Origin of the sequence: Pseudomonas frederiksbergensis, assembly GCF_900105495.1 — a bacterium.
In the GTDB taxonomy this organism is placed as follows: Bacteria; Pseudomonadota; Gammaproteobacteria; order Pseudomonadales; family Pseudomonadaceae; genus Aquipseudomonas; species Aquipseudomonas frederiksbergensis.
The window spans coordinates 1,147,235-1,262,577 of sequence record NZ_FNTF01000002.1 but is presented as its reverse complement, the minus strand read 5'-3'; the positions used below and the strand labels follow the sequence as shown (position 1 = coordinate 1,262,577).

The window sequence follows — 115,343 nt, the reverse complement described above, 5'->3', positions numbered from 1 at the left end:
GCAGAAGGACGACGTGGCGTTCTGGGATAACCGCGTGACACAGCATTACGCCGTGGATGACTACCGGCCGGCGCGGCGGGTGATGCAACGGGCGACGGTGTTGGGGGATGTGCCGTTTTTCCGGTAATCCGATCACCCGATCGTTCCCACGCTCCGCGTGGGAATGCAGCCCGGGACGCTCCGCGTCCCATCAAGAGCCGAACGCGGAGCGTCCGTTGAGGCATTCCCACGCAGAGCGTGGGAACGATCAGTTAGAGGTCATTCAGCCGTCGAAGGCTTCTCCCAAAGATTGACCCCGCCCTCTTGGGCAAACCGGTCAATCTCCGCCAATTCCTCCGAGCTAAAGCTCAGATTCTTCAACGCCCCGACATTCTCGATAATCTGCTCCGGCCGGCTCGCACCGATCAACGCCGACGTCACACGCGGATCGCGTAAGGTCCACGCCAATGCCAGCTGCGCCAGGCTCTGACCGCGACGCTTGGCGATCTCATTCAGTGCACGCACATGAGCGATGTTGGCTTCGGACAGGTGCGCCGCCTGCAACGAATCACCTCCGGGACGATTGACCCGCGCGTCCGCTGGCACACCGTTGAGGTACTTGTCGGTCAACAACCCCTGAGCCAACGGCGTAAACGCAATCACGCCGGTACCGAGTTCATCCGTCGTCTCCAGCAGGTCTTTTTCCACCCAACGGTTGAGCAGGTTGTAAGCCGGCTGATGAATCAGCAACGGGACTTTCCACTCTTTCAGCAGTGCGGCCATTTCACGGGTTTTAACCCCCGAGTACGAGGAGATACCGATGTACAACGCCTTGCCCTGTTGCACCGCGGTGGCCAGTGCGCTGGCGGTTTCTTCCAGCGGCGTGTCCGGGTCGAAGCGGTGGGAATAGAAGATGTCCACGTAGTCCAGGCCCAGGCGCTGCAGGCTCTGATCAAGGCTGGCCAGCACGTATTTGCGCGAACCGCCGCCCTGACCATAAGGGCCGGCCCACATGTCCCAACCGGCCTTGCTGGAGATGATCAGCTCGTCGCGATACTGCTTGAAGTCTTCACGCAGCAAACGACCGAAATTGATCTCGGCACTGCCATACGGCGGGCCGTAGTTGTTGGCCAGGTCGAAATGGTTGATGCCCAAATCAAACGCAGTACGCAGCAACGATCGCTGGGTGTCGATCGGCGTGCTGTCGCCGAAGTTGTGCCACAGGCCCAGAGACAGTGCCGGCAGCACCAGCCCGCTGCGCCCCACGCGGCGGTAAGGGATGGAGTCGTAGCGGTTTTCGGCAGCGGTGTAGGTCATCGAATCCTCTCTTGTCTGTCTTGAAGTTGGTATCGACTGCTTCGCAAGTTGCCCAGCATACGCCCAGACAAACGCCGATAAACCTCGGACTCGAGAAAATGCTGAAACGTTTCATATGATCGTTCCCACGCTCTGTGGGAACGATCAAGAGCAGCGAGCAAGGTCAAACAGCCCCCGCAAACACTTCCCCCAACCAATCCACAAACACCCGAACCCGTGGCGACATGTGTCGGTTGTGCGGATACAACACCGAAACCGGCATCGGCGGTGGTGGCGTGTCGATCAGGACTTCCTGCACCAGACCCTGGGAAATCTGCGTCTCCATTCGGTAATGCGGGCACTGGATCAGGCCCAGCCCGGCGATCGCCGACGCCGCATAAATTTCTGCGCCGAACACGGAAAGCGCGCCATCGATGGCGACTTCCTTCAGCTCGCCGTCAACCATGAATTCGAAGGGAAATAACTTGGCAGTCGTGCGCGAGACGTAGTTCACGGCACGATGATGCTTCAGGTCGTCGAGGCTTGTCGGTTCGCCGTATTTGCGCAAATACGCGGGGCTGGCGCAGGTGATTTGGCGCAGGTTGGCAACGCGGCGGCCGATCAGCGCGGAGTCGCCCAAGGTGCCGGCGCGCAGCACGCAGTCGACGCCTTCAGCGATCAGGTCGACAAAGCGGTCGGCCTCGCTGATGGACAGTTCGATGTCCGGGTAGCGCGCCATGAACTGCGGCAACGCCGGGATGACGAAGTGCCTGGCCAGCGTGCCATGCAAATCCACGCGCAATCGGCCCTTCGGGGCGACGCTTCGGAATGCCAGTTCGGCTTCTTCCAGCTCCGCCAGCAGCTGCACGCAACGCAGGTAGTACGCCTCGCCATCCAGTGTAGGACGTACCTTGCGGGTGCTTCGCTCCAATAAACGCGTACCGAGCCAGGCTTCGAATTGATTCAGCGTGTGGGTCAGCGTCGCCCGCGGCAGGTTCAGGTCGTCGGCAGCCAGCGTGAAGCTGCTGCGCTCGTAGATCCGTACGAAAACCTTCATCGCTTTGACTTGATCCACGCGGGTCTCCTGGCGATTGATTGTTGGCGATTATTGAACAGTGAAGGCAACTCTCGTGCATTTATTGGCCTGAGTAAACATGTGAATCTGGCTTCACCCCAAGCCATCAACTTCAAAGGAATCACCGCCATGACGAACCAAACTTCGAAAGTTGCCATCGTGACCGGCGCCTCCCGTGGCATCGGCGCGGTGATCGCCAAACATCTGGCCAAACAAGGTTTCGCCGTCGCAATCAACTACGCCAGCAGTGCCACCGAAGCTTCAAGACTGGTGGTGGAATTGCGTCAGGCCGGGCATCAGGCCATAGCGATCAAGGCTGACGTGGCCAATTCCGACGACGTACGCCGGCTGTTCGACGAGACCGAAATGCAACTGGGCAAGGTCGATGTGCTGGTCAACAACGCCGGCATTCTCAAAGTGCTGCCGCTGGCGCAACACACTGACGAACTGTTCGACCAGACCTTCAACATCCACGCTCGCGGCACGTTCAACACCCTGCGTGAAGCCGCCACCCGCCTGAACGCTGGGGGGCGGATCATCAACTTCTCCAGCAGCACCGTCGGCCTGAACCTGCCGGGCTACGCGGTGTACATCGCGAGCAAAGCGGCGGTGGAATCCCTGACCCAGGTGTTCGCCAAGGAAATGCGCGGTCGCAATATCACCGTCAACGCCGTGGCCCCCGGTCCGGTGGCGACCGACCTGTTCCTGCACGGCAAGAGCGAAGAGCAGATCCAGACTTTCGCCAAGATGGCCCCGCTGGAACGTCTGGCTCAGCCAGAAGACATCGCTCGCGTTGTGTCTTTTCTGGTCGGCCCGGACTCGGCGTGGGTCAACGGGCAAATCCTGCGCGTCAACGGTGGGCTGGTTTAACTATGCTCACTTGACACCGCAGCGCCCCTATCGCGAGCAGGCTCGCACCCACAAGGTCGTCGCAATCCTGTGGGAGCGAGCCTGCTCGCGAAGGCGGCCGCAAAAGCGACACACATCTGAAGGGCGGAACCCACCATGCACACCACGATCATCATCACTTTCGGCCTGATCCTGCTGGCGCTGATGCTGTTCATCGGCGAGAAAATCGGCTTCAGCCAACAGACATTGACCTACAGCTTCGTGGTCCTGTGGCTGGCGTTGACGTTGATCAACGGCGCCGTTGGCATGGTCACCGCCGGCCAGTCACTGAGTACGGAACTGATGATCGGCACGGTGGTGTTCAGTGTGCCGGTGGCGGCGCTGGTGCTGTTCATGGTGTTGAGCGCCGAGACCTGAAAAGGCCCGGCGCCACCGGTTCTCGATCAACGCACCAGATGCAGGAATTGCAGGTGCCGTTCGTACTGATCGAGGATGTCGTTGATGATCTGCTCCTTGGTGTAACCCACCAGATCGTAATCCTGACTGCCCTCGCTCAAATGCACTTCGGCCCGGTAGTAACGACGGTTGTTGAGTTCCTTGGAACCCATGCCGCCACGGGCGAAGGACGGCGTGAAGTAGCCGCGCATCTGCACCTGATAAATGAACGGACGCTCCTCACCATGACCGATTTCCAGGCTGACGTTGTCGTTGGCCGGGTCCGGCTGTGTGACCACCTTCAAACCCTTTTCGACGAACACTGCCGAGACTTCTTCAATCGCCGGGCGCACCGCCGTATCGAGGAAGCGATAGACCTCATCCCGTGACGGGAAATGCACCGCCTGACTCAGGCGCTGACGCCAGCCGCCTCGCCGCGATCCGGACACCGGCGCCAGGGAATGCAGTTGAGCGATCTGCTTCTGCGACTCCAGGTAGAACGCCTTGTGCAGCCCCCACATCATCAGCAGCAAGATCATCGAGAACGGCAACGAGGTCAGGACCACCGCTGACTTCAGCGCATCGATGCTGCCGGAGAACAGCAGCGCACTGGTCACCAACGCGGTCATTGCGCCCCAGAACACCCGCAGCCATTTCGGCCCGTCTTCATCAGGATTGCCGCCCTTGGCGGACAGTGTCGACAGCACGACGGTGCCGGAATCGGCAGATGTCACGAAGAACACGAAGCTGATGAACACCGTGACCGCGATGACGGTTTTGCTCCACGGGTAGGTTTCCAGCAGCAGGTAGAGGGTCATCGACGGGTTATCGATGGCCGACATGCCAAGGGCACTCATGCCGTGGTTGAGGACTTGATCGATGGCGCTGTTGCCGAAGATCGACATCCACGCCAGGGTGAAGCCGAGCGGAATCAGCAGCACACCGAAGACGAATTCGCGGATGGTCCGGCCACGGGAAATCCGTGCGATGAACAGGCCCACGAACGGCGACCATGCGATCCACCAGGCCCAGTAGAACACCGTCCAGCCGCCCAGCCAGTCACTGGGTTTGTCGTAGGCGTAGAGGTCGAAACTCTTCATCGGCAAGACGCCGAGGTAGTCGCCGATGTTCTGGATCAAGGTGTTGAGCAAATGCTGGGTCGGGCCGGCGAACAACACGAACAGCAGCAGCGCACAGGCCAGCAGCATGTTGATGTCGGACATCACGCGCACGCCTTTATCGACGCCAGACACCGCGACGATGATCGCCGCGCCCATCATCAGCGTGATCAGGCCGACCTGAATCCACTGGGTGTGAGCGATGCCGAACAGGTAGTCCAGACCTGAGTTGAGGTGCAACACGCCAAAGCCCATGTCGGCACCAAGGCCGAACACCGTGGCAATGATGCCGAAGCCGTCCACCGCGTAACCGATCGGGCCATTGATGCGCTTGCCGATCAGCGGATAAAGCGCCGAACGCAGGGCCAGCGGCAGGTTATGGCGATACGCAAAGTACGCCAGCGCCATACCGACAAAGGCAAACACGCCCCAGCCATGCAGGCCCCAGTGCAGGAACAGAATCTGCATCGCCTGACGCGCCGCATCCGCCGTGCCGGCCTCGCCTTGCGGCGGTTGCGCCAAATGGGTCAGCGGTTCAGATACGCAAAAGAAGAACAGCGTGATGCTGATCCCGGCGGCGAACAGCATGCCGGCCCAGGACAGGTAACTGAATTCGGGTTCGTCGTGGTCGGCACCGAGCTTGATTTTGCCGTAGCCGGACAAGGCGGTGACCACCACGAAGACCAGATACAGGGTCATCGCGAGCATGTAGTACCAGCCGACCGTGTTGGCCGCCCAGTTTTGCGCTTCCAGAAGCCAGGCACCGGCCTGTTCGGGTATCGCCATGACCACCACGGCGAACAACAAGATAAAGGTCGCCGCGAAATAAAAAACCGGCGGATTCATGCGGACCTGACCGCTGGCGGGGGTGGGCGATGCACTCATGAAAGGTGCACCTCAAGGGGGTGAAACAGGGCAATCAATAACGGACTCGGCAAAGGCAAGCCTCCTGTTGTGAGCGGGCAGCAAACCGGCGGTTTAACTTGAATGAGCGTTCAAGTTAAACATGAATAGGGTGCTAAGGACTAATCGCAAGGCTCGGCGGTAAGTATCTGACGCTAGCTCAAGGATGGGTATGACGGGGGATTTAGAGGATTCGTTCAGTCGAGAATTAGCTAAATGCCATTATCCGGGTTCGGTTTGAAATCCAATCGCGAGCAGGCTCACTCCCACAGGGAGAAGTGTCGTTCACAGATCCGTGTCCAACATCAATCCACTGTGGGAGCCTGCTCGCGAAGAGGCCGGGTCAGTCAGCGAAGATTTACGGGCTTACTTCTGCGTCCCGTCATCATGCTGCAGATTCGCCTGAGTCAGGTTGCTCCCCGCCGGCACGCTGCGGGTCAGCCAGACATTGCCGCCAATGGTCGAGCCCTTGCCGATGGTGATCCGCCCCAGAATCGTCGCACCGGCATAGATCACCACGTCATCCTCGACAATCGGATGTCGCGGCTGCCCCTTCTGCAACTGACCGTCTTCATCTGCCGGGAAACGCTTGGCGCCCAACGTCACGGCCTGATAAATCCGCACACGCTCGCCGATGATGGCGGTCTCGCCGATCACCACACCCGTCCCGTGATCGATGAAGAAGCTGCGACCAATCTGCGCGCCAGGGTGAATGTCGATGCCGGTGGCCGAGTGGGCGATTTCCGCGCTGATCCGTGCCAGCAGCGGCAATCCGGCGCGGTACAAATGATGGGCCAGGCGATGGTGAATCACCGCCAGAATCCCCGGATAGCACAGCAACACTTCATCGACGCTGCGAGCCGCCGGATCGCCGTGATAGGCCGCCAGCACGTCGGTGTCGAGCAGACTGCGCAGCCCCGGCAATGCGAGGGCGAAGTCCTGAATGATCTGAATCGTCTTGGCCTCGACTTCGGTGTCGGCCTGGGCACTGTGGCGAGCGGCGTAGCGCAGTTCGAGTCGCGCCTGAGCCAGCAACGCGTTCAACGCAACGTCCAGCGTGTGGCCGACGTAGAAGTCTTCACTCTCCTCGCGCAAATCCACCGGTCCCAGGCGCATCGGGAACAACGCGCCGCAGAGAGCTTCGAGAATCTCTGCCATGGCCGCTCGGGAAGGCAACTCGCGACCGCCCTGTTCGGTGCTGGCGCGGCCATTTTGTAGCCGCCACTGGTCACGCGCCGCGCGCAGTTGGCTGACGATGGTCTGCAGTTCCCAATGACTGGAACGCTCGCTCACGGTAAAAACTCCTCACGGGCGGCCGGACTGTCTGGCCGCGATAACCGCGATTACTTTACGGCATGGTCTGGAAGCCGAATTAAGAACCGATTGTGCTGTGCTCAGCACTTTTTGGCATAAGGCCGATTGGCAGTTGCCCCGCTAAATAGGCGTGCCTATAGTCCTGTCATCTCCCTCCCCCAGTACGGACCCCATGATCAAACAACAGCTTGCCCGCTTTAACCGTCTCGACTTGCTCGGTCATCCTACCGCCCTGGAAAAACTCGAACGCCTGTCGGCCTGGCTGGGCCGCGATGTATACGTCAAGCGTGATGACCTGACGCCGCTGGCGATGGGCGGCAACAAGCTGCGCAAACTCGAATACCTGGCAGCCGATGCACTGGCACAAGGCGCCGACACCTTGATCACCGCTGGCGCGCTTCAGTCCAACCACGTGCGCCAAACCGCCGCCATTGCGGCCAAGCTTGGCCTGGGCTGCGTAGCCCTGCTGGAAAACCCCTTGGGTACCGACGACGCCAACTATGTCGGTAACGGCAATCGACTGTTGCTGGACCTGTTCGACGCCAAGATCGAGCTGGTGGAAAACCTCGACAATGCCGACGAACAATTGCAGGCCCTGGCCGATCGCCTGCGCAACAACGGCAAGAAGCCGTATCTGGTGCCGATTGGTGGCTCCAACGCATTGGGCGCTTTGGGTTATGTGCGTGCCGGGCTGGAATTGGCCGAGCAGATCAAGGACACCGGGCTGACATTCGCGGCCGTGGTGCTGGCTTCGGGCAGCGCCGGGACCCATAGCGGTCTGGCGTTGGCGCTGAATGAAGCACTGCCGGACTTGCCAGTGATTGGTGTCACGGTTTCTCGCAGCGACGAAGACCAGCGCCCGAAAGTCCAGGGTCTCGCCGAACGCACTGCCGAGCTGCTGGGCATGAGGCTGCCGGCGAGTTTCAAGGTCGAGTTATGGGACGAGTATTTCGGCCCGCGCTACGGCGAACCGAATGCCGGAACGTTGGCCGCCGTGAAGCTGGTGGCGGGTCAGGAAGGTTTGCTGCTGGACCCGGTTTACACCGGCAAGGCCATGGCGGGTTTGCTCGATGGCATCGGGCGCCAGCGCTTCAATGATGGCCCGATCATCTTCCTGCATACCGGCGGGGCGCCGGCATTGTTCGCCTACAAAGACTTTTTGTAGGCGATCGTTCTCACGCTCTGCGTGGGAATGCCTCTAGGGACGCTCCGCGTCCATTGACGCGGAGCGTCACGGGCTGCATTCCCACGCAAAGCGTGGGACGATTACTTAGCTAAAAAAAGAATAACAAACTTGATATTCATTATTTTCCAATCTAAAGACGCCAGCATATAGTCACGCCGCAGGCGAATTTGCAGCGAGACGCATACGCTGCTTTAGGGCAGGATATCGCAGTCGTCCAAATCCCGATTTTGCCAACATTCCTAAAAGCGTCTTCATAAGAAAACACAGGGGCTTGTCATGAATTTTTCCGCACTACGTCGAAACCTGCTGGTTGGTTCGCTGGGCCTGGCGCTGAGCGCCGGTCTGCTGGGGCAAGCGGTTGCCGGTGAGCAACTGCAAAAAATCAAAGACGCCGGCGTGATCAACGTGGGTCTGGAAGGCACTTACCCACCGTTCAGTTTCGTCGACGCCGACGGCAAACTGGCCGGCTTCGAAGTCGAGTTTTCCGAAGCCCTGGCCAAAGAGCTGGGCGTGAAAGTCAAATTGCAGCCGACCAAATGGGAAGGCATCCTCGCTGCGTTGGAATCCAAGCGTCTGGACGCGGTGATCAACCAGGTGACCATCACCGAAGAGCGCAAGAAGAAGTACGACTTCTCCACGCCGTACACCGTTTCCGGGATTCAGGCGCTGACCCTGACCAAAAACAAAGACACCATCAAGACCGCCGCCGATCTGGCCGGCAAGAAAGTCGGCGTAGGCCTGGGCACCAACTACGAGCAATGGGTGAAAGAGAATGTGCCCAAGGCTGACATCCGCACCTACGAAGATGATCCGACCAAGTTCCAGGACCTGCGCGTTGGCCGCATCGACGCCATTCTGATCGACCGCCTCGCCGCGCTGGAATACGCCAGGAAGGCCAAGGACACTTCCGCCGCCGGCGAAGCGTTCTCCCGCCAGGAAGCCGGTATTGCCCTGCGCAAAGGCGAGCCTGAGTTGCTTGCTGCAGTGAACAAAGCCATCGACAAGCTGCGTGCCGACGGTACGCTGAAAAAGCTGTCGGAAAAATACTTCAGCGCTGACGTCACTCAATAATGGGAGAAGCTTTCCAACTTGCGCTGGATTCCGCGCCTTTCCTGCTGAAGGGCGCGTACTACACGGTGATCTTGAGCCTGGGCGGGATGTTCTTCGGCCTGGTGATGGGCTTCGGCCTGGCATTGATGCGCCTGTCGCGCTTCAAACTGGTGAGCTGGATCGCCCGCATCTACGTGTCGTTCTTTCGCGGCACGCCGTTGCTGGTGCAACTGTTCGTGATCTATTACGGCTTGCCGCAATTGGGCATCGAACTTGATCCGCTACCAGCGGCCCTGATCGGCTTCTCGCTGAACATGGCGGCCTATGCCTGCGAAATCCTCCGTGCCGCGATCAGCTCCATCGAGCGCGGCCAGTGGGAAGCCGCCGCGAGTATCGGCATGACCCGCGCGCAAACCCTGCGCCGGGCCATCCTGCCGCAAGCGATGCGCACGGCCCTGCCACCATTGGGCAACAGCTTCATTTCGCTGGTGAAGGACACCGCGCTGGCAGCCACGATCCAGGTGCCGGAACTGTTCCGTCAGGCGCAGCTGATTACCGCCCGTACCTTTGAAATTTTCACCATGTACCTTGCCGCCGCGCTGATCTACTGGGTTCTGGCCACGGTGCTTTCGCACCTGCAGAACCAGTTGGAAGCACGGGTCAATCGGCACGATCTGGAGTCCTGACCCAATGATTGTCGTGGAAAAACTGACAAAGCAGTTCAAGGGTCAAGTGGTGCTCAACGGCATCGATCTGCAAGTGAAGGAAGGTGAGGTGGTGGCGATCATCGGGCCTAGCGGCTCGGGTAAAACCACGTTCCTGCGTTGCCTGAATTTTCTTGAAGAACCCACCAGCGGCCGGATCAAGGTCGGTGACATCGAGATCGATGGCAGCCGTCCGCTGAACCAGCAGCAAAGCCTGGTGCGACGCTTGCGCCAGCACGTGGGTTTCGTGTTCCAGAACTTCAACCTGTTCCCTCATCGCACCGCCCTGGAAAACGTTATCGAAGGCCCGATCATCGTAAAGAAGATCCCGCACGCCGAAGCCGTTGCCCTGGGTAAAAAGCTGATGGCCAGGGTCGGCCTGGCGGGCAAGGAAGATGCGTACCCGCGTCGCCTTTCCGGTGGTCAGCAACAGCGTGTGGCGATTGCCCGCGCGCTGGCGATGGAGCCGGAAGTGATTCTGTTCGACGAACCGACCTCAGCCCTCGACCCGGAGCTGGTAGGTGAAGTGCTGGCGACCATCCGCAGCCTCGCCGAAGAGCGGCGCACCATGGTTATCGTCACCCACGAAATGGGCTTTGCCCGGGACGTGGCGAACCGCGTGGTGTTTTTCGACAAAGGTGTGATCGTCGAACAAGGCGAAGCCAAGGCCCTGTTTGCCAATCCAAAAGAAGAACGGACGAAGCAGTTTCTCAGCAAGTTCCTGACTAACACCCAGCACTGAAACATCGCCTCACTACTTGTTAACTTCCATGGATGGAAGTGACAACCACTCCCACCAACAAAACCCTCGATATAGGCTCTTCGCTTGTTCACCTCTTTGAACAATAGATAAATTCTTATAGCCGCAGGCGGTACATATATATCTCCTGCAACAGAATAACCTCGCTTAAAATCCAGCCAAGACCCGCACCCTCGCCGTGCCGGGCTTCGCCGTCGACACCGCCGCCAAAAGCCCATAGAACAAGGTCAAATTCGACAGAGCGGTGCAGCTTATTAACTCCACTGCGTAGGATTTTTCTGAATAACACACGATCCAATACTTAACTAACAAACTCTATTGACACTTATACAAGCGCACTCTTATCTAGTCTCCAACAGGCAATTAACCTCGCACTCATTCACTATTTAATTTCACACACAGTGAACAGTTTTGTTGCCCGGTAATTCACGCCTTTCGAACTTTCAGAAACGGACTTTCGCTGCAAGGCTTCAAGGAGAATCCCATGACAAGCACTTCGAACAAACCCGAACTTGCGGCCCCAACTCTGGCGCAATCTCACAAGACCTGCATCAACATCACCTCAGCGGCGCACCTGCTGATCGATGTGGCGCCCTACTCCGGCATGGACGAAGGCGACCTGATCGAACTGTTCTGGGATAACTGCTACGTGGCCTCCAGAGTACTGACGGCTGACGATGTCGGCCAACCGGTCCAATTGCGTGTGCCCGAGAGCTTCATCGCCAATGGCACCTCGCGTGTGCACTACCGGATCATGCAGATCGGGCAAGGCCCCACCCTTTCAGCCACCAGACGGGTGCAGATCAAACTCGACTGCCCCGGCGGCCAACCGTCAGCGCTGTGCGGCGATGAAAACCAGAGTCTGGAGCCGGTGAACATTCCCGAGACCATTCGCCGCCAGGGCGTCAATCCGAACCAGATCAAGCGCGGTGTTCCGTTGACCATCGAGCCTTACCTGAACATGGCCGCCGACGACGAAATCACCTTGCGCTGGGGCGATGTGCGCATGGACCTGCCCAAGCTCAAGGCTTGCGATGTCGGTCAACCGATTCAGGTCTGGGTGCCGCCGGCGATCATTCTCGAAGCCGGCGAAGACCTGCGGCTGGAAGTGACTTATTGCATCCTCGACCGGGTGGGCAACAACTCCCGTTGGGCACCGCCGCGCTGGCTGAAGATCGGTTGCGCCAATCCGTACTTGAAGGCCCGGCCGAAAGAAATGCTCATGGCCGCCGAACCCCGCAAAAACTGAGATCCCTTGTAGCAGCTGGCGAAGCCTGCGTTCGGCTGCGCAGCAGTCGTAAATCCTGAATCCGCGATTAACCTGAATAACCGCGGCGCCTGTTTTAACGACTGCTGCGCAGCCGAACGCAGGCTTCGCCAGCTGCTACATGAATCTGTGGCACCGCCTTCTATGCATATTCCTAAAAGTTAGTTTATTAATTTTTTATACACGCTTAGGGTATATGCACCGGACCACCGGACATTCTTGTTTTCGTTCGTCGCAACCATCGCGGCGTTTCCATGAGATGTGAGGTAGGTATGGTCCGGAACACAATCACCCCAGTGCAGATCGCCAGGGCATTGCGTGCAGCCAAGGAGCGGCACTGATGTCCAGTCTGGCAGATGCAATCGTCCAGAGTGATCTGGACATCGCCCCGTTGTTGTTGCCCGCGCAGGTCTTGCGTAACGACGCACAAGCCATTAAAGCCGCCCATGAGCTGGCGCAAGTCGCCCGTCTGCAAGCAGCCAAACGCGACCAGCAGCGCAAGCTGCCGTGGTCGGAAATCGAACAGTTCACCCGCAGCGGCCTGGGCAGCATTTCTATCCCGCGTGAGTACGGTGGCCCGCAGGTTTCGTTCGTCACGCTGGCCGAAGTCTTCGCGATCATTTCCGCGGCCGATCCGGCACTGGGACAGATCCCGCAAAACCAGTTCGGCATTCTCAACCTGTTACTCGGCAGCGCCACTGAATCGCAAAAAAAGCAGCTGTTCAAAAGCGTGCTCGGCGGCTGGCGGATCGGTAACGGGGGACCTGAGCGCGGTACCAAGAACACCCTTGAACTCAAGGCGCGAATCACCGCCAGCGGCGACGGCTTCGTCCTCAACGGGCAGAAGTTCTATTCCACCGGCGCCCTGTTCGCCCACTGGGTCGCCATCAAGGCGCTGAACGACGATGGCAAGCAGGTTCTGGCCTTCGTCCGTCGCGGCACTCCCGGGCTGCGCATCGTTGATGACTGGTCGGGCTTCGGCCAACGCACCACCGCCAGCGGCACTATTTTGCTCAACAACGTGCAGGTCGACGCCGAGCTGGTGGTGGATAACTGGAAGATCAACGACAGCCCGAACATTCAGGGTGCCGTGTCGCAGCTGATTCAAGCCGCCATTGACGCCGGCATCGCCCGGGGCGCCATCGACGACGCCATCGAGTTCGTGAAAACCCGTGCGCGGCCGTGGATCGACGCCAAGGTCGAACGGGCCAGCGACGACCTTTATGTGATCGCCGACATCGGCAAACTGAAAATCGAACTGCACGCCGCCGAAGCGTTGTTGCGCAAGGCCGGGCAAGTGCTCGATCAGGTCAACGCTGCGCCGCTCACCGCCGAGTCCGCCGCCCGCGCCTCGATTGCCGTGGCCGAAGCCAAAGTGCTGACCACCGAGATCTCGCTGCTGGCCAGCGAAAAGCTTTTCGAACTGGCCGGCAGCCGCGCCACCCTCGCCGAATTCAACCTCGACCGCCATTGGCGCAACGCCCGCGTGCATACATTGCACGACCCGGTGCGCTGGAAATATCACGCCGTCGGCACCTATCACCTGAACGGCACGCTGCCCGCTCGCCACTCCTGGATTTAACGACCAGACCTCTGGAGAAACACATGACCCTTTCTCACCACGTCGCGGTCATCACCAGCGATGAGCAAGCCCTGATCGTCGCCAGTGACCTGGCCGAAGATTTCAAACGCGACAGCGCCCTGCGCGACCGCGAACGCCGTTTGCCACACCCGGAACTGGAAGTGTTTTCCCGCTCGGGCCTTTGGGGCATCAGCGTGCCAAAAGAATACGGCGGCGCCGGGGTTTCCAACGTCACCCTGGCCAAGGTGATCGCGCTGATCGCCCAGGCTGACGGTTCCCTCGGCCAGATCCCGCAGAACCATTTCTACGCGCTCGAAGTGCTGCGGGTGAATGGCAGCGAAGAGCAGAAAAAACGCCTCTACGCCGAAGTGCTGGCAGGGCAACGCTTCGGCAATGCCCTCGCGGAACTGGGCACCAAAACCGCCCATGACCGCGTTACCAGCCTGACTCGCGACGGCGACGGCTACCGCATCAACGGCCGCAAGTTTTACGCCACGGGCGCGATTTATGCCCAGCGCATTCCGACCTCGGTCGTGGACGAAAACGGCGTTCAGCAACTCGCTTTCGTCCCTCGTCATGCCAAGGGCCTGACGGTCATCGACGACTGGAGCGGCTTCGGCCAGCGCACCACCGGCAGCGGTTCGGTGGTGTTTGAAGATGTTTACGTCGCCGCCGAAGACGTGATTCCGTTTCAAAGTGCGTTCGAGCGCCCGACCACCGTCGGCCCGTTGGCGCAGATTCTTCACGCCGCCATCGACACCGGCATCGCCCGCGCCGCCTATGAAGATGCGCTGCACTTCGTGCGCACCAAGACCCGGCCGTGGATCGATTCCGGCAACGACAAAGCCATCGAGGACCCGCTGACCATCAAGAGCTTCGGCCACTTGAGCATTCGCCTGCACGCCGCCGAGGCCTTGCTGGAACGCTCTGGCGAATTCCTCGACAAGGCCCAGGCCGACACCAACGCCGAGACCGTCGCCGCCGCGTCGATTGCGGTCGCCGAAGCCCGCGCCATCAGCACCGAGATTTCCCTCGCCGCTGGCAGCACGCTGTTTGAACTGGCCGGCAGCCAGGCAACCTTGATTGAACACGGCCTGGATCGTCACTGGCGCAACGCTCGAGTGCACACGCTGCACGACCCGGTGCGCTGGAAGTATCACGCGGTGGGCAATTACTACCTCAACGATGAAAACCCGCCACTGCGGGGGACCATCTGATGGCGAAGAAAAAGATTTTGCTTAACGCGTTCAACATGAACTGCATCGGGCACATCAATCATGGTCTGTGGACGCACCCACGGGACACGTCAACCCAGTACAAAACCATCGAATACTGGACCGAACTGGCGCAATTGCTGGAGCGTGGCCTGTTCGACGGCTTGTTCATCGCCGACATCGTCGGGGTCTACGACGTCTACCAGAACTCGGTGGACGTCCCGCTCAAAGAGTCAATCCAGTTGCCGGTCAATGACCCGCTGCTGCTGGTCTCGGCCATGGCTGCGGTCACCAAAAACCTTGGCTTCGGCCTCACCGCCAACCTGACGTACGAACCGCCGTATCTGTTCGCCCGACGCATGTCCACGCTCGATCACCTGAGCCGTGGCCGGGTCGGCTGGAACATCGTCACCGGCTACCTCGACAGCGCCGCCAAAGCCATGGGTTTGAGCGAACAGGTCGAACACGACCGTCGTTATGACCAGGCCGATGAATACCTGCAAGTGCTCTACAAACTCTGGGAAGGCAGCTGGGAAAACGGCGCGGTGCTTAACGATCCGCAACAGCGGATCTACGCGCAGCCCGAGAAAGTGCACAAGGTCGAGCACAAGGGCGAGTTCTATCAGGTCGAGGGTTATCACCTCTGCGAACCCTCGCCGCAGCGCACACCGGTGCTGTTCCAGGCCGGCAGTTCGGATCGCGGTTTGCTGTTCGCCGGGCGGCATGCCGAGTGCGTGTTCATCAGCGGCCAGAACAAACCGTCGACCAAGGTTCAAGTGGACAAGGTGCGCGCCAGTGCCGTCGAGGCCGGGCGCAACCCTGAGGACATCAAGGTGTTCATGGGGTTGAACGTGATTGTCGGCGAAACCGAAGAGGCAGCCTGGGCCAAGCACGCCGAGTACTTGAGCTACGCCAGTGCCGAGGCCGGCGTGGCGCATTTCTCGGCTTCCACCGGGATCGATTTTTCCGAGTACGACATCGACGAACCGATCCAGTACGTGAAGAGCAACGCGATCCAGTCCGCTACCAAAAACCTGCAAAACAACGACTGGACCCGCCGCAAATTACTCGAGCAACACGCCCTCGGTGGTCGCTACATCACCGTGGTGGGTTCGCCGCAGCAGGTGGCGGATGAGCTGGAATCGTGGATCGCCGAAACCGGGTTGGATGGCTTCAACCTGACGCGAATCGTCACGCCGGAGAGTTATGTGGATTTCATCGACCTGGTGATTCCGGAGTTGCAACGGCGCGGGTCGTACAAGACCGCTTATGACAGCGGCAGCCTGCGGGAAAAACTGTTTCACGCAGAGGCGCATTTGCCTGAGCAACATACCGGATCCCATTACCGACACTAACCCCTGTAACTGATCGTTCCCACGCTCTGCGTGGTAATGCCTCCCGGGACGCTCCGCGTCCTTGCGGCGGTGACGCAGAGCGTCACTGGCTGCATTCCCACGCGGAGCGTGGGAACGATCGCCAATCCAATGCACTGACTGGAAAATCATCATGACCAAAAAACTATTCAGCCACCCAGTCAAAGCACTGGCCTTGGCCCTCGGCCTTTTCAGCTCCATCACCTTCGCCGCCGACGCGCCGCTGAAGGTCGGCACCACCGCCGCTTTCGCCATTCCCCTGGAAGCCGCCGTCGAAGAAGCCAGGAAACAAGGCCTGCAAGTCGACCTGGTGGAGTTCAGTGACTGGATCGCGCCCAACGTTAGCCTCGCCGCCGGCGACATCGACGTGAACTACTTCCAGCACGTCCCGTTCCTGGAAAACGCCAAGGCCGCCGCCGGTTTTGACCTGGTGCCGTTCGCACCGGGGATCATCAACAACGTCGGCCTCTACTCGAAGCAATACAAAAACTTCGACGAACTGCCGGAAGGCGCCAGCGTGGCGATCGCCAACGACCCGATCAACAGCGGTCGTGGCTTGCAACTGTTGGCCAAGGCCGGGCTGATCACCCTAAAACCGGGCGTCGGCTACAAGGCCAGCGAAGAAGACATCGTCGCCAATCCGAAGAAGATCAAAATCCTTCAGGTCGAAGCCGTGCAACTGGTACGCGCCTATGACGACGCCGATCTGGTTCAGGGCTACCCGGCCTACATCCGCTTGTCGAAGACCTTCGATGCCGGCTCCGCCCTGCTGTTCGACGGCCTCGATCACAAGGAATACGTGATTCAGTTCGTGATCCAGCCGAAAAGCAAAACCGACCCGCGCCTGATCAAGTTCGTCGACATCTACCAGCATTCGCCGGCCGTGCGTGCAGCACTGGATAAAGCCCACGGCAAGCTCTACCAAGCCGGTTGGGAAAGCTGAATATGACGGCAGCCACGCAACTGCGACTGGAGATTCCAGAGCTCAAAGACGCTGAACAAACGGAACTGCACCCGAACCTGAACCGTGCTCACGTGCGCTTCATTGGCCTGGGCAAAACCTACGACGGCCCGCAAGGTCCTGTCGCCGCGCTGCAAGGCATCGACCTGGCGATCCAGCGCGGCGAGGTGTTCGGCATCATCGGCCGCAGCGGCGCCGGCAAGTCGTCGCTGATCCGCACCATCAACCGCCTGGAACAACCGAGTACGGGGCGCGTGCTGATCGATCAGGTCGACATCGGCGAGTTCGATGAAGACCGCCTGGTGGCGCTGCGTCGGCGCATTGGCATGATCTTCCAGCACTTCAACCTGATGTCGGCCAAGACAGTTTGGCAGAACGTCGAATTGCCGCTGAAAGTCGCCGGGGTGCCGAAGGAAAAACGCCAGCAGAAAGTCCGCCAATTGCTGGAACTGGTGGCCTGCAAGAGAAACACAAGGCCTACCCGGCGCAGCTGTCCGGCGGGCAGAAACAACGCGTCGGCATCGCCCGCGCCCTGGTGCATGACCCGGCGATTCTGCTGTGCGACGAAGCCACTTCGGCGCTGGACCCGGAAACCACGCAATCGATCCTCGGCCTGCTGCGCGAGATCAACCAGCGCCTGGGCCTGACCATCGTGCTGATCACCCACGAGATGGCGGTGATCCGCGATATCTGTGATCGGGTCGTGGTGCTGGAACACGGACGAATCGTCGAACAAGGGCCGGTCTGGGAAGTCTTCGGCAACCCGCAGCACGAGGTCAGCAAAACCTTGCTGGCACCGTTACAGCACGGTTTGCCGGAAGAACTGCAAAGCCGCTTGCAGGCACAGCCACAGTCCTCGGACGCTGCTGTTGTGCTGCGTTTGCAGTTCACCGGCAGCGCCAGCGACGAGCCCGACCTGGCCGCGTTGTTCAGTGCCCTCGGCGGTCGCGTGCGCTTGCTGCAAGGTGGCGTGGAACGGATTCAGGGCCATGCCCTCGGGCAACTGCTGCTGGCGGTGACCGGTTCGTCTCTCAGCGCAGAGGAATTGCGTCAACGCGCCGGCAACTGGGCACAACAGGTGGAGGTGCTGGGTTATGTGGTTTGATCGCTTGCTGCAAGGCTTCATCGACACCTTCCTGATGGTCGGCGTGTCGTCATTGATCGCACTGCTGGCGGGCATTCCGCTGGCGGTGATCCTGGTCACCAGTTCCAAGGGCGGAATTTATGAAGCACCGGCGCTGAACCGTGCGTTGGGCGCGTTCGTGAACCTGTTCCGCTCGATTCCGTTTCTGATTTTGATGGTGGCGCTGATTCCGTTTACCCGGTTGATCGTCGGCACCACGTACGGCGTTTGGGCCGCCGTGGTGCCGCTGACCATTGCCGCCACGCCGTTCTTTGCGCGCATTGCCGAAGTCAGTTTGCGGGAGGTGGATCACGGGTTGATCGAAGCGGCGCAGGCGATGGGTTGCCGACGCGGGCATATCGTTTGGCATGTGTTGTTGCCCGAGGCGCTGCCGGGAATTGTTGGCGGTTTCACGATTACGCTGGTGACGATGATCAACTCGTCGGCCATGGCCGGGGCGATTGGTGCCGGTGGGTTGGGCGATATCGCCTATCGATACGGGTATCAACGCTTTGATAGCCAGGTCATGTTGACGGTGATTGTGTTGCTGGTGGTGTTGGTGGCGGTGATTCAGTTGGGCGGGGATCGGTTGGCTCGGGGGCTCAACAAGCGCTGAGTCTGGCTGAAGTTATTGGTTGTCAGTGATACCGCTTTCGCGAGCAGGCTCGCTCCCACATTCGACCGAGATGTCCAGACGGACGCGATCAACTGTGGGAGCGAGCCTGCTCGCGATTGGCTGCGAAGCAGCCACTGGTTTGATGGCGTATATTCGGCAAATCCCAATTGCCTGCGCAGCCGACCATGAAACAGACCCCCACCGACCTCGAGCAGATCACCTCCACCACCCTGGGCCATTACAACTCGGTGGCTGAAAGTTTTCGCGAAGGGACGCGCGATCATGATGTCAGCCAGAACATCGATGCGCTGTTGCGGCATATTCAGGGTGAGGCGCCGTTCGACATCCTCGATTTTGGCTGCGGGCCGGGTCGTGATTTGCAAACCTTCACGCGCATGGGCCACACCGCCGTAGGGCTTGATGGTTCGGAGAAGTTTGCGCAGATGGCCCGACAGGACAGCGGTTGTGAAGTCTGGCAGCAGGATTTCCTGAAGCTGGATTTACCGGCCGAACGTTTTGACGGGATCTTCGCCAATGCGGTGCTGTTTCATATTCCGCGCCAGGAACTGCCTCGGGTATTGAAGGAGTTGCGCGGGGCCTTGAAGCCGGGTGGCGTGCTGTTCAGTTCCAACCCGCGTGGCGAGAATCAGGAAGGCTGGAACGGGCCGCGTTATGGGGCGTACCACGATCTTGAGACGTGGCAGCAATTGCTGACGGCGGCGGGGTTTGTGGAGCTGGAGCATTACTACCGGCCGGCAGGGCTGCCGCGGGAGCAGCAGCCTTGGCTGGCGAGTGTCTGGCGTAAACCGGCGTAGCCTGTCAGGACGCAAATCGCGATCAGGTTCGCGACGGTTTTCTAACGTTGCACAGCGACTTGATAGGTCGTCACTCCCCCGCTCGCGTCAAACGCGGTAATGCTTCGATCGGCCAGCGGTCGCCCATCCATCTCACGTTCGCGTACATCAAAGTTCGCCACCAGCCTGGTGCCATCGGCGAACGTTGTCTGCTGTACCTGACGGTCTTCAGTCAGCCAACGGAAACCTGTCATTGCCTGAGTCGCCAGACGCTCATGCAGCGGGCGGAAGAACACATCCTGACGCGCAATCACCGGTAACCGCTGCTTCAGCGTCGCCGCACTCAGGTGATACAGCGGCGGCACGTTGTAGAGCAATTGCGTCAGCTCATTATCGGCGCGCACATTGCTCAACTTAAGGCTGTCGAACAACCAATGATGGGTGGTGATCACCGAGCCATGGAACACCGCCTGATAAAGCGGCAAGCGCGTTTGCGGCGCAAAGTGAACCGTGCGATAGGGTTCCTTGAGCGGCACGGGCTTGAAGAAAACCTGCGGCTGTTCATCAGGAAACCAGCGGCCCAGGTAATAGGGCGACTTCGGATTCTTGCTCATATCCGAATCCCCCCAGCCGATTACCGGTGTCTGCATCCCATGGGCAAACAACACACCTTGGGCCGTGGTGGCGTTGCCATCCTCGGAGCCGGTCGGTAGCTTCAATGTCTCGTTGACCCAACGCGAAGCATCGATGTTGCCTTCGGCATTTTGCACCTGAGTCATGGTCGCTCCCACACGGTAGCTGTCGAACAGCATGCCGGTGGCGTAGGCGTCCAGAAACCAGCTATTGAATCCGGCCTTGCCAAGCACAGCCCTGATGCGCGCTTCAAGCAATGGCCGAACACAACGCGGATCGGTGTAATGCCCCGATTGCTGAAACCCGCTTTTGAACGTCCCGGTTTCCAGCACGACCGCACATTCCTGGTTGGCTCTGGAGCCCAGATGCGCGGTGGTCCAGTCCGGGTTTTCAGTGATGGTCAGCGCCGTTTCATAGGAATCATAAGGCGCCACCAGATAACCTGCGGCAACGCCTTGGCGCACCGTTTCAGGATGCCAGAGCCCCCCTTCCCAACCCTCGCCAAGGCCAAGCCATAATCGCGTCAGGCCTGCAGCTTTCAGTTGTTCGATTGTGGTGGGTGACAAGGTATTGCCCCAGCGTTCCGGGGTTGCCGTCAAAGCATCGGAAAACGCCACTGCCAGCTCAGCACGTAACACGCCGTAGCCGTCAGCCAGTTTTTGCATGTCCGGTTCGACCACAGACTGCCAGCCGCTGCGTGCCTTCTTGTTGAGTGCAGCATTGAGGCTGCGTAGCAACGTGGCTTGCTGGTAACGATCAAGCGGTGGCTCAGCCCGGGCCAGTAACTGCGAGCTTTCAGTGTCAAAACTGGAACGTAACTCGCTGGCCAGCAGCCCATTACCGCGCAACCTTTTCAGCAAGGCTGGCCAGCTTCGAACATCCTCCGGTCCGAGCAGGTCATTACCCCACAGATAAGCATGACTGGCGCCCAGGAGCTTTTTGGCTTCGGGAGTCTTCAGCAGTTTGTCGCTCAAGGTTTCGTATTGCCCGCTGTCGACCAACCATTTCCGATAGCGCCTGGCACCCGCCAACAGATCGACATCACCCAACGACAGCTTGAAAGTCAGCGGTGCATTGGGCTCGAGGGAGGTGAATTGATGATGAACAGTCAGAGCAAGGGTGTTGTTGTTTTCGGCGCTGAAGATCAGGCGATTGTTGTAAGGGTTGGTCATCAGCCAGTTCAGCGTGAAGCCACCGTGATCAACGCCCCACAGCGGCAGACTCAGGTCTTGGGTGGTATTGAACGCCCCCTGATCGAGCAGAAAGGTTTGCCACAGCGGATCACCGGCAGGCACGTAACGCCCCTCGGCCAGCGGCCAGATCAGCCCTTTTCCCATGGAACTGCCAGGCTGTTTCAGAAAGCTCAGTTCACCGGGATCACGGGCCGTGATGGACAGGGACAGGTCACGCTGATCGAGGGCGGCACTGAGCGTCCAGGCGCCGTCGTCCCACTGCCAGTCCATGCGATTGGCGCTTTGCTTGAGGTTGCTGACCTTATACCCGTTAACGCCCGACGAGGCTTGCACTGGCAAATGTTGTGCGGGAGTGACAAGGATCGCCAGCGTGGCGGGATCGAGTTCGACGCGCCACTGCGAATTTTCCAGCACATTGCCAGCCAGCGTCGGGGGTGAACACAACAGAGCGCCGAGCAACAGCACATAGCGCAGACAATGAGTCATCGGTGACATCGAAATCCCTCCTCCATCAGGAAAGGGACCGTACAGCAACGCACCGGCCATGTAAGTAGGACCGTTCCCAAACGTCACTCGGGAACGATCAACCCACCAATTACTGCGCTTGCTTTTTCGGTTCGCGGATTTTGTACCAGGCCACATACAGCGCCGGCAAAAACAGCAATGTCAGCAGCGTCGCAATAACAATCCCGCCAATCATCGCGTAGGCCATCGGCCCCCAGAACACTTCCCGGGCGATCGGAATCATCCCCAGGCTCGCCGCCGCTGCCGTCAATAGAATCGGCCGGCGACGATGTTCCGTGGCTTGCACCACCGCATCCCACGGTGCATGGCCGTCCTTCTCCAGGGCTTCGATCTGCGTCACCAGAATCACCGAGTTGCGGATGATGATGCCGATCAGCGCCAGAATCCCCAGGATCGCCACAAAGCCCATCGGCGTGCCCGTCGGGATCAGCGCCAGCACTACGCCAATCAAGCCGAGTGGTGCGACGCTGGCCACCAGGAACAGCTTCTGCACGCTGTGCAACTGGATCATCAGGAAGGTCGCCATCAAAAACAGCATCAATGGCACGACCTTGGCAATCGGGCCCTGGGCCTTGGCGCTTTCCTCGACGGTGCCGCCCGTGGCGACCTTGTAGCCCACCGGCAAACTGGCGGCGAATTTATCGATGTCGGGTTGGAGTTGTTTCACCAGGTCGGTCGGCTGAATTTCGTCGCGCACCGCCGCCTTGATGGTGATGGTCGGTTTGCGGTCGCGGCGCCAGACCAGCGGCTGCTCGAGTTCATAACGCACGGAAGCGAACGCCAGCAGCGGAATCGACGTGCCGCCCGGCGTGACGATCTGCAGGTTCTGCAGGGTTTCCGGAGTGCCGCGCTCGGCGTCTACCGCACGCCCCACCACGTTGATCAGGTAGATATCGTCATCGACCTGAGTCACCGGCGCACCGACCACAATGCTGTTCATCAGGTTGGCCACGTCTTCCGACGACAGCCCCAATTGCCGCGCCTTGTCCTGCGCGATGTCGATGCGCAGGACTTTGCCCGGTTCGTTCCAGTCGTAAATGATCTCGCCGATGTGGGTGTTTTTATCCAGCTCGGTGGCCAGGGCGATGGCGTGTTTGCGCACCTGATCGATGTCCTTGCCGCTGACCCGGTACTGAATCGGCCGACCTACCGGCGGGCCCATTTCCAGCGCCTGGACGTAGCTGCCGACACCGACAAAATCCTTGCGCAGGCGTTCGCGCAAGCGCTGGCTCAGCGCGTTGCGCGATTCCAGCCCTTTGCTGACGATCACCAATTGCGCGTAGTACGGGTTCTGCAATTGCTGGTCGAGGGGCAGGTAGAAACGGATCGCACCTTCGCCGATGTAGGTGATCCAGCGCACGATGTCCGGGTCGCCCTTGAGCGTCGCTTCGAGTTTGTCCACAGCCTTGCGGGTTTCGGCAATCGAGGCGTTTTGCGGCAGGTTCAGGTCGACGAGGATTTCCGGGCGGTCCGAGGACGGGAAGAACTGGTTCTGCACGAACTGCATGGAAAACACCGACGCCACAAACAGTGCAACGGTGATGCCGATCGCCCACCAACGATTGCGCATGGCCCAGAGCATGCCGTAATTGAACGCCCGACCGATGCGCCCCGGTTCCGCGTCGTGAGGTTTCACATTGGCGCTGAGGATGTGCACGCCGATCACCGGGGCGAACAGCACCGCGACAACCCACGACACGATCATGGCCACCGCGATCACCGCGAACAGGGTGAAGGTGTACTCGCCGGCCGAGCTGGCGTTCAAGCCGATGGGCACGAAACCGGCCACCGTCACCAACGTACCGGTGAGCATCGGGAACGCGGTCGAGGTGTAGGCGAACGTAGCGGCCTGCTCCTTGGTATCGCCCATTTCCAGGCGCGTGACCATCATCTCGACGGTGATCATCGCGTCATCCACCAGCAGGCCGAGGGCGATGATCAACGCGCCGAGGGAAATCCGCTGCATGGTGATGCCGCTGTACTCCATGAAGACGAAGACCATCGCCAGCACCAGCGGAATCGAGCACGCCACCACCAGCCCGGCGCGGACGCCGAGGCTGATGAAGCTGACGATCAGCACGATCACCACCGCTTCGAACAACGCGCTGGTAAAGCCGCCGACGGCTTTTTCCACCACTTCGGCCTGGTCGGAAACGTTGTGCACGCCGACGCCCACCGGCAGGTCGGCGGTCAGGTCGTTCATGCGCTGGTGCAGCGCGCTGCCGAAAACCTGGATGTTGCCGCCCTTCTTCATCGCAATGGCGAGGCCGATGGCAGGGTGGCCGTTGAAGCGGAATTCCGGCGTTGACGGATCGACGTAACCACGGCTGATCTCGGCGATGTCGGCCAAGCGGTAGAAACGATCGTTGAGCCGCAGGTTGACGTTTTCCAGGTCTTTCTCGGAGGCGAACTGCCCGGTCGTGCGCACGGAAATCCGCTCGGGACCGGCCTCGATCACACCCGCCGGGGTCACCGCGTTTTGCGATTGCAGGCTCTGCACCACCTGACGCTGATCGATACCCAAAGCCGCCAGTTTGCGGGTGGAGAAGTTCAGGTAGAGGACTTCGTCCTGCTCGCCGACCATCTCGACTTTGCCCAGCCCCGGCACTTCGCGGATCTCGGCGCGGACTTGCTCGACGTAATCGCGCAATTGGCGCATCGACAAGCCGTCAGCGGTGAAGGCGTACACCGAACCGAACACATCACCGAATTCATCGTTGAACCCCGGCCCTTGCAGGCCTTGGGGGAAGTCGCCGCGAATGTCATTGATCTTCTTGCGCACCTGGTACCAGATTTCCGGGATGTCCTTGGCGCTGGTGGTATCACGCAAGTTAACGAAGACCGTCGACTCGCCGGGGCGGGTATAGCTTTTCACGTAGTCGAGCGAGTCGAGCTCTTCGAGTTTTTTCTCGATCCGGTCAGTGACCTGCTTGAGGGTTTCTTCCTGGGTCGCGCCCGGCCAGCGAGTCTGGATCACCATGGTTTTGATGGTGAATGACGGGTCTTCCTCGCGTCCGAGGTTCAGGTACGAGAACACGCCCATCAGCAGCGCGACGAACATCAAATACCAGACAAACGACTGATGCTTGAGGGCCCATTCGGATAAGTTGAAACTCCCTTTCATTGCGGGCTGTCCTCATCGATTTTTACTTTCTGCCCCGGTTTCAGGCTGTTCACGCCGGCACTGACCACCCGCTCGCCGGACTTCACGCCGTTGGCCAACACCATCGTTGAGCCAGTGCGGCTGATCAGGCTGACGTCTCGCGGGGAAACAGTTTGGGTCTGCGGGTCGACGACCCAGATCCGCGGTTTTCCATCGACTTCCTGGAGCGCGGTCAGGGGCAGTTCGATACGCGGTTTGATCGCGGAGCTGAGGGTCACGCTGATGGCTGTGCCCAGGCGAAAACCCGGTGGGGTGTCGGTCAATGTCAGGCGGGCGCGACGGGTGCGGGTCGCGCTTTGCGCCTGGGGTTCGATTTCGCGAATGATCGCGGTGCTGGTGATGCTCGGGTCGAGTTGGGCGGCCACCTGAAACACCACGTCATTCGGCAACTGGTCGACCAGGGTGTCCGGCAGGTCGATCACCGCTTCCTTGATGTTCGGCTGCGCCAGGGTCACCACTTGCTGGCCGGCGCTGACGACTTGCCCGGCTTCGGCGTTCCACGCGGTGACGATGGCTTGGTGATCGGCGCGCAGTTCGACGTAGTTGAGCTGGTCCTTGGCCTGATCGACCGCAGCCTTCGCTTGATCGAGGGAGGCCTGGGTGGTTTTGAGGTCGGTCTGTGCGATGTCGAGTTGCGCCTGGGCGCCCACGCCGCGATCGAACAACTCTTGCTGACGCCGGGCGTTGGCCTGGGCGTTGATGAGTTGCGCCTGGACATTGGCCAGATCACCCTGGGCGGAGCGCAACTGGTTCTGCTGATCGGTGGGGTCGAGGGTTGCGAGTAACGCCCCCTGATCGACTTCGGCACCGACATCCACATGACGGCTGGCGATACGCCCTGACACCCGGAAGCCGACATTGCTTTCATACCGGGCCTGGATGCTGCCGGCGAAGCGGCCCAGGCTTTCTTCGTCCAGAGACTGGACCTTGATGGACAGCACCGGACGCACAGGCTCCGGCGGCGATTCCTTTTCCGAGCAGGCCACCAGCATCACACCGGCGCATACCAGTAACAGACGCTTCATGGCTGGGCTCCTGCGGCTAAATCCTTAGAGGTGTCTTCGGCGATTTCCACCTTCACGCCAGGGTGCAGCAACTGGCCGCCGGCAATGACCACTTTTTCACCGCCCTTCAGGCCGGCGCTGATGATCACTTTGCCCGTCAAGTAGCGGCCGACCGTGACGTTGTGCAGCTGTGCCTTGCCCTCACCGTCCACCAGCCACACCGCCGGCTCGCTGAGATTTTTGGTCAGTGCCGACCAGGGCAGTTCGACCGCCGACTTGCCTGGCGTCTGGGCCGTGGCACTCACCACCGAACCGAGCTGCATGCCTTCCGGTAGTCCTTTGAGCGTGACTTTGACCTGCACCGTGCCAGTCTGCGCAGAGACGGCCGGGGTGATTTCCCGAACAGTGCCGGTGGTTTTCACCTCAGGTTTGTCGATCAGGCTGACGACCACCGCTTTCCCCTCTGGTGGCTCTGTCAGCAGCGATTCGTAGACGTTGAACACGGCGTCGCGCTCACCGTCCCTGGCCAGGCTGAAAATCGGCACGGTGGCCTGCACCACTTGGCCGACTTCGGCCTGCCGCGCGGTAATCACCCCCGGCGCGTCGGCGACCAACGCGGTGTAGCCCAGTTGTTCCCGGGCGTTGGCCAGTTGCGCCTGGGCCGCCGTCAAGGCGCTTTGGCTGCTGCGCAAGGCGGCTTGGGCGGAATCGTATTCACTTTGGCTGGTATAGCCCTTGGGCAGGAGTTTTTGCTGGCGAACGAAGGCGGCGGCGGTCTGTTTGACTCGGGCCTGCTCGGCAACAACTTGCGCCTGGGCCGAGTCGACGCTGGTTTGCAGGTCCTTGGGATCGAGCCTGGCCAGAACCTGTTTGGCCGAAACCCGGTCACCGACATCGACTGTACGCTGGATGATCTTGCCGCCCACGCGGAACGACAGATCGGTCTGGACCCGCGCCTGAACATCACCGGTCAGGGTCACTGTCGCTGCGTAATCCGCAGGTTTTACTTCTTGAACGAATACCCGCGGACGGTCCTTTTCGACCGGTTTTTCATCGCCACAGGCGCTCAGCAGAACAAGGAGGCTCAGGCCAACCACTGTTTTCAATCCGGGACCCACTATGCAGACTCCTTTGCGTTGTACGAACGTGCAGATGGCGATACGACTGTGAGCTTAGAACAGGGTTCCAAGGGTGCGCCTCACGGTTTGAAATAAAGCCTGGCGCACGATGACGTCGACAATAAGGCAGAATCGCGCACCACGCAGCAGGAAGCTTCCCATGCTCAAAACCCTAGCGGTGGCCAATTACCGCTCGATCAATAAATTGGTGATTCCTCTGGATCGGTTGAACCTGATCACCGGTCCGAATGGCAGCGGCAAATCCAACCTCTACCGCGCGTTGCGCCTGCTGGCGGAAACCGCTCAGGGCGGCGTGGTCAATGCGTTGGCCCGCGAGGGAGGGCTGGATTCGACATTCTGGGCCGGCCCGGAAAACATCAGCCGACGGATGCGTAATGGCGACGTTCCGATCGAGGCGAGCGTACGGCACGGCGCCAAACGCCTGCGCCTGGGGTTTGCCGGGGAAGATTTCAGCTACTCGATCGCGCTGGGTCTGCCGGAGCCGAGCCTTTCCGCGTTTTCTCTGGACCCGGAAATCAAGAAGGAATGCATCTGGTCCGGCCCGTTTTACCGCCCGGCCAGCCTGCTGGTGGATCGCAACGGCCCAATGATCCGAGCCCGGACCGGTCGCGGCTGGGAGGTGCTGGCCCAACACACGCCGAATTTCGACAGCCTGTTCGATCAGGTCGGCAGCTTTCGCACCTCGCCGGAAGTCATGCAGTTGCGTGAATTCATCCGCCGCTGGCGATTCTATGATCACTTTCGCAGCGACGCCGACGCGCCGGTGCGTCAACCGCAATTGGGCACCCGCACACCGGTGCTGCATCACGACGGTCGAGATCTGGCGGCTGCGTTGCAGACAATCCGCGAAATCGGCGATCCCGAAGCCTTGCAGGCTGCCGTCAGTGACGCCTTCCCTGGCGCGCGATTGAACATCGCGACGCTTCAGGGTGGACGCTTTGCCATCGAGTTTTATCAGGAAGGCTTGTTGAGGCCCTTGTCCGCGGCCGAGTTGTCGGACGGGACTCTCCGCTATTTGCTGCTGGTGGCGGCGCTGCTGACGCCTCGGCCGCCGACGCTGATGGTGCTGAACGAGCCGGAGACCAGTTTGCATCCCGACCTGTTGCCAGCGTTGGCGCGGTTGATTATTCGCGCGTCCGAGCAGTGTCAGGTGTGGGTGGTTTCTCATGCACGGCGGTTGATCTCGGCGTTGCAGGAGGACCCGGAATGCAATTGCATTGTGCTGGAGAAGAACCTGGGCCAGACCGGGATTGTCGGGCAGCGGATGCTGGATGAGCCGGTGTGGTATTGGCCGGACTGAGGTACGCAGATCGTTCCCACGCTCTGCGTGGTAATGCAGCCCGTGACGCTCCGCGTCACTGGACGCGGAGCGTCCCTAGAGGCATTCCCACGCGGAGCGTGGGAACGATCATGATCAGCGTCTGACACGCTTCCACAGTTGACCGGGTTGTCTCGGCCAAAAAACTGTCCTGCGCATTTGCCGGGGCAACGGAAGACGACTATTTTTCTTTGCGCTGTAGGAAGGGTCTTTTTTTCAGAGTCCCCCTCCAAGGATGCACAGCTTTTGGTCAGACTCCCCCGGGCGAACCATCACAAGGAAGAGAAAATGGCTGACGTAAAAGTGCCACAGCGGCTGGATCCGCAGGACATTGTGAAATTGCTGGTGGCGTTGCGCAGGGCGTTGAAGGCGCGGGTGGCCTAAGACAATCGTTCCCATGCTCTGCGTGGGAACGATCACGCCGACGCTGTATCAGCCGTCGGCGTTTGAAACCTTGAAGGGGTTTGCCTCGCGAATCAGAACGCCGGCAATACCGCGCCGCTGTACTTCTTCTCGATGAATGCTTTCACTTCAGGACTGGTCAACGCCTTGGCCAGTTTCTGGATGGCTACGCTGTCCTTGTTGTCCGGACGAGCCACCAGGAAGTTCACGTAAGGCGAATCTGCGCCTTCGATTATCAGCGCGTCTTTAGCCGGGTTCAGACCTGCTTCCAGCGCGTAGTTGGTATTGATCATGTCCAGGTCGACCTGGTCCAGAACACGCGGCAGCATGGCCGACTCCAGTTCCTTGAACTTGAAATTGTGCGGGTTCTTGGCGATGTCTTTCGGGGTGGCCAGAGCGTTTTTCGGGTCTTTCAACTCGATCAGGCCAGCCTTCTGCAGCAGGATCAGAGCACGGCCGCTGTTGCTGCCTTCGTTCGGGATTGCGATGGTTGCGCCGTCTTTCAGCTCAGCCAGGGTTTTGACTTTCTTCGAGTAGCCGCCGAAGGGTTCGACGTGAACGCCGATCACGGTCACCAGGTTAGTGCCTTTGCCTTCGTTGAAGCTTTTCAGGTACGGCAAGGTCTGGAAGTAGTTGGCGTCCAGACGCTTCTGGTCGACCTGTACGTTCGGCTGAACGTAGTCGGTGAAGACTTTGATTTCCAGGTCCACACCTTCTTTGGCGAGGGTTGGCTTGATCAGTTCCAGAATCTCGGCGTGTGGAACCGGGGTCGCCGCCACCACCAGTTTCTCGCCGGCCTGGGCCAGGCCCGCGGTCAGGGCAGCCGCCAATGCGGTGAACAACAGAACCTTTTTCATGCAGTGTCCTTATCGAAAATCACGGTCGTCATCGACGACGGCTTGTTTAGTACAGGTGCCAGTGAAGTGCTATCGCTGGCGTGACGCGGACAATACCGGGATTTTTTATTCCCGAACAATATCTTTTATTCACTTTCATATTCCATTTTGTTCATGCAGCTGCCGATAGCTTTGTAGCAGCTGCCGAAGGCTGCGTTCGGCTGCGCAGCAGCCGCAAAATGGCTTAACGGGTTTCTTTTGAGGACCGCGTTGTTTGGGTGCGACCGCTTCGCGTCGGACGCAGCCTTCGGCAGCTGCTACAGAGTCTGCGTCAGGCTTTCAAGCAAATGCTTGAGTGCAGATCGCTCTGAGGCCGTGCCGTTTTTAATCAGCTGAGCCGCTTGTTGCTCAATCTGTACCAATGACGCCGGCGCCTCAGGCAAATTCAAATGCTCCGGCAAAATCTCATCGCCGGTGCTGACCAGCAACGCGAAGTGAATGACGTTTTCCAACTCCCGGGTATTACCCGGCCAACTGTGTTGCTCTAACAAATGCTGCGCGGCTTCGCTGATCAGCGGCACCGGCAGGCCCAGACGCTGGCTATAGATGCCGAGGAAATATTCGGACAGCGAAAGAATATCCCCCACCCGTTCCCGCAAGGCCGGCAGTTCGAGCTGGCCCTCGCTGAGGTAGTGGTAGAGCCGCTCATGAAATTTGCCGGCGGCCACCGCTTGGGCCAGGTCGATGCTGGTCGCGGCGACCAGACGCACGTCCACCGGGCTTGGTTGGTGAGCGCCGACACGGGTGACTTCGTGGTTTTCCAGCGCCGCGAGCAATTTTGTCTGGATCGGTAGGGGCAAGTCGCCGATCTCATCCAGATAGAGCGTCCCGCCATTGGCAGAACCGAACCAGCCGGCGCGGCTGCTGGCCGAACCGCTGTAACTGCCAGCGGCATACCCGAACAATTCCGCATCGGCGTAAGTCGGGCTGATCGCGCCGCAGTTGACCGAAACGAACAACCCGCCGCGATCACTCTCACGATGGATGTGCCGCGCAAGCAACTCCTTGCCGCTGCCGGTTTCGCCACGGATCAACACCGAAATCGAGCGCGGCGCCAACAGCTCCAGCTCCTGGCGTAACTGACGCGAACGCGGATCGACAAACACCAGCGCCTTGGCGCGAATGCTCAGGGGGCTTTTTTCTGCATCGGGGAAGGTCAGCAGCGGCTGACCGAAGGCTTCAAAACTCATGGCAGACTCCCGCCCAAAACCGCCGGGAGACGGGGGCGTTGTTTAAAAAACAAAAGCAAAAAAGAAAAGGTTCAAGCGCGGCGCAGGGCGTGGTGTTCCATTCGGTTTTGCAGGCGGTAGAGATAAGCAAAACCCTGCTCCCAGCGTTGGTGACCGGACTTCACGTTGATGTGCCCGGCCCCCGACAAAATCCCCGCTTCGGCACCCCAGTTGCGCGCCAGTTCCATCGCACGCGGCGCGCTGACGGCGCTGTCGTTGTCGGAGCTGACAACCTGGCTCGGGAATGGCAGAAGGTGGGTTGGAATCGGTGCGAAATTGCGCAGAGCCGGTGCGCAGGCCGGACGCTCGACGTCCGCCGGGGCGACCAGCAAGGCGCCGCGCACCTGATGCAAAAACTGCGCGGGCGCCGTGGCCGCCCAATGCGCGACAGTGATGCAACCCAGGCTATGGGCGATCAGGATTACCGGCGTGCTGTCGGCGGCAATCGCCTCAGCCAATGCCGCGACCCAGTCTTCACGGCGCGGTGTCAGCCAATTGGCCTGTTCCACCCGCGCGCTGTTCGGCAGGCTGTTCTGCCAATGGCTTTGCCAATGATCTTCTGGCGATCCTTGCCAGCCCGGCACAATCAGGTAGCGAATTGATTCGTTGCGCATGGGGGAACTCTCCTGCTGCGTGTCTGTTCCTGAGCGAGTATAGGGAGGCGAGTTATATTCGTTAAGGAATAAGAAGCTATTTATTAAGACCTATATGGAATATAAAGTTGATCACCTGTGGGAGTGAGCCTTGTGGCGAGGGGGCTTGCCCCCGTTCGACTGCGAAGCAGTCGTAAAACTGATTTGGGGGCGCTTCGCACCCCAACGGGGGCAAGCCCCCTCGCCACATGAGCTCCCAAGGTTGGCCTTGGGACAAAAAAAAGGACCGCACCCTGCCAAGGAGACGGCCCCGGAAACTCAACATTTGATAGCGCGATGATTGGCCCGAAAGGCTTATCCGATAAAGGAATATTTAATTCATTTGTTAGATCAAAAACACATATACCCATCAGCACCAAACAACCCTGCTTGCGTCATAACCTATCGCCCTTTTGGGTCAGATTGATGACGGACGCCTTTGCCGTTTTGAGTTTCCGGACACATCGATCAAGCCTGAGCGGCACGCACCTCCTGTGCCTCTGCTGCTTGTTTGCGTACAAATCGGTTCGCCCGCCCAAACGTCCCGAAATCATTGAACCGCACACCCATCTCACGCATCACTTCATGCGCCACCGGCACCGTCATCTGACGGATGTAAAACGGTTCCTTCACCACAAAATGATGAATCCCGTGGCTGCTGCCGAAGTTGAAGCAGAACGCCTGCAACGGCCACATCCACCAAGGGTTCAGCACCTGGGTCTGCTGGATGACATTGCCCGGCTCCACGTCACCGTAGTAGTGCATGTTCGAGCTGACGAAATGCAGGCAAAAGGTACGCAACACATTCGGGCCGATGATCACCACGGCCGCAATGTCGATCACCTGCATCACCGCCAAAGTAGTCGCCGACCATTCGATGGGCGCCCCGAGCAGATGCGCAATGCCGTTGGCGGTGTGAAAACCGAGGAACACGTACCAGGCTCCCCAATGCGCCAACGCCAGCGGTGCGTAAACCTTCAGAAAGCGTTTGATGATGCTGAATTTATGCGCCCGGGTCTTGGCCCGCAGCATGCGGATGAACGCCGACATCACGTTGTCGCCGACCATCAACAGCCGCGCAAAACCCCAGGGTTCGCCGTTGGTGATCGCCCGTTCTTCCATGTCGGCTTCGGTGCCGGAGACCTTGTGGTGATTGAGGTGCAGATGCCGGCGAATCCACGGATTGATCGTGCTCGGCCGCGCCAGCCACACCAGGCCCATCATCAGGTTGTGCGGTACGCGCTGTTTGCGAAAGTACATGCTATGAATCAGGTCGTGTTCCAGCTCGTGAGTCAGCGACGCAAAAAACGCGTTGAGCAACAGGCACGCCCACCACGCCATCTGCCCGGTCATGTAGAGCGCGGCCGAGCCAATCATGCCGGCCAGGGCTAACGTCAGAATAGTCGCGCCGATAGCGTCCTGATGATTGAGAATCGGGTAGCGCTGACGCAGTTCGAACCCCTTGGCCAGCACCACTTGGCGAATATGCGCTGATCGTTGCGCTGCATTCAGTCGCTGGGGACTTGCAGAAGTACCGTCCATGCTTCCATCCTCTGGTTATTGATGTTCGCATCCTGCCTTGCGAACCCTCGCAAAGCGGTAGCCGTGGACGCCAACCTGTTGACCGGAAGCGCCAATCAGCATGACTGAACCGACCTCCCTCGCCAGCTGGACCCGCGCCCTGCGCAAGCAACTCGATGCGTTGGGCCTCGACAGCACCGCCCTGTGCCAACAGGCGGGGCTCGACCCGCAACTGATGGACGACCCGAACGCCCGTTACCCGTTGTCGGGCACCACGCGGCTGTGGGAAATCGCAGTGCAGGTCAGCGGCGACCCGGCGATTGGTTTGCGGGTATCGCGCTTCGTCAGCCCCACCACGTTTCACGCACTCGGCTATGCGCTGGTGGCCAGCGGCAGCCTGCGAGAAGTGTTCGAGCGCATCGTGCGTTATCACCAGGTGGTCAGCGATGCCCTGGACCTGGAACTGACTCGCACCGAGGACCGCTACCGCTTCCGCCTGAAAATCCCGCCAGGTAATCCGGCTCCGGCCTTCGAAGCCATCGACGCCTTCACGGCGATTTATGTACGCACCTGCCGCAATCGCCTGGGCCGCGATTACGCCCCGTTGGCGGTGTACCTGCGTCGCCCGGAGCCGGCGGACTCGCATCAATGGCACAAAGTGTTCCGCTCGCCGGTGTATTTCAACGCCGATGAAGATCGATTGGAGTTCGCTCTGCTGGATTTCGACAGCCACCTGGACGACGCCAACCCGGAACTGGCCGAGCACAACGAAACCGTGCTCAAACGCACCCTCGCGCAACTCAAACCCCTGACCTGGGAACGCAAGGTTCGCGATGCCATCGAGGAGCAATTGCCGGAAGGCGAGCCCAGCGCCGAACACATCGCCCAGGCCCTGCACCTGAGTTTGCGCAGCCTGCAACGGCATCTGGCGGACGAGGGTTGTCGGTTCGATACGCTGCTCAACGAGAGTCGCGAGAACCTGGCGCTGCTGCATCTGCGCGACCCGCAATGCTCATTGAGCGAGATCAGCTATCTACTGGGATTTGCCGACACGAGCAGCTTCAGCCGCGCATTCAAGCGCTGGACCGGGATGACACCGGGGCAGTTTCGGGATGGGTTGCGGTGATCAGCTTTTGACCAAGCTGCGGACTACACCTGATTCCCACTGCTCGATCATCGCTTCGCCAACCATGGCAAAGGCGCCATTTCCCCTGATGTAATCAACCATTTCCGCCTTCGCGACATCAATTCCATGAGCGACTTGCTGCAGCAGTTCATTGCACCGTCCCTCGGTCAGGTTGCAAGCCGACCGACCAAAACGCATCAACATTTTGTATTTGGGCCACGCCTTTGAACCGCCTAACAGCAACGCCATACTGTCTGCCTTGATGTAGACCGAAGTCGTGACGATGTCATAGGCCGGAGCCAGTCTGATTTGCGCATCAGCCCCGCAATGTTCGTACAGCACACCGAAGTTCTTGAGGTGAGCATCGCCATTCTTCAGAGCGGACGACAACGCCACTATTTTGAAAAAAGACTCCAGGGCGTCATTGAGCAATGGCGGGGAGACAAACTCCTTGATCTGCCTCGCAGCACCTTCGTACGAACCATCGTATTTAGCCTTCGAAGGCCAGGCATTGAGCACGCAGAAATCCTCAAAGCCCAGATAACCTCTTTCATTCAGATCGAAACGTTCGACGACCAGAAACTTACCGTGATCGCTCAGTTCGAAAACCGGCACTTCAAGACCCGAATGCAGTGCAGCCCTCATGCAGAAGTATTCGTTGGCAGCGAGCTCTGGGTACTCCTCTGGCCGAAACGATTTGACCAGATGCGTTGCCCCTCGATGGGTCAATCGGTCGACAGTGGTTGCACTGTCACGAATAAGCACCTTCGGCTGCACACCGGAAACGCCCGAATACTGGCCATAGGTGTGCAGCAAATCTTCGAACAAACCTTGCGCACCGTCATGAACCAGCAGATCGGCGAGACTGGTTTCAGGTAGCCGGTCACTTGCCTCTTGCGCGTTTTTAATCCCCACTCGCCCAAGCTGGTGCGGGCCAACGATCGCCAGCATCGCGAAATCGTCAAACCCTCGAATCGCTTTGCTGAAGCGACGAGTCAATTCATCGCGCAGAGAACCTTCCGGTAGATTCATTTCAAAAACCGGCGGTACACCTCGCTCCCACGTGTAGCTCTCGAGGCGAGCGGGCATGGTCAACGAGACCGCGTTTTCTTCCAGCGCGTCTTCGGCGTAGGCAAACACTGAATCAATGCGAGACTGACCACGGCCCAGGGTTCCGACCGTTGTGCCGGAAACACTGATGTGCAGCCTGTCCTTTGCCTGCTGCTCACCCATGGAAGTTCACCTTTTTGAGGGTGTCCAGTGTAGGACGCGTCGACCGCCGCGGCACGGCCGTCAGTTCGTACCCGAAGCCATTGAGGATCGCTTCAACCTTGCGCAGGCCAATTTCGGAAATGGTGTTGTTCTCGATACCCGAAATCGTGGAACGGCTCATGCCGTACTGCTTGGCCAGGTCTTGTTGAGACAACTTTCGTTCTTTGCGCAGCAACCTGATCAATTCACCGAGGTTTTCCATCCCGCTCACCTGCATCGTATACAGTGCATATTCACTGAAATAATCTATATGCATTGTATTTAATGCATAAACAAGTCGAAGTCTAGCTCATGGATTGATCGGGCCCGGTCTCAGCGCCCCCGATCCCGCCGCAACAACTTGCGCACCCGCTTCACCAGCTCACTCACGGCAAACGGCTTGAGCAGGTAATCATCTTCATGCAACTCCAGCCCGCGCAGCCGGTCTTCGATGCCGTCCTTGGTAGTGAGGAGCAGCACCGGCGTATCACCGAGCTTGCGGATCTGCTGCAGCAACTGCCAGCCATTGAGCCCGGGCAGCATCACGTCGAGGATGATCAGCTCGTATTCGCCAGACTCGATGAAACGACGGCCGTCCATGCCGTTGACGGCCACATCGACTGAGTAACTTGCCTCGTTCAGACCTTTAGCCAGGAGTTTGGCGGTCTCCGGTTCGTCTTCCACTAACAGCACACGCATGGCACACCTCGATTGTCGTCATCACAGGCTAGGCGCCTTCGCGTCCAAAGCCCACCACTGGTTTCAGATAATCGCCAACATTCGCAATCGTTGCGCATCCAGAATCTCGATCTCGCCGTACTTGAGATTCAGTATTCCTTGCCCCTGCAAATCCTTGAGGAGCTGGTTGGTGGTCTGGCGCGACAACGACAACATCGACGCCAGTTGCTCCTGAGGAAATTGCAGAACACGACGCGGCGGATCTATTTCGCCGTAACCCTCGGCGATCATCAGCAAGCGATGAGCCAGGCGCGCTTGGGCTGGCATCAGGCTGAGCTGTTCGAGGTTGATGAAGGTCAGGCGCAGTTTGTGGCTCATCAGCAACGCCAGTTGCCGCCAGTAAACCGGTTGTTGGTCGAGCAACTTCAGCAGCGTCGCCTGCGGGATGTGCAACAGGCTGCACTGGCCAACGGCATAAGCATCGTGGGTTCGCGGCTGGCCATCGAACAGGCAGATTTCGCCGAACCAGTGCGGCGACTCCACCAGGCTCAGCAACGCCTCCTTGCCCTGCTCGCTCACCGCGCCAATGCGTACCGCCCCTTCAAGGACTGCATACAGCCCGCACGGCGGATCACCGCGTTTGAAGAGCAATTGCCCCGACGCCAGGCGCCGAACCCGGGCCACAGCCAGCAGACTATCCTTTAAGGGAACAGGTAAATGGCTGAACCACTGCCCCGTCTCCAGGCGCGAACGCCAAACCTGCATGCCCATGAAAACTCCTGGAAATTGTCGTCTGGCTGACAGAGCGAAAGATGAAACCCGGGGCATCATCCATCACCCTACAGGAGGAATAACAATGAAAAGCCTCGTTGATCATCTCAGTCAATACGCCGCCTACCACCGTGACCCACGCAATATTGCCAGCCACTTTATCGGGATTCCGCTGATTGTAGTGGCGGTCGCGGTATTGCTGTCTCGGCCGCAATGGGGCGCAGGCTGGGTTTCGCCGGCGGTGCTGGTCGCGATGGCATCGGCGTGGTTTTACTTGCGCCTGGAAATTCGTCTCGGGCTGTTGATGACCGTGTTACTCGGCCTGTGCATTTGGGCGGGTCAGGTTCTTGCGCAGCAAAGCACGCTGGTCTGGCTGGCGAGCGGCATCGGGATGTTTGTGCTGGGGTGGGCGATTCAGTTTGTCGGACATCACTACGAAGGACGCAAACCGGCGTTTGTCGATGATGTGACCGGATTGATTGTCGGGCCGTTGTTTGTGGTGGTTGAGCTGGCGTTTTTGCTGGGGTTGCGGCGGGAGCTCAAAGAGCAGATCGAGGCGCGGGTGGGTGGTGTGCGTTTGCGTCAGAAAAACGCTGCGGCGTAAGACGCGATGCTTTTGATTGATCGTTCCCACGCTCTGCGTGGGAATGCATACCGTGACGCTCTGCGTCACTGGACGCGGAGCGTCCCATGAGGCATTCCCACGCAGAACGTGGGAACGATCAGCTGGAGGGGTTAAATATTGGCGAGTTTCTGCCAGACCTTTGGCTTGAAGAACAGCGTCTCGCCCTTCGCCAGCCCGATCAGGCTGTCGTGATCTTTCACCACTTCCGCTTCGATCAATTCGCTCTGGCCTTCGACCTTCAGTGTCACCCGTGTCGTCGCGCCCAACGGACGAATATCCCGCACCTCGGCCGCGTGGTGATCCTCCAGCTCGTGACGCGACAGCGACACTTCGTGTGGACGGAACAGCACATGGTTGTCATCACCCAGATGCAGCCGGTTCGAGTCACCCAGGAAGTGATAAACGAAATCGCTGGCCGGGTTTTCGTAGACGTCGCCCGGTGAGCCGATCTGCTCGATCACGCCCTTGTTCATCACCACGATGCGGTCGGCGACTTCCATCGCTTCTTCCTGGTCGTGAGTCACGAACACCGAGGTCAGGTTGATGTCTTCGTGTAGCCGCGCCAACCAGCGACGCAGTTCTTTACGGACCTTGGCATCGAGGGCGCCGAAGGGTTCGTCGAGCAGCAGGACCTTCGGCTCCACCGCCAAGGCGCGAGCCAAGGCAATACGTTGACGCTGACCGCCGGAAAGTTGTTCCGGGTAGCGATCCGACAGCCAATCCAGCTGCACCATGTTCAGCAGCTCGTGGACTTTCACCGCGATCTGGCTTTCGCTCGGGCGCTGGTTTTTCGGCTTCATGCGCAGGCCGAACGCGACGTTGTCGAACACGGTCATGTGGCGAAATAGCGCGTAGTGCTGGAACACGAAACCGACGTTGCGATCACGCACATCGTGGCCGGAGACGTCTTCTCCGTGGAACACGATGTTGCCATGATCCGGGGTTTCCAGACCGGCGATGATCCGCAGCAATGTGGTTTTACCGCAACCCGAGGGGCCCAGCAGCGCCACGAGTTCGCCGCTTTGAATGTCCAGGCTGATGTTGTCCAGCGCCTTGAACGCGTGAAAGTTCTTGCTGACGTTACGCACTTCGATCGACATGACTTATTCCTCCGCGGCGCTGGCGCGCAGGCGGTTAATACGGTTTTCGCTCCACTGCTTGAGCAGCAGGATGAAGAGCGCCAGGATCAGCAACAGGCTCGCCACGGCGAACGCGGCCACGTGGTTGTATTCGTTGTAGAGGATCTCGACGTGCAGCGGCAGGGTGTTGGTCACCCCGCGAATGTGCCCGGAAACCACCGACACCGCACCGAACTCACCCATCGCCCGCGCCGTACATAGCACCACGCCGTAGATCAGGCCCCATTTGATGTTGGGAACGGTAACGTGCCAGAACATCTGCCAGCCATTGGCGCCGAGCAGGCGCGCGGCCTCTTCTTCCTGCGTGCCTTGTTCCTGCATCAGCGGGATCAGCTCGCGCGCCACGAACGGCACGGTGACGAAGATCGTCGCCAGCACGATGCCCGGCAAGGCAAAGACGATCTGGATATCGTGGTCCTGCAGCCACGGCCCGAACAGGCCTTGGGCGCCGAACATCAGCACGTAGACCAGGCCGGCGATGACCGGCGACACCGAGAACGGCAGGTCGATCAGCGTGACCAGCATACTTTTGCCACGGAACGAGTACTTGCTCACGCACCATGCAGCGCTGACGCCGAACACCAGGTTCAGCGGCACCGAAATCAGCACGGCGATCACCGTGAGTTTCAGGGCCGACAACGCGTCGGGCTCGAAGATCGCGGTGAAGAACGCACCGATTCCGAGCTTCAGGCCCTGAGACACCACGATCACCAGCGGCAGTAACAGGAACAGGGCGAACACCAGCCAGCCGAGGCCGATCAAGATTCGCCGCGATGAAGCACTGCCACGGCGGGCGGCGTTCGAGGAAGCAGCAGCAATAGACGATTGGGACATTTCTGCGCCTCCTTATGGGGTTTCGATGCGCCGCTGCAGCAAGTTGATCAGCAGCAACAGGACGAAGGAAACCACCAGCATCAGTACACCAATGGACGTGGCGCCGGTGTAATCGTACTGGTCGAGCTTGACCATGATCAGCAGCGGCAGGATCTCGGTTTTCATCGGCATGTTACCGGCAATGAAAATCACTGAACCGTACTCGCCGACCCCGCGGGCAAAGGCCAGCGCGAAACCGGTCAGCCAGGCTGGCAACAGTGCAGGTACCAGAATATGGCGGAAAACCTGTAGTGGTTTTGCACCCAGGCACGCCGCCGCTTCTTCCACTTCACGAGGGATATCGGCCAATACTGGCTGTACGGTACGTACTACGAATGGAAGTGTCACAAAAGTGAGGGCAAGGGTGATGCCGAGGGGGGTATAGGCGATCTTGAAGCCCAGGTCCGCTGCAAACTGACCCACCCAACCATTGGGCGCGTAGAGCGCAGTCAGCGCGATACCGGCCACAGCGGTGGGCAATGCGAAGGGTAAGTCGATCATCGCATCGATGACTTTGCGTCCAGGGAAGGTATAGCGCACCAGCACCCAGGCCAGCAGCGTGCCGATGATGCCGTTGATGATCGCGGCATAGAGCGCGGTGCCGAAGCTGAGCTTCAACGCCGCCAGCACCCGTGGCGCCGAGATAATTGCCCAGAACTGGTCCCAGGTGAGTTGAGCGGCATGCACGAACATCGCCGCCAGTGGAATGAGCACAATCAGGCTGAGGTACACCAAGGTGTAACCCAGCGTCAGCCCGAAGCCGGGTATGACGGGGGAGATACGACGCGACATAAAAGTCCTTGGTTGATAACGCGCTAAGCCCCGACGGTGAAATCGGGGCCTGTTTAGCCAATGCCCGGCAGTCAAGGACTGAACACTGCAATCCCTGTGGGAGCGAGCCTGCTCGCGATAGCGCCTGGTCAGCCAACATTGATGTTGAATGTACCGCCGTCATCGCGAGCAGGCTCGCTCCCACAAGTTGCCCACCCCTGACTTACCGTTGGCAGATCTATTTACAGGTTATTGCGCCTGGTAAATCTGGTCGAACACACCACCGTCGTTAAAGAATTTCGGCTGTGCGGTTTTCCAGCCGCCGAAGTCCTTGTCGATGGTCACCAGGTCCAGTGTCGGGAACTGTTTGGCGTACTTGGCGGCGACATCCTTGTCACGTGGACGATAGAAGTTTTTTGCCGCAATTTCCTGGCCGGCCGGGCTGTAAAGGTGCTTGAGGTACGCTTCGGCGATCTCGGTGTTGCCCTTTTTCTCGGCATTCTTGTCGACCACGGCGACCGGAGGTTCGGCGAGGATCGACAACGAAGGCACGACAATGTCGAACTTGTCGGCGCCGCCGTCTTCTTTCAGCGCCAGGAAGGCTTCGTTTTCCCAGGCCAGCAACACGTCTCCCTGACCGTTGTTGACGAAGGTAATGGTCGAACCGCGAGCACCGGTGTCCAGCACAGGAACGTGTTTGAACAGGGCTTGCACGTATTCCTTGGCTTTCGCTTCGTCACCGCCATTGGCTTTCAGGCCATAGGCCCACGCCGCGAGGAAGTTCCAGCGTGCGCCACCGGAGGTTTTCGGGTTCGGGGTGATGACTTCCACGCCGTTCTTGATCAGGTCGCCCCAATCCTTGATGCCCTTGGGGTTGCCCTTGCGCACCAGGAACACGATGGTCGAGGTGTAAGGCGTGCTCGCTTGCGGCAGGCGCTGCTGCCAATCCGCCGGCAAGGTTTTGCCGAGCTTGGCGATTTCATCGATGTCACCGGCCAGGGCCAGGGTCACCACGTCGGCACGCAGACCGTCGATCACAGCTCGCCCCTGCTTGCCCGAACCACCGTGGGACTGCTGGATTTTCACCTTGTCGCCGGCGTGATCTTTCTGCCAGAACTTGACGAATTCGGCGTTGTAGTCCTGATACAGCTCGCGAGTCGGGTCGTACGACACGTTGAGCAGTTCGTAATCCTTGGCAACCGCAGAACCAGCAAAGAGGGCACTGGCCAGGGCGGCCAAAGCGAAATGACGAATCGACGACATGGTGAAAGCTCCTGGAATTCTGATTGTGTTGGCTTTTTCTTATGGTGTGCTGGTATCGGCTTGCCGGTTTTTAACTCGGTTTGTTGCCCGGGTTCTGCAACCGGAATTTCTCTTTGCGTTCGATCTGGACCACTTGGGCGTTATGCACGGTGATTTCCACTGCGCCAAAACGCAGATCGCGCAAGGCGCTCTGGATCTCACGCAAAATGGTTGCTTCGTCCTGGCCGTCAACGCTGCGTAGGGATGCGCTCATGGTGCTGCTCCTTCAACTAGAGGTTGCCTGGCAGTGGCGGGACTGCTTGCGGCGTGAGGCCAATAGTAGATAAGCGCAGATATTCTTAAAAAGACTATTTAAGAATTTTAATATAACCAAAAGAATGCCCGAAGACTGATCGTTCCCACGCTCTGCGTGGGAATGCATCCTGTGACGCTCTGCGTCAGGTTTGAGAAGGAACGCGCGATCAGTGCTGCAGAATCTGTGGAGTCAGGTACCAATCCAGCTGCCCGGCCGGCACCGGCCGCCCAAACCAGTACCCCTGCCCCAGGTCGCAGCCGTGTTCGAGCAAAAAGCTCGCCTGCTCGACCTGCTCGATCCCCTCGGCATGAACCTGCATCCCCATGCTCTGGGCCAGCGCAATGATCACCCGCACAATCGCCGCGTCATCCTCATCCCACGGCAGCCCCGCCACGAAGCCCTGATCGATCTTGAGTTTCTGAACCGGCATCCGCTTGAGGCGCAGCAATGAGGAATAGCCTGTACCAAAGTCATCGATGGCCAGCCGAACGCCTAGTTCACGCAACCTGTGCATCTGCTCCAGCGCGACTTCCGGATCATCCATCACAGCGCTCTCAGTGACTTCCAGCTCCAGACAGGCAGGGTCCAGCCCGGTTTCGTGCAGCACCTTCGCCACCTGCCCAAACAGCTCTCGGCGGGCGAACAGCCGGGAAGAAACATTCACCGCGACAAACGACACCACCACCCCGGCCTGCTGCCACCGGCACATCTGCTCACACGCCTGGCGCATCACCCAGGCATCAATTTCGGCGATCAGACCAGTGCGCTCGGCAATGGGAATGAATTCTGCCGGCGACACCAACCCTCGCTGCGGATGCTCCCAGCGCACCAATGCCTCGACGCCGATCAGGCGGCTGGTCTTGAGGTCGTGAACCGGCTGGTAATAAACCCGCAACTCCTGCTGTTCCAGCGCACGGCGCAATTGGAATGCTGTCTCGACCCGTTGCTGGGCATGGGCGGTCAATTCTTCGGTATAGAGGGCGTAGCCGTTGCGGCCGGCACTCTTGGCCTTGAACAGCGCCGAGTCTGAGTTGCGCAACAACTGCTCGGCACTCAGGGCGTCACCGGGGAACAGGCTGATGCCGACGCTGATATTGACGAACAACTGATGCCCGTCGATCTGGAACGGCTCTCTGAGACCATCGATGATCCGCTGAGCCAGCGCCGCCGCCTGCACCATTTGCGGACAGCTTTCAGCCAGCACGGCGAACTCGTCACCGCCAAGGCGCGCCAGGGTGATTCCCGGTCCGACCATCGCGCTCAAACGCTCGGCCACGCCCTTGAGCAGCTGGTCCCCAATGCTATGCCCGAGGCTGTCGTTGATCATCTTGAAGTGATCAAGATCGATCATCAGCAACGCGCAGCCGCGCTTGTGGGTCTGCGCCGAAGCCAGGGCCTGCTCGGTGCGGTCGGTAAACAGCAAGCGGTTGGGGAGATCGGTCAGCGGATCGTAGTGAGCCAGACGTGTCAGTTCATGTTCGGAGTTCTTGATGGCGCTGATGTCGGAAAACACTGCAACGTAATGACTAGGCCGCCGTCGGTCGTCGTGAATGATGCGGATAGTCTGCCATTGCGGGTAAATCTCGCCGCTTTTGCGGCGGTTCCAGATTTCTCCGCTCCACTCGCCCGTGCTGTTGAGTGTTGCGAACATCGCTTGATAGAAAGCCGGCGGGTGATGGCCGGACTTGAACAGACTGGGTCGATGACCCAGCACTTCCTCACTCTGATAACCGGTGATTTGCATGAAGGCCCGGTTCACATGAACGATCAGGCCCTGACTATCAGTGACCAGCACCCCTTCACGGGTGCAATCGAAGACCGCCGCTGCCTGACGCAAGCGCTCACGGTCTTCAGTGCGCTCACGCAACTTGGCGCCGATTCCCAGGCAACGGAACAATCGCGCCCGAGCGAGAAAAATCAAACCGGCACTGAACACCACCCAGGCATAACCGTTGATCAGTTGCCAACGCATTAGCTCGGCAGAGCTATCGAAGAAACTGTTCAATAAATGGCCACTGAACTGCAGCCAACCGACAGAAACCAGAAGATAAAGCAGCGCTGCACGCAGAGCATCGCGGTAGGTAGCAGCCATTAGGTCGTCCATGTCCCTTAAAAGTGGATGGAATTATAGTTTAAAGAAACATCCGGCCACTCTTATCTGAAAGGGCGACTGGTTTTATCTGTGGGCTCAGTGATAATGCAACGGCTGTTTTTTTCTTTATCGAGGGCCCAATAGCCTATGTGGTACGAAGGTTTTCTCGGCTTGTCGCCCTGGTCACTGGTGGCAGTCACCCTGCTGATGACCCACGTGACGATCATCGGCGTCACGGTCTATCTGCATCGTTATTCAGCCCATCGCTCGCTTGAGCTCAATGCTGGCCTGAAACATTTCTTCCGCTTCTGGCTGTGGCTGACCACGGCACAGAACACCCGCGAGTGGACCGCTATCCATCGCAAGCACCACGCCAAATGCGAAACCGTCGATGACCCGCACAGCCCGGTCATCAAGGGCCTGGCCACCGTTCTGCGCAAAGGCGCCGAGCTGTACCGCGCCGAGGCGGAAAACCCCGAGACCCTGCGCATCTACGGCAAGAACTGTCCCGAAGACTGGATCGAACGCAACCTGTACAGCCGTTTCCCGCTGCTGGGCGTGGCGATCATGGGCGTCATTGACCTGCTGCTGTTCGGCACCATCGGCATCACCATCTGGGCAATCCAGATGATGTGGATCCCGGTCTGGGCCGCCGGCGTGGTCAATGGCCTGGGCCATGCCATCGGCTACCGCAACTTCGAATGCCGCGATGCGGCGACCAATCTGGTGCCGTGGGGCATCCTGATCGGCGGCGAAGAACTGCATAACAACCATCACACCTACCCTAATTCGGCAAAACTGTCGGTGAAGAAGTGGGAATTCGATCTCGGCTGGGCCTGGATCCAGGTCTTCAGCTTCCTGCGCCTGGCCAAGGTTCAGCGTGTTGCACCCATCGCCCATCGGGTCGAAGGCAAAGGCAACCTGGACATGGACACCGCCATGGCGATCCTCAACAACCGCTTCCAGATCATGGCCCAGTACCGCAAATTGGTAATCGCACCGCTGGTCAAGCAAGAGCTGGAAAAAGTCGATCACTCGGTCCGCCACCAGTTCCACCGCGCCAAGCGCCTGCTCTCGCGGGAAACCAGCCTGCTGGATGACAAACACCACGTTCGCATCCAGACCATGCTCGAGCACAGTCAGGCGCTGAAGGTAATTTACGAGAAACGCCTGGCCTTGCAGCAGATCTGGGTCAAGACCAGCTCAAATGGTCACGACATGCTGGCCGCCATCAAGGACTGGGTACACGAAGCCGAAGCCAGCGGGATTCAATCCCTGCGCGACTTCGCCGATCAGTTGAAAACCTACTCCCTGCGCCCTGCCGCTGCAGTCTGACTGTGGCGAGGGAGCTTGCTCCCGCGTGACTGCGCAGCAGTCGCAAAACCTGGCGAGGCGTTCTTTCATTGAAAAACGCGTCGCCAGTACCGCCCGGCGGGAGCAAGCTCCCTCACCACATAAGGCGGGAACTTCGCTCAAAATCCCCTATCTCAAAGACACTTCGCCATTCAGGCGGGCTCTGGTATTGGCCGCTTTCGACCCTCGAGCGGCACACGCCCTTTGAGATTTTGTGTCTATGGTCAATAAAAGCCTACAAGACTCATCCCTCCCGCAGTGGCCCGAGGCTGCGCAAACCCTGCTGGCGCTAATGCACGCGCAAGGCGAAGTGGCACGCCTGAGTGAACGAGAACAACTGTTCAGCACTCTGCTGGTGAGCGTCAACGCGGTGCTTTGGGCTTTCGACTGGGAATCTCGTCGCGTGCTCTATGTCAGCCCGGCGTATGAACGGATTTTCGGCCGCTCCGCAGGCTTGTTACTGTCCGACTACAACCAATGGCGCGACAGCATTTACCCCGACGATCTGGACTATGCCGAACGCAGCCTGGCCGAAGTATTGGTCAAAGGCGCCGTTGAAGACCGTGAGTACCGAATCATTACCGCCGACGGCCAGGTCCGCTGGCTCAGTGACAAGTGCTTCATCAACCGCCAGGCCGAACCAGGGCAACCGGTGATCATTGTCGGCATTGCCGAAGACATTACTGACAAGAAGCAGATGGAAACCGAGCTGCAACGCCTGGCCACCACCGACGTGCTGACCCAGAGCAGCAACCGCCGACACTTCTTCGACTGCGCCCACCGTGAATTCGAACAGGCACTGCACCAACGCACGCCGCTGGCCTTCCTGCTGCTGGACATCGATGACTTCAAAGTGATCAACGATACCTACGGCCACCAGGAAGGTGACAACGTGCTGCAACGAATCGCCGAGTGCGGTCGCGCGACGTTGCGGCGAGGTGATGTGTTCGGGCGAATTGGTGGCGAGGAATTCGCTGCGGTGTTTCCCGGCTGTGCGCCAGACATGGCCATGCAAGTGGCCGAGCGCCTGCAACGGGAGATTCAGCGATTGCGTTTCAGCCATGGCGACCAGACGTTCGGCATCACCGTCAGCCAGGGCCTGACCAGCCTCACCGCCGAGGACGAAAGCGTGGACAACCTGTTTGCCCGCGCAGATGCGGCAATGTACCAGGCCAAACACCAGGGCAAGAACCGCATCGTCTCATCCTGAGCCCATGATCGTTCCCACGCTCTGCGTGGGAATGCATCCTGTGACGCTCTGCGTCGCGACTTGCGAAGGGACGCGGAGCGTCCGGGGCGGCATTCCCACGCAGAGCGTGGGAACGATCTCCCTGCGTTATTTCTTGCGTAAGCGCATCAGCTCCGGCAATCCGATCTTGAGCAACCGCGCCGTCCGGCTCTTCGCCAGGTCTTCAATGCCCTCATGCTCGGTCAGGCGCGCCAGTTGCGCAGCCATGTTCATCACCAGCGCTTCGCGGGAGTAAACCCCGCCACCGAACTGGTAGACCGCCGCAATCAGCTCTCGCAGCTCCAGCGGCAGACGCCAGCGAGTGCGAAGCGCCGAACCATAAGCCGCGCCGAACTCGGCCAGCGCCTCGCCAACCTCCTCCCATTCATCCAGCTCGCCCCCGGCCTGCTTCCACTCCTGCAAACACCGCAACAGCGCAAGGTCGCCGAGGCGATGCAGCATGCCGGCGCAATAGCAGCGCTCCTGATCCAGATCCAACAAGCGCGCCAGGGTCCGGCCATACTCGGCAGTGCGCAGCGACAGCTCCCAATAGCGCTCGGCATAATCGGCCAGAAACGGATCGCTGAGTCGGGCACTGCGCTTGAGGGCCAGCCCCAGAATCAGGTTCATGCTTTGCCCGGTGCCGAGGCGGTGCAGCGCCTGGGACAGGGTTTGTACGGCGGCGCCATGGTGCTGGGCCGCGCTGTTGGCAGCGGCGATCAGCACAGCGGTCACTTGCGGATCGGTACGAATCTCGTCATGCAGCAGTGTCAGGTCGAGACCATTGGGATTGAGGCTGCGCTTGACCGCCAACTGCACGTCAGTCATCAGCGGCGCACCGTCGGCCAGCTCACGACGACGCTCCAGGTAAACCGCCAACGTCATGCCTGGCGACAGCGAAGGCGTTTCGCAAGACACCTCTTCACCGGCATTCAACAGCAAATCCTGCAGGCGCTGGGTCAGGCTTTCCATGTTCAGGGGTTTGGTCAGGTACGCCGCAGGCGCCAGCGGCAGAGCTTCGCGAACGCTGGCGCTGTCGTTACGGTTGCTCATTAGAATGAACGGCAGCGGCGGGTTGCGTTTGCGCTGACGGACATTGCGCAAGATATTCAAACCATCGACGCCGGGCAGCTCCCAATCGACGATCACCAGGTCGTAAGGATTTTCCGCCAACAGGTGCAGCGCTTCCTGACCATCGGCACACAGATCCAGCCGCGCGTCACAGCGCACATTCAACAAAACCTGCTTGAGCAGATCGCGGGACCAGGGATCGGCCTCGGCAATCAGCACACGCGGCGCAGCGGGTAACACCACAGCAGTCATTTACACACTCCAAAGTCGTGCTTGCACCTTAGTCAATGATGGCCATTCGATACAGCGCATTTGCCATCAATGGGCTCCATGGACACAAAAAAACCCGCCGAAGCGGGTTTTTTTGTCGATCAGTTCACACATTCATCGGAGCACTTTAAATCAAAGCTCAGAGAAGCACTCTTCGATGATTGCCAGACCTTTGTCCAGTTGCTCGTCCGGCGAAGTCAGTGGTACCAGCACGCGCAGAACGTTGCCGTAAGTGCCGCAGGACAGCAGGATCAGACCCTTGTCACGCGCCTTGGCCACAACCGATGCCACAGCAGCAGCGTTCGGCTTGTGGCTGTCGCCATCAACGAACAGCTCGACCGCGATCATCGCGCCCAGGGCACGGACTTCGCCGATCACCGGGTACTTGGCCTGAATGGCTTTCAGGCCAGTCACCAGACGCTCGCCGACAGCTTTGCAGCGATCCAGCAGGTGCTCTTCTTCGAACACTTCCATCACGGCCAGGGCCGCGGCGCAAGCGATCGGGCTACCGGCGTAAGTGCCGCCCAGGCCGCCTGGAGCAATGGCGTCCATGTATTCGGCCTTGCCGCAAACACCGGCCAACGGGAAGCCGCCAGCGATGGATTTGGCGAAGGTGGTCAGGTCGGCAGCAACGCCCATCTGCTCCATGGCGAAGAACGTGCCGGTACGACCAGCGCCGGTTTGTACTTCATCAGCGATCAGCAGGATGCCGTGCTGGTCGCACAGCGCGCGCAGACGCTTCATGAACTCTTTAGGCGCGACGTAGAAACCGCCTTCGCCCTGAACCGGCTCGATGATGATTGCAGCGATGTCACGCGGTTCGGCGTCGTTCTTGAAGATCCGTTCGATGCTGGCGATCGAATCGTCGATGCTCACACCGTGCAGTTCGTTCGGGTACAGCGCGCGGAAGATGCCGCCTGGCATCAGGCCCATGCCGGCCGAGTAAGGCACGACTTTACCGGTCAGGCCCAAGGTCATCATGGTGCGACCGTGGTAAGCGCCAGTGAACGCGATCACACCGGCACGGCCAGTGGCGGCGCGGGCGATCTTGATGGAGTTTTCCACGGCTTCGGAGCCGGTGGTCACCAGCAGGGTTTTCTTGGCGAAATCACCCGGCACCTTGGCGTTGATCTTTTCGCACACTTCCACGTACGGCTCGTAGGCCAGTACCTGGAAGCAGGTGTGGGTCAGCTTGTTCAGCTGTTCGGTCACGGCGGCGATGATTTTCGGGTGCACGTGACCGGTGTTCAGCACGGCGATACCGCCGGCGAAGTCGATGAACTCGCGACCTTCAACGTCGGTCACGGTGGCGTTCTTCGCATGGTCGGCGAAGATCGGGTGAATCTGGCCAACACCGCGTGGTACAGCGGCTTCGCGGCGTTTCATCAGGGATGCGTTAGTCTTGCTCATAAAGTCCTCATTCACCGCTCATCGGGCGGCGTGGTTCAAGGAAAATGCGGCGGGGAGGCAACTACGGCAGCATGCGATGATCGACTGCCACAGCTTTCCCGGCCACAGAGAAAATTCCGTTTGAAGCATCGCAAAGGGACAGCGCTCTCGTGCCCTTTGCGCTTGAAGCATTGCCTTGCCTTGCCTTAGATGCCCAGGCAGAGGTATTTGATTTCCAGGTAATCCTCGATGCCGTACTTGGAGCCTTCACGGCCCAGGCCCGACGCCTTGATGCCGCCGAACGGCGCGACTTCGTTGGAGATCAACCCGGTGTTGACGCCGACCATGCCGTATTCCAAAGCTTCAGCCACGCGGAACACACGACCCAGGTCGCGAGCATAGAAGTACGAGGCCAGACCGAACTCGGTGTCGTTGGACATCGCGATCACGTCGGCTTCGTCTTTGAAGCGGAACAGCGGCGCCAATGGACCGAAGGTTTCTTCCTTGGCCACGGCAGCGTTGTTCGGCACGTTGGTCAGGATGGTCGGCTCGAAGAAGTTGCCTTCCATGACCTTGCCACCGGCCAGAACGGTTGCGCCTTTGCTGATCGCGTCAGCAATGTGCTCTTGAACCTTGGCCACGGCTTTTCCGTCGATCAGCGGGCCAGTGGTGGTGCCGTCATCCAGACCGTTACCGATCTTGAGTTTGGCCACGGCCACTTTCAGTTTTTCGGCGAACGCGTCGTAGACCGAATCCTGAATGTACAGACGGTTGGCGCAGACGCAGGTCTGGCCGTTGTTGCGGTACTTGGAAATGATCGCGCCTTCGACGGCCTTATCCAGGTCTGCGTCGTCGAACACGATGAACGGCGCATTGCCGCCCAGTTCCAGGGACACTTTCTTGATGTCCTTGGCGCATTCAGCCATCAGCTGACGACCGATTTCGGTCGAGCCGGTGAAGGACAGTTTGCGCACGATCGGGTTGCTGGTCAGCTCGCTGCCGATGTCGCCGGCACTGCCAGTCACCACGCTGAACACACCGGCAGGAATGCCGGCACGCTGGGCCAGTTCGGCCAGGGCGAATGCGGAAAACGGGGTTTGCGAAGCAGGTTTGAGCACCATGGTGCAACCGGCGGCCAGGGCCGGGCCGGCTTTACGGGTGATCATCGCGGCGGGGAAGTTCCACGGGGTGATTGCAGCGGTCACGCCGATTGGCTGCTTGATCACGATCAGGCGCTTGTCTGGCTGGTGACCCGGAATCACATCCCCGTAGATGCGCTTGGCTTCTTCGGCGAACCACTCGATAAAGGAAGCGGCGTAAACGATTTCGCCCTTGGCTTCGGCCAATGGCTTGCCTTGTTCGAGGGTCATCAGGCGAGCCAGGTCGTCCTGGTTCTCGATGATCAGTTCGAACCAGCGACGCAGCTTGTTGGCGCGGTCCTTGGCGGTCAGTGCACGCCAGGCCGGCAGCGCTTTGTCAGCGGCTTCGATTGCACGGCGGGTTTCGGCAGCGCCCATTTTCGGCACGGTGCCCAGAATTTCGCCCGTTGCCGGGTTGTTGACCTTGATCGTCTGACCATTGTCCGCATCAACCCAAGCGCCATCGATAAAGGCTTGCTGGCGGAACAACTGGGTGTCTTTAAGCTGCATGTCGGCTTTCCTTAACAGCACCGCGGCAAGCGCGGAGCGAATTATGATTGTAGAAAGGCGCCTTAAAGGCTGCCGTCAGGGAAATCATTCACCGGGCTGAAGCACATAAATAGCGCACTGATTGAAACTCGTGCGGTTCAGCACCCAGACAAGAGCGTTTGATATCTCGAACGAATCCTAGGATCAATGCTGGGAAAGGACAATAGGGCGTTCGAAAAAAAGAACGAAAACGCCGCATTTGCCTAATTTTTCTGATCAACGTAGCAAACACAGGTTACGCTTTGGAAAACCGCAGGCGATTCAGCAGCATGGACGCCCGCAGTGCATATGAGTATCATGGCGCCCGCATTGCACCAGTAGCTCAGCTGGATAGAGTACTGCCCTCCGAAGGCAGTGGTCGTGGGTTCGAATCCCGCCTGGTGCACCATACGTAGAAACGAGAAAGCCTCAGACCGCAGGGTCTGGGGCTTTTTTGTGGGCGTCGTTAAAGCCTCTGGACGGGCGCTGGATGCAGTTGTTCGGTTTAACCGAACAACTGCGTCTGAAAAAAACCGCCGAAGCGGTTTTTTCATTCAGTCGTCCAGTCGAACTCGTCGTACTCATCATCGTCTTCTTCATCCTCGACCACTTCATCATCAAGAACGTCTTCCTCAAACGCTTCTTCTGCCTGCTTCGCCAGCAGAAACTCCTTACGACTCTCAGTCACCGCGCGCCGTAATTCCTCACCCTTCTCCGGGCAGTTGAGCATTTGGGCGATGCGGTCGATTTTTTTTGCCATGGCTTCCTCCAACGCATCGGCTATGGGCCGATAGTGCGCGCTTTCGGGTGTCGATGCCAAATTTGCCGACCGCTGTTCCCCTCATTCCTTCTGCAATTCCTTGAGTCTGGCGGTGAGATTTTCCTTGGGAAAGCGTTTGTGCAAGGTCGCCATCAGGTCAGCGGCCGCTTGAGCCTGACCAGCCTTTTGCAGGCGGATCACTTCCCTTAATTGATCGTCGACAAACGTGGCCGGAGCTATCGCCGAGCGTTTGCTGACCTTCGCTTCATCGGCCATTTCAGCGTTGATCGATTCGCTCTGCGCTGGGGCGGCAAGATCGGCCATTGGCGCCGCAGGCGCGGGGGCGGACAAGGCGCCGGTCGGGGCAGCCATGGAACGCGCAACCGATGACGATGCTTCTTTTTTGGCGGCCGGTGCAGGCGCCTTAGGTGCAGGCGCGAAGTCGTAACTCGGCAGTTGCTCCTCCGTGCGTTGCACCAGTGCAAGCATCAGGGCCACACCGACAAGGCTGGCAAATGCAACTTGCCAACGGGGTTTCTGGCAGGCCTGGACCCAGCGTTTCCACAGGCCTGGTTTCTGCACCGGGACTTCGCGCTGTGCGGTAGCCAGGAGGAACGCGTCGAGATGGGCCGGCGGTTCGCCGGTCGTGTGTTCACGATAGTGCTTCAACACTTGGTCTTCTGGCGTAGGACGGGCGTCAGTCATGTCAGTACCTCCTCGGCCAGCAGCCGACGCAGTTTTTGCTGGGCGTAGCGCAAGCGGCTTTTGACGGTTTCCAGCGGTGTTTCGGTGAGGGTGGCGATCTGCGGCAGGTCGAGATCGCCGTGGGCGCGCAGCAGGAACACTTCGCGCTGGTCAGCGGGCAGGTTTTGCAGGGCCGCTTCGAGGCGCTGGCTGTCGCGGCTCAGGCTCAGCAGTTGTTCGGGATCGGCAGCGTCATCGCTCAGGGCGTGGATCTGTTCGTCATAGCTGTCGTGCAAGGGGTTGTGGATTCCGTGTTTGCGCCAGTGATCGATCAGTCGATTGCGGGCAATCTGGTAAAGCCAGGTACGAAAATTCGCCCGGCCTTGTGGCTGACTGGTGCTGCGGATCAGGCTAAGCCAGGTGTCCTGGTAAACCTCTTCCGCCAGTTCGGACTTGCCGCTCAGGCCGAGCAGGAATCGGTAGAGTCCTTGGCGGTGGCGGGCGTACAAAATCTCGAACGCCGGCCCGTCGCCTGCGCGATAGCGGGCCAGCAGCGATTCGTCGCTCGATTCAGGCGCTGACATTTCAGTTGTAGCCTCCTTTAAGCGGCTCACTGTTCGATGCGCTCGTGGTTCGCAGACTTTGCGCCAACTCCACCAATTGCACGAACTCAGCGCGCAGACCGAATCGATCCTCGCCCCGCGCACCACGCGCCAAAGCCTCGGTGTCCTTCAGGCTGAAATCACCGGTATAACGCCCGTCCTTGAGCTGCTGGGAAAACGCCGCCACGGCCGCGGCAAATCGCAGGTCTTCACTGGCTGGCGCAGTACTGTCAGTGATCGGCCGCTCGATCAAGCGACTGTTCCCACCTTCGGGCAACTGATATCGCACGCGCAACATCGCCAATTCCCCAGTCTTTTCGGAAACAGCGGCCCCAGGATTGCCATACCGTAGCGGCTCCAGCCAGCCCTTCTCGCCCTTGGGCACAATTTCATACAACGCGGTCACCGTATGTCCTGCGCCGATTTCACCGGCATCGACCTTGTCGTTGCTGAAATCCTCACGCTTCAATGCGCGATTCTCATACCCCAACAGCCGATATTCACTGACCTGCGCCGGGTTGAACTCCACTGCAGCTTCACGTTTTTCGCCACGACCGCGAGGGTCGAGCCGAGTTGATCCACCAGCACCTTGCGTGCCTCGCGCAGGTTGTCGATGTAGGCATAGTTACCGTCGCCGGCATCGGCCAACTGCTCCATCAGGTGTTCATTGTAGTTATCCACACCAAAACCCAATGTGGTCAGGGAAACGCCGGTCTTGCGTTTATCCACAGCCATTTGCTTGAGGCTGTCGAAGTCGCTGATGCCGACGTTAAAGTCACCGTCAGTGGCCAGCAGGATGCGGTTGATGCCCTTGGGAATAAACGCCTGCTGCGCCATCTGATAGGCCAGTTCGATGCCTGACGCCCCGGCAGTTGATCCACCCGCGGTTAATTGCTCGATGGCTGTACGAATTTTCGCTTTTTCGCGTCCAGACGTTGGCTCCAGCACTACACGCGAATCGCCGGCATAGACGACCAATGAAACCCGGTCCTGCTCGCGCAATTGATCGACCAGCAATTTCAGGGTGCTTTTGACCAGCGGTAAACCCTCGCGTCGGTCCATCGAGCCGGACACGTCCACCAGAAACACCAGGTTCGCCGGGGCCAGTTGCGCAACTGCACGGTCCGAGGCCTTGATGCCGATGCGCAGCAATCGGGTATGCGGGTTCCACGGTGACGGCGCCAGCTCTGTGGTCACGCCGAAGGGCGAGCCATCGGTGGGCAATGCGTAATCGTAGGGAAAGTAATTGACCATCTCCTCCAGTCGCACCGCACCCTCCGGTGGCAGGCGCCCTTGATTGAGCAAGCGGCGGACGTTGGCGTAAGCACCGGTGTCGACGTCGGCGCTGAAGGTCGAGACGGGCGCTTCGGCCACGCTGTGAATCGGGTTATCCGCCAGCGCTCGATACTGCTCCCGCTGCTCATCCTGATAGCCCTGCGGATACGCCTCGCTCGCGGGCAGCGGCGCATAGCTTGGTGCCGGGCGAACGCTGCGTTTGGCCATCGAGGTGTCGGCCATGACAGCCTCGCTGCGCACCAGTGTTTCAGCCGATAGCGCGCCCTTAGCCGGCGGCGCAGCCGAGGCGGAATCAGGCTTGGATGAAACGCCGCAACCGGCGATGGCCAGCAGCAACCCGGCGGCGAAACCCTGGGCGGCGGGTCGGAGGAAATGCAGAGGGAGGGACATGGGGGCTGACCTCAGGTGGAAATTGATCCATTCATCCTCTGAGACGAGCCCCTCTTCAGGTTCGGGTTAAACCGGCCGAAAATTAATTTCAGCGGTGATAACGCCGCACCACACTGCTGTTTTTCAGCACATGGCCTTTGATTTTTTCCAGTAGCTGCGCGCGCGTCAGGCCGGCGGGCAGGGCTTGCGGCGCCAGGTCCAGTGCATAGAGCTGGATGATGTAGTGGTGCGCGCTGTCGCCGACCGGCGGGCAAGGGCCGACATAACCGGTGGTGCCTTTGCTGTTGGTGCCACCGACGCCTTCAAGGGCGGATTTTGCGCCAACACCAGCGGCAATCTGATGAGTCGTGGCTTTGATACCGTAATGCACCCAGTGATCGACGCCTTGGCCTTTTTGGCCGTCAGGATCGTGCATGACGATGGCATAACTCAACGTGCCCGCCGGCCCGGCGTTCCAATTCAGTGCCGGTGACGCGTTGTGCCCGCCACAACCCGGGGCATCGCTGGCGGCGGCGACCGTGAACAGTCGGTCATCGGAAACACCTGGGATGTTCAGGGTAAAACGTTCCTGGGCCTGCGCCGGAAACTGCACGCAAAGGGCGACTGCAATGGCCGCCAGCCAAGGGTTCAGAGAGGTCAAACGGGTCATACCGGAGCACCTTGTGCGGGTGGGGCCGTCGTCGGCGGGCAAACTATAGCCGGACCGTTCATTCGGTGGCAGCGGCAATTGGCTGAACCTCAAGATAAGCGCCAAACTCTTAAGTGAAACGCTTGCCTGGAGAGCGATCATGGCACTGCACCGCGTCGCCCGTTTCGCCGATGTGCCCGAAAACCGGGGCCTTGAAGTCCAGAGCGCGGACACGAAAATTGTCCTGCTGCGGGTGGGCGATCATCTGCGCGCCTTTCAGGGCGAATGCCCCCATGCCGGGGCACCGCTGGCCGAAGGCGCTCTGTGCCACGGACGGTTGATCTGCCCGTGGCACAAGGCTGCGTATCGGATCGAGGACGGTGCGCTGTGCGAACCGCCGTCTCTGGACAGCCTCAAGCGCTATCGGCTGGAAATACTCGATGACGAGGTCTGGGTCGACGATCAACCCATGTCCGACGCTCATACCCCTCCGGCGGACGACGAGCGAACGTTTGTGATCATCGGTGCCGGCGCCGCAGGCACGGCGTGCGCGGCGGCGTTGCGCGAAAAGGGCTTCGGTGGCCGGGTGCTGTTGATCGACCGTGAAACCGGCGCCGGTTACGACCGCACGGTCTTGAGCAAATTCGTGATTGCCGGGCAGATGCCGCCAGAAGAAGTCCCGCCGTTGCGTGATGAAGACTTTTACCGCGAACAGCGTATTGAACGAATAAACGCCGAAGTGGCGAGCCTGGACGCGGCGAACAAAACGTTGCGCCTGGCTGATGGTCAATCCCTGAGCTACGACGCGGCCCTGCTCGCCACCGGTGGCACACCCAACCCGCTTACGCTGCCTGGCGCCGAGCTGCCGCAGGTGTTCGTGCTGCGTTCGAAGGATCAGGCGCAGCGGATTCTGGGTTCGGCAAAACCAGGCCAACGAGCGGTGATCATCGGCGACAGTTTCATCGCCATGGAATCCGCGTCCTCCTTGCGTCAACTCGGCCTGGACGTCACCGTTCTGGCCCGCCACGCCGTGCCTTTTGCCAAACAGTTTGGCGAGGCCGTCGGCAAGGCGATTCGTGCCCTGCACGAAGCCAATGGCGTGGTGTTTCATACGGATGGCAATGCAACGCACATCGAAGGCACCGCCAGGGTCGAAGCGGTGCGCCTGGACAACGGTCAACGTTTACCGGCGGATCTGGTGTTGGTCGGCATTGGCGTCAGCCCGGCAACCGCTGCATTTACCGGCCTTCCTCTGGAAAAAGACCAGTCGCTGAAGGTCGACGGCGGGATGCGCGTGACCGATGGGCTTTGGGCCGCCGGCGATATCGCCACCTTCCCGCTCAACGGCCAGCCCCAACGGATCGAACATTGGCGCCTGGCACAGCAACAGGCACGGATCGCGGCGATGAACATGCTCGGCGGCGACGAGCATTACCTCGACGTGCCCTATTTCTGGACCTGGCACTTCGGTAAAAACTACGACTACCTTGGGCACGCCGCGACCTGGGACGAGGTCGAGTTCAAAGGCGACCCTGACCATCCCCCTTTTATCGGCCTGTTCGGCAAGGACGGATTGGTGGTCGCCGCAGTGGCATGCGATGAAGAACGCGCAATAGCGCTGCTCGCCGAACGGATGAAACAGCCGTTGTCGGTGGATGAGGCGTGGCGGTTGGTTCGGGACTTGAATTAACGGGATGTGGGAGTCCTTCGGCCTCCAGCGGAGCAAGCTCCCTCGCCACAAGCCAGACAGCAAAACGCCCGGCGTCTGCGTTGCGCAGAGGCTGGGCGTTGGTGTGTAAGCCCTGGTTTTACTCGACGGCGACATTCCCGCCGAATTTGCTCATGACAAACCCGACAAACTCTTCGACGGTCATCTTCTGGCCGTTGAATTCCACCTGATTATTGGCGTAGTGCAGTTTGGCGACGATGTTGTTGTCTTCCAGTTTTGCCAACTGCGTACCGACGGCCATGCTGCCAAACATGTCGGCGGTGGCGGTGGCCTGGTCGGCGATAAGCTTGGCGTCGGTCTGACCGTCGATTTGCGACTGCACGCTCAGCAGGTCAACGAGCATTGGCTTGGACACTTTCACGTTGACGTCCAGCAGCGCGATCAGTTGTTGGGCCAACTGGTCCGGCGGCAGGTCCATGGATTGTGGCTTGGTCAGGTTGAGCACCAGATTGGCGCGGCTTTCGCCATTGGCAGTGTTGAACGACAGGTTCTCCAGGGCAACCTGCGGACCGGCAGCCAGCAGTTTCTCCAGGTCGGTTTTGACCTGCGCCTCTTCGGCCGGGGTCAGGACCAGCTCTGGCGCCGGTTCACCCGCAGCCACGGCCTCGGCGGCGGCCCTCTCGTACGGTTGCAGTTTGGTCTGGTAAATCTGCATCAGCGACATGGTTGCCGGGATGTCGAGGTTCTTCAGGCTCATGGCCATCTGCGCAGACCCGACAACCTTGCCGTTCAGGGACACCTCACCGACCTTGTAATCGGCACGGCCCGAAGCGCTGGTGCCGGATTCCTCGGTCTGGTTTTTCATTTCAAATTTCTTGAAGCCCAAGACCGACTGCTTGGCGCCGAAGGTGGTCTTGCTGTCGGTCAGCTCGACGGTGTTTTCGCCGGTGTAGTAGCCGTAGGTGCTTTTTGTCAGGTTGCTGGCCACGGTCAGACCATGCAGTTCGACCTTCACCGGCGTCTGATCTTCAGCCACCGTGCTCAGTGTCAGGCTGTCCATGTAACCGTTGGCCTTGACCTTCTGCGCTTGAGCGCTGGCGGCGACATCGAGGTTCAGCCCGGAGAACTTCAGGTTGGACTTGTCGTCAAGCGCCACGTCCAGCGGCAGCAATTGCAGGGTGCCGTTGGTGGCATTGTCGTAACCGATGTTGACCACGCCCGTGAGTGGCGATTTGTCCTTGGCGGCGACGAACCACTTCTCGGTGGTCGGAGTTCTTTCCAGTTCGTAGTGACTGGTGGCCAGGACCGGCAGCCACTTCAGCGACACCAGGCGCGAAAACGGCAGCGGGCCGTGTTCGATGCGATCGACGAACAGCAACTCCACCGGTGCTTCACCGAACATCTCGCCTTCGCCCTTGAGGCGGTAATGCGCGGTGCTGCTGAACACATGGCGCTCCAGCGACACCAGCTCCAGCGACGCCGTGCCGTTGGAACCGACCAGCGCAGCTTGCAGCTCTTTGTTGGCGTCGGCGATGGAGGTGTTCAGCACACCTTCGAGTTTGGTGCCGGTGTACCAGGCACCGCCGGCGCTGATTGCGCCGATGGCAACGACGATTCCAAGAAGCACGCCTGCTGATTTATTCATGAATGACCCGATCAATGTCCGTTGTTTGGAGGTGTGGTCGTCTTCCCTGAACCCTGACGGGTTACGGTCACGACTGCGTAAAAGTGCGGTGCAGATTAGCATCAGGCGCACCGGGCGACCCAATGATTAAAGGTGAAAGAGTGTCTATGGACCGTACACAGGGGTTGAGAGTTTCGGCGGATATGAAATCGCCATCGCGAGCAGGCTCGCGCCTACAGGGTGTCGTGATCGACACATAACCCATGTGGGAGCGAGCCTGCTCGCGATGGCGCCAGTCCTGCCAACACCGATCAGGAATACTGCGTTTCAATCTCATCAAGCTGATGATCAAAACTCTTGAGCCGTGCGGTCCATGTATAGACCAGCACTTCGAAGTCGCGATTGATCACCGCCGTGCCGCTGGGGGATTCCGAGCGCGGGTCGCAGAAGTCCAGTTGATAGCGTTCGCGGGCCATGGCGGTGGCGACATCGGAGAGTTCACGGGCGTTATTGAGCCAGTGCCAGCCCTCCTCGGCCACTTGCTTGTCCAGCGCCTGGCATTGTTTTTTCAGGTTTTCGAGGCTTTTTTCCAGCGGTGTGCCGGTCAGTTCGCCCATGACTTCCTGGAACGTACGGCCCGGTTGCCAGTAACTGCCCCAGAAATACCGATCGAACACCGTTTCAACACGGCGCAGCGCAACCTTGGTGTCCCAGATCAGCACCAGGGTCTTGCCTTGTTCGAGCTGTCTTTTCTTGATGCGCTGACCCTGGACCGACGCCCAGGCCACCACCACGATTGCCATCACGGCAATCAATGCCGCGGCGCTGTCGAGGAACACCAGCGCCGTGTCGATCTGGTGAGCCAGCATGATGCCGTAGAAATAGGTGGCCGACAGCAACACCAATGCCGCTATAGCGCACCAGAAGCCGGGAGCATAAGGGTTTTTCATTATTGGAATCCCCATGACCAACACGAGCCTTGATTGATGAGGTCAACGCGCAACCTCATCAAGTCAAAGCATAGCAACGGCCTCAGGGTTTGCCCTCGTTCGGGCCTTGCGTTCGTCCGCTTTCCCAGCTGCCACGTTTCTTGGCTCGATCATAAACAGCGCTGCGCTCACGCTTACCTACCGCCACCACGGAAACGACTACACGCTCATCAATAACCTCATACACCAACCTGTACCCCGATGACCGCAGCTTGATTTTGTAGCAGTCAGGCATTCCATGGAGTGAATCTGAGGGCACTCGCGGGAGTTCAAGTCACTCTGCCAGTTTCTTTTTGAATTGCTCGCGCAATGTATGACCCAGTTTGTCCCACTCCTTGCGTGCAGACGGCAGGAATTCGAGCTTATAGGTCATCCAGATTTACCGGGATCGGCGTTTCATGCCTGCGCGAGCGAACGATTTCTGCCAATTCAAGGTCATCGAGGCGTTCCATCATGGCCTCGAAAACATCGGCCGGGACCATGTAGCCCATTACTCGATTGTGATTCAGCACTGCAACGGGCCCACCATGGGCGCCGCTGAAAACCGCAGATGGGTTTTTCTTCAACTCAGACACACTGACAGCCAGGTCGGCCAGAACATATTGCATAATTAAGACCTCAATTCAGGTCACGATTCTGGTCCATTCATGCTTTATGAGCAACCTGGAAGAAACTCTAAAACTGTATTTGCATTCGAATTATTTACCGCTCACCCGTTTTTACACCCCCCGCCCCTTCCTCAGCAGCACATCCAATTGATCCACCACCTCCGCCCAATCGGCGTCATCCAGAATGTCGTCGCGCAGGAATTCCGCCTGGCTCTGAGTCCAGAAAAACGCATCCGCCAGGTGCAATTCGGGTTTGAGCGGGGAATGGGTGGCGATGAATTTGTCGATGCTTTCGGCGTCGTCGGGCAGGCCGAGTTGTTTGAACAGGTTGGGAAGGCTGTGGATTGGGGATTCCATGGTGGGCTCCTTTTTCATGGCAAATGATTGGGTGACTGCTGCGCAGTCAATCGCGGGCAAGCCACGCTCCCACAGGAACGGCGAGAACCCTGTGGGAGCGTGGCTTGCCCGCGAAGGCGTCATCACTGACGCCGCAAAAACTACTGACTCAACTCACACACTTCAGCATGCGGCACCATTTTCAGGAATTCCGGCACGCTCATGTGCACCAGGTTGTTGTGGTTACCCGCCTCCAGGTAGATGTCTTTTTGCCGGGTCAGCAGTGGGTCGATGACCATGTCCAGGCCATAGGATTCGCCCAACGCCGGCACGGCGCCGCGTTCGCAATCCTGGAACAGATGCGCCAGGGTGCTTTCCCGGGTGATCTGCCATTCGCCACTGCCGCGTACTTTGCTCAGGTCCAGGTGACGGCTCGCTGGCAGCACAGCCATCAGGTAATGGCCGTGGTGGTCGTCAAGGATCACCGATTTGGCCACCCGCTCGGCAGGAATGCCTGCGACCCGCGCCGTTTCAAGGCTGCTGGCCGAGTGCGGATGGGTGACGACGTCAAATTCGCATTGAGCCTTGTCCAGGCTGTCCTGCACTGTTCTTGCCATACGCATGATGCACCTCGGTGTCCGCAACAACGTTTCGCGGACGATGGTTAAACCTTTCTCACCACTAAAAGTCTAGGCCCGCTGACGCCATCGCGCGGGAAATCTGCCCGCCGGAACACGGTCAACAACTGATCAAAATTCGTACAATTGAGCGCTCAGCTAGACTGTATAAAGAACCATCAATGACTCTCCCGGAGGGTCACGTGAACACTCGTTGTTTTACGGTTGCGCTGCTGTGGGCTCTATGCGGATCGGCTTTCGCAGCGGACACCGTCGTCGTGCTGGTACCCAATCCCATCGGGATCTGGCTGATCACGTTCGGCATCGCGTTTCTGATCGCCGAGGCGGCCCTGCCCAATTACGGCGTGATCGGTCTGGGCGGCATTGTGATGTTCGTGATCGGGGCGGTGATTCTGACCAACACCGAGGTGCCGGTTCCGTTGATGATCGGCCTGGGACTGATCAGCGCCCTGCTGTTGATTTTCCTGCTGATCCGCGCCCTCAAGACACGACCGCGGGAAAACGTCAGTGGCGATGCAGGGCTGGTGGGCAGCGTGACACAAGTGATGTCGCTGGCCGGCAATGCCTATAACGGCTGGGTGCACCTGCAAGGAGAAAAGTGGCAAGTGCTCAGCGCCACGCCGCTGCAACCGGGGCAGAAAGTCCGGGTGGTGGCACGCAAGGGATTACTGCTGGAAGTGGCCGCGGCTGACGCGGCGCCGGCTGGAGAATAACCATGGGTTTGCAACTGGGTTTTGTCGCGCTGCTGTTACTGCTGATTGCATTGGCGGGGTCGACCTTCCGCATCCTGCGCGAATACGAACGCGGGGTGGTCTTCCAGCTCGGGCGCTTCTGGCAGGTCAAAGGCCCTGGCTTGATCCTGCTGATTCCGGTGGTGCAGCAAATGGTTCGCGTCGACTTGCGCACGGTGGTCCTCGACGTGCCGCCACAAGACGTGATCACCCGCGACAACGTCTCGGTCAAGGTCAACGCAGTGTTGTATTTCCGCGTCCTCGATCCGCAGAAGGCGATTATTCAGGTCGAAGACTTTCTCATGGCCACCAGCCAATTGGCCCAGACCACGTTGCGGGCAGTGCTCGGTAAACATGAACTCGATGAGCTGCTGGCCGAGCGTGAGCGGTTGAACATCGACATCCAGCAAGTGCTCGACGCCCAGACCGATGCGTGGGGCATCAAGGTCGCCAACGTCGAGATCAAGCACGTGGACCTCAACGAATCGATGATCCGCGCCATCGCCAAACAGGCCGAAGCCGAACGGGAACGCCGGGCCAAGGTGATCCACGCCGAAGGCGAATTGCAGGCCTCGGAAAAACTCATGCAGGCCGCCGAAATGCTCGGGCGCCAGCCGGGGGCCATGCAGCTGCGGTACATGCAGACGTTGAGTTCGATTGCCGGGGACAAGAGTTCGACGATTGTCTTTCCGCTGCCGATCGAGTTGCTCAAGGGCATGGCGGATTTGTCGTCCAAATCCTGACCTTTCCTACAGGCGCCAACGTCCGGTAACCGCGTCGGAGATTTCCTTCAAGTTGTAGCGGCGTTGGTGAACTTGTTCCGGTCCGAAGCCGGGTCTAGTCTGGCTTTGTCACTGAATAAACGGTGACACGGACGTGCAAGTCCGACGAAACTGTTTAGGTCGCAATTGCCATATATCTCAATGAGCCTTTATAGGCTCGCTGTTTTATGGCGGCTGCGCGCAGGAGATCCTCGGATCTGCTGGGTGTCCTAAACAGTCCCGGTCTTGCACACCTGCGCTCAGCCGCCACCCCATTCGCGTGCAAACGAACGGTGGCGGTTCCAACTTACTGTTTAGGGAGTTTTATATGTTCAAGGTATCGCCAAATCCGCCAGACAACTCTGGCACCCCCTCCGAAGATCCACTCGAAGCCGAAAAAATCAAAGAAGCCGCCGACCGCGCCTTCGCCCATTACTTCCCCCCGACCACCGAAAAGCCGCCCAGGCACCGCAAAGGCCACCTCTTCACCGTCGCCCCCGAGGTCAACACCGAAACCCTGCTGGCCAACGCCGCTGAAGACCTGCTGTCCATCAGCGCCATCGCGGCCAATCTGGCAGACGAAGTGGACGGGACACGGCGCTCCGTAGCCCTGGCGCTCAGCCGCATGGCCGATGGCGTGCAGTTGCTCGTAGAGCGAGTGCAGGATCATTGGGATGAGTCGGAGGTCATGCAGGCTCGGGTCAAGGTTTAGCCGGTAGATTTATGGTGAATTGACCACCGCTTTCGTCGGAACGCCGCCCGGAGCCGGCTCACTCCTACATTGAATCTCAGTCGTACACATATCTTGTGTTCACCGAAGATCCACTGTGGAAGTGAGCCTGCTCGCGATTGCTTCAGTGCCGTCAATACATGACTCGGCACCTAGCCCAACACCTCACCGCCAAGCCAGGTCAGCAAGTGATCGAGACAGGCCTCAACCGATTGCACGCCCGTATCAAGCACCAAGGAAGCGGACAACGGCGGTTCATACGGCGCAGACACGCCGGTAAACCCTGGCAAATCCCCCCGTCGTGCACGGGCGTAATGCCCTTTCGGGTCGCGCTGCTCGCACACGGTGAGGGAAGCGCTGCACCAGACTTCGCGGTAATCCTCGCCCAGTCGCCGGGCAAACACCTCACGTAACTCCATCAGCGGCGCGATCATCGCCAGGATGACGATTTGCCCGTTCTCCACCAGCAGCGCCGCGACTTCGCTGGCGCGGCGGATGTTCTGCAGACGGTCACTGTCGGTAAAACCCAGATCCCGATTGAGCCCGACCCGCAGCCCGTCGCCATCGAGCACGATGCTCTGCACGCCGCGCCCGAACAGCTCGGCGTGCAGCGCCTGGGCCAAGGTCGATTTACCTGCCGCTGGCAAACCGGTGAGTAAAATCGCCGTGCCGCGATGGCCGTTGCGCGCCTCCCGTTGTGCGCGGCTGATGCTCGCCGTCGGCGCCAGCAGATTATTGGACCGGGGCATGGGCCACCGGTGTCGTGATGTTCCCGTCCGCCCACGCCGCTTCGCGGTTGGCCAGCGCGGTGGCAATGGATTGCACTTGGGTGGATTGCACCTGATCCGGCAGCGGATCGAGCCCCGCACTGGCAAAGATCTGGCCGTAAGCGTTACGCAGATCGGCGTACGACAGGTCGCGACGCAAATCGGCCTGCAAAGTGTTCAATTCGCCCTGGATCAAGTCCAGTTCACCCAGCCCGGCCGCCTGATAACGGTTGCGCAGCTGGCCAACGATCTGCCCGTCGATGTCCGACAGTTGCTGATTGGTCTTGAACTGCCGCAACGCCTCGCGGTAGTTGGCGTTGGCCACATAAAGCTGCGCCAGCACCGCAATCGACATGGCCTGGCGGCGCGCCGCAGCGACTTCTTCGCCGGCCTTGGCGACGTTGATCGCCGCCGGAGCGGAGATCACGTTGAACAGGTTCCACGTCACTTTCACGCCGTAGTCGGCCCAGCCCTGCTCCACCAGGAACGAGTTGCTGTCGTAATGCCCGCCCGCCGAGAACTCCAGCCCCGGCAGCAGCCGCAACATGGCTTTGCGGGTTTCCGCCGCGCTGATGCGGCTTTGGTAATCCTGCTCACGCAGCTCGGGACGACTGGTCAGGGCTTCCTGTTCCAGGCTGGCGAGGTCGACTTTCAACTCCGGAATGACATAGTCGTCCTGGGTCGCCAGGGTCAGGTCGGTGCCCAGCGGCAGATTGATCAGGGTCGCCAGTTCGGTTTTCGCCAGCGACAGCGCACGCCGCTGTTCTTCCAGTTGGCGGGTGGCTTCGATCAGCGAGCGTTGATACCCCAGCGCCTGAATCGGATCGCCGATTCGCTGCTGGCTCATGCTTTGGCTGTTGCCGCGCGCGGTGTCGACCCGGGCCATGAGGCTGTCGATCTGCTTGAGCAAGCGCTCGGCGGCCATGGCTCGCCAGTAGGCCGAACGCACGTCCTGAACGATGGTGTTGATCACCTTGCGCCGGCGCTCCTGAACGATCAGTCGCTGGTCGCCCTGTTGCTTGGCGCTGATGTAGCTGACGCCAAAATCGAGCACGTTCCAGACCATGGTCAGGTCGGCGACTTCACGGTCGCGGTCTTGCGAGGTCGATGGCTCCAGAGACTGGGTGCCGGTCCGTACGCTCTGGCTGCTGGAGGCGTTGACGTTGTTGCGGCCGACGTACCCGGCGTCCAGCGCCATGCGCGGCAGCATGTCGAAACTGGCGAGGTCGAGTTGGCGCTTGGCCAGGGCCTCTTCCATGATTTTGAGCCGGCCTTCGAGGTTGTACTTCACTGCGCGGGCCATGGCTTGATGCAGGGTCAGCGGACCGCTGAGGGGCTCCTGATCCTTGTACATGTTTTGCAGGTCGCTCCTGGCGCGCTGTTGGCTGACGCTGCGTTCGATCGGTTCACTGGTGACTGCACATCCGCTGACTGCAAGCGCCAGCAGGCTGGCACCAAACAACTTAGAACTTCTATTCATCCTTGACTGCCCCTGGACACAGCATTGTTTTTAGGTGTTTTTTCAGGCCTGCATTTCGCTGACGCCGACCTGTCGCAAAGCCGCGGCCAGGCTGTCGACCTGCCGTTGCTCGGTGTCTTTGAGCTGTTGCAATTGCTGGACGAGACTCGGCGCACCAAACACGCCGCGCAGCCCCTGTGAAACATCCCCGGCCTTGATCGACTGGCTGCCGAATGAGTTCAGCGAGTCTCGTTCGCTGCCGGCGTCCTGATTGAACAGGCTCGACAGCGTGCTGGTGCCGAACACCCCGCCATCGCCACCGCCGAAGCCGAGGAAGCCGTTGCCCGAGCCATCGCCACCGCTGTCACTGCTGCTGAACACCTGGGCGATGAAGCTGGGGGCCAGCGCACCGTGGTTCATGAAGATGTCGCCCAGCGGCCGGATGCCATTGCCGATCACGCGGCTTTCGAACAACGGGGTAAAGGTCAGCGGTGAGCCGAGATCGCCGGTCGGGGGCGTGAAAATGATCGGTTGCAGTGGCACGTTGGGCTGATCGGCAACGGTGACCGGCGGTGGGATCCGGGCCAGCGGGTCAGGCGTCACGACCACGGCAGGCGTCTGCACCGGCACGGTGTCGATGGTGTAGTTGTTGGACACCGCCACACCCGTGCCGGTATTGCCCGAACCGTCGCTGACGTTGCTGCTGTCCAGCGCAATGAAGTTGCTCGGGTCAGTGATGCTCGCCGTCGGCGTGAAGGTCGCGGTCCAGGTCTTGCCGCCGTCGCTGCTGGCCAGGTTGGTGAGCTCGCCGTTGGTGACGCTGAGGTCCGACAGGTCGAAATCGCTCACCACTTCGCTGAAGGTGATGGTCACCAGCGTGGTTTGACCGACGCCCAGGTTCGGGTTGGCGACCACGATGGTTGCCGTCGGCCGGGTGGCATCGAGCGCGTAGTTGTTGGAGATCGCGATCCCGGCACCGGCGTTGCCCGCGGCGTCTGCCACAAGGCTGCTGTCGAGCAGGATCAGGTTGGTGGTGTCGCTGATGCTGGCGGTCGGGGTCAGGGTGGCGGTCCAGGTCTTGCCGCCATCGCTGCTGAGCAGGTTGGACAAGGTGCCATTGGCGACGCTGAGGTCCGACAGGTCGAAACCTGAAACAGTCTCGGTGAAGGTGATGGTGACCGTGGTCGTCTCGCCGATGCCCAAGCGGTTATCCGCCACCACGATGGTCGCCGTCGGCCGCGCCGTGTCGATGGCGTAGTTGTTGGAATCGGGCACGCCCACGCCACTGTTGCCCGACGCGTTGATTACACCGCTGTTGTCGAGGCTGATCAGGTTGGTGGTGTCCGTCACATCGACGGTCGGCGTGAACGTCGCGGTCCAGGTAACACCGCCATCGCTGGACGACACGTTGCTCAGCGTGCCGTTGGCAATGCTCAGGTCCGCGTTGGTGAAACCGCTGACCGCTTCGCTGAAGGTGATGGTCACCCCCGAGGTTTCACCCGCCTTGAGGGCGTTGTCGGCCACCACGATGGTGGCGGTCGGCACCTGGGTTTCCACCACATAGTTGGCGGAGTTGGTCGTGCCCGAGCCCGCGTTGCCGGCCTGGTCCGTGACGCCGGTATTGTTCAGGGTGATGAGGTTGCTGGTGTCGGTCACGCCGATGGCAGGCGTGAACGTTGCGGTCCAGGTGATGCCGCCGTCGCTGCTGCTGACATTGCTCAACGTGCCGTTGGCGACGCTCAAATCGCTGTTGTCGAAACCGCTCACCGCTTCGCTGAAGGTGATGGTCACCAGCGCAGTTTCTCCCGGTTTCAGGGTTGTATCGCTCAACACAATGGCCGCGGTCGGGCGCTGGCTGTCGATGGCGTAATTGTTGGAGTCCGTTGTGCCGCTGCCGGTGTTACCCGCCCCATCGATCACTCCGGTGTTGTCCAGGGTAATCAGGTTGGTCGAATCGGTGACGCTCGCGGTCGGCGTCAGGGTGGCGGTCCAGGTGATGTTATCGCTGGTGCTCAGATTGCTCAGGGTACCGTTGCTCACCGTCAGGTCGGCTGTAGTAAAACCGGTTACCGCCTCGGAGAAGGTGATGGTCACCACCGAGGTTTGCCCCACCGCCAGCGCTGCATCTGCGACCACGATAGTGGCCGTCGGGCGCAGGGTGTCGATGGCGTAATTGTTGGAGTCGGTCGTGCCGCTGCCGGTGTTGCCCGAGACGTTTTGCACGCCCGTGTTGTCCAGGGTGATCAGATTGCTGGTGTCGGTGATCGCGCCGGTCGGGGTGAATGTTGCCGTCCAGGTGACGCCGCCATCGCTGCTACTCACCGCCGTCAACGTGCCGTTGGCAATCGTCAGGTCGGCATTGCTGAAACCGCTCACCGCTTCCGAGAACGTAATGGTCACCAGCGATGTTTCGCCGATTTTCAGCGCGTTATCGGCGAGCACGATAGTGGCGGTCGGCAGGACCGTATCGATGGTGTAGTTGCCGGAACTGGTGGTGCCGCTGCCGGTGTTGCCGGCGATGTCGGTCACACCGGTATTGTTCAGGGTGATGACGTTGCTCGGGTCACTCACGCCGACGGTTGGCGTGAAGGTCGCAGTCCAGGTGATGCCGCCGTCGCTGCTGCTCACCGCCGTCAGGGTGCCGTTGGCGATGGTCAGGTCGGCGTTGGCGAAACCGCTGACCGCTTCGCTGAAGGTGATGGTCACCAGCGAGGTTTCGCCCGCTGCCAGTGTCGTATCGGCCAACACAATCGTGGCGGTCGGACGCAGACTGTCGATCGCGTAGTTGTTGGAATCGGTGGTGCCCGCGCCAGTGTTGCCGGCTCCGTCCACAATGCCGGTGTTGTTCAGCGTGATGATATTGGTTGCATCGTTGATGCTCGCCGTCGGGGTGAAGGTCGCGGTGTAGGTGATGTTATCGCTGGTGCTCAGGCCGCTCAGGGTGCCGTTGGCGGCCGTGAGGTCGGCGGTGGTGAAACCGGTCACCGCCTCGGAGAAGGTGATGGTGACCACCGTGGTTTGACCCAGCGCCAATGCGGTATCCGCCACGACGATGGTCGCGGTTGGCCGCACGGTGTCGATGGCGTAGTTGTTGGAATCGGTGGTGCCGCTGCCTGCGTTGCCCGAGGCATTTTGTACACCGCTGTTGTTCAGGCTGATCAGGTTGGTCGCGTCGGTAATGCTGGCCGTCGGCGTGAACGTCGCGGTCCAGGTGATGCCGCCATCGCTGCTGCTCACCGCGGTCAACGTGCCATTGGCGATGGTCAGGTCGGCGTTGCTGAAACCGCTGACGGCTTCGCTGAACGTGATGGTGACCAGCGACGTTTCACCGACGCTCAGCGCATTGTCGGCCACGACGATGGTGGCGGTCGGCAGCACCGTGTCGATGGTGTAGTTGCCGGAGTTGGTGGTGCCGCTGCCGGTGTTGCCGGAAATGTCGGCCACACCGGTATTGTTCAGGGTGATGACGTTGCTCGGGTCACTTATGCCGACGGTTGGTGTGAAGGTCGCGGTCCAGGTGATGCCGCCGTCGCTGCTGCTCACCGCCGTCAATGTACCGTTGGCGATGGACAGGTCAGCGTTGGTGAACCCGCTGACCGATTCGCTGAAGGTGATGGTCACCAGGGAGGTTTCCCCGGCACTCAGGGTCGGGTCAGCCAGAACGATGGTCGCCGTAGGGCGAACCGTGTCGATCGCATAGTTATTGGAATCGGTGGTGCCGCTGCCAGTGTTGCCCGCCAGATCCGCGATGCCGGTGTTGTTCAAGGTGATCAGGTTGGTGGTGTCGTTGATGCTCGCGCTCGGCGTGAAGGTCGCGGTCCAGGTGATACCGCCGTCGCTGCTGCTCACCGCGCTCAAGGTGCCGTTGGTAATGGTCAGGTCCGCGTTGGTGAAACCGCTGACCGCCTCACTGAAGGTGATCGTCACCAGTGAGGTTTCGCCGATTCTCAGCGCCGTGTCCGTCACCCCGATGGTTGCCGTTGGCCGCACGGTATCGATGGCGTAGTTGTTGGAGTCGGTGGTGCCGCTGCCCACATTACCGGTGCCGACAGCCTGCACGCCGGTGTTGTCGAGGGTGATCAGGTTGGTCGTGTCGGTGATGCTCGCGCTCGGCGTGAGAGTCGCGGTCCAGGTGATGCCGCCGTCGCTGCTGCTCACCGCGGTCAACGTGCCGTTGGCGAGGGTCAAATCGGCGTTGGTGAAACCGGTCACGGCCTGGTTGAAGGTGATGGTCACCAGTGAGGTTTCGCCGATTCTCAGCGCGTTGTCGGCAACAACGATAGTGGCGGTCGGCAGCACCGTATCGATGGTGTAGTTGCCGGAGTTGGTGGTGCCGCTGCCGGTGTTGCCGGAAATGTCGGCCACACCGGTATTGTTCAGGGTGATGACGTTGCTCGGGTCACTTATGCCGACGGTTGGTGTGAAGGTCGCGGTCCAGGTAATGCCGCCGTCGCTGCTGCTCACGGCGGTCAGGGTGCCGTTGGCGATGGTCAGGTCGGCGTTGGTGAAACCACTGACCGCTTCGCTGAAGGTGATGGTCACCAGCGAGGTTTCGCCCGCGATCAGTGTGGGATCGGCCAGCACAATCGTGGCGGTCGGACGCACGGTGTCGATGGCGTAGTTGTTGGAATCGGTAGTGCCGCTGCCGGTGTTGCCCGACAGATCCGCGATGCCGGTGTTGTTCAAGGTGATCAGGTTGGTGCTGTCGTTGATGCTCGCGCTCGGCGTGAAGGTCGCGGTCCAGGTGATACCGCCATCGCTGCTGCTCACCGCGGTCAACGTGCCGTTGGTAATGGTCAGGTCGGCGTTGGTGAAACCGCTGACCGCCTCACTGAAGGTGATGGTCACCAGTGAGGTTTCGCCGATTCTCAGCGCCGTGTCCGTCACCACGATGGTGGCCGTCGGGCGCACCGTATCGACCGCAAAGTTGTTGGAATCGGTAGTGCCGCTGCCGGCGTTGCCCTCCAGATCCGCCACGCCGGTGTTGTCCAGGGTGATCAGGTTGGTCGTGTCGGTGATGCTGGCGGTCGGGGTAAACGTCGCCGTCCAGGTGATACCGCCATCGCTGCTGCTCACCGCAGTCAACGTGCCGTTGGCGATGGTCAGGTCGGCGTTGGTGAAACCGCTGACGGCTTCATTGAAGGTGATGGTCACCAGCGAGGTTTCGCCGATTCTCAGCGCATTGTCCGCCACCACAATGGTTGCGGTTGGACGAAGCGTATCGATCGCATAGTTGTTCGAATCAGTGGTGCCGCTGCCGGTGTTGCCCGCCAGATCCGCGATGCCGGTGTTGTTCAGGGTGATCAGGTTGGTCGTGTCGTTGACGCTCGTGTTCGGGGTGAACGTGGCGGTCCAGGTGATGCCGCCGTCGCTGCTGCTCACCGCCGTCAACACGCCGTTGGCGATGGTGAGGTCGGCGTTGCTGAAACCGCTGACGGCTTCGCTGAAGGTGATCGTCACCAGTGAGGTTTCACCGATTCTCAGCGCGGTGTCCGTCACCACGATGGTCGCTGTTGGCCGCACGGTGTCGATGGCGTAGTTGTTGGAATCGGTGGTGCCGCTGCCGGCGTTGCCCGCCAGGTCGCTGACGCCGGTGTTGTCCAGGGTGATCAGGTTGCTTGTGTCGGTGATGCTCGCGCTCGGCGTGAAGGTCCCCGTCCAGGTGAGCCCGCCATCGCCGCTGCTCACCGCGGTCAGGGTGCCGTTGGCAATCGTCAGGTCAGCATTGGTGAGACCGGTGACCGCTTCGTTGAAGGTGATAGTCACCAAGGAGGTTTCGCCGACCTTGAGGGCCGTGTCGGTAAACGCGATGAGGGCGGTCGGGCGTACGGTGTCGACCGTGTAGTTATTGGAATTGGTGGTGCCGACGCCAGCGGTGCCCAGGATGTTGATCACACCGGTATTGTCCAGAGTGATGACATTGCTCGTATCGGAAATGCTGGCGGACGGCGTGAACGTTGCGGTCCACGTAAGGCCTCCATCGCCGCTGCTTACCGCTGTCAACGTGCCGTTGGCGATGGTCAGGTCCGCATTGGTGAAACCGAGCACCACCTCGGAGAAGGTAATGGTCACCAGGGACGTTTCGCCGATGCTCAGCGTGGTGTCAGCAACCACAATGGTCGCGGTCGGTGGCGGCGAATACGCGGTGTTGAGTAGGCCGCCGTCGTTATAGATTGTCGCGACGGCGGTTGGTGAGGTGCCGGTGCTGCCACCGCCCTGCGCGGTACCGCCTGCGCCACTGGCCGCGGCATTACCGGCCAGGGCGGCGAAGTTGGCGGCCGTCATCAGCAGTGTGCCTTTGTTCCAGATCGCACCGACGCCCCGGCCACCAATGCCGCCATTGCTGGCATTACTGCCTTGGCCACCACCACCGCCGCCACCGCCACCAGCACCGATGTTGTTGCTGATGGTCGAGGTGCCGACGATGGTGAGGGTGCCGCTGCTGGCGTTGTAGATCCCGCCCACCGCGTTGCCGCCAGCGCCACCGACCTTGTCCCAACCGGCCCCGCCACCACCGCCGCCAATGGAAATCGTGCCATTGGTGGCCGTCGCACCGTTACCGCCGTTGCTGTAATAGGAAACGCCTACGCCGCCAGCCCCGCCAGTGGTGGTACCACCGCGACCGCCCATGTGGGTGGCGTCATAACCGCCGCCGTAACCACCGACACCACCGCCGCCCGCCTGGCCGCCCAATGTGCCGGTGCCCGGCCCTGCCGAACCGCCATGCCCGCCGCCCTGGCCGCCCAAACCGCCGCCACCGCCACCGCCGCCGCCGTAAAAAGCGCCCGTCACACCGCCGCCGCCACCGCCACCGGAAGCGCCGTTGGAGGTTACGCTGACGTTATTCAGGGTCAGAATCCCTGCGTTGAAAACACCCCCGGCCATCGCGCCCGCGGCACCGTAGCCACCGTTGCCGCCCGTGCCCGACACCAGGCCGCGGGTGATCACCAGGCCATCGAGCGTCACGATGCTGCCAGACGACACTTCAATCACTCGGGTCCGGTACTGACCATCGAGAATCACGTCAGCCGCACCGTCGTTGTTCAAGTCGCCATCAACGGTGATGTTCTTGTTGATCAGCAGCTCGGACGTCAGCTGTACCGTCATGTTGCCGTTGAAGGTAACGATATCGCCGTTCTGCGCCGAGGCGATCGCCGCACGCAACGAACCGACACCGGTGTTGGCATTGTTGGTGGCCGTCCAGGTCGCCAGGCCCCATTGATAGTCGCTCATGGCCGTGGCCGAGAGGACGTTGGCGCTTTCGATGGTGCCCGTGGCAATTTCCAGATCCCAGTCGCCAGCGAGCCCGGTGCGATCGCTGGAGGCGGCCACATCACGGCCGGTCAGTTGCGCCAGCGAGTCGACAAAACTCAAGCCGCGCTCACCTTCGGCGGTGTAGCAGCCGTAGATCAGGATGTCGCCGCCAACGTTCATGTCCTTGCCGATTTCCGTCAGTACCGCGCTGCGGGCCGCGACGTTGTCGGCAGACAAGTAGCTATTGCCCAGCCACAGATCGCCCGCGTTGCCATGGGCAATGATCTGTACCGAACTGATGCCCTGATGGCCGTCCAGATAATCGGCGATTTGCTGCAGGCCATCCTGGCTGGCATCCAGCTGAACCACCTGGGTACCGGGAGCGATACCCTGAAGAAGACTGCCAGCGTCCTTGACCCGCGAATCGACGAACACCACGGTCTGGCCCGGCACGGCAACGGCCACGGGTGCAGGTGTGGCATCGGTCTGGTCGTGGGTGTCCTGGCTGGCAGCCGGTTGATCGGTCGTTGGTGCCTTGGCGGCATCAGCCGTGCTTTGGCTGTCTGCCTGAGCGGTATCGGCCACCGTGGCCGCCACCGCGCCGTCGAACAGCATGCGCGGCTCCAGGGACATGATCATGGGTGAGGCCAGCGCCCGTGCGCCTTCGGTAACTCGCGACTTGCCGTTGCTCCACCACATGCTGCTCACCCGGACTCGAACTTTCTGAGGCATCAATGAAAACGCCGCGATCAACTGATCGCGGCGTCGGCCTTCATACGAATGACATTGGCGGCGCTGGCTGAGCCATCGAGCCAAAAAGACAACTCGGCGTACTGCTTGAACAAATCCGGCGGCAGGATCGTTCGCCTGGATTGCAATTGGACCTTGGCCTTCACCTTATGCAGCCCTGAGAGGCCGAGGGCCTGGTCGAACTCCGGTGCGTCGTAGGCCAAATGGTCGAAATCATGTTCGAACCAGGGCTCGCCGATAAAGTCGTAGACCAGCCGCATCACCCGTTCCGGTGCCTGGCTCAACAGGTCGTAATCGACAATCAGCAATGAGTCGGCCTGTTCGCCGTAATAGGCTTCCTTGAGCGCTGCCCAGGCAAACCCCACCAGGCGATTGCGCTGGGCCAGGGTTTCGCAACGGCTGTAGACCGTGTTGCGCTCGACCGCATCGCCGAACAGCTTGGTGTTTTCATAGGGGTTGGCGCGATACAAACGCTCGATGCTGTCCATGACCCAGGCGACATTGCGCACGCAGGCAATGACCTTGGCTTGCGGGAACAGATCGCGGATGGCCGGCAGGCGCGAGCTCCATAACCGATTGGTGTCGAACACCACCGGTTTGTCGGCCTTGTCGGCGTAGAAGGAATCGAACAGACCGCGAAGCAAACGACGGCGCAGATCGGTATCGATCACCGCACCGAACTCGCTGCCGGCGCTGCACTGTTCCAGAACCCCGGAAAACAGGGCGCCAACGGGGCTGGTCATGCCGGCATGAAAACGCGGGTTCTGCAAAAGGATCGCAGAAAGCAGGGTCGAGCCTGAGCGCGGCAAGCCGGAAATAAAATGGAACTGTGGCAATCCCTTCACCCTGGTCAGTCCTTTATGTATGAGGGAGCGTAGACCATGAACAGCCTTACGGGTAATGGTGTTTTGATATCAAATCGAAGCTAAATCGTCTGAAAAACGCGATTTTGGTTACAGGTTCAATGCAACACTGCCAGCCTGCGGGTAACACGGTTTCGTTGCGCTCCCTAAAAACCGCTTTCCCTTACGCCCAGCGCCGCCAACCGCCGCCAGGCGACACCCAGCAACGACTCGCCGCGCCCCTGCAACACCACAATGCCGCGCAAGGGTTGCATCGGGGTCGGTACGTTCTCGAGGACGCTCAACCGCGCCCCATATTGCGCCTGTACCGGCTCCGCTCTTTGATGCTGATCCCGGCGCACGGCAATCGGTCCATGGTGATCAGAGGTCAACGCTTCCTGATCGACAAATTCCGCGCCGTTGGTGTCGATTTCACTCAATTGCACGGCAATCGCCGGGTGCATCGGATCGTCGGCGATGAAGCGCCCGCTGGCGCCCGTGGCGACACGCCAGAGCTCGACTTCGGCCAGATACCCGCGTAACCGCGCGCCGTCTTCGACCACCCGCGCCAGCGGATCTTTGCTCGACAACCAGCGACCGACCGCCAACTGCGGCAACAGATCACGCACCTTGCCGGCATGGGGCGCCCGCAGCAGCAGGCGCTCACGCTGGGCGGCCAGGCCTCGGTATTCGGCGACCGCTTCGGCCAGGCGCTGTTCGACGATTCCGGCGTCGGCGGCGGTTTCACTGCGGCTGGCCTGACGGCGCATCTGCAACTGCTGGATCTGGATTTCACGACGGACGATGGCCTGGCGCGAATCCAGATCCGGGGATTCCAGCTCAATCAACACCTGGCCTTGGACAACCGCTTCACCATCGTGAACATTTACCGTTTTGACCCGCGCCGCGACGGGCGCGTGCAAGGCACTGGCGCGGCCAGCCTCCAGCATCGTCGGCAACTCCACGGCGCTGCGCCACGGCACGACCAGCATCAGCAACAGCCCAAACAGGGCCAGGCCAGTGAGCAGCACCCGAGGCGCATACGCCTGTTCGCGACGAGCCCACCATTGCCGCCACTCACTCATGATCGGCAGGAAGATGAACCACACCAGTTCCACCAGCATCAGGAAAATCCCCAATACCTTGAAGAACAAGTGGTAGACCGCCAGCGCAATCCCGAAAAACAACGCCGCACGCCACAGCCACGCGCCGTAACCCCAGATCAGCAAACGCCGTTGCATCTTCGGCGACCAAGGCTCTGGTGCCGGCGCGCCGTAACCGAATAAAAACTCGCGCAAGCGCCAACGACAAAGGGCAAAGGCTCGCGCTTGAAGGTTGTCGACTTGCCAATAGTCACTGAGCAAAAAATAGCCATCAAAGCGCATGAACGGGTTGAGGTTGATCACCAGCGTGGTCATCCAGGTAGCGCTGGCGAGCATGAACGCCGCCGTGCGTCCGGGACCGTCTGGCAGCAGCGACCAGGCGAGCAGCGCAAGGCTCGCCAACAGCAATTCCGCCAGCACGCCACCGGCGCCAATCAGCAGCCGCGCACGACGATCATTGACCCGCCAGGCATCGCTGACATCGGTGTAAAACATCGGCAACAACACCATGAACGCCACGCCCATGCTCTGCACCCGACAACCGGCGCGCTTGGCCATGAAGGCGTGACCGAACTCGTGGCAGAGCTTGGCAAAGAACAACGCCACGCCGAATGCCAGCGCGCCGCCGAGGCTGAATAGATGCGGGAAGGTCGCGATAAAGCGCTGCCAGTCCCGGGACACCAGAAACACGCCGAGCCCCAGCGTCACTGGCAAGCCGTAGCGCAACGCGCGCGGACCGAAGCGCTGCAGCCATGGCCAGGCGCGATTGAGAAAAGCGTCCGGGCGCCACAGCGGAATACGGAAAAACAGGTATTGGTGCAGCAAGATCTGCCACAGCGACTGGCGTTGAGCGGCCGCTTTGAGGCTGTAACTGGCGCGCTGTTGCGGATCCAGGGCGGTGATCAGGTCGTGGCTGCGCAAAAAGGCCAGCAATTGCTCTAGCTCCGCGCTATCCAGCGGCAAGCCTGGCTCACGGTTGGCGGCACGCAGTACTTGCTCGGGATCACCCAAGGACCAATGGCGCAGCAGGCGCATCGCCGCCACGCCGAGTTTGAAATAGCGACCGCGCACCGGATCGGCCAGGGTCCAGCGTGGCGAGCCATCGAGCGCTGGTGATGCAGGCGTCAGCTGCAAATCTGCGCGCAGGTTCGGCAGGCTCATCTAAAGCCCTACGCTCTGGCGCAAACCGGCCAAAGGTTTACGTAACAGGTACAGCGCCAGCGGCGCACGGTCACCGAAGACTTTCGCCGTGCCTCGCAGCCCGATGCGCGGTGGCGTCTGCTGGAAACTGGCGTCGAGACGATAAGCCAGCTGCCCGCCGGCCGTGGGTTGTGCTTCGTAAGCTGCGCGTTCAAGTCGGGCCAAATGCCGTTGCAATGGGTCACTGTCGAGAAACAGCGCAACTTGCGCGCCTGGCTCCAGCGAAATCGCATCGCCCACCGCCAGTTCGATGCGCAACTCAGCCTGGGTCGGGTCGGCGATTTCCATCAGCCGCTCGCCGGTCTGCACCGGTTTACCGGTCCAGCGTTCCGCGTCGGCGAACACCGCAATACCGGCCCGTTCGGCGCGCACTTCGCTGCGTTTGAGCAGTTCACGGGCGTAATCCCGTTCAGCACGTTTTTGCTCGACGCGTGCGGCCAGCAGATCGATTTTCGAGCTCGATTCAGCATCGGCGAACGAGCGTTGGGAATTGGCCTTCAACTCAGCTTCAGCAACGCCCAAGGCGCGCGCGGCCACATCGGCCTGGGCCCTGAGCGTGGTGCTTTCAAAGCGCAACAACAGGTCGCCGGCTTTCACCGTCTGATTGGGTTTGACCAGGAATTCGGCGATCACCCCGTCCAGCGGCGCCGCAACGACTCGGCCACCCAGCGGAACAACCTCGGCCGGCGCCAGCACCGATTGCCGCACCGGAATCAGCAGCCCGAGCAACACCACCGCGACCAGCGCTACCTGACGTTTTCGCGTCCAGCGCAGTCGCCACGGTTTGCGCGGTTGCAATGCCAGCCAGGCATGGCTGTAGGTGTCACCCAATTGCGACAGCAACACTTGCTCGGAAGGATTCCACGGCAGATCCCGCGCCAACCACAAACCGCCAAATACCTCGCCCTGGTGATCGATCAGTGGCAGCCAGAACACCTGAGCGGCGCAAAGACTTTGCCAGTCCGCCCGAATCGATTCGCCAAGAACATTCGGCGGAATCACCCGCGCCTGTTTCAGCATCTCGCGCTTGAACAACTGCGCCACGGCCTGCTCGACAAACGCCACGAATGGCGCATTCGGCTCCACCGCACTGACGCCCGTCACGGCCTGCACCTTACCGGCAATCACCAGCGCCGCGTGGCGAAAGCCGAACAGCGCCTGACCGTCATTGACCAGGCTATAGGCCAATTGCACAGGCGTACGAGCGGCGCGAGTCAGGCGTTCGAGATCCAGAAACCTTGCGAATACTTGCTCTGCGCCGCCCGCGACGGGCGCGTTCATTTAAGCTCCGCGAAACGTGCAGTGCCACTCATGCCGGCCAGCAAACCGTTGGCGCTGGGAAGCGTCGCCACCAACAGCAAGGTCTGACTGCCTTCGTCAATCCGCGCGCCGAGGCGTTTAACCGTGGCATTCAGTGGCTGACCGGTTTCATCGGGAACAAAGCTGAAGGTCTGGCCAGGCTTGAGCCGGGACATCCAGCGCGACGGCACCAGCAGATGAATTTCCAGGGTACGGTTGTCGACCACGTCCAGTAACGGCGTGCCGGCAGCGACGCTTTCATAACGCTTGACCTTGCGCTCGACAACCTGGCCATCGAACGGCGCCAGCACGCTGCAGCGTTTGACCTGAACCTGATAAACCTGGGATTGCGCCTGAGTCTCACTGACCTTGGCCGCGGCCCGCGCCACTTCAAAACGCCCGACCGAATTCAACGCCGCCAACTGCTTGTTGTGGGACAGCTCTTCACCGGCGCCACGGCTGGCAGCCTGGGCCGCATTGAGTTGGGCTTGATAAGCCGAACAATCGAAACGCGCCAGGGTGTCGCCCTTCTTGAACGACTCGCCCTCACTGAACGGCAACTCGACAATACGTCCGGACAACTCACTGGCGAGCACCGCCTGATCCCGGGCACGCAGCACGCCACGGGCCTCACTGCTGACGTTTGCACTGGCGCTGCTGTCCAGCAGCGGATCGTCGGGCGCAGGCGTTTGCGCCTGGACTGCGCACGTTACCAAGGTCAATCCAATAACCCACACACGAACACGCCGCATAACCGTAACTCCCTGACGGATGAGCGGAGTCTATGACAGCGTGGGTGGGCGTCAAGCGGATGGGCGTTATTGGATAGAAATGTAATGTTTCAAAAAGGACAAAATTTTCAGAGTGCTGAAATTAATCTTTCCGCCATGAGGGCTGGGTACCAAATCCCACACGAAATTGGGAACCATCGCTCAGTCAAAATTGAAGAGAGTGATAGACGTTTTGCGCTGTTGCTAGCCCTGCATCACGTCTTACCTTCTGTCGTAACAATCATTAACAGATGAGGCAATTCACGCCTTGACCCTCGCCCCGGCAACTGCACAAAACTGGCTCGCCGGAGCTGGAAAAGATCCAGTTGAGCGGAGCCTTGATGACTCGATGGTTGACGTGCGTAACGCACTCAATTTAGGATCAGCGCACTACTCAACCCCGTACGCAGAGATTCAGTTCTCTGGCAGTTGGGGTGAAAAAACCGGCTTCGGCCGGTTTTTTCGTTTCTGAGGATTGGATTTGTGCGCACTGCATTCTTTGTTGATGGCTACAACGTGTTCTACGGGTTGCTGGCAGACACACCTTACAAATGGCTAAATCTGCCGCAGTTACTGGCGCATATCGCCCATATTGAAAATCCTCAGAGCTCGCTAGCCTCAATTGACTACTTCACATCCTCGGTTAAACCAGAGCTGGCTACTCGCGGCATCGTTTCCAAAGAGGCTCAAGACACTTACGTCCGTGCCCTGAGGGCTCACAATGTTGCCGTTCATTATGGTCGCCACCAACTTGAACCTGCGCGCGCACCCCGATTTATCAACAAGAAGATCGGCGCCTCACGCCAAGATACAACTGCCATATGGAAGCTCGAGGAAAAGGAAACCGACGTCCATATTGCAATAAGCATGTATCGCGCAGCAGCCAGACAAGCCAAGGTCAATGGTGCTGAAGGCATCCAACAACTGGTTTTAGTTTCCGGGGATACAGACATGGCCCCCGCGCTGAGAGCTATCCGAGAAGACTTTCCCCAAATGACAGTGGGTGTCGTTCTTCCGTACAGAACAGGGTTCAAACGAACCCCACCAGGCTCGCTGAAGGAACATTCCCATTGGATGCGCAGAGTCATCTCTGCAGAAGAGCTGCGGTCACACCAGTTTCCAGACAAGGTACCTACCCGTAAGACTCCGGCGATCAAACCGGATTATTGGTAACAATATCCGCCAACGGATACACCGACTCCCATCCCCCACCCAACGCCTTGTACAACCCGACCATCGCCAGCGACACCCCGGTCGAACTCTCCACAAACTGCTCCTGAGTCGCCAACAGCGCGCCTTGCACCGTCAGTACGTTAACGAAATCCACCACCCCTTCCACATATTGCTGCTGCGCGGTGCGCAGGGCGATCTGGTTCTGGCGCACGGCTTCGGCAAGGCTGTCGCGGCGCAGTTGGCTGGCGTTGTAGGCGGTCAGTTGATCGTCGATTTCATGCCAGGCGCGCAGCACGGTTTGCTGGTAGGCGATGGCGGCTTCCTGTTGTTGGGCTTCGCGCAAGTGCAGCACGCCGCGCAGACGACCGCCGTCAAACAACGGCAAGCTGAATTGCGGGCCGATACCGAAAGAGCGCGAGCCCCAGGAGCCGAAATCGCTGAGTTGCATGGCTTGCGAACCGATGTTGCCCGACAGGGTGATTCGCGGATAGAAATCACCCTTGGCCACACCGATGTTCGCGGTCGCGGCATGCAGGCGGGCTTCGGCCTGGCGGATGTCCGGGCGGCGTTCGGCCAGTTGCGACGGCAGACCGATAGCGACCTGACGCGGGGTTTGCGGCACCGGGGCGTCTGTGGATAACTCGGCAGACAGCGCTTGCGGCGGCTCGCCCATCAACAGGCTCAAGGCGTTGATCAGTTGCGACTGGCGCTGCTCCAGCGCGGGCAGGCGCGATTCGATGGCCGCTACCTGGGCGGCGGCCTCGGCGACATCCAGGTCGGTGGCGACACCGTCGGCCAGGCGCAGTTGCGAGAGTTTCAGGCTGTGGCGGGCGACGTCGAGGTTCTCCTCAGTGACGGCGCGGGTACTTTGCACACCGCGCAGCTGAATGTAGTCCTGGACGGTTTCTGCGAGCACCGACAACAGCACGCCGCGCCGGTCGTTTTCCGCGACTTCCAGGGTCGCGTCAGCCGCTTCGGTTTCGCGGCGCACACGACCCCAGAAATCCAGTTCCCAGGACGCGGAGAAACCTCCATCCCACAAGTTATACGCCGAGTCGCCGTTGTGTCCCGACGGATCGTTCAAGCCTTCGCCGCTGTTGCGTTTACGCCCGTAGCTGCCAGTGGCGGCGGTGTTCGGGTAACGGTTGGCGGTGATCACCTGACGCACAGCGCGGCTTTGCTGCAAGCGGCTGCTGGCGAGTTTCAGGTCGAGGTTGTCGGTCAGGGCGCGTTGGGTCAGGGCCGAGAGTTTTGGATCGTGGAAGACGTCCCACCAGCGTTCGTCCATGGTGTCGGCGATGGCTTGGCTGGGGGCGGACTTTGACGGTTTCGACCACTCGGTGATTTGCTGGGGTTGAGGCTTTTGAAAGTCCGGGCCGACGGTGCAGGCGTTCAGTGAAAACAGACTCAACACAATAGCTACTGAAGGAAAGCGGCTCTTGTGGCGAGGGGGCTTGCCCCCGTTCGAGTGCGAAGCGCTCGCAGCTTTTGGGGCCGCTTCGCGGCCCAACGGGGGCAAGCCCCCTCGCCACAGGGATGGATGTCTACCGAAAATAATCACCGTTGAACAACCTCACGCTTATCGGCACTGGCAGTATCAATCCTCGCCTCCACCGACATCCCGACCCGCAACCGCTCCGCCAATGGCTGACCCGGATCAAGGACGATTTTCACCGGAATCCGCTGCACCACCTTGGTGAAATTGCCGGTGGCGTTGTCCGGCTTGACCGAGGCGAACGTCACACCCGTGGCCGGTGCGATGCTCTCGACGCGACCGCTCAGGGCCTGGCCGCCGAGGCTGTCGACACGCACTTGCACGTCCTGCCCCGGCTGCACGTCGGTCAGTTGAGTCTCCTGAAAATTGGCGACCACATAGGCCTGCGCAAGCGGCACCACCGCGAGGATTTTGCTCCCCGGCGTGACATAGGCGCCGACCCGAACGGCGCGCTCGCCGACCATACCGTCCTGAGGTGCAACGATGCGTGTGTAGGACAGCTCGTAGCTGGCCATTTCCAGCGCCGCTTGCGCCCGTTTCAGCCCGCCTTCCGCCGCGTCACGCTGGGCGGTGAGGATCTCCACCTGTTTGCGTTCCGCCGCCAGCACCGCCGTCACGTTAGCCAGCCGCGCGGTGGCCTGATCGATGCGAGTACGCGCTTGTTGGGCGTTCTGCACCGTGCCGGCGCCCACTCCGGCGAGATGGTTGTAGCGGTTCAATTCATGCTCGGCGAAGGCCATTTCAGCCTTGGCCGACACGACCGTGGCCTGGGCTTGAGCGATCACCGAAGCCTGACGTTCAAGGGTCGCACGGGCATTTTGCAGTTGCGCCCTGGCCACCAGGGTTTCAGCGTCTGCCGCTTGGGCGGCGGCACGCAAATCCCGGTCATCAATCAACGCCAGCAGCTGCCCGGCCTTGACCTGCTGGTTGTCCTCCACCAGCACTTCCTTGATGAACCCGGCCACGCGCGGCACCACCAGCGTGAAGTCCGCCGAGACAAAGGCGTCATTGGTGTTCTGTTGCGTGCGCTTGCCGAACAGGCCGGGCGCCAGCCAATACACCAGCACACCGAGCGCCACCACCGCGGCGATGCCAACGGCCACTTTTTGCTTTGATTGAGTCGTCATGAAAACCTTCTGTTTCAGTGAAGCATTCAAGTCGGCGCGCGCGGCGGATAGATCCGCGTCGGCAGCCAGAAAATCAGCAGGATCAGCGCCAGTGCGACGCCGGCCATGCACAGATAAAGATCCGAGGCCGTCAGCACCACGGCCTGCTCATGCAGCCGATGGGCAAGGCCCGCGCTGTCGGTGTCGACCAGGGGTGAGTTGCCGAGGTTGTCCACCAGCATCACCGAGTGGAAATGCAGCCTTGAGGTGGTCAACGCCTCCAGCACACCGGTGGCGATCACCGCCGCCAGGCCTTTTACGGTGTTGAACCAGGCTGAAGCGAAGGGCCCTTCCATCGGGCTGATGCTGCCGGTGGAGAGCATCAACAGCGGCAGCACCGCCATCGGCTGACCGAAGATTTGCAGCAGTTGCAGCACGTAGAAGTCGTCGCGTATCCACACCGACGTCAGCTGCGACCCACCGATGCAGGACAGCATCAGCATGCTCAGGCCGATCCCCAGCACCCAGCGGCAATCGACCCAGCGCAGGTTGCATAACGCCGCCACCAACGGCAGCGCAATCAACTGCGGCAGCGCTGCCAGCAACATGATGGGTGCGGTCTGAACCGGGCGATAACCCTGTACTTGCGCCAGGTAACTGGACGGAATGATGATCACCGCCAGCAGCACCACCAACACCCCGGCCAAGGTCAGCAAGGCGAACGACAGGTTGCGGATGCCGAGCATCTGCAGCTTGAAAAACGGCATTGGTTGCGACCATTCGTTGATCAGGAACAGTACTAACAGCAGCAACCCACCGCCGAGCAATCCGCAGATCAGGCTCGACTCGAACCAGTCCAGCCGATTGCCTTGCAAAATACCGATCACCAGCATGCAGATCGCCGGAAAACCCAGCAGCACGCCGCGCCAGTTGAATTGTTTGAAGCGCTCCAGGCGCAACGGGTCCTGGGGCAAGCCATACGCCACCGCGACCATGGCGATCAGACACGGTGCGATGATTTGCCAGAAGGTCCATTGCCATCCGACGTGTTCGGTCCACAACCCGGCCAGCGGAGTGCCAAGCCCCGGGCCGAACGTCGCGGTCAGGGCGTAACCGGCCAAACCATAAAGCTTCACGTTGGCCGGCAAAAAGCGCAGCGCGACGGTCATCAGCATCGGCGGCAATGCACCGCCTGCCAGGCCTTGCACAGTGCGCATGACCAGCAGGCTTTCATAGTTCGGAGCGAACGGGCACAACACGCCCAACAGGGTGAATGCGCTGATGGCGCAGAGGGTGAACCGCCGCAGCGAAAACGTCACCGAGCACCAAGGTGCGAAGGCCATGGCGGCCACCGAGGTCGCGGTGTAACTGGCGACCAGCCAGGTGCCTTCGTCGTAGCCGATGGCCAATGCGCCGCGGATGTCGGCGAGGGCAACCTTGGTCACCATCTCGTTCAGGCCCGACACCAGCACCGCCAACAACACGCCCACCAGGCCGATGATGATCCGCGGACCAAAAACCGGTGGCGTGACGGCAGCCGGGCTGGCCGCGGCGAGAGGTGCCGTGACCGTGAGGGAAGTCATGACTGCAAGCTCCGGGGTTTGAATACCGAAGCATTTTAAGAAGCGCGAGACCTTACGAAAATTGACTTATTGGCAGTTTATAAGTGCGCCCCATGCAGCAATACAAATCCCCTGTGGGAGCGAGCCTGCTCGCGACAGGGCCATAACATTCAACATTTATGCTGACTGATCCAACGCTATCGCGAGCAGGCTCACTCCCACAGGGGGACAGCGTTCAATTTCAAATGGGTTGTGCCGCCAGCCACGTTTCGTCGCAACAGGCTTTCAGGGTTTCGCGCAGCCAGCGATGGGCCGGATCCTTGTCGAAACGCGGGTGCCAGGCTTGGGTCAGCATTAGGGTGGGCAAGGGAATCGGCAGGGTAAACGAGCGCAGCTTCAGGCCCAGGCGCTGGACGCTCAGCAAGGCTTCCTTGGGCACCGGCAGAATCAAATCGGAATCAGGCAAGGCAAACATCGCCGCATGGAAACTCGGCGCAATCACCGCCACCCGCCGTTCCAGCCCTAAGGCATTGAGCGCGGTATCGATCGGGCCTCGGGCGATGCCGCGACGGGACATGCTGATATGGGAAAACCCGGCGTAACGCTCGGCTGTGATCTCCTCATCGAACAGCGGGTGGTCTTCGCGAACCAGGCCGACGAAATGAGTAGAGAACAGGTTCTGAATCTTCACTTCCGGAGTCAGCGGTCGGGTATTGCTGATGCTCAGGTCGATCCGCCCTTCGCGCAACGCTTCGTCATCGCCGTCGCCTTCCGGCACAAAACGCAGCTCGCAGTGCGGCGCCTGACGATCCAGGGTGTCGAAGAGTTTTCCACCGTAAACGCCGACGAAAAAGTCGTTGGCGCGAATACTGAAACGACGGCGCAGCGTGCCCAGCTCCACCGCATCGGCCGAGCGAAACAACAGCGCGGCCTGCTCCACCACGTCACGCACCTGCTCGCGCAACGCCAGCGCCTTGGGCGTTGGCACCAGGCCACGCCCGGCGCGCACCAGGATCGGATCGCCGATGGCCTCGCGAATCCGCGTCAGCGTCCGGCTCATCGCCGCCGGGCTGAGGTTCATCCGCCGCGCGGCGCCTACCACACTGCCCTCGTCGAGCAAGGCGTCGAGGGCGACCAACAAATTCATGTCCGGGAGTTGCATGCTGAGCACTCATGGCTGATCTGGATTGATCCAGACGCAATGCTAGCAAACATCCCCTGGCTGATGTGTTAGCTGGCTTGGCCCCATCGCGAGCAGGCTCACTCCCACAGGGTTATGTGTCGAATACAGGGTCTGCATCCACTGAAGATCACTGTGGGAGTGAGCCTGCTCGCGATGGCGTCAGACCTGTCACCACAAATCTTACCGCTGCATCCCCCACCGCTTCACCGTCACCCGTTCCAGAGTGCTGAACACCAGATTTTCCACCAACAAGCCGATCAGGATCACCACCGCCAACCCGGCAAACACCTTGTCGGTGTACAGCTCATTACGGTTCTGGAAGATGTACCAGCCCAAACCACCCTTGCCACTGGTTGCACCAAACACCAACTCAGCCGCGATCAACGTGCGCCAGGCGAACGCCCAACCGATTTTCAGCCCAGCAAGAATCGACGGTAATGCTGCCGGGATCAGGATGAACAGCACGAAACGCATGCCTTTGAGGCCATAATTGCGTCCGGCCATGCGCAGGGTTTCCGAGACACCGAGGAACCCGGCATAAGTGTTCAACGCCAGCGCCCAGAGCACCGAATGCACCAACACGAAAATCAGACTGTTCTGCCCCAGGCCGAACCACAGCAACGCCAGCGGCAACAGAGCAATCGCCGGCAGCGGGTTGAACATCGAGGTCAACGTACTCAACAGGTCGCGGCCGAACTGCGTCGACACCGCCAGGGTAGTCAGGGCAAATGCCAGGACAATGCCGATCAGGTAACCCTTGAGCAACACCACCAGCGAAATCCACACCTTGCCCAGCAACTCGCCGCTGAGCAAACCGTCGTACAGCGCGCTCGCGGTTTGCAGAAAACTTGGCAGCAGCAGGTCGTTGTCCTGAACGCGGGCAACCACCTCCCACAGGACCGCGAGCAAAATCAGGATCAGGCTTTTGCGTAACCAGCATTGTTGCCACAGACGCTGAGCGAGCGGCAATTCACGCTCCAGCGGCACGCTCGTCAGCGGCTGCAACACCGTTTCAAATTCTTCACGCGGGGATGATAAAAGGCTCATCGGGCACTCCTCTCAATGGCTCAATAAGCGATGCGGATGTCGGAGAAATCCAGCTCACGCACGGTTTGCGGGGACTGACCTTCATCGAACAACAACCGATGAATACGTCGCGCCGACTCCTGAAAGGCCACGCCGCCAAGGCTGTGCAAGTCGTATTGATGGCTGTGGACTTCCGCCCGCACCCGTCCCGGATGCGGCGATAGCAGCAGGATTCGATTGCCCACCACCAACGCTTCTTCGATGGAGTGCGTGACGAACAGCAGCGTGAAGCGCACTTCTTCCCAGAGCAGCAGCAATTCTTCCTGCATCTTGCGGCGGGTCAGTGCATCGAGGGCGGCAAAGGGTTCGTCCATCAAGAGGATTTTCGGCTGCATGGCCAGTGCACGAGCAATCGCCACCCGCGCTTTCATGCCGCCGGACAACGTATGCGGATAGGCATCGGCAAACGCCGCCAGACCGACCTTGTCCAGATAGTGCAGCGCCCGCTCCTCGGCCTCTTTGCGCTTGAGGGTTTTCGAGGCAAGCAGCGGAAACATCACGTTCTGTTTGACGGTTTTCCACGGCGGCAGTTGATCGAACTCCTGGAACACCACGATCCGGTCCGGCCCCGGGGCATGAACGGTTTGCCCCTGAAGACGTATTTCCCCTTCACAGGGCTGGATGAACCCGGCGACCGCCTTGAGCAACGTTGATTTGCCGCAACCGGACGGCCCGAGCAGTACAAAGCGGTCTGCCGGATCGATTTCAAAACTGACCTGATGGGTCGCTCGAACCACCCGCTGAGGCGTGCGGTATTCGAGGCTGACGTTGTCGACCGACAGCAGCGCTTGGGCTGGCGCGATCGGTTTGCTGACCGTGTGGCCTTGCAAAGGGGCGTTCATCTCGGTCAGCTCCCTTGCAGCGGTTTGGCGTCCTGGAAGAAGTAGTCCTTCCACGAATCCGGTTTGTTTTTGATCGCGCCAACGCGATAAAGGAATTCGGCCAGCGGGTAAGTATTTTTCGGCGTGACGCTGAATTCGAACTGCGGGTTATCGATGATTTTCAGCAGCGCAGCGCGGTCGATTTTCGCCTTGGTGACGCGGATGTACGTGTCCGCCGCCGCGCCTTTATCGTTCTGGGCGAACTCGGCCGCCTCGGTCAGTGCCTGGACGAACGCCTTATAGGTTTTCGGGTTCTCGTCGCGGAATTTCTCGGTAGCGAACAACACCGTCGGCGAGTTCGGACCGAGCACGTCATTGGAATTGAGCACAACGTGGACGTTAGGGTTGGCCAGTTCCTGATCCTGGAACGGCGGGTTGGAAAAGTGCCCGGTCAACTCGGTGCCGCCGGCAATCAGCGCCGCCGTGGCGTCGGGGTGCGGAACGGCGATGGTGTACTTGTCGAGGCGGTTGAATTCCTTGTCGCCCCACTGTTTGGCAGCCGCGTATTGCAGGATGCGCGACTGCACCGACACGCCGACCGCCGGCACCGCGATGCGGTCCTTCTCGGTGAAGTCGGCGATGGTTTTGACCTTGGGGTTGTTGCTCACCAGGTAGTACGGGAAGTTGCCGAGGGAGGCGACGGCTTTGACGTTTTGCTTGCCGTGGGTGCGGTCCCAGATGGTCAGCAGCGGACCGACGCCCGCACCGGCAATATCAATGGAACCGGAGAGCAACGCATCGTTGACCGCCGCACCGCCGGAGAGTTGGGTCCAGTCGACCTTGATGTCGATGCCTTCCTGCTTGCCGTACTTCTCGATCAGGTTCTGGTCGCGCACCACATTGAGCAACAGATAAACAATGCCGAACTGCTCGGCGATGCGGATTTCACCTTCAGCATGGGCCACGGTCGGCGCCACCAGGCTGCCGGTGATCAGGCTGAAACCCAGGCCGATGGCCGCAGCCAATGGTGCAAATGGAAGACGTTTGGACATGAGAGTTTCTCCGACAAATCAGAAAGGCGCGTCGCCCTGGATGGTGGTGCGATACAACTTGCGGCGCAGGTAGCTTGGGCATCCGGCGGCGAGATGAATCAGCGAACGGTTGTCCCAGAACACCAGGTCGTGGGCCTGCCATTGATGGCGGTAGATGTTTTGCGGCAGCACGCTGTGGGCGTAGAGCTCATCAAGCAATTGCTTGCTCTCGTCTTCCGGCAAACCAACGATGCGCGTGGTGAAACCCTCGCTGACGAACAACGCCTTGCGACCGTTTTCCGGGTGAGTGCGAACAATCGGGTGGACCACTTCAGCCACCTGAGCCAGTTGCTCGGGCGTCAGCGTCGGGCGCCAGTTGCCTTCGAATTTGGTCTCGCTGTAACGCGCCGTGTAGGAGTGCGCGGCCGAGCGACCTTCGACAGCTTTGCGCAACGCTTCGGGCAGGTTGTCCCAGGCTTTGTGCATGTCGGCGAACAGCGTGTCGCCGCCCTCGGACGGCAGCTCCTGGGCGTGCAGCATCGAACCCAGGCTTGGCAGTTCTTTATAGGACAGGTCGGAATGCCAGAACTTGCCGGCGTCACCGAGGCCGATGGATTGGCCGTTCTCGATGATGTTGGAAACGATGAGGATTTCCGGGTGCCCGGCCAGCAGGAATTGCTTGAGCACGTGGATCTGCAACACACCGAAACGGCGGCTAAAGGCAATGTGTTGCTCGGGGGTAATGCGCTGGTCGCGGAACACCACGACGTGATGATCCAGGTGCGCGCGGTGGATGCGGGCGAAGTCCTGATCATTGATCGGGCGGGACAGGTCGAGGCCGATGATTTCGGCACCGACGGCGCCACTGAACGGGCGGATGTCGAAGGTTTGCGGCGCGATGTTCGCGGCGCTTGGGAAAGCCGTTGCTGCAGACATAAATCACTCCCACGCACGGCACGCTCAAGGGCGCGCGCGTCGATCAAGAAACTCACGGAGGGCCCGTGTTGGTTCGTGTCGTGCGGCGCGCCGATTGGTCGGCAGGTACGCAGGAGAATGACTTTATAGATATAAGAACTGAAATTTAAATACCGTTAGCGAATAACGATATGGCTTTTGGCGCACTCAGACGAATGCATAGCGTTTTTCCAGCCAACAACCCAAATCCTCCGCCGCCAAGGGTCTGGAGATCAGGAATCCTTGCGCGATCCGGTAACCCTGATTTTGCAGAATGCGCTGTTGTTCCAATGTCTCGATCCCCTCGGCCACGACTCTTAATTGCAAACTTTCGCCGATGCGAATGACGGCCTCGCTCAGTGCCTGACTGGTTGCGTCGCTTTCCAGATCATGCACAAAACTACGATCAAGCTTAAGTTCCTGGATCGGCATACGCCGCAAGTAACTCAGGCTGGAATAACCCGTGCCGAAATCATCCATCGCCAGGCTGATGCCCAGCGCATGCACCTCTTCAATCGTGGTCAGGGTATCGGGGTTGGTGTCCATCAGAACACTTTCGGTAATCTCCAGCGTCAGGTCCTTTGCCTGCAAACCATGTTGCTCAAGTGTCCTGGCGATGATGTTCGACAGATTGCGATTATGGAAATTGGTCGGCGACATGTTCACCGACACGGTCGGAACCCGCAGCCCTTGCTGCCGCCAAGTCGCCAATTGGCGGCAGGCCTCACGCAATGCCCATAAGCCGAACTCACCGATCAAGCCGCATTCTTCCGCCAGCGGAATAAAACACGTAGGCGAGACTTCCCCTAATTGAGGATGAGTCCATCGCGCAAGGGCCTCAATGCCATAGAGCTCGGATCCGCCAAGGTCAATCTGCGGCTGATAAACCAAATGCAGGGCTTCGCCATCAATGGCTTCACGTAAAGCGGCCTCTAGACGCAAACGTCCTTGGGCCAGTTGATCCAATCCGTCACTGAAAAAACAGACACGCCCGCGGCCGCTGGTCTTGGCTTGATACATTGCCATATCGGCACGATGCAGCAACACCTCCATCGTACGACCGTCATCTGGAAACATACTGACGCCGATACTCACCGAAGGCTTAAGGGTCACGCCTGAGATCTGGCACGGAGCGCTCAGTTGCCCTCTCATCTGTTCTATCAAGTCGGTGGCATGCACCAACGTGCACTGCGGCAGGACCAGAACGAACTCATCACCTGATAGCCGGCTGACAATATCGCTTTCCCGCCGACGTTCGGACAATCGATGAGCAATGACGCGCAAGAACTCATCCCCGGCGGGGTGTCCAAGGGAGTCGTTGACCTGCTTGAATCGATCCAGATCGATAAACACCACAGCCAGGCTCGATTGATGCCGCGAAGCTTGAGCAATGGCCTGTTCGGCCCGGGCATGCAACAAGTTGCGATTGGCCAACCCCGTCAGGTCGTCATAGAACGCCAATTGGCGTATGTGCAGGCGCGACTCCTCACGCTCCAACGCCAGGGCGCACAAATGGATGCACGCATCGACCAGCAAATAGTGAAGTGGGCTCGGCTCGCGCGCGTCGCGGTAATAGAACGCGAACGTGCCCAATACTCGTCCGTCGCTGGATTTTATCGGCGTTGACCAACAGGCCTTCAAACCGAGTGGCAGCGCCAGATCACGGTATTGCTCCCAGAACGGGTGAGAAGCGATGTCGCTGACCATGACCGATTCGCCACTGAACGCCGCTGCCCCGCAAGAACCGGACTCGGGCCCGATTGCCGTCCCATCCAGCGCCTTGGAGTAAGCGGGCGGAAGACCAGGGGCCGCCAACGTATGCAGCAACCCCTGCCCATCGACCCGCAATACCGTCGCAATCACTTCCGGTGCAATTCGCTGCACTTCCACACACGCCAGGTTCATCAACGTTACCAGCGACTCTTCACGAACCATCGCTTCCAACATTTTATGGCGCAGCACTTCATGCATCCGTGTGTGGGTCACATCGATCATCACACTCACGGTATTGGTCAGGTGCCCGTGAGGGTCGTGAACCGGGTAGGTGGTGACGTTACACCACACGCGTTGGCCACCTCGGTCATAACCGAATTCCTGCCCATGATAAGCATCATTCTTGACGAGCTGATGGCGGATCGCTGCGATGCGCGAAGGCGTGAAGTAGGGCGCCAATACTTCGATTGGCGTCTTGCCGACAACGTCTTGCGCGATGTAACCGAACATTTGCGTGAAGCCGTCATTGACGTAAATGATCGCCCCTGACGCGTCAGTGATGATGATCGCGTTCTCGGTGGTATCGACCACCAATGACAACAGGTACAACCGACGCTGCTCTTCATGTTGCCGGGTAATGTCTTTGATAAATGCGGCGTAGAGGATCTGCCCCTGAGTGTCGATCCTGGAAATGGACATTGACCCCCATCGCCGGGAGCCGTCCTTGCACTCGATCAGCACATCGCGACTGGTGCCGACGATTTTGTTGATGCCGGTACGGCGGTTCGCTTCGATATAACTGTCGTGCAGGGGTCGAATCAGTTTCGGGACCAGTTGCTCGACATTTCGGCCCAAGACCTCGTCACGGCCGTATCCCCAGAGTTTTTCCGAGGCCTCATTAAACAGAATGATCCTGTTTTGACTGTCGATGACCACGACACTGTCAACGCTTTGCTCCAGAGTCTGGATGAAGACTTGCGAGAGATCCTTACGGTTCGACATGGCGGTGATCTACTGAATAGGAAGCGATGAGGGGCTGGGATCCTTCCCAAATATCAGGCGCTCGGCGAGGCAAACCCAGCCGATTTCCGTATGCGGTCGAGTTGATCGAAATGAGGGGTCAATAACTGGCTGAATGAAATCGCAACGGCACGCGAAAAAGGTTGAAGCGTGCAGCAGGACTTTGCGAAGACATTTGAAGTATCTGCATGCGGCATGCGGCATGTCTCTTTATTAGTAGAAGTATCGGTCTTATGCCGATATCAATATGCCGCTACTGCACCCTTGCATGCTTGATTCAAATCAATTGGCAAGTCGAAAAGGGATATGACTTTTTGACAAACGACGTCATTTGACGCCGCCTGCTCACGAAAAAGGGCCGCCAGCCCCAGACAGAAATTACCGCTCGTGCAACGCCTCGGCTCGCGCACGAATAATCGGCTTGAGCAGGTAGCTGAGCACAGTCTTCTTGCCAGTAATGATGTCCACCGAAGCCACCATCCCCGGGATGATCAGCAGCGGCTTTTCATCCGTGCCCAAATGGCTGCGGTCAGTGCGCAGCTTGATGATGTAGTAGGTGTTTTTCTTGTCTTCGTCGGTGATGGTGTCAGCACCGATCTGCTCAAGCCTAGCCTTCAGCCCACCGTAAATGGTGTAGTCATACGCCGTGAACTTCACCGTCGCTTCCTGCCCCGGATGCAGGAAGGCGATGTCTTGCGGACGTACTTTCGCTTCCACCAGCAAGGTGTCGTCCAGCGGCACGATTTCCACCAGGTCGCTGCCCGGCTGGATCACGCCGCCGATGGTGTTGACCAGCAATTTGTTGACGATGCCGCGCACCGGCGAGGTGACCAGCGTCCGGCTGACCCGGTCTTCCAGCGCCTTGCCGGTGGCCTGGGCCTTGTTCAGATCCGTGCGCGCTTCATTGAGTTGAGTCAGTGCTTCGCTGCGGAATTTGCCACGAGTCTCGTCGATTTTGCGCTGCACTTCCTTGATCGCCGATTGGGCGCGAGGAATGGCCAGGGTGGTCGCGTCCAGTTGCCCGCGGGTTTCAACCTCGGCGCGCTTGAGTCGCAGCACTTCAACCGGCGATACCGCGCCCTGGGCCACCAACGGCTCGGACATGTTGATTTCCTGACGCTGCAGCGCAAGACCGTTGCGGTACTGCGACTGCTTGGAAGTGAACTCGCGCAGCTCTTGCTGACGCTGGATCAACTGCTCCTCCAAACCGCCAATTTCATCGTGCAACTGCTGGCGGCGACTGATGTACAGCGACTCCTCGCTGGCTGCCTGACCGGGGACGGCCTTGAGCACATCCGCCGGGAAGTTCAGCGGGCGGTCATCGACTTCCGCGCTCAAGCGTTCGACTCGCAGCAGCATGGACAATCGATCGGCCTCGGTTTCGCCGACGTTGGAGGCGAATCGCGTGTCGTCCAGGCGAATCAGCGGCGCGCCGGCTTCAACGATCTGCCCTTCGGTCACGAACAACTCGGAGACGATACCGCCCTCCAGGTTCTGGATTTTCTGGATCTTGGACGAGGGAATCGCCTTGCCATCGCCCTTGGTGACTTCGTCGACCACGGCGAAGTTGGCCCAGAGCAACAGGAACACGAAGAAGCCAATGATCGCCCAGATGGTCAGCCGCACTACACGCGGTGCGTCTTCGATCAGCGCTTTGTTGACCTCGGGAAGTGGCTGGCCATGCAGCGAATCGGAGCCTTTGAAATAACGGCCGATCGAATTCTTTAAACCCGACTTAAGCAACACTGATCTGCCCCTTCTTCAACGCTTCCATCACCGCGGCTTTCGGGCCGTCGGCGAGAATTTGCCCGCGGTCGATGACGATCAGACGATCCACCAGCGACAACAGCGAAGCCCGGTGCGTTACCAGCACCACGGTTTTGTTTTCAACCACCACCGCGAGGCGTTGCTTGAGGCGTTCTTCGCCGGTGTTGTCCATGGCGCTGGTCGGCTCGTCGAGCAGCAGGATCGGCGGGTTGAGCAGTAGCGCACGGGCCAGGGCGACGTTCTGGCGCTGACCGCCAGACAGGTTCTGCCCACGCTCGCCCACTTGCAGCTCATAACCCTGTGGGTGCAGGCGGGCGAATTCGTGGACGCCGGCCAGTTCGGCAGCTTGCAGCACCATTTCGTCTTCGACATAGCGCGCGCCCGACACCAGGTTGTCGCGCAGGGTGCCGGCCAGTAGCTGGATGTCCTGGGCCACGTAGCCAATGTTGTGGCGCAATTCGCTGACGTCGATCTGACGGATATCGACGCCATCCACCAACAGGGCGCCATCGTCCGGCTGGTAGAGGCCTACGAGCAGCTTGGCCAGGGAGCTTTTCCCCGAGCCGCTGCGCCCGATGATGCCGATTTTCTCGCCAGGCTTGATGGTCAGGTTGATGTTCTTCAGCGCCGCGTTCTGTTGGTTCGGGTAGGTGAAGTTCATCTGCCGGCATTCGATGGCGCCTTGCAGCACATTGCGGCTCAGTGGACGTTCATCGAAGTTGCGCTCTTGCGGCAGCTCCATCATCTGATCGACCGAGACCATGGTCACCCGCGCTTGCTGGTAACGCGTCAACAGGCCGGACAACGAGGCCAGCGGGCTGAGCGCGCGGCCACTGAGCATGTAGCAGGCGATCAAACCGCCCATGCTCAGGTGACCGTCGATGATCTGGTACACGCCGAAGACGATCATGATCACCCCGGCCAGTTGCTGGATCAGCAAGGTGATGTTCATCGCCAGACCGGAAAGCATTTTCACCCGCAGCTCGAGTCGGCTGAGGGTGCCGATGGTTTGCTCCCACTGATATTGACGTTCGCTTTCGGCGTTGTTGACCTTCACAGCGTCCAGGCCGGCGAGGGTTTCGATCAGGCTCGACTGCCGCTCGGCGCCCAGCGCCATGGTTCGCTCCATGGTCGCCACCAGCGGCTTCTGCAAGGCATAGCCGATCAGCAGGGCAATCGGGAACGCCAGCACCGGAATCCACACCAGATGCCCGCCGAGAATGGCGATGACCATGAAGATCAGCAATGTAAACGGCAGGTCGATCAGGCTGGTGAGGGTCAGCGAGGCGAGGAAGTCGCGCAGGCTCTGAAACTCATGGATGTTCTGGGCAAAGCTGCCGACCCGCGCCGGGCGGTACTTCATGGCCATGCCGACGATGCGCTCGAACAACGTGGCCGAGATGATCAGGTCGGTTTTCTTCCCGGCCAGGTCGAGGCAGAGGCTGCGCAGGCTTTTGAGGATCAGGTCGAACAGGTAAGCACCGGTGATACCGATGGCCAGGACCCATAGGGTCGATTCGGCCTGGTTCGGCACGACGCGGTCGTAGACGTTCATCACGAACAGCGGCGCGGCCATGGCAATGATGTTGATCAGGAAACTGGCGGCGATGGCGTCGGCGTACAGCCAGCGCGAACGCTTGAGGGTGTCGCGGAACCACGAGCGCGCGCGCGGGATCAGCGTGCCGTGATTGACGTCGAATTTGTGCTGGGGTTGAGCAAAGAACACTTTGCCGATGTAGTCATCGGCCAGCAGTTCGCGGCTGACGACACTTTCGCCGCCATCGCTTTCGCTGAGCAGCAGGCGCGCCTGGTCGTCACCGTGCCAACCAAGCAGGACGGCACTACGACCGTCCTTGAGCAGCAACAGCGCCGGCATGGCAATCGCCGGGATCTGCTCCAGTTTGCGCACCAGCACCCGCCCTTGCAGGCCGGCGCGAGCGGCCGCGCGGGGCAGCAGCTCAACACTCAGGCGCTGCTTGGGCAACGGCAGGCCGGTGGTCAACATCGCGGCGCTGGCCGGTTTCTGATGCAGGACGCAAAGAGCCAGCAAGCCGTCCAGTAATGGATCGTCGTGCAGCGCGCGTGGATCATGAATGAGTTGAACTCGACTGACTTCTGATTCCACGCTCGGCACTCTTGGCTAACAATTGAACAATGAAGGTTCTGCTCAGTTCATACCGGGCAGTTGAACCTTGGGCTTCACGTCGTTCTGCACAACGGATGCCAACGGTGCCACCACTCCCTGGCTTTTGAGCAACTCGCCCATGGTCGCCTTGATTCGGTACTGAGTAAATAACTGAATGTTCTTGATCTCCGCCAGACGGCGAGAAGCCGAGAATAGCTCGTTTTCACTGTCGAGCAGGTCGAGCAAGGTGCGTTCACCCAGACTGAACTGCTTCTGATAGGCAGTACGCACGCTGGTGCTGCGATCGACATATTGCTGAGCGATCGGTACTTGGGCGTTAGCGTTGTTCAAGGCATTCCAGGCCAGGCCCAGTTCTTCGTTCAACACACGCAGGGCGTTGTTGCGAATGTCCAGTGCCTGGTTGGACAGGTAAGACTTGGCTTCCAGATCAGCCTTGTTGCTGCCGCCGGAATACAGGTTGAAGCGCATGCGCAACATGGCCTGCCATTCATTGCTGTGACCGTTCTGGCCGTCGATATCGTTGTCGGCAGAGCGGCCCAATTCGGCATCGAAACGCGGGTAGAAGGTCGACTTGGCGGCTGCGTACTGCTTCTCGGCAGCGGCGATGTCCGACTCGGCGGAACGCAGGATAGGGCTGTTTTCCAGCATCTGCGCCCGGGCTTCATTCAGGTTGGCCGGCAACAGCGCCATGAAATCGGAAGGACGCTCCAGCTGATCGGGCATCTGGCCGACGGCGCTGAGGAAGTTGGTCTCGGCGTCAGCCAGGTTGGTCTGTTCGGTGATCAGGTTGTTGCGAGCCTGGGCCATACGCGCTTCGGCTTGATCGAGGTCGGCGCCACTGCCCACGCCACGCTGGGTGCGCAACTTGATCTGGTCGAAAGTCCGTTCGTGGTTCTTCAGGTTGTCGGTCGCCAGACGCACGAACTCACGGCGGGTCAGCACGTCGAGATACACCTGGGCGACGGTGAGCGCGGTGCGTTCGGAGGTGCCCAGCAAGGAGTAAGCGCGGGAATTAACGGTGGCTTGTTGACGCCCCACTTCACTCGACGTCGCAAAACCGTCAAAAACCATTTGCGACAACCGCACGCTCGATTCACTGCGAGTCAGGGTTTCCCAGTGATTGTTGTTGCCGGCGCCACGGGTGGTGACGTTGTCAGTGCCTTCGCGACCATATCCGCCAAGCAGATCGACCTTTGGGAGGTATCCCCCTTTTGCTGCCTTTAATTGATAATCCGCGGCCAATCGACTGTTAACGCCTGCCTGGATCTCCGGATGGACATCCAATGCCTGTTGCATGGCTTCCGGTAGGGACTGCGCCTGAACGAAACTGGCGGCAAGGGCGAAGGGTAAAGCCTTGAGCAGGTGCAAACGCATGGTTGGAATTTCCAGGATTTACTTGTCTTGAGTCACTGCAGATCGTGCCGCTGCATCGGATGATGACATCCGGAATGACCGTATGTCGGAAAGTTGCATTTTGGAACTGCATCACACTCTCTGGCACGTGCCAGCACTTAAATATCAATGTGACATTACGGAAGCGAGTGTTTAGGATGGCGGGCAAGAGGTCAATAGTTTGGCATAAAGTTTATATCGAAAAAATATAGCCAATTTATTGACTAATACCCGCGTCAAAGTTGTGCCTCTTATATCTTGAATGAACGTCCAGACTGTTTGGCAAACACGCCGCCAGATTCATGGAAGTCAACTGAATGCGACACCCGGAGAGTCTTATGAGCAGTGTTGTGGCCATCGTCAAAAGCATTGTCGGTCAGGTTTTCGCGGTGTCCCCAGAGGGCGTGCGCCGCTTACTCGTTGAAGGCGATCGGTTGTTTGTCGGCGATCAGGTAGACACCGGCGCAGCGGGCGCCGTTACGCTTGAGCTGGCTGACGGCCGGACCCTGGACCTGGGCCGCGACACTCAGTGGAGCGGCAGCGCGCCGGATTCCAGCGCTGACCTTGCGCAAGCCACTGCACAAGCTGCGCCATCGGTTGAAGAGCTGCAGCAAGCCATCGTTGCCGGCGCCGACCCGACCACCGATCTTGAAGCCACCGCAGCCGGCCCGACAGCTGCAGGCACAGGCGGCGCAGCAGGTGGCGGCCACAGCTTCGTGATGCTGGATGCAACCGCTGGCCGGGTCGACCCGACCATTGGTTTCCCAACCGACGGCCCTGATTCCACCGCCACAGCCACCACGCTCGATATCGGCAATCAGAACACCACGGCCACCAACGTTCCGAGCGTACTGACCGCTGATACTGGCACACAGGCCGAAGACAGCGTCGCGACCGGCAATGTCCTGACCAACGATAGCGATGCCGATACGCCTCTCAGCGTCTCCAGCTTCACCGTCGCCGGCATGGCCGGCAGTTTCACCGCAGGCCAGACGGCGACCATCGTCGGCGTCGGCACATTGACCATCGGCACCAATGGCAACTACACCTTTACTCCAGACGCCAACTACAACGGCGCCGTGCCGCAAGTCACGTACACCACCAACACCGGCTTGACCAGCACGCTGGATCTCACCGTGACAGCGGTCGATGATCCGAGCGTTTTGACTGCAGACACCCAAACCATCGCAGAAGACACCCCTGCGATCGGTAATGTGCTGAGTAACGACAGCGACATCGACAACGTCCTGAGCGTGTCCACCTTCAGCATCGCCGGCGTCAATGGCACTTTCACAGCTGGCCAGACCGCCTCCATTGCCAACGTTGGCACCCTGGTCATTGCGGCCGATGGCGCCTACACCTTTACCCCGGTGGCCAACTACAACGGCACGGTGCCGACGGTCAGCTATACCGTCATTGACGGCTCTGGTTCTGGGGTCTCGTCGACCTTGGACATTGATGTGACCCCGGTTGATGACAGCTTCATCGATGCCAGCGAAACGGTCTCCGGCCTGGAGGATGCCCCGGTGACCGGCAGCGTGCTTAACGGGACGTCGAGCGTTGATGGCCCGGTCAGCGTGCTCAACTTCACCATCGGCGAAACCACCTACGCCGCCGGCAGCACGGCGACCCTCGCCAACGTTGGCACCCTGGTGATCGGAACGAACGGCGCCTACACCTTTACCCCGGCGACCAACTACAACGGCAGCGTGCCGACGGTGAGCTACACCGTCACCGACGGTTCGGGCAGCAATGTCACCTCGACCCTCAACATCAGCGTCACCCCGGTCGATGACAGCTTCACCGACATCAGCGAAACCGTGACCACCAGCGAAGACGCTGCAGTCAGTGGCAGCGTCCTCACCGGCACCAGCAGCGTCGACGGCGACGTCAGCGTGGTTAACTTCACCATCGGTGCGACCACTTACGCGGCAGGCGCCACGGCGACTATCGCCAACGTCGGCACCCTGGTGCTTGCCGCCAATGGCGCCTACACCTTCACCCCGGCGGCCAACTACAACGGCACGGTGCCGACGGTCAGCTACACCGTCACCGACGGCTCCGGTACTGACGTCACGTCGACCCTGAACATCAACGTCACCCCGGTGGATGACAGCTTCACCGACGTCAGCGAAACCGTGACCACCAGCGAAGACGCCCCGGTAACCGGCAGCGTCCTCACCGGCACCAGCAGCGTCGACGGCGATGTCAGCGTGGTTAACTTCACCATCGGTGCGACCACTTACGCGGCCGGCAGCACCGCGACCATCGCCAATGTCGGCACCCTGGTGCTCGCCGCCAACGGGGCGTACACCTTCACCCCGGCCGCCAACTACAACGGCACAGTGCCGACGGTGAGCTACACCGTCACTGACGGCTCCGGTTCTGACGTCACCTCGACCCTGAACATCAGCGTCACCCCGGTCGATGACAGCTTCACCGACATCAGCGAAACCGTGACCACCAGCGAAGACGCTGCAGTCAGTGGCAGCGTCCTCACCGGCACCAGCAGCGTCGACGGCGACGTCAGCGTGGTTAACTTCACCATCGGTGCGACCACTTACGCGGCAGGCGCCACGGCGACTATCGCCAACGTCGGCACCCTGGTGCTTGCCGCCAATGGCGCCTACACCTTCACCCCGGCGGCCAACTACAACGGCACGGTGCCGACGGTCAGCTACACCGTCACCGACGGCTCCGGTACTGACGTCACGTCGACCCTGAACATCAACGTCACCCCGGTGGATGACAGCTTCACCGACGTCAGCGAAACCGTGACCACCTCCGAAGACGCCCCGGTGACCGGCAGCGTCCTCACCGGCACCAGCAGCGTCGACGGCGACGTCAGCGTGGTCAACTTCACGGTTGGCGGTACCCAGTACCAAGCCGGCAGCACCGCGACCATCGCCAATGTCGGCACCCTAGTGATCGGAACGAACGGTGCCTACACCTTCACTCCGGCGGCCAACTACAACGGCACGGTGCCGACGGTCAGCTACACCGTCACCGACGGCTCCGGTACTGACGTCACGTCGACCCTCAACATCAGCGTCACCCCGGTCGATGACAGCTTCACCGACATCAGCGAAACCGTGACCACCAGCGAAGACGCCCCGGTGACCGGCAGCGTCCTCACCGGCACCAGCAGCGTCGATGGCGACGTCAGCGTGGTCAACTTCACGGTTGGCGGTACCCAGTACCAGGCCGGTGACACCGCCACTATTGCCAACGTTGGCACCCTGGTGCTCGCCGCCAACGGCGCCTACACCTTCACCCCGGCCGCCAACTACAACGGCACAGTGCCGACGGTGAGCTACACCGTCACTGACGGCTCCGGTTCTGACGTCACCTCGACCCTGAACATCAACGTCACCCCGGTCGACGACAGCTTCACCGACATCAGCGAAACCGTGACCACTTCCGAAGACGCCCCGGTCACCGGCAGCGTGCTCACCGGTACCAGCAGCGTCGATGGCGACGTCAGCGTGGTCAACTTCACGGTTGGCGGTACCCAGTACCAGGCCGGTGACACCGCCACTATTGCTAACGTTGGCACCCTGGTGCTTGCCGCCAACGGGGCGTACACCTTCACCCCGGCGGCCAACTACAACGGCACAGTGCCAACAGTCAGCTACACCGTCACCGACGGCTCTGGTTCTGACGTCACCTCGACCCTGAACATCAACGTCACCCCGGTGGATGACAGCTTCACCGACGTCAGCGAAACCGTGACCACCAGCGAAGACGCCCCGGTGACCGGCAGCGTCCTCACCGGCACCAGCAGCGTCGACGGCGACGTCAGCGTGGTCAACTTCACGGTTGGCGGTACCCAGTACCAAGCCGGCAGCACCGCGACCATCGCCAATGTCGGCACCCTGGTGCTCGGCGCCAACGGGGCGTACACCTTCACCCCGGCCGCCAACTACAACGGTGCGGTGCCAACAGTCAGCTACACCGTCACCGACGGCTCCGGTTCTGACGTCACCTCGACCCTGAACATCAGCGTCACCCCGGTCGATGACAGCTTCACCGACATCAGCGAAACCGTGACCACCAGCGAAGACGCCCCGGTCAGCGGCAGTGTGCTCACCGGTACCAGCAGCGTCGATGGCGACGTCAGCGTGGTCAACTTCACGGTTGGCGGTACCCAGTACCAAGCCGGTGACACCGCGACCATCACTAACGTCGGCACCCTGGTGCTCGGCGCCAACGGGGCGTACACCTTCACCCCGGCCGCCAACTACAACGGTGCGGTGCCAACAGTCAGCTACACCGTCACCGACGGCTCCGGTTCTGACGTCACCTCGACCCTGAACATCAGCGTCACCCCGGTCGATGACAGCTTCACCGACATCAGCGAAACCGTGACCACCAGCGAAGACGCTGCAGTCAGTGGCAGCGTCCTCACCGGCACCAGCAGCGTCGACGGCGACGTCAGCGTGGTTAACTTCACCATCGGTGCGACCACTTACGCGGCCGGCAGCACCGCCACCATCGCCAATGTCGGCACCCTGGTGCTCGCCGCCAACGGCGCCTACACCTTCACCCCGGCCGCCAACTACAACGGCACAGTGCCTACGGTGAGCTACACCGTCACTGACGGCTCCGGTTCTGACGTCACCTCGACCCTGAACATCAGCGTCACCCCGGTCGATGACAGCTTCACCGACATCAGCGAAACCGTGACCACCAGCGAAGACGCCCCCGTGACCGGCAGCGTGCTCACCGGCACCAGCAGCGTTGACGGCGACGTCAGCGTGGTTAACTTCACCATCGGTGCGACCACTTACGCGGCCGGTGACACCGCGACCATCGCCAATGTCGGCACCCTGGTGCTCGGCGCCAACGGGGCGTACACCTTCACCCCGGCCGCCAACTACAACGGCACAGTGCCGACGGTGAGCTACACCGTCACTGACGGCTCCGGTTCTGACGTCACCTCGACCCTCAACATCAACGTCACCCCGGTCGACGACAGCTTCACCGACATCAGCGAAACCGTGACCACCTCCGAAGACGCCCCGGTGACCGGCAGCGTCCTCACCGGCACCAGCAGCGTTGACGGCGACGTCAGTGTGGTCAACTTCACGGTCGGCGGTACCCAGTACCAGGCCGGTGACACCGCGACCATCACTAACGTCGGCACCCTGGTGCTCGGCGCTAACGGGGCGTACACCTTTACCCCGGCGGCCAACTACAACGGCACGGTACCGACAGTCAGCTACACCGTCACTGACGGCTCCGGTTCTGACGTCACCTCGACCCTCAACATCAACGTCACCCCGGTCGACGACAGCTTCACCGACATCAGCGAAACCGTGACCACCTCCGAAGACGCCCCGGTGACCGGCAGCGTCCTCACCGGCACCAGCAGCGTTGACGGCGACGTCAGTGTGGTCAACTTCACGGTCGGCGGTACCCAGTACCAGGCCGGTGACACCGCGACCATCACTAACGTCGGCACCCTGGTGCTCGGCGCTAACGGGGCGTACACCTTTACCCCGGCGGCCAACTACAACGGCACGGTACCGACAGTCAGCTACACCGTCACTGACGGCTCCGGTTCTGACGTCACCTCGACCCTCAACATCAACGTCACCCCGGTCGACGACAGCTTCACCGACATCAGCGAAACCGTGACCACCTCCGAAGACGCCCCGGTGACCGGCAGCGTCCTCACCGGCACCAGCAGCGTTGACGGCGACGTCAGCGTGGTCAACTTCACGGTTGGCGGCACCCAGTACCAGGCCGGTGACACCGCGACCATCGCCAACGTCGGCACCCTGGTGCTCGGCACGAACGGTGCCTACACCTTCACCCCGGTGGCCAACTACAACGGCACAGTGCCAACGGTCAGCTACACCGTCACTGACGGCTCCGGTTCTGACGTCACCTCGACCTTGAACATCAACGTCACCCCGGTCGACGACAGCTTCACCGACATCAGCGAAACCGTGACCACCTCCGAAGACGCCCCGGTGACCGGCAGCGTCCTCACCGGCACCAGCAGCGTTGACGGCGACGTCAGCGTGGTCAACTTCACGGTTGGCGGTACCCAGTACCAGGCCGGCAGCACCGCGACCATCGCCAATGTCGGCACCCTGGTGCTCGCCGCCAACGGCGCCTACACCTTCACCCCGGTGGCCAACTACAACGGCACAGTGCCAACGGTCAGCTACACCGTCACTGACGGCTCCGGTTCTGACGTCACCTCGACCTTGAACATCAACGTCACCCCGGTCGACGACAGCTTCACCGACATCAGCGAAACCGTGACCACCAGCGAAGACGCCCCGGTCAACGGCAGCGTCCTCACCGGCACCAGCAGCGTTGACGGCGACGTCAGCGTGGTCAACTTCACGGTTGGCGGTACCCAGTACCAGGCCGGCAGCACCGCGACCCTCGCCAACGTCGGCACCCTGGTGATCGGCACGAACGGTGCCTACACCTTTACCCCGGCAACCAACTACAACGGCACGGTGCCAACGGTCAGCTACACCGTCACCGACGGCTCCGGCAGCAATGTCACCTCGACCCTGAACATCAGCGTCACCCCGGTCGATGACCCAAGCGTCCTGACCGCGGATACCAACACTGTCGATGAAGACCACGTTACAACTGGCAACGTGCTCGGCAATGACAGCGATGTCGACAATGCACTGAGTGTCGCGACATTCACCGTACAAGGCGTCACCGGTTCCTTTACCGCGGGTCAAGTCGCGACTATCGCCGGCGTCGGCACTGTGACTATCGCCGCCAACGGCGATTACAGTTTCACCCCCACGGCGAACTGGAATGGCACCGCTCCGCAGATCAGCTATATCACCAACACCAATTCCATCAGCACGCTGGACATCAAGGTCAACCCGGTCAACGACGCTCCGACCGTCAGCACCTCCTCGGCCACTGGTAATGAAGATCAGTTGATCGCCGTGCAACTTGGCGGCAATGACATCGACGGCACTGTCGGGCACTTCAACCTGACCAGCCTGCCGGCCAATGGTGTGTTTTACGCTGACGCTGCCGGGACCATCGCGTTGACCACCAGCAGTGTCATCTCCGCAACCGCCAACGGCGCAACGGTTTACTTCAAGCCTACCGGCGACTGGAGTGGCACCACCCAATTCACCTACACCTCGACCGATAACCAGGGCATGCCCTCTGCGTCTTCGGCAACCGGCACCATTGTCGTCGCTCCAATAACCGATACCCCAAGCCTGTCACTGACGGGTGGCGGTACGGTCGTCTCGACCGACTTCCAGGAAGTCGCGCTGAACAACGGCCATGGCGACGTCAATGTCAGCCAGCTCGGCAACGGCGTTTGGCACACTGACAACAGAGGTGGCATGGTCGAAATCGGCAAGGCCAGCGTCTATGGTGCCGGCGGCGATAACCAGGTCATTGAACTGGAGCGCAACGCCGGCGATGCGAGCAACCTCTACACCACTATCGATGCCAAGGCCGGCAGCACCTATAACGTGTCGTTCGACTACGCACCGCGTGCAGGTGTGGTGAATTCGCACATCAATGTGTACTGGGGCGACCAACTCATTGGCACCTTGAACACCACGACCACCGGCATGCAGCACTACAGTTTCGACATTCCGGTCACTGCCGATGGCAACCAGAAACTCGAGTTCCGCGCCGGGGACAGAAACAGCCTGGGCGGCGTGCTGGATAACATCGATGTCACCCAGGTGCTCAACTCGGGCCTTGAAGACCAAGCGATCCTGTTGTCGACCATCCAGGCCCACACCAACGACGTCGATGGTTCGGAAACACTCACTCTCACCCTGAACGGCTTGCCGGCGGGTTCCAGACTCACCGACGGCACCCACACCTTCAATGCTGCCGACGGCTCGACGTCGGTGGACATTACTGGCTGGAACCTGTCCACGCTCAAGCTGACACCGCCGACGAACTTCAATGGCGACATCCCCCTGACTGTCACGGCCACCGCCAAAGACGGCGATGCCCCAAGCGCCAGCACGTCGCTGCCGTTGGTGGTGCACGTCGGTGCCGTCGATGACGCAAGCGTGCTGCAGGCGGACAAGATCACGGTCGACGAAGACCACAACGCGACCGGTAACGTGCTGGGCAACGACAGCGATGTCGATAACGTCCTGAGCGTCACCAGCTTCAACGTGACCGGGGTCAACGGCAACTTCACGGCGGGCCAGACCGCGACCATTAACGGTGTCGGAACGCTGATCATCGCCAGCAACGGCGACTACACCTTCAAGCCGGCTGCCGACTGGAACGGCAACGTTCCACAGGTGACATACACCACCAGCACCGGCTCGAGCAGTACCCTGAACATCAGCGTTACGCCGGTTAATGACAACTTCTCCGATGTCAGTGAAATCGTCACCGTCAACGAAGACTCCGTGGCCACCGGCAGCGTGCTGTCGGGCACTTCGAGCGTCGACGGCCCGGTCAGCGTGATCAACTTCACCGTTGGGGCGACCACTTACACGGCTGGAAGTACAGCGACTATCGCCAATGTCGGCACCCTGGTGATCGGGGCGAGCGGAGCTTATACCTTCACTCCGACTGCCAATTACAACGGCAGCGTGCCGAGCGTCAGCTACACCGTCACCGACGGCTCCGGCAACAACGTTACCTCGACCCTGAACATCAGCGTCACGCCGGTCAACGACAACTTCACCGACATCAGCGAAACCGTGACCACGGGCGAAGATGCCCCGGTCAGCGGCAGCGTTCTTAACGGGACGTCGAGCGTTGATGGCCCGGTCAGTGTGCTCAACTTCACGGTTGGCGGTACCCAGTACGCCGCCGGTAGCACCGCGACCATCGCCAACGTCGGCACCTTGGTGCTTGCCGCCAATGGCGACTACACCTTCACCCCGGCAACCGACTACAACGGCAGCGTGCCGGCGGTCAGCTACACCGTCACCGACGGTTCCGGCAGCAACGTCACCTCGACCCTCAACATCAGCGTCACCCCGGTCGATGACAGCTTCACCGACATCAGCGAAACCGTGACCACCAGCGAAGATGCCTCGGTCAGCGGCAGCGTTCTTAATGGGACGTCGAGTGTTGATGGCCCGGTCAGTGTGCTCAACTTCACGGTCGGCGGTACCCAGTACGCCGCCGGCAGCACCGCGACCGTCGCGAACGTCGGCACCCTGGTGATCGGAACGAACGGCGCCTACACCTTCACTCCGGCCCCCAACTACAACGGCACGGTGCCGACCGTCAGCTACACCGTCACCGACGGCTCCGGCAGCAATGTCACCTCGACCTTGAACATCAGCGTCACCCCGGTCGACGACAGCTTCACCGACATCAGCGAAACCATCTCCACCCCGGAAGACACCGCCGTTACCGGCAGCGTCCTCACCGGCACCAGCAGCGTTGACGGCGACGTCAGCGTGGTCAGCTTCACCGTCGGTGCGACCACTTACGCCGCCGGCAGCACCGCGACCCTCGCCAATGTCGGCACCTTGGTGCTTGCCGCCAATGGCGACTACACCTTCACCCCGGCAACCAACTACAACGGCACGGTGCCGGCGGTCAGCTATACCGTCACCGACGGTTCCGGCAGCAATGTCAGCTCGACCCTCAACATCAGCGTCACCCCGGTCGATGACAGCTTCACCGACATCAGCGAAACCGTGACCACCTCCGAAGACGCCCCGGTGACCGGCAGCGTGCTTACCGGCACCAGCAGCGTTGACGGCGACGTCAGCGTGGTTAACTTCACCATCGGTGCGACCACTTACGCGGCCGGCAGCACCGCGACCATCGTCAACGTCGGTACCCTGGTGCTTGCCGCCAACGGCGACTACACCTTCACCCCGGCAACCAACTACAACGGCACGGTGCCGGCGGTCAGCTATACCGTCACCGACGGTTCCGGCAGCAACGTCACCTCGACCCTCAACATCAGCATTACCCCGGTCGACGACAGCTTCACCGACATCAGCGAAACCATCTCCACCCCGGAAGACACTGCCGTTACCGGCAGCGTCCTCACCGGCACCAGCAGCGTTGACGGCGACGTCAGCGTGGTCAACTTCACCGTCGGTGCGACCACTTACGCCGCTGGCAGCACCGCGACCCTCGCCAATGTCGGCACCTTGGTGCTTGCCGCCAATGGCGACTACACCTTCACCCCGGCAACCAACTACAACGGCACGGTGCCGGCGGTCAGCTATACCGTCACCGACGGTTCCGGCAGCAATGTCAGCTCGACCCTCAACATCAGCGTCACCCCGGTCGATGACAGCTTCACCGACATCAGCGAAACCGTGACCACCAGCGAAGACGCCTCGGTCAGCGGCAGCGTTCTTAATGGGACGTCGAGTGTTGATGGCCCGGTCAGTGTGCTCAACTTCACCATCGGCGAAACCACCTACGCCGCTGGCAGCACCGCGACCGTCGCCAACGTCGGCACCCTGGTGATCGGAACGAACGGCGCCTACACCTTCACTCCGGCCCCCAACTACAACGGCACGGTGCCGACCGTCAGCTATACCGTCACCGACGGTTCCGGCAGCAATGTCACCTCGACCTTGAACATCAACGTCACCCCGGTCGATGACAGCTTCACCGACATCAGCGAAACCGTGACCACCAGCGAAGATGCCCCGGTCAGCGGCAGCGTTCTTAATGGGACGTCGAGTGTTGATGGCCCGGTCAGTGTGCTCAACTTCACGGTCGGCGGTACCCAGTACGCCGCCGGTAGCACCGCGACCGTCGCGAACGTCGGCACCCTGGTGATCGGAACGAACGGCGCCTACACCTTCACTCCGGCCCCCAACTACAACGGCACGGTGCCGACCGTCAGCTATACCGTCACCGACGGCTCCGGCAGCAATGTCACCTCGACCTTGAACATCAGCGTCACCCCGGTCGACGACAGCTTCACCGACATCAGCGAAACCATCTCCACCCCGGAAGACACCGCCGTTACCGGCAGCGTCCTCACCGGCACCAGCAGCGTTGACGGCGACGTCAGCGTGGTCAACTTCACCGTCGGTGCGACCACTTACGCCGCTGGCAGCACCGCGACCCTCGCCAATGTCGGCACCTTGGTGCTTGCCGCCAATGGCGACTACACCTTCACCCCGGCAACCAACTACAACGGCACGGTGCCGGCGGTCAGCTATACCGTCACCGACGGTTCCGGGTCTGACGTCACCTCGACCCTGAACATCAGCGTCACTCCGGTCGATGACAGCTTCATCGACGCCAACGAATCGGTTTCCACCCCGGAAGACACCGCCATTACCGGTAGCGTCCTTACTGATACCAGCAGCGTCGATGGCCCGGTCAGCGTGCTCAACTTCACCGTCGGTGCGACCACTTACACAGCAGGCAGCACAGCGACCATCGCCAACGTCGGCACCCTGGTCATCGGGGCGAACGGTGCTTACACCTTCACCCCGGTCGCCAACTACAACGGCACGGTCCCGACGGTCAGCTACACCGTCACCGACGGTTCGGGCACCAACGACACCTCGAGCCTGAATATCAGCGTCACCCCGGTCGATGACCCGAGTGTGCTGACGACTGACATCAACACCGTCCTCGAGGACAAGATCGCTACCGGTAACGTACTGACTAATGACCGCGATGTGGATAACGTCCTGAGCGTGGCCAAGTTCACGGTGGGTGGCACCGAGTACACCGCAGGCGCCACAGCGATCATCGCCAACATCGGCACCTTGGTGCTGGCGGCGAACGGGGCTTACACCTTCACCCCGGCCAGCAATTGGAGCGGCAACGTTCCGACTGTGACCTACACCACCAGCACCGGTTCGAGCACCACCCTGGATATCAATGTGACCGCGGTCGCAGATGCACCGATCGTGACCGCCACCACTACTCAGGTGGCCGAGAACGGCAGCGTTGCGTTGGGCTTGAAGGTCACGTCGCCGGACACTGATGGTTCTGAAACCCAGACCATCACCACCATCGGCGGCATCCCGGCAGGTGCAACCCTGACCGATGGCACGCACACCTTCACCGGCACGACCGGTAACGCTGTCGTCAACCTCAGCGGCTGGGATGTGAGCAAGTTGAGCTACACCCCGGCACCCTACGCCACCGGTACCAACACGCTGACCGTTACGGCAGTCTCGACCGAAAGCCAGGGTGACTCGGCCAGCAATTCGACACAGATTCCGATCACGATCAATCCGGCGGTCTACAACGCCATCACCGCCACGGCGGCTGATGACACCGTAACCGGCACTGGCGGCAACGACATCATGATCGCCGACATCGGCGGGCTGACCGTGGTGCCGGGCACCAATTACAACATCGCGTTCATGGTCGACAGCTCGGGCAGCATGAGCGACGCCTCGGTCAAGGCTGCGAAGGACTCACTGACGTCGGTGTTCAACACGCTCAAGCAGAGCATGGGCGGCAACTCGGGGACGGTGAATATCTTCCTGGTGGACTTCGATACCCAGGTCAACAAGTCGGTATCGGTCAACCTGAACGATCCGAACGCCCTGACCGAGCTCAAATCGGTACTGGACTCGATGTCGTCCGGCGGTGTGACCAACTACGAAGATGTATTCAAAACCACGGCCAATTGGTTCCAGAGCGCTGACGCCGTGGCCAACATCGGGGCGAAGAACCTCACGTACTTCATCACCGACGGCCAGCCGAACTACTACCAGAGTGGCGAACAGACCAACCCGACGCTGTACGGCAACGTGAAGCTCGATGACGTGGTGAAAACCAGCAATTACAAGCCGGGAGACACCTTCTCCACGACAATCGACAGTACTCACAAACTGACCATCGACAGGGACGGGAATGCGACGCTGTACACCTTAAACGGCTCCAAGAACTGGAAAGCCAGTGACGTGGGTACCGTTCACGCGCAGGGCGATGGTACTTACGAGTTGTCCTACACGACGGGCAGCGGCAGTGATCAGACGATTGTCGATAACTCCACTTCCAGTTTTGCGCTGCTGAGCAATGTGTCCAACGTTGAAGCCATTGGTCTGAACAAGGGCGTCACCCTTACCGACCTGAGACCATACGACTCGGACGATACGCCGCAAACCAACATTGATCCGAGTAACTTGGCCAACTCGATCATCGGTCACACCGAAGCGACGCAACCAGGTTCCGACACGGTCAATGGCGGTGACGGCAACGACATCCTGTTCGGCGATCTGGTGAGCTTCAACGGTGTCGCCGGTGAGGGTTATCAGGCAATGCAGGCGTTCGTTGCCCAGCAAACCGGCGTGGACGTCAGCAAAGTCACGACCAGCAACGTGCATCAGTTCATCACCGAGCACTACACCGCGTTCGATGTGTCCGGGGCGCATGACGGCAATGACTCGCTGCTGGGCGGTACCGGCAATGACATTCTCTTCGGCCAGGGTGGCAACGACCTCCTTGACGCCGGCAAGGGCAATGACATCCTGCTTGGTGGCAGCGGCAACGACTCGCTGATGGGCGGTCAGGGCAACGATATCCTGATCGGCGGCTCGGGCGCCGACACCTTCGTCTGGAAAGCGGGCGACACCGGCACTGACGTGATCAAGGACTTCAAGGCCAGTGAAGGTGATCGCATCGACCTGCGTGATCTGTTGCAGAACGAGAGCGGCAGCACCATCGACAACTTCCTGAAGATCACCACCGTGGATGGCGTTTCGTCCCTGCAAGTCAGCTCCGCCGGCAAGTTCAACGGCGCTGACGCCGCAGCGGCGCAACCCGATGTGACGATCAAACTGGAAGGCAACAACTGGTCCAGCGCCAGCATCAACTCGTTGATTGCCGGTAGCGACCCGACCATCAAAATCGATCACAGCAACAGCTGATCCAACGAAAAACGGCCACCCTTATGGGGTGGCCGTTATTTTTGCGCCCAACCCCCGGTGACGATTTCGTCGCCGCACCGCATACTCGCGTCCAGTTGGCCTATGCTGCTGACAGCATGATGCGGGTCCATTTCCGAGGGATGTTCAATGTTCTACGTGCAACGCGATGCCCAAGGTCAGTTAGTGCGCGTGGAAGCCGAAGCCTACGCCGAGGCCACGGAAACACTGCCCGCCGACCACCATGAAATCCAGGCCTGGTATGCCCACGAAGTGGTTGAAACCAGCCTCAAGCAGCTCAAGCAGAGCGACCTGGACATGATCCGGGTACTCGACGACTTGATCCAGGTGTTGACCAGCAAAGGCGTGATCCGCGTCACCGACCTGCCGCCGGCCGCACAAGCCAAGCTGATGGACCGGACCCAGGCCCGTGAGGCGTTGGGCGGGTTGAGTCAATTGATCGATGATGATGAGACGGGGTTGATCTAACTCTGGACGCCGATCGTTCCCACGCTCTGCGTGGGAATGCCTCTCGGGACGCTCCGCGTTCCAGCCTCACCGCTGGCGTTGTGTCTGACACTGATGTGACGCAGAGCGTCACGGGCTGCATTCCCACGCAGAGCGTGGGAACGATCAGTGGGTTACTGCCAAGGCTTCGGCTCACCAAACAATTGCCCCTGAACCCCATACAACCCCATCTCGCGAATCACCATCAACTCCCCTTCCGTCTCGACCCGCTCGGCAATCAACGGCAAATCGATGCTGTGCGCCGCCCGCTGAATCGCCTCGATGAACAGGCGCTTGTCGCTCTCCTGATCAATCGCGCGGATATAACTGCCGTCGATCTTCAGATACGCCAACCCAAGCCGCGCCAGGTTGCCGATCATGCTGAAACGCCCGCCAAAGCGTTGCAGGCTCAGGGAGAACCCGAGTTCGCGCAGGCGTCGCGTCAGCTCTTCGAGCATGGCTTGTTCCGGTAACTGCTCTTCGCCGATTTCCAGGGTCAAGCGTTCCCCGAGCTCCGAATGCTGACGCAGGATTTCGAAGACTTTATTCAATGCCTGCGGATCGGCCAGCGTGGCTGAAGACAGGTTCAGCGCCAGCGACTCCTCATGCCCAGCCATCTGTTCAAGCACCCGCTCCAACATCAGCCGGTCCAGGCGCGCGGTCCAGCCAAAGCGCTCGAGCCACGGCAGGAAGCGCCCGGCGGGAATGGTCTGGCCCTCATCGTCGATCAAACGCGACAGCACCTTGTAATGCAGCACCAACTGCGTGTCCTGGGCGGCCACTACCGGCTGGAAATACAGCTCGAAACGCCGCTGATTCAACGCCTGTTCCAGTAAGTTGTGCCAGGCATGATGGTCGTCGCCGACGCTGGCCGATGCGCTGTGATCCAGGCAGGCCCAACTCGAATCGCCCTGGCCTTCCGCCTGAGCCAATGCCTGATCGCCCAACCCGAGCACCGCTTGCGGGGAGTCGCCATACACAAACGGCGCCAGCCCGATCGAGGCCACCGAGGGCACATCGGTGGCGCCCGTCGCGTGCAGGCTCGCCAAGGCACTGTCGAGGCTCTGCGCCAGTTGCAGCGCTTCTTCGCGTACCAGCCCCGGCGCCAGCACGGCGAACTCACCGCCACGAATCCGCGTTACGAGGTTCAGGGTTTCCGGGTATTTGGCACACTCTCGGGACAACTGCTCGCCAACCGCTTTCAACAACTGGTCAGTACGTTGACCGCCCAACCGCTGGTTCAACCCGGCCAGGTCCCTGACCCGTAACAGCAGCAAATAACCGGAACTCGCCTGCTCCGGGTTGCTCACTCGGGCGTTCAATTGCATCTCGAAATAACGACGATTGGCCAACCCCGTCAGGTTGTCCTGATAGGACTCGGCTCGCAGCTTTTCACTGCGCTCGGCCTGTTCCTGGAACAGCGCTTTAAGCTTCTCGACCATCTGGTTCATGGCCTGCACGACACGCCGCAGTTCCGGCGTGCGCGGCAGTTGCGGCAAGCTGAGGAATTCGCGGCGAGCGATGGCGTGGGATTGCTTGACCATGTAATCCAGCGGCTTCAGTTGCCGACGCAACAACAGCGCGCCGAGCACCGCGCTCACCGCACCGCAGATCAGCAGCCAGCCAAGACTGCCCAGCGCGCTCTGCCAGAGTTTGGCCAACGCAAACATCGGGTGGCTGACCACCTCGACCCGCGCCGCCTGCTCCCAGCCACGGCTGACGAGAGCATCACCACCGGCCGCTTCCAGCCCGATCATTTTGACGAACCAGTCCGGCACGTTGTTCACCGCGGGAATGCCGCTGCGCTCAACGATGGCCTGATCGGTCTTGAGGTCGACCACGCGGATGCTTGCGTAATAACCACTGTCGAAGATCGAACTGACCAGCAACTCGACCATCGCCGGATCGTCGATGCTTGGCGTCAGGGACAGCGCCAATGCCGTCGCGGCGTCCTGAGCGTGGGAGCGTAACTGATTGACGTATTGGGTGCGCGAACTTTCCAGGCTGACCACGAAGCTACCGGTGAAGGCGATCACCAGGAACAGACAGATAGCGATCAACAGTTGTTTGAACAAAGACATCTGAGCGCGTGCTCCTAATTAGTCGTCTCGACCGGGAAACCTTCGGCCTGCATTTTCTTCAACACATCCTGCCAACGCGACAGGCGTTTGGTGTCACCGACTTTCTTGTTGCCCTTGGCGCCCGGCAACCACAACCCTTCGGCATTGAAAGAGTAGACCGGCAGCAAATCGGTTCGCTGGCTGGCTGGCTTGATCGCATCGATCAGGCTGTCGAGTACCAACGGCATGGCCTCGGGGCTTGAGTAGTAGGTCAACACCATGTGCGCCCGATTCTGGCGCAAGGCCTTGACGTAAGTGATGCGTAGCTTGTCACTGGCGACGCCGAGACGACGCAGGCTGAAATACTTGGCGATCGCATAATCTTCGCAATCGCCGGCGCCCTTCCAAAGGGCCTCGATGGGTGTTTCCCAATAATCGACCTCGTGCCACAGATCGATGTCTTCCTCGTAACGCATCTGTTTGTTGAAGAACTGGTTGACCACTTTAAGCTGTTCCAGCTCGCCGACTTGCTTTTGCGTGACCAATAAGTGCTGCCAGGCATCAATGCGTGGCTGTCCTTCGCCCAATGGCCCGTACAATGCCTGCGCACGACGGCTGATCAGCGAAAAATCCCAATCGGCATGCAGCCCGCCCAGCATAACGCCGGCCAGCAGCAACGCGCAGCACAGCCAGCGCAACGTCCGAGGGATCGCGAAACATACCGCCAATGCGAGGTATCCAGATCAGGCAGGTGGAAATCGCTCGATGGTGCAGGTTAGTCCGGTAAAAAACAATGGCACGGTGAGATCACCGCCAGCGCGCTAAACTTTGTATGGCAGGCGCAATAAAAAACATCGCGGCCACGTCAGGGCGATCTTTTGTCCGTTTGACAACCTGTCAGGCAGTCACTAGTGTCCCCTTGGATCCAAATTTAACTCAGTCAAACAGGGTGCGTAGTTGTGACACAGAAGCCCAATCCTCTGAACAGCATCAAGGTCAACGGGCCGATTCCCGCTCACCTGGCACGCTCGGTGATCGAAGAGACCCTGCGTTCAGCCATTCTCGACGGTCGCATTCCCTGCGGCACCGCCCTGCGTCAGCAAGATTTGGCCGATCTTTTCGGTGTCAGCCGCATGCCGGTGCGCGAAGCCTTGCGCCAGCTCGAAGCCCAGGCGCTGCTCAATGTCATCGCGCACAAAGGTGCAGTGGTTGCACCGCTGGTCCAGGGCGATGCCGTGGAAACCTATGCGCTGCGCATCCTGCTGGAATCAGAAGCGTTGCGCCTGTCGATCCCGTTACTGGTTGATGAGGATCTCGAACAGGCCGCCCGCTACATCGACGAACTGGAAACCGAAAACAACTACACCGAAATCGGCCGGCTCAATCGGCTTTTCCACATGGCGCTGTACTGCAAGGCGCCGAACCAACGGCTGTTGAGGCTGGTGGAAGACGGATTGAACGAAGAGGAGCGCTTCCTGCGCTTCAACCTCGAAGCCATGGGCCTGGGCAAAAT

The 115,343-nt window shown here is 60.2% G+C and carries 82 protein-coding genes, 1 tRNA gene and 3 pseudogenes (2 of these 86 running past the window's edge); 29 read left to right on the top strand and 57 right to left on the bottom strand.

Annotation, left to right across the window (positions count from 1 at the left end):
* A protein-coding gene (gene tauD, locus BLW70_RS06355) for a taurine dioxygenase (protein ID WP_074872544.1) crosses the window boundary here: on the top strand, positions 1-127 show its 3' end. Its footprint begins 716 nt before the window's first position; the window shows 127 of its 843 coding nt (coding positions 717-843); its start codon lies beyond the left edge, outside the window; its stop codon occupies positions 125-127.
* Between the two features lie 131 nt (positions 128-258).
* Here tauD and mgrA read toward each other — a convergent pair whose 3' ends face one another.
* Together mgrA and BLW70_RS06345 are read right to left on the bottom strand one after the other, a co-directional pair.
* The gene (gene mgrA, locus BLW70_RS06350) at positions 259-1,296 is read right to left on the bottom strand and encodes an L-glyceraldehyde 3-phosphate reductase (RefSeq protein WP_074872542.1); all 1,038 of its coding nucleotides are present in this window, start codon (positions 1,294-1,296) and stop codon (positions 259-261) included.
* 163 nt (positions 1,297-1,459) lie between these two features.
* A complete protein-coding gene (locus BLW70_RS06345; protein ID WP_074872540.1) occupies positions 1,460-2,350 on the bottom strand; it encodes a LysR family transcriptional regulator in 891 nt (296 codons plus the stop codon).
* Positions 2,351-2,479: 129 nt separating this feature from the next.
* Between BLW70_RS06345 and BLW70_RS06340 the strand changes: the two genes are divergently transcribed.
* Together BLW70_RS06340 and BLW70_RS06335 are read left to right on the top strand one after the other, a co-directional pair.
* Positions 2,480-3,220: an SDR family oxidoreductase gene (locus tag BLW70_RS06340; RefSeq protein WP_074880440.1), complete on the top strand. Its 741-nt coding sequence runs from the start codon at positions 2,480-2,482 to the stop codon at positions 3,218-3,220.
* 135 nt (positions 3,221-3,355) lie between these two features.
* On the top strand, positions 3,356-3,616 hold the full coding sequence (locus BLW70_RS06335; protein WP_074872538.1) for a hypothetical protein: 261 nt from the start codon (positions 3,356-3,358) through the stop codon (positions 3,614-3,616).
* Between the two features lie 26 nt (positions 3,617-3,642).
* On the opposite strand, the gene betT is transcribed toward BLW70_RS06335, so the two are convergent.
* Together betT and epsC are read right to left on the bottom strand one after the other, a co-directional pair.
* Positions 3,643-5,598: a choline transporter BetT gene (gene betT, locus BLW70_RS06330; protein WP_162842869.1), complete on the bottom strand. Its 1,956-nt coding sequence runs from the start codon at positions 5,596-5,598 to the stop codon at positions 3,643-3,645.
* Positions 5,599-6,021: 423 nt separating this feature from the next.
* Positions 6,022-6,948: a serine O-acetyltransferase EpsC gene (gene epsC / locus BLW70_RS06325; protein WP_074872535.1), complete on the bottom strand. Its 927-nt coding sequence runs from the start codon at positions 6,946-6,948 to the stop codon at positions 6,022-6,024.
* A gap of 193 nt (positions 6,949-7,141) precedes the next feature.
* Here epsC and BLW70_RS06320 point away from each other — a divergent pair, with 193 nt between their 5' ends.
* The 12 genes and pseudogenes from BLW70_RS06320 (at position 7,142) to BLW70_RS06260 (ending at position 19,620) form a co-directional block, all read left to right on the top strand.
* A complete protein-coding gene (locus tag BLW70_RS06320) occupies positions 7,142-8,134 on the top strand; it encodes a D-cysteine desulfhydrase (protein ID WP_074872533.1) in 993 nt (330 codons plus the stop codon).
* Positions 8,135-8,431: 297 nt separating this feature from the next.
* Entirely contained in the window at positions 8,432-9,226 is a 795-nt protein-coding gene (gene tcyJ / locus BLW70_RS06315) for a cystine ABC transporter substrate-binding protein (RefSeq protein ID WP_074872532.1), read from the top strand.
* Positions 9,226-9,891 carry a cystine ABC transporter permease gene (gene tcyL, locus BLW70_RS06310; protein WP_074872530.1) on the top strand — a complete coding sequence of 222 codons (666 nt, stop codon included), beginning with the start codon at positions 9,226-9,228 and terminating at the stop codon, positions 9,889-9,891. The genes tcyJ and tcyL overlap by 1 nt, the downstream gene beginning before the upstream one ends.
* Before the next feature lie 4 nt (positions 9,892-9,895).
* On the top strand, positions 9,896-10,651 hold the full coding sequence (gene tcyN / locus BLW70_RS06305) for an L-cystine ABC transporter ATP-binding protein TcyN (RefSeq protein WP_074872528.1): 756 nt from the start codon (positions 9,896-9,898) through the stop codon (positions 10,649-10,651).
* Between the two features lie 502 nt (positions 10,652-11,153).
* Positions 11,154-11,918, top strand: coding sequence for a hypothetical protein (locus BLW70_RS06295; protein ID WP_074872526.1), 765 nt, complete (start codon positions 11,154-11,156; stop codon positions 11,916-11,918).
* Between the two features lie 358 nt (positions 11,919-12,276).
* A complete protein-coding gene (locus BLW70_RS06290; protein ID WP_074872524.1) occupies positions 12,277-13,518 on the top strand; it encodes an SfnB family sulfur acquisition oxidoreductase in 1,242 nt (413 codons plus the stop codon).
* A gap of 23 nt (positions 13,519-13,541) precedes the next feature.
* On the top strand, positions 13,542-14,735 hold the full coding sequence (locus BLW70_RS06285; protein WP_074872523.1) for an SfnB family sulfur acquisition oxidoreductase: 1,194 nt from the start codon (positions 13,542-13,544) through the stop codon (positions 14,733-14,735).
* Positions 14,735-16,087 carry an LLM class flavin-dependent oxidoreductase gene (locus tag BLW70_RS06280; RefSeq protein ID WP_074872521.1) on the top strand — a complete coding sequence of 451 codons (1,353 nt, stop codon included), beginning with the start codon at positions 14,735-14,737 and terminating at the stop codon, positions 16,085-16,087. The genes BLW70_RS06285 and BLW70_RS06280 overlap by 1 nt, the downstream gene beginning before the upstream one ends.
* Positions 16,088-16,238: 151 nt before the next feature.
* Positions 16,239-17,048: a MetQ/NlpA family ABC transporter substrate-binding protein gene (locus BLW70_RS06275; protein ID WP_074872520.1), complete on the top strand. Its 810-nt coding sequence runs from the start codon at positions 16,239-16,241 to the stop codon at positions 17,046-17,048.
* 2 nt (positions 17,049-17,050) lie between these two features.
* Positions 17,051-18,171, top strand: a pseudogene (locus tag BLW70_RS06270) (methionine ABC transporter ATP-binding protein).
* Positions 18,161-18,805, top strand: coding sequence for a methionine ABC transporter permease (locus BLW70_RS06265; RefSeq protein WP_074872518.1), 645 nt, complete (start codon positions 18,161-18,163; stop codon positions 18,803-18,805). The pseudogene BLW70_RS06270 and the gene BLW70_RS06265 overlap by 11 nt, the downstream one beginning before the upstream one ends.
* A 185-nt stretch (positions 18,806-18,990) precedes the next feature.
* Positions 18,991-19,620, top strand: coding sequence for a class I SAM-dependent methyltransferase (locus tag BLW70_RS06260; RefSeq protein ID WP_074872516.1), 630 nt, complete (start codon positions 18,991-18,993; stop codon positions 19,618-19,620).
* Between the two features lie 41 nt (positions 19,621-19,661).
* Here BLW70_RS06260 and BLW70_RS06255 read toward each other — a convergent pair whose 3' ends face one another.
* From BLW70_RS06255 to BLW70_RS06240, 4 genes are all read right to left on the bottom strand, one after another.
* Entirely contained in the window at positions 19,662-21,920 is a 2,259-nt protein-coding gene (locus BLW70_RS06255) for a glycoside hydrolase (protein ID WP_074872513.1), read from the bottom strand.
* Between the two features lie 100 nt (positions 21,921-22,020).
* Positions 22,021-25,074 (bottom strand): efflux RND transporter permease subunit, encoded by a 3,054-nt coding sequence (locus BLW70_RS06250; protein WP_074872511.1) that lies wholly within the window; start codon positions 25,072-25,074, stop codon positions 22,021-22,023.
* A complete protein-coding gene (locus BLW70_RS06245) occupies positions 25,071-26,138 on the bottom strand; it encodes an efflux RND transporter periplasmic adaptor subunit (protein ID WP_074872509.1) in 1,068 nt (355 codons plus the stop codon). Before BLW70_RS06245 ends, BLW70_RS06250 begins: the two co-directional genes overlap by 4 nt.
* Positions 26,135-27,238 (bottom strand): efflux RND transporter periplasmic adaptor subunit, encoded by a 1,104-nt coding sequence (locus BLW70_RS06240; RefSeq protein ID WP_074872506.1) that lies wholly within the window; start codon positions 27,236-27,238, stop codon positions 26,135-26,137. The genes BLW70_RS06245 and BLW70_RS06240 overlap by 4 nt, the downstream gene beginning before the upstream one ends.
* A gap of 157 nt (positions 27,239-27,395) precedes the next feature.
* On the opposite strand from BLW70_RS06240, the gene BLW70_RS06235 reads away from it, so the two are divergent.
* Positions 27,396-28,556 carry an AAA family ATPase gene (locus BLW70_RS06235; protein WP_074872504.1) on the top strand — a complete coding sequence of 387 codons (1,161 nt, stop codon included), beginning with the start codon at positions 27,396-27,398 and terminating at the stop codon, positions 28,554-28,556.
* A gap of 494 nt (positions 28,557-29,050) precedes the next feature.
* Here the strand turns inward: BLW70_RS06235 and BLW70_RS06230 are convergent, their stop codons facing one another.
* The 4 genes from BLW70_RS06230 to BLW70_RS06215 all read right to left on the bottom strand — a co-directional run bounded on the left by BLW70_RS06230 (position 29,051) and on the right by BLW70_RS06215 (position 33,275).
* Positions 29,051-29,833 (bottom strand): MetQ/NlpA family ABC transporter substrate-binding protein, encoded by a 783-nt coding sequence (locus BLW70_RS06230; protein WP_074872503.1) that lies wholly within the window; start codon positions 29,831-29,833, stop codon positions 29,051-29,053.
* Positions 29,834-30,129: 296 nt separating this feature from the next.
* Entirely contained in the window at positions 30,130-31,062 is a 933-nt protein-coding gene (locus BLW70_RS06225) for a sigma 54-interacting transcriptional regulator (protein WP_074872499.1), read from the bottom strand.
* Between the two features lie 71 nt (positions 31,063-31,133).
* Positions 31,134-31,715, bottom strand: coding sequence for an alpha/beta hydrolase (locus BLW70_RS06220; RefSeq protein ID WP_074872497.1), 582 nt, complete (start codon positions 31,713-31,715; stop codon positions 31,134-31,136).
* A gap of 486 nt (positions 31,716-32,201) precedes the next feature.
* Entirely contained in the window at positions 32,202-33,275 is a 1,074-nt protein-coding gene (locus BLW70_RS06215; RefSeq protein WP_074872495.1) for a fatty acid desaturase, read from the bottom strand.
* Positions 33,276-33,375: 100 nt separating this feature from the next.
* Here BLW70_RS06215 and BLW70_RS06210 point away from each other — a divergent pair, with 100 nt between their 5' ends.
* The gene (locus BLW70_RS06210) at positions 33,376-34,380 is read left to right on the top strand and encodes an AraC family transcriptional regulator (RefSeq protein WP_074872493.1); all 1,005 of its coding nucleotides are present in this window, start codon (positions 33,376-33,378) and stop codon (positions 34,378-34,380) included.
* Here BLW70_RS06210 and BLW70_RS06205 read toward each other — a convergent pair whose 3' ends face one another.
* The 4 genes from BLW70_RS06205 to BLW70_RS06190 form a co-directional block, all read right to left on the bottom strand.
* Positions 34,381-35,613, bottom strand: a complete 1,233-nt coding sequence (locus BLW70_RS06205) for a type II toxin-antitoxin system HipA family toxin (RefSeq protein WP_074872490.1) — start codon at positions 35,611-35,613, stop codon at positions 34,381-34,383.
* A complete protein-coding gene (locus BLW70_RS06200; protein ID WP_074872489.1) occupies positions 35,606-35,854 on the bottom strand; it encodes a helix-turn-helix domain-containing protein in 249 nt (82 codons plus the stop codon). The genes BLW70_RS06205 and BLW70_RS06200 overlap by 8 nt, the downstream gene beginning before the upstream one ends.
* Before the next feature lie 110 nt (positions 35,855-35,964).
* Complete coding sequence (locus tag BLW70_RS06195; RefSeq protein ID WP_074872488.1) at positions 35,965-36,330, bottom strand: response regulator; 366 nt, start codon at positions 36,328-36,330, stop codon at positions 35,965-35,967.
* Between the two features lie 63 nt (positions 36,331-36,393).
* Positions 36,394-37,080, bottom strand: coding sequence for a Crp/Fnr family transcriptional regulator (locus BLW70_RS06190; RefSeq protein ID WP_074872486.1), 687 nt, complete (start codon positions 37,078-37,080; stop codon positions 36,394-36,396).
* 85 nt (positions 37,081-37,165) lie between these two features.
* On the opposite strand from BLW70_RS06190, the gene BLW70_RS06185 reads away from it, so the two are divergent.
* Complete coding sequence (locus BLW70_RS06185) at positions 37,166-37,684, top strand: Mpo1 family 2-hydroxy fatty acid dioxygenase (protein WP_074872484.1); 519 nt, start codon at positions 37,166-37,168, stop codon at positions 37,682-37,684.
* Between the two features lie 131 nt (positions 37,685-37,815).
* Here BLW70_RS06185 and BLW70_RS06180 read toward each other — a convergent pair whose 3' ends face one another.
* From BLW70_RS06180 to dibA, 6 genes are all read right to left on the bottom strand, one after another.
* On the bottom strand, positions 37,816-38,805 hold the full coding sequence (locus tag BLW70_RS06180; RefSeq protein ID WP_074872482.1) for a sulfate/molybdate ABC transporter ATP-binding protein: 990 nt from the start codon (positions 38,803-38,805) through the stop codon (positions 37,816-37,818).
* Positions 38,806-38,808: 3 nt separating this feature from the next.
* The gene (gene cysW / locus BLW70_RS06175; RefSeq protein WP_007899636.1) at positions 38,809-39,678 is read right to left on the bottom strand and encodes a sulfate ABC transporter permease subunit CysW; all 870 of its coding nucleotides are present in this window, start codon (positions 39,676-39,678) and stop codon (positions 38,809-38,811) included.
* 12 nt (positions 39,679-39,690) lie between these two features.
* Positions 39,691-40,509, bottom strand: a complete 819-nt coding sequence (gene cysT, locus BLW70_RS06170; protein WP_007899634.1) for a sulfate ABC transporter permease subunit CysT — start codon at positions 40,507-40,509, stop codon at positions 39,691-39,693.
* 228 nt (positions 40,510-40,737) lie between these two features.
* The gene (locus BLW70_RS06165; RefSeq protein WP_074872480.1) at positions 40,738-41,751 is read right to left on the bottom strand and encodes a sulfate ABC transporter substrate-binding protein; all 1,014 of its coding nucleotides are present in this window, start codon (positions 41,749-41,751) and stop codon (positions 40,738-40,740) included.
* Between the two features lie 70 nt (positions 41,752-41,821).
* The gene (gene oscA / locus BLW70_RS06160) at positions 41,822-42,004 is read right to left on the bottom strand and encodes a sulfur starvation response protein OscA (RefSeq protein WP_007941032.1); all 183 of its coding nucleotides are present in this window, start codon (positions 42,002-42,004) and stop codon (positions 41,822-41,824) included.
* A gap of 208 nt (positions 42,005-42,212) precedes the next feature.
* Positions 42,213-44,138, bottom strand: coding sequence for a phosphodiesterase DibA (gene dibA / locus BLW70_RS06155; RefSeq protein ID WP_074872479.1), 1,926 nt, complete (start codon positions 44,136-44,138; stop codon positions 42,213-42,215).
* Between the two features lie 147 nt (positions 44,139-44,285).
* On the opposite strand from dibA, the gene desA reads away from it, so the two are divergent.
* A complete protein-coding gene (gene desA / locus BLW70_RS06150) occupies positions 44,286-45,473 on the top strand; it encodes a delta-9 fatty acid desaturase DesA (RefSeq protein WP_074872477.1) in 1,188 nt (395 codons plus the stop codon).
* A 238-nt stretch (positions 45,474-45,711) separates the two neighbouring features.
* Positions 45,712-46,701 carry a GGDEF domain-containing protein gene (locus tag BLW70_RS06145; protein WP_074872475.1) on the top strand — a complete coding sequence of 330 codons (990 nt, stop codon included), beginning with the start codon at positions 45,712-45,714 and terminating at the stop codon, positions 46,699-46,701.
* Positions 46,702-46,827: 126 nt separating this feature from the next.
* Here BLW70_RS06145 and BLW70_RS06140 read toward each other — a convergent pair whose 3' ends face one another.
* The 3 genes from BLW70_RS06140 to gabD all read right to left on the bottom strand — a co-directional run bounded on the left by BLW70_RS06140 (position 46,828) and on the right by gabD (position 51,098).
* A complete protein-coding gene (locus BLW70_RS06140; protein WP_074872473.1) occupies positions 46,828-48,042 on the bottom strand; it encodes a response regulator in 1,215 nt (404 codons plus the stop codon).
* 150 nt (positions 48,043-48,192) lie between these two features.
* Positions 48,193-49,470, bottom strand: a complete 1,278-nt coding sequence (gabT, locus tag BLW70_RS06135; RefSeq protein ID WP_074872471.1) for a 4-aminobutyrate--2-oxoglutarate transaminase — start codon at positions 49,468-49,470, stop codon at positions 48,193-48,195.
* Positions 49,471-49,655: 185 nt separating this feature from the next.
* On the bottom strand, positions 49,656-51,098 hold the full coding sequence (gabD, locus tag BLW70_RS06130) for an NADP-dependent succinate-semialdehyde dehydrogenase (protein WP_074872468.1): 1,443 nt from the start codon (positions 51,096-51,098) through the stop codon (positions 49,656-49,658).
* 350 nt (positions 51,099-51,448) lie between these two features.
* On the opposite strand from gabD, the gene BLW70_RS06125 reads away from it, so the two are divergent.
* Positions 51,449-51,525: transfer RNA gene (locus BLW70_RS06125), tRNA-Arg, on the top strand.
* A gap of 141 nt (positions 51,526-51,666) precedes the next feature.
* Here BLW70_RS06125 and BLW70_RS06120 read toward each other — a convergent pair.
* The 5 genes and pseudogenes from BLW70_RS06120 to BLW70_RS06100 form a co-directional block, all read right to left on the bottom strand.
* On the bottom strand, positions 51,667-51,936 hold the full coding sequence (locus BLW70_RS06120; protein WP_232252221.1) for a hypothetical protein: 270 nt from the start codon (positions 51,934-51,936) through the stop codon (positions 51,667-51,669).
* A gap of 21 nt (positions 51,937-51,957) precedes the next feature.
* Entirely contained in the window at positions 51,958-52,581 is a 624-nt protein-coding gene (locus BLW70_RS06115) for a hypothetical protein (protein WP_074872465.1), read from the bottom strand.
* The gene (locus tag BLW70_RS06110; RefSeq protein ID WP_074872463.1) at positions 52,578-53,144 is read right to left on the bottom strand and encodes an RNA polymerase sigma factor; all 567 of its coding nucleotides are present in this window, start codon (positions 53,142-53,144) and stop codon (positions 52,578-52,580) included. The genes BLW70_RS06115 and BLW70_RS06110 overlap by 4 nt, the downstream gene beginning before the upstream one ends.
* Before the next feature lies 1 nt (position 53,145).
* Positions 53,146-54,848: pseudogene (locus BLW70_RS06105) on the bottom strand (vWA domain-containing protein).
* 88 nt (positions 54,849-54,936) lie between these two features.
* Positions 54,937-55,497 (bottom strand): YbhB/YbcL family Raf kinase inhibitor-like protein, encoded by a 561-nt coding sequence (locus tag BLW70_RS06100; RefSeq protein WP_074872461.1) that lies wholly within the window; start codon positions 55,495-55,497, stop codon positions 54,937-54,939.
* A gap of 139 nt (positions 55,498-55,636) precedes the next feature.
* Between BLW70_RS06100 and BLW70_RS06095 the strand changes: the two genes are divergently transcribed.
* Positions 55,637-57,166, top strand: a complete 1,530-nt coding sequence (locus BLW70_RS06095; protein WP_074872460.1) for an FAD-dependent oxidoreductase — start codon at positions 55,637-55,639, stop codon at positions 57,164-57,166.
* A gap of 118 nt (positions 57,167-57,284) precedes the next feature.
* On the opposite strand, the gene BLW70_RS06090 is transcribed toward BLW70_RS06095, so the two are convergent.
* The 6 genes and pseudogenes from BLW70_RS06090 to BLW70_RS06065 form a co-directional block, all read right to left on the bottom strand.
* The gene (locus tag BLW70_RS06090; protein ID WP_074872457.1) at positions 57,285-58,790 is read right to left on the bottom strand and encodes a YdgA family protein; all 1,506 of its coding nucleotides are present in this window, start codon (positions 58,788-58,790) and stop codon (positions 57,285-57,287) included.
* Between the two features lie 290 nt (positions 58,791-59,080).
* Entirely contained in the window at positions 59,081-59,719 is a 639-nt protein-coding gene (locus BLW70_RS06085; RefSeq protein ID WP_074872455.1) for an NADH:ubiquinone oxidoreductase subunit N, read from the bottom strand.
* An 82-nt stretch (positions 59,720-59,801) separates the two neighbouring features.
* Positions 59,802-60,131, bottom strand: a pseudogene (locus tag BLW70_RS06080) (type II toxin-antitoxin system RelE family toxin).
* A complete protein-coding gene (locus BLW70_RS06075) occupies positions 60,121-60,366 on the bottom strand; it encodes a type II toxin-antitoxin system Phd/YefM family antitoxin (protein WP_074872453.1) in 246 nt (81 codons plus the stop codon). Before BLW70_RS06075 ends, BLW70_RS06080 begins: the two are co-directional and overlap by 11 nt.
* A gap of 111 nt (positions 60,367-60,477) precedes the next feature.
* Entirely contained in the window at positions 60,478-60,723 is a 246-nt protein-coding gene (locus BLW70_RS06070) for a DUF2789 domain-containing protein (RefSeq protein ID WP_074872451.1), read from the bottom strand.
* A 140-nt stretch (positions 60,724-60,863) separates the two neighbouring features.
* Entirely contained in the window at positions 60,864-61,325 is a 462-nt protein-coding gene (locus BLW70_RS06065) for an aminoacyl-tRNA deacylase (RefSeq protein WP_008148137.1), read from the bottom strand.
* A 197-nt stretch (positions 61,326-61,522) separates the two neighbouring features.
* Here BLW70_RS06065 and BLW70_RS06060 point away from each other — a divergent pair, with 197 nt between their 5' ends.
* The 3 genes from BLW70_RS06060 to BLW70_RS06050 all read left to right on the top strand — a co-directional run bounded on the left by BLW70_RS06060 (position 61,523) and on the right by BLW70_RS06050 (position 63,544).
* Positions 61,523-62,053: an NfeD family protein gene (locus tag BLW70_RS06060; protein WP_074880437.1), complete on the top strand. Its 531-nt coding sequence runs from the start codon at positions 61,523-61,525 to the stop codon at positions 62,051-62,053.
* A gap of 2 nt (positions 62,054-62,055) precedes the next feature.
* Positions 62,056-62,814 (top strand): slipin family protein, encoded by a 759-nt coding sequence (locus tag BLW70_RS06055; RefSeq protein ID WP_074872448.1) that lies wholly within the window; start codon positions 62,056-62,058, stop codon positions 62,812-62,814.
* A gap of 346 nt (positions 62,815-63,160) precedes the next feature.
* Positions 63,161-63,544, top strand: coding sequence for a DUF6124 family protein (locus BLW70_RS06050; protein ID WP_074872446.1), 384 nt, complete (start codon positions 63,161-63,163; stop codon positions 63,542-63,544).
* A 170-nt stretch (positions 63,545-63,714) separates the two neighbouring features.
* Here BLW70_RS06050 and cysC read toward each other — a convergent pair whose 3' ends face one another.
* The 7 genes from cysC to BLW70_RS06015 all read right to left on the bottom strand — a co-directional run bounded on the left by cysC (position 63,715) and on the right by BLW70_RS06015 (position 78,988).
* Positions 63,715-64,311, bottom strand: coding sequence for an adenylyl-sulfate kinase (gene cysC / locus BLW70_RS06045; protein WP_074872444.1), 597 nt, complete (start codon positions 64,309-64,311; stop codon positions 63,715-63,717).
* The gene (locus BLW70_RS06040; RefSeq protein ID WP_074872442.1) at positions 64,295-65,809 is read right to left on the bottom strand and encodes a TolC family protein; all 1,515 of its coding nucleotides are present in this window, start codon (positions 65,807-65,809) and stop codon (positions 64,295-64,297) included. Before BLW70_RS06040 ends, cysC begins: the two co-directional genes overlap by 17 nt.
* 42 nt (positions 65,810-65,851) lie before the next feature.
* Complete coding sequence (locus tag BLW70_RS06035) at positions 65,852-73,741, bottom strand: Ig-like domain-containing protein (RefSeq protein ID WP_235864986.1); 7,890 nt, start codon at positions 73,739-73,741, stop codon at positions 65,852-65,854.
* A gap of 50 nt (positions 73,742-73,791) precedes the next feature.
* Complete coding sequence (locus BLW70_RS06030) at positions 73,792-74,637, bottom strand: sulfotransferase family protein (protein WP_074872441.1); 846 nt, start codon at positions 74,635-74,637, stop codon at positions 73,792-73,794.
* A 164-nt stretch (positions 74,638-74,801) separates the two neighbouring features.
* Positions 74,802-76,898 carry an efflux RND transporter periplasmic adaptor subunit gene (locus BLW70_RS06025; RefSeq protein WP_074872439.1) on the bottom strand — a complete coding sequence of 699 codons (2,097 nt, stop codon included), beginning with the start codon at positions 76,896-76,898 and terminating at the stop codon, positions 74,802-74,804.
* Complete coding sequence (locus BLW70_RS06020; protein WP_074872437.1) at positions 76,899-78,218, bottom strand: efflux RND transporter periplasmic adaptor subunit; 1,320 nt, start codon at positions 78,216-78,218, stop codon at positions 76,899-76,901. It abuts the gene before it with no gap.
* Entirely contained in the window at positions 78,215-78,988 is a 774-nt protein-coding gene (locus tag BLW70_RS06015; RefSeq protein WP_074872436.1) for an efflux RND transporter periplasmic adaptor subunit, read from the bottom strand. Before BLW70_RS06015 ends, BLW70_RS06020 begins: the two co-directional genes overlap by 4 nt.
* A gap of 501 nt (positions 78,989-79,489) precedes the next feature.
* On the opposite strand from BLW70_RS06015, the gene BLW70_RS06010 reads away from it, so the two are divergent.
* Positions 79,490-80,179 carry an NYN domain-containing protein gene (locus tag BLW70_RS06010; RefSeq protein ID WP_074872434.1) on the top strand — a complete coding sequence of 230 codons (690 nt, stop codon included), beginning with the start codon at positions 79,490-79,492 and terminating at the stop codon, positions 80,177-80,179.
* On the opposite strand, the gene BLW70_RS06005 is transcribed toward BLW70_RS06010, so the two are convergent.
* The 12 genes from BLW70_RS06005 to BLW70_RS05950 form a co-directional block, all read right to left on the bottom strand.
* On the bottom strand, positions 80,160-81,593 hold the full coding sequence (locus tag BLW70_RS06005) for an efflux transporter outer membrane subunit (protein ID WP_413037938.1): 1,434 nt from the start codon (positions 81,591-81,593) through the stop codon (positions 80,160-80,162). The two genes, BLW70_RS06010 and BLW70_RS06005, sit on opposite strands and share 20 nt — an antisense overlap.
* 143 nt (positions 81,594-81,736) lie before the next feature.
* Positions 81,737-82,801 carry an HlyD family secretion protein gene (locus BLW70_RS06000; protein ID WP_074872432.1) on the bottom strand — a complete coding sequence of 355 codons (1,065 nt, stop codon included), beginning with the start codon at positions 82,799-82,801 and terminating at the stop codon, positions 81,737-81,739.
* 26 nt (positions 82,802-82,827) lie between these two features.
* Positions 82,828-84,363, bottom strand: a complete 1,536-nt coding sequence (locus tag BLW70_RS05995; RefSeq protein WP_074872431.1) for an MFS transporter — start codon at positions 84,361-84,363, stop codon at positions 82,828-82,830.
* A 220-nt stretch (positions 84,364-84,583) separates the two neighbouring features.
* Positions 84,584-85,504 (bottom strand): LysR family transcriptional regulator, encoded by a 921-nt coding sequence (locus tag BLW70_RS05990; RefSeq protein ID WP_074872429.1) that lies wholly within the window; start codon positions 85,502-85,504, stop codon positions 84,584-84,586.
* 201 nt (positions 85,505-85,705) lie between these two features.
* On the bottom strand, positions 85,706-86,572 hold the full coding sequence (locus tag BLW70_RS05985; RefSeq protein WP_074872428.1) for an ABC transporter permease: 867 nt from the start codon (positions 86,570-86,572) through the stop codon (positions 85,706-85,708).
* 20 nt (positions 86,573-86,592) lie between these two features.
* Positions 86,593-87,453, bottom strand: a complete 861-nt coding sequence (locus BLW70_RS05980; RefSeq protein WP_074872427.1) for an ABC transporter ATP-binding protein — start codon at positions 87,451-87,453, stop codon at positions 86,593-86,595.
* A 5-nt stretch (positions 87,454-87,458) separates the two neighbouring features.
* Positions 87,459-88,484, bottom strand: a complete 1,026-nt coding sequence (locus BLW70_RS05975; RefSeq protein ID WP_074872425.1) for an ABC transporter substrate-binding protein — start codon at positions 88,482-88,484, stop codon at positions 87,459-87,461.
* Between the two features lie 18 nt (positions 88,485-88,502).
* The gene (locus BLW70_RS05970; protein WP_074872423.1) at positions 88,503-89,399 is read right to left on the bottom strand and encodes a TauD/TfdA dioxygenase family protein; all 897 of its coding nucleotides are present in this window, start codon (positions 89,397-89,399) and stop codon (positions 88,503-88,505) included.
* A gap of 186 nt (positions 89,400-89,585) precedes the next feature.
* Positions 89,586-92,132: an EAL domain-containing protein gene (locus BLW70_RS05965; protein ID WP_074872421.1), complete on the bottom strand. Its 2,547-nt coding sequence runs from the start codon at positions 92,130-92,132 to the stop codon at positions 89,586-89,588.
* A gap of 396 nt (positions 92,133-92,528) precedes the next feature.
* Positions 92,529-93,896 carry an HlyD family type I secretion periplasmic adaptor subunit gene (locus tag BLW70_RS05960; protein WP_074872420.1) on the bottom strand — a complete coding sequence of 456 codons (1,368 nt, stop codon included), beginning with the start codon at positions 93,894-93,896 and terminating at the stop codon, positions 92,529-92,531.
* Positions 93,886-96,042 (bottom strand): type I secretion system permease/ATPase, encoded by a 2,157-nt coding sequence (locus BLW70_RS05955; protein WP_074872418.1) that lies wholly within the window; start codon positions 96,040-96,042, stop codon positions 93,886-93,888. Before BLW70_RS05955 ends, BLW70_RS05960 begins: the two co-directional genes overlap by 11 nt.
* A gap of 42 nt (positions 96,043-96,084) precedes the next feature.
* Positions 96,085-97,437: a TolC family outer membrane protein gene (locus BLW70_RS05950; RefSeq protein ID WP_074872416.1), complete on the bottom strand. Its 1,353-nt coding sequence runs from the start codon at positions 97,435-97,437 to the stop codon at positions 96,085-96,087.
* Positions 97,438-97,793: 356 nt separating this feature from the next.
* Here BLW70_RS05950 and BLW70_RS30040 point away from each other — a divergent pair, with 356 nt between their 5' ends.
* Positions 97,794-111,266 carry a retention module-containing protein gene (locus tag BLW70_RS30040; RefSeq protein ID WP_074872415.1) on the top strand — a complete coding sequence of 4,491 codons (13,473 nt, stop codon included), beginning with the start codon at positions 97,794-97,796 and terminating at the stop codon, positions 111,264-111,266.
* 147 nt (positions 111,267-111,413) lie between these two features.
* A complete protein-coding gene (locus tag BLW70_RS05940) occupies positions 111,414-111,752 on the top strand; it encodes a tryptophan synthase subunit beta (protein WP_074872413.1) in 339 nt (112 codons plus the stop codon).
* Positions 111,753-111,904: 152 nt separating this feature from the next.
* Here the strand turns inward: BLW70_RS05940 and lapD are convergent, their stop codons facing one another.
* Together lapD and lapG are read right to left on the bottom strand one after the other, a co-directional pair.
* Positions 111,905-113,851 carry a cyclic di-GMP receptor LapD gene (gene lapD, locus BLW70_RS05935; RefSeq protein WP_074872411.1) on the bottom strand — a complete coding sequence of 649 codons (1,947 nt, stop codon included), beginning with the start codon at positions 113,849-113,851 and terminating at the stop codon, positions 111,905-111,907.
* A 14-nt stretch (positions 113,852-113,865) separates the two neighbouring features.
* Entirely contained in the window at positions 113,866-114,558 is a 693-nt protein-coding gene (gene lapG / locus BLW70_RS05930) for a cysteine protease LapG (protein WP_074872408.1), read from the bottom strand.
* Between the two features lie 231 nt (positions 114,559-114,789).
* Here lapG and BLW70_RS05925 point away from each other — a divergent pair, with 231 nt between their 5' ends.
* Positions 114,790-115,343: the 5' portion of a GntR family transcriptional regulator gene (locus BLW70_RS05925; protein WP_074872406.1), read on the top strand. It continues 157 nt past the right edge of the window; only the first 554 of its 711 coding nucleotides appear in the window; its start codon is at positions 114,790-114,792; the stop codon falls past the right edge of the window.

Coding starts and splice junctions, on each gene's coding strand:
- betT (WP_162842869.1), bottom strand. CDS start 5,598: ATGAATCCGCCGGTTTTTTATTTCGCGGCGACCTTTATCTTGTTGTTC.
- BLW70_RS06285 (WP_074872523.1), top strand. CDS start 13,542: ATGACCCTTTCTCACCACGTCGCGGTCATCACCAGCGATGAGCAAGCC.
- BLW70_RS06280 (WP_074872521.1), top strand. CDS start 14,735: ATGGCGAAGAAAAAGATTTTGCTTAACGCGTTCAACATGAACTGCATC.
- BLW70_RS06255 (WP_074872513.1), bottom strand. CDS start 21,920: ATGTCACCGATGACTCATTGTCTGCGCTATGTGCTGTTGCTCGGCGCT.
- BLW70_RS06065 (WP_008148137.1), bottom strand. CDS start 61,325: ATGCGTATGGCAAGAACAGTGCAGGACAGCCTGGACAAGGCTCAATGC.
- BLW70_RS05990 (WP_074872429.1), bottom strand. CDS start 85,504: ATGCAACTCCCGGACATGAATTTGTTGGTCGCCCTCGACGCCTTGCTC.
- BLW70_RS06050 (WP_074872446.1), top strand. CDS start 63,161: ATGTTCAAGGTATCGCCAAATCCGCCAGACAACTCTGGCACCCCCTCC.
- BLW70_RS06210 (WP_074872493.1), top strand. CDS start 33,376: ATGACTGAACCGACCTCCCTCGCCAGCTGGACCCGCGCCCTGCGCAAG.
- BLW70_RS05995 (WP_074872431.1), bottom strand. CDS start 84,363: ATGACTTCCCTCACGGTCACGGCACCTCTCGCCGCGGCCAGCCCGGCT.
- BLW70_RS06200 (WP_074872489.1), bottom strand. CDS start 35,854: ATGGAAAACCTCGGTGAATTGATCAGGTTGCTGCGCAAAGAACGAAAG.
- BLW70_RS06265 (WP_074872518.1), top strand. CDS start 18,161: ATGTGGTTTGATCGCTTGCTGCAAGGCTTCATCGACACCTTCCTGATG.
- lapD (WP_074872411.1), bottom strand. CDS start 113,851: ATGTCTTTGTTCAAACAACTGTTGATCGCTATCTGTCTGTTCCTGGTG.
- BLW70_RS06000 (WP_074872432.1), bottom strand. CDS start 82,801: ATGACGACTCAATCAAAGCAAAAAGTGGCCGTTGGCATCGCCGCGGTG.
- BLW70_RS06025 (WP_074872439.1), bottom strand. CDS start 76,898: ATGAGCCTGCCGAACCTGCGCGCAGATTTGCAGCTGACGCCTGCATCA.
- BLW70_RS06230 (WP_074872503.1), bottom strand. CDS start 29,833: ATGAAAAAGGTTCTGTTGTTCACCGCATTGGCGGCTGCCCTGACCGCG.
- tcyN (WP_074872528.1), top strand. CDS start 9,896: ATGATTGTCGTGGAAAAACTGACAAAGCAGTTCAAGGGTCAAGTGGTG.
- BLW70_RS06055 (WP_074872448.1), top strand. CDS start 62,056: ATGGGTTTGCAACTGGGTTTTGTCGCGCTGCTGTTACTGCTGATTGCA.
- BLW70_RS06165 (WP_074872480.1), bottom strand. CDS start 41,751: ATGTCGTCGATTCGTCATTTCGCTTTGGCCGCCCTGGCCAGTGCCCTC.
- BLW70_RS06295 (WP_074872526.1), top strand. CDS start 11,154: ATGACAAGCACTTCGAACAAACCCGAACTTGCGGCCCCAACTCTGGCG.
- dibA (WP_074872479.1), bottom strand. CDS start 44,138: ATGGCTGCTACCTACCGCGATGCTCTGCGTGCAGCGCTGCTTTATCTT.
- BLW70_RS05985 (WP_074872428.1), bottom strand. CDS start 86,572: ATGAGCCTTTTATCATCCCCGCGTGAAGAATTTGAAACGGTGTTGCAG.
- BLW70_RS06090 (WP_074872457.1), bottom strand. CDS start 58,790: ATGAATAAATCAGCAGGCGTGCTTCTTGGAATCGTCGTTGCCATCGGC.
- BLW70_RS06145 (WP_074872475.1), top strand. CDS start 45,712: ATGGTCAATAAAAGCCTACAAGACTCATCCCTCCCGCAGTGGCCCGAG.
- desA (WP_074872477.1), top strand. CDS start 44,286: ATGTGGTACGAAGGTTTTCTCGGCTTGTCGCCCTGGTCACTGGTGGCA.
- tcyL (WP_074872530.1), top strand. CDS start 9,226: ATGGGAGAAGCTTTCCAACTTGCGCTGGATTCCGCGCCTTTCCTGCTG.
- BLW70_RS06235 (WP_074872504.1), top strand. CDS start 27,396: ATGCTCAAAACCCTAGCGGTGGCCAATTACCGCTCGATCAATAAATTG.
- BLW70_RS06340 (WP_074880440.1), top strand. CDS start 2,480: ATGACGAACCAAACTTCGAAAGTTGCCATCGTGACCGGCGCCTCCCGT.
- BLW70_RS06095 (WP_074872460.1), top strand. CDS start 55,637: ATGGCACTGCACCGCGTCGCCCGTTTCGCCGATGTGCCCGAAAACCGG.
- BLW70_RS06320 (WP_074872533.1), top strand. CDS start 7,142: ATGATCAAACAACAGCTTGCCCGCTTTAACCGTCTCGACTTGCTCGGT.
- BLW70_RS05975 (WP_074872425.1), bottom strand. CDS start 88,484: ATGTCCAAACGTCTTCCATTTGCACCATTGGCTGCGGCCATCGGCCTG.
- BLW70_RS06290 (WP_074872524.1), top strand. CDS start 12,277: ATGTCCAGTCTGGCAGATGCAATCGTCCAGAGTGATCTGGACATCGCC.
- oscA (WP_007941032.1), bottom strand. CDS start 42,004: ATGAGCGCATCCCTACGCAGCGTTGACGGCCAGGACGAAGCAACCATT.
- BLW70_RS06335 (WP_074872538.1), top strand. CDS start 3,356: ATGCACACCACGATCATCATCACTTTCGGCCTGATCCTGCTGGCGCTG.
- BLW70_RS06205 (WP_074872490.1), bottom strand. CDS start 35,613: ATGGGTGAGCAGCAGGCAAAGGACAGGCTGCACATCAGTGTTTCCGGC.
- BLW70_RS06085 (WP_074872455.1), bottom strand. CDS start 59,719: ATGAAAAACCCTTATGCTCCCGGCTTCTGGTGCGCTATAGCGGCATTG.
- BLW70_RS05965 (WP_074872421.1), bottom strand. CDS start 92,132: ATGTCGAACCGTAAGGATCTCTCGCAAGTCTTCATCCAGACTCTGGAG.
- gabD (WP_074872468.1), bottom strand. CDS start 51,098: ATGCAGCTTAAAGACACCCAGTTGTTCCGCCAGCAAGCCTTTATCGAT.
- BLW70_RS06225 (WP_074872499.1), bottom strand. CDS start 31,062: ATGAGTTTTGAAGCCTTCGGTCAGCCGCTGCTGACCTTCCCCGATGCA.
- BLW70_RS05940 (WP_074872413.1), top strand. CDS start 111,414: ATGTTCTACGTGCAACGCGATGCCCAAGGTCAGTTAGTGCGCGTGGAA.
- BLW70_RS05980 (WP_074872427.1), bottom strand. CDS start 87,453: ATGAACGCCCCTTTGCAAGGCCACACGGTCAGCAAACCGATCGCGCCA.
- BLW70_RS05970 (WP_074872423.1), bottom strand. CDS start 89,399: ATGTCTGCAGCAACGGCTTTCCCAAGCGCCGCGAACATCGCGCCGCAA.
- cysC (WP_074872444.1), bottom strand. CDS start 64,311: ATGCCCCGGTCCAATAATCTGCTGGCGCCGACGGCGAGCATCAGCCGC.
- cysW (WP_007899636.1), bottom strand. CDS start 39,678: ATGTCCCAATCGTCTATTGCTGCTGCTTCCTCGAACGCCGCCCGCCGT.
- BLW70_RS06220 (WP_074872497.1), bottom strand. CDS start 31,715: ATGCGCAACGAATCAATTCGCTACCTGATTGTGCCGGGCTGGCAAGGA.
- BLW70_RS06110 (WP_074872463.1), bottom strand. CDS start 53,144: ATGTCAGCGCCTGAATCGAGCGACGAATCGCTGCTGGCCCGCTATCGC.
- BLW70_RS06075 (WP_074872453.1), bottom strand. CDS start 60,366: ATGCAATATGTTCTGGCCGACCTGGCTGTCAGTGTGTCTGAGTTGAAG.
- BLW70_RS30040 (WP_074872415.1), top strand. CDS start 97,794: ATGAGCAGTGTTGTGGCCATCGTCAAAAGCATTGTCGGTCAGGTTTTC.
- BLW70_RS06035 (WP_235864986.1), bottom strand. CDS start 73,741: ATGTGGTGGAGCAACGGCAAGTCGCGAGTTACCGAAGGCGCACGGGCG.
- BLW70_RS06115 (WP_074872465.1), bottom strand. CDS start 52,581: ATGACTGACGCCCGTCCTACGCCAGAAGACCAAGTGTTGAAGCACTAT.
- gabT (WP_074872471.1), bottom strand. CDS start 49,470: ATGAGCAAGACTAACGCATCCCTGATGAAACGCCGCGAAGCCGCTGTA.
- BLW70_RS06185 (WP_074872484.1), top strand. CDS start 37,166: ATGAAAAGCCTCGTTGATCATCTCAGTCAATACGCCGCCTACCACCGT.
- BLW70_RS06180 (WP_074872482.1), bottom strand. CDS start 38,805: ATGTCGATCGAAGTGCGTAACGTCAGCAAGAACTTTCACGCGTTCAAG.
- BLW70_RS06100 (WP_074872461.1), bottom strand. CDS start 55,497: ATGACCCGTTTGACCTCTCTGAACCCTTGGCTGGCGGCCATTGCAGTC.
- BLW70_RS06275 (WP_074872520.1), top strand. CDS start 16,239: ATGACCAAAAAACTATTCAGCCACCCAGTCAAAGCACTGGCCTTGGCC.
- mgrA (WP_074872542.1), bottom strand. CDS start 1,296: ATGACCTACACCGCTGCCGAAAACCGCTACGACTCCATCCCTTACCGC.
- cysT (WP_007899634.1), bottom strand. CDS start 40,509: ATGTCGCGTCGTATCTCCCCCGTCATACCCGGCTTCGGGCTGACGCTG.
- BLW70_RS06250 (WP_074872511.1), bottom strand. CDS start 25,074: ATGAAAGGGAGTTTCAACTTATCCGAATGGGCCCTCAAGCATCAGTCG.
- BLW70_RS06195 (WP_074872488.1), bottom strand. CDS start 36,330: ATGCGTGTGCTGTTAGTGGAAGACGAACCGGAGACCGCCAAACTCCTG.
- tcyJ (WP_074872532.1), top strand. CDS start 8,432: ATGAATTTTTCCGCACTACGTCGAAACCTGCTGGTTGGTTCGCTGGGC.
- BLW70_RS06260 (WP_074872516.1), top strand. CDS start 18,991: ATGAAACAGACCCCCACCGACCTCGAGCAGATCACCTCCACCACCCTG.
- BLW70_RS06040 (WP_074872442.1), bottom strand. CDS start 65,809: ATGAATAGAAGTTCTAAGTTGTTTGGTGCCAGCCTGCTGGCGCTTGCA.
- BLW70_RS06190 (WP_074872486.1), bottom strand. CDS start 37,080: ATGGGCATGCAGGTTTGGCGTTCGCGCCTGGAGACGGGGCAGTGGTTC.
- BLW70_RS06070 (WP_074872451.1), bottom strand. CDS start 60,723: ATGGAATCCCCAATCCACAGCCTTCCCAACCTGTTCAAACAACTCGGC.
- BLW70_RS05950 (WP_074872416.1), bottom strand. CDS start 97,437: ATGCGTTTGCACCTGCTCAAGGCTTTACCCTTCGCCCTTGCCGCCAGT.
- BLW70_RS06215 (WP_074872495.1), bottom strand. CDS start 33,275: ATGGACGGTACTTCTGCAAGTCCCCAGCGACTGAATGCAGCGCAACGA.
- BLW70_RS06015 (WP_074872436.1), bottom strand. CDS start 78,988: ATGCGGCGTGTTCGTGTGTGGGTTATTGGATTGACCTTGGTAACGTGC.
- BLW70_RS06245 (WP_074872509.1), bottom strand. CDS start 26,138: ATGAAGCGTCTGTTACTGGTATGCGCCGGTGTGATGCTGGTGGCCTGC.
- BLW70_RS06140 (WP_074872473.1), bottom strand. CDS start 48,042: ATGACTGCTGTGGTGTTACCCGCTGCGCCGCGTGTGCTGATTGCCGAG.
- BLW70_RS06020 (WP_074872437.1), bottom strand. CDS start 78,218: ATGAACGCGCCCGTCGCGGGCGGCGCAGAGCAAGTATTCGCAAGGTTT.